This is a genomic window from Parachlamydiales bacterium, assembly GCA_041671045.1.
GTDB lineage: Bacteria > Chlamydiota > Chlamydiia > Chlamydiales > JABDDJ01 > JABDDJ01.
The window spans coordinates 115,343-230,685 of sequence record JBAZCF010000002.1 but is presented as its reverse complement, the minus strand read 5'-3'; the positions used below and the strand labels follow the sequence as shown (position 1 = coordinate 230,685).

The following is a 115,343-nucleotide window of genomic DNA, read 5'->3' as shown; positions in this document are numbered from 1 at the left end:
TTGCGAGAAAATTTCTAATGCTATCAAGAGCATTGGATCTCTTTTAAGGATATTCAAAAGAGGAAGAATTTTTTCTACATTTACGGGGTTTTCAAAGGATGAAGATAAAACCAAGTGTTCTATTGTATCATATACAAGCTCCAAGGTTCCATTGTCCAACACACACTTGACCTCAGCAAAGCACTTTAACAAGAGCATTAGGACAGAATTAGCCACGGTCCGTTGTTCCCTTGTCAACATTCTGCTTTGCACGGCCTGACTTATTTGGAGAACAAAAGTGGTCACAAGATTTTGGTCAGGAGCTTTCACATCAATTAAATTAATAATACGATTAGAGTAATTCAGAAATACACTTAAGTCTTCTTTCGAAGTAAGAATTCTGCATGTCGTTATCACACTGGAAGTATAATAATCTTTATATTCAGAGCTTTGTGTAAGATGAGCCGCAGAATCTAAGAACTTATCCATCCGTTCCCTATCTACGCACAGGGGGTTTGGGTTGTTTTCATCTAAAACAAAATGAAGAGAAAATAACTTGGACAACAATTTGCCATACTTGTCCTTTGCAATAGCGTCACTTTGATATATCTGAGCAAGGATAGAATATATTTCGTTAAAGTTCTGCTCACTACATGCTAATACATCGATAAGTGCATCAAATTTCTGAGAGTTCTGCTCTATAAAATTCGCACATTGAAGGGGATAGAATTTACTAAATTGTGAAAAGAGATAGAAGGTGAAAAAACCGGCTTCTTTATTCTCAACATGACGAAGCAACCAGTTTAACGTTACATCATACGAAACCATTTGACCGGCATTTACATACAAAATAAATAAGAATAAATAAAACTTGGTATTAAAATGCTCTGGCCAGTGCTCCAATGCATTTAATTGTTCTTCGTACTTCTTACGTACGCTCGCTGGGTCCGATTTAATGCGTTCTTTGTAGTGCTCCAAGATATTTTCAATTAGGAAATCGTCGCGGTGCTTAAAGCTATAGGCAAAGAGGGATGCGGCATATTTTTCAGTGATATTTACATCTAAAGGCAGCTGTTTAAGGTTAAGCCATAGAGACCATATCCTTTTTCCCTGTCCCTCGACATATTCTCCGGTCAAAAGCCTATCCAGCAATAACTGAGAAAGATGAAGACGTAAAGAGGAGTTTGTAGTAGATCTCAGAGACATCTGTTCTAATTGCTGCAGGTTAGCATTGAGAAATAAAGGCAGCAACGGAGATTCTTGTAGGAAAAGAACATTAAGGACTAAAGCATAGATTTCTTCCAGAAGTGGATCACCACCTTTAAATGGATAAGAAACGCTGAACAGAGGGTAACACTCCAAGAGCTCTGCATACAGCTTTTTAGAAGTTCCTATAACCCAAATCTGCTTCCACATCTGAAGAGAGCATTTATGAGGGTTTTTCTTTAACAATTGGTTGATATAGTCAAATTTCTGAAGGTCCAATTTAACTAACAAACCTTTGATAACAGCATCTGTCAGATCTTTGAGATCATCGGAAAACAAACAGATCTTTGCAGCTAAAACAAAATTCTCTTTTGCACAGGAAAAGCGAAATAACGATTTAAAACAGTATTTCCAGTAAGCATGCGTAGAAGAACCTTCCACCGAATCTTTCAGCTTAATCAGTAGTTCTAAAATGCATTCTGTACAGGCGTTACCTTCCATCAATTCGATACACTCGAGTATCTCAAAAGCCATTGATGAAGCTATTTTTTGTCCTTTTTCATTAAATGCATTTGCAAATTGTTCAAAAATCAATAATGCTTCTTTGAACTTTTCTTCCTTCCATAAGCGCCTGAATACCTGTATCAGAAATACATTGTTCTTAGGTGAGTCCACATTAGAAGAAAGGATAGCTCCAACGGATAACGCTAGGGAGTGTAGTTTTTGCATTGCATTACGCTGTGCAGAATGACGCAAGCTCAAAGAACAATACATAACCAATAGGATATCTTGCGTAAATAACGACTTCAGATTTGAATAATTCGGCTTTTCTAGTAATGAGAGTAATGTCAATACAAGGACAGTATTCTTTGAAGGATCTACATGTTCTTTATTATTTCTTACATAATCCATCCATTCTTTGATAACCTTCTCTACAACCTCCGATCCTATATGATCCTGCAATCTATTTACTTCGTGTAGCCAACGACAGACGCAACCTAGCCAGATGGAATCACCTAAAAAAATACGATTGCTGCTTTTAAGCCAATTTGCTGCCTGTTTAAGCTGTGAAGGATCGTTTTTCCATTGGCGGGCAAAACTGCGGATTAACCGCCGCTTCAATGAATGTGGAGAACTCTCCAGGAATTTCATTTCTTTGGAATCAGTAAGCAGCTTATTCAAAGCAAAACCAGCAAGGTCCAAATACTTTTCTTTTAAAGCCGTTTCAAAGAAGTGAATAAGATTTAAACCGGTCAATTCGATGGAATGGAATTTTATCTTGATTTGAGTATGGTTACTCAACGCTCTGTACAATAAGATAACTTGAGGGATATTAACTGGAAGCTTTTGTAATAGGGATAATAGAGCCAATAAGCTGTCAGTATGGTTCTTTAGTTCTGTTTTATGAATTGAAGGCGTAATCTCTAACCATTTGAGGCTGATCTGCAATAATGCCGGAATAGATTTTGAATACTTATCTTCAGTCGCTTCCTTACTTTGTATGATATAAGCACTGCAGCCTATCCAAATCGATCTATGGATTTTGTCGAAGGTTTTAAGATCCGGGTTTACAAAAATACGCGCCAAAAGTTCCACAGCATGCGGGGTAGATATTTCACTGATAAGATGCGTGGTCAAGGAGAGAGCCGCAGCTTCCAGTCTTACTTTGGCTGCTGCGTCTAGGGGCATTGCAGCCAACTTGAAGAGTTTTTTTACTGCCTCATCAGACTTTTTCAGCCTTACAGTTGATTCAAGAGAGACTAATCTGTAATGTATTTTAAAGGCAGGATCTAAAAGCGGAGCTAGTTCTGCATTAGATAGCTCTTTTTTCAACTGTTCCTTAAGATTCTTCCCTGCCTCTACAAAAGCGATGTCCTCAGAACTCAGAAGTTCCATCGCTATAGGTAAAATTATCTCTTTTTCACAGCGCTGCCACAAATCCGCTAAACTTTCTTTTTCACTTTCTAGAATCTCTATAATGGTCATTTTATCTGTTTTCGGGAGACTCACCGCTTTAAGGCAACACTCAAATAAATCATGCTTGTTCATCCCAACGCTATTGTCTCTTACTTTGACCAATAGATCTGCTAACATGTCCTGACGGTCAGAGATACAAAACCTAATCACATGCGAGTTGTGAGGAGCTATTGCATAGAGGACTTCAAATTTTGCTTGGAGGATTTCTCTAGGAGCTTTCTGAAAACATTTATCTATGAATACTTCTGTCAGTGCTTTTGCTTCTTCTTCGTCTTTAATTCTATCTAGATAGTCTAATGCAGCGGCAGCGTCCGCTTCCAGAAGCAAATGAAAGAAACTTTTCGACACTTTCTTTTGCTGCATCTCCATCGCAAGCCTGCATAATTCGGGTTTTCGTGTTGCGGCTAATGCGTGGGGTATGTTCTGTCTTTCACATTCGTGTTCTATCAACCCCCATTGTGTTTCAGGGCTTTGTACACACAGTATTTTTAAAATTATATAATTTCTAATTTTGTCGTCGAGATTCAACATATCGTGCAAAAACAAACTTTTCATTGCTTCCGCATCCCCTAGCTCGCTATAAACAGCCCACATATGCGCTGCTGCAGCTCTTAAAACAGGACTAGGACTTTCAGACCAAGTTTGTAAGGCGACTTTTACATCGGTAAAACTAGAGGGGATTTTTGTTTTAAATTGATACAGACGCGAAGGTCCGAATCCATCAAATAATTCATTATCGCATATCTTCTCTAACAGCCCAAAGACCAGGGTAGAAACTTCGGAAGGAATTTCTCTAGCATTTGCTAAATAATATTTTTCAATGACTTCAACAGCTTTTTCAAAATCCAGGGGCAGGTGAAGATAGACATCCGTCCCTACTTTAAACTGTGCAGACGGCACCCCTTCTTGTTCAGTATAAATAACTTCGTTCTCATCATAATTCAGCCCGTCATAAGGCATAGCTAAATATGCAGCCCCTACAACTGTTAAAAATGCATTAATAAGCTCTGCAGGACATTTGCTATCCAAGCGCAGTTTTAATATCACTTCTAAAAGGCTATTTCCATTTCTTTCATTATTCAGAAAGAGATTTCTCCACACTTCTTGAAATAAAGCAGAGGAAATAACAGGAGGCTTGCCTTCCACATTTAAGGCATTTATTGCACATTCAAGCTTTAGTAAAACGACTGCTAAAGCCTCATCTACACTCTGCTTGTGGTGTGACTGCACTACATTACGTAAGGTGACAGCAATCTGATCGGCTTTTTTTATTTTCCAGACGAGTATAAGTGATGAAATAAGCTCTTCAAGCTTTGCCCTTGAAATAGTCCGCTTATCCGCCACCATGGCTGAACAATAGACGATAGGAGCTGTATAGTTTTTCCCTTTGGGGTCCAGGTCAAAATAACCATATGCCTTATGCACCAACGCTTTGGCCGGATGTGCATTATTTCCGCAAACAACCTTTATTTTTAGATTATCTCCACTAGGAGTTAAGGAATCGGGGTCTATTTCCAGCCATAGATTAGAACTATCTGCCAGAAAAGGTGTTTTTGGAGTTCCAATCCCTTGGTCTACTTTCGGTTGACGCACTAAAAAGTATTCCCCTAAGGTAGGAACAACAGTATATCTTAAGATTTCAGTTAGAAGGTTCTCTAAAACACCCCATTCCTCTTCATAATAGAGGCTTCTTTGTTGCTGCGAACTGCTTGCTAATAGAAAATCGACCAGCATTTTAATGTTTTCATCCCAACTGGTGACAGCGGGTATCGCTCTAACGTCTAAGTCGTTGGATTTCTTTCCTAGATTTTCTTTCGCAAAATCCGTATTCAGTGCCTCGACTTGTGCATGATTGAAAATACGTGTACGGTTTTCCTCGTCTAACACTTCAATTGCAGTGCTACCTACTATGCAAAATTTAGGTAGGGGTGGCTTTTTTTCCGCAGGGATATCTTTCGATCGATATTTTGCTCCTTCTCGTATAGCAATCCAACGCTCTATGAGTGTTTTCGTCCCAAACTTAGTATTTACTAAGTAGTCTTTAACATTTTTACAAAGGATTTCCATGTCTAAGATGGAATTATCAAAGGGAGGGGGAGTATTTGTAAAATTTGCGGTATTGTCTATGAGTCTTGTATTCAGAGCGTAAGCCCTGCCTCTATCGCCAGAGCTTTCTCGAGGTAAAATCAGGGGGGGAGCACCCGTAGGTATATTTCTTATGGGATCATATATATCTAATGAACAAAAATTAGAAGAATTAACAGATAAATTATTATTATAAATTGAAGTCATAACGGAAAAATTACTATTTTAAATAATTAATCCGTTATATTAACTCTAATTTATATTACAGTCAATATTAACTATTTATTACGCTCTTGTAATTTTTTTAATTCATCAGATACACTTTTTGATTCAGCATTTTCAGCACGTCTTTCTATAGCATCTATTACTTTTCCGGGGGCTTTGTAAATAAATTGCACTACGCTGAATATTGCTTTAGATCCAGCAACTGAAATATCTTTCAATTTTTGAGTTTCTTCAAACTCTTCCATTTTAGAACTTAACTTTTCTTTTACCTCACCTATTTTTACTTTGGCTTTTTCCTTCAAACCTTCATTCTGCATTTCAATTTGTTCTTCTTGGCTTCCACTCTCTTCAAGATCACTCTCAAAATCATCCTCCAACATATCTCCGTCATCATCCGATGTTCTAGAATTTGAACTCAAATCTTTCCCTGTAATGTGTTTGCCGATTTCCAAATTTGAATACGCTTTGGTTTCCTTCCGCTCTGCTTGAAAATCGCTATATTTTTGGGAAGCGGATTTGACAGCTCCTTGCAAGCCACTTTTATCGTAAATCCATTTACATGCATTGGAGCCCAATTTACCTATTGTTGTCGCACCGGCTGCGATTCCCTTTCCTGCAACTGTTGCACCAATAGCGGCTGTATCTACAGCTTTATCCCACACTGCTCCGGCACCCCCACCGGATTGGGCTGGACTAGCGTTCATAATTACCTCCGTGTAATTTAACTCATGAATCCTTACTTTAATATTAAAACAAAGATTATAATATTAAAAAGTAAAAACTTAAACAATAAATTAAATTATATAAAGGATGATAAAAATAAGAATATTATTAGATACATAGAACCACGAACTAAGAAGGAATACTTAGTCCGTGGTTTAGAATTTTACTTGCTAGGTTCTAAGAGAGGGCTGCAGTTTTTGCTCTGCCACGCTTTTTGAAGAAGGGATAACTTTTTGTTAGATATTCCCCCTAGGAATTCCATCGCTTTGAGAAAACGTACTCGTGTACGGTCTTTCCCCAGCAAGGCCGCGGAATCAAAAAGTGGTGGCCCCTGGGATTTGCCCATTAGACTACCAAAAAGAATAGGCATCACGACTTTCTTATGATTGATTCCGAAAGCTTCCGCTATTTGGCGAGAAGCTTGATTTACACCGTCAGCTCCCCAGTTTTCCTGTTCATCTAGGCTCCAGATTATACACTGTATAATCATGCTTGCAGCTTCAGGAGTAATAGACTTAGGTGTTAACAGCTCTTGTGTATACTTCAGATGGTTAACAAAAAAGAAATCGCATAGCTCCATGAAATCGGCAAATGTCTTAATGCGCGTATGCACTAAGGGCATCAGTTTTTGCATGTATTCGTCGCTATAATTCCACTGACGCAGTCTATGCCAAAGTTGTTCTTCAGAAATGTTATTAATGAGGTAATGCTGGTTAAGCCATTCCAGCTTTTGGATATCGAATACTGCTCCGGAAACACCGATGCGGCTCACATCAAAAGCTTCTATGACCTCTTCTAAAGAATAGATCTCTTTATCATTAGGCATACTATAGCCCATCAAAGTCAAAAAGTTGATGAAGGCTTCGCGCAAATACCCGCTATCGCGATAGTAGAAAATGGAAGTGGGGTTGCGGCGCTTAGATAGTTTTTTGCCGTCTGTCCCTAAAAGTAGGGGCATATGCATAAATTGTGGGGGCTGCCATCCAAAGGCTTCATATAAGAAAACGTGTTTAGGAGTTGAGCTCATCCATTCATCCCCACGAATGACATGGGTGATTTTCATCAGGTAATCATCGACCACGTTAGCTAAATGGTAAGTAGGGAACCCATCGGATTTAAGCAGAACTTGGTCATCCACATCAGCCCAAGGCACTGTGACACGTCCCTTGATGGCATCCACATATTCGCATTCCCCTTTTAAAGGAACTTTAAGACGGATAACATAAGGGCGGCCTTCGGATTCGCGCTGGCTGATTTCCTCTACGCTCAAGTTGCGGCAGCGGCGGTCATAGCCGGGACGGTTTCCTAATTTGGATTGTAGCTCGCGCATTTCTTCCAGATCTTCTGCAGTACAAAAGCATTTATAAGCCATGCCTTTATCAAGCAACTTCTGTACGTATTCGCGATAGATCTCCGTGCGTTCTGACTGTCTATAAGGGCCGTAAGGTCCTCCTACATCCGGACCTTCATCCCATTGAAACCCACACCATTGCAAGGCTTTATAGATATTTTCTTCATATTCAGGACGGCTGCGTGTGCGGTCCGTATCCTCGATGCGCAGAACAAAAGTGCCTTTATTATGGCGGGCAAAGATGAGATTAAACAAGGCCATATAGGCTGTGCCTACATGAGGATCTCCTGTGGGAGAAGGGGCAATACGTACACGCACGCTCATTTCATTCATTCCTTAAATAAGATGTGTGCATCATTTTGCCCCATCCTGCAATTATTTTCCAGGACAAGTCAAACCTTTCAATACGATAAGGTCACGGAGGATGTTATAGGCCTCATCCAACTGATAATCGCTTTGGAAGACTTGTTTTACTTCTTCCTCATCGACTTCTTCTTCCGACTTCCCTTTCTTTTTCAGTTCCTTCAGGAATTCTTGGTACGATTTATTATGATCGATACGGTATTTGCTATTAGCTTTAAGCTTTGCCATAAGCTTGTCATCTTTAGGAATGCGCTGCTGCAGATTGTATTTATAGAATAAACTAATGCGCGCTCTCTGAGTAAAGGGTATATCGGAAAGATTATCATCATAGTTTTCTTTGATCTCGTCATTTTCAAGGGGGTGCTTAGTGAATTTCTCACCCATCTCCACTTCAGAAAGAATTCCTGGGACCACAATTTCCGACTGCACTCCCAATAGCTGCGGGGTTTTACCGGAGACGGTATAATATCTTCCCCGAGTGACTTTATATTCACCTTGAGGATTAACGCCGCCAGTAGTTGAAGGATTTAATGTAAATGTCTGAAAAGACCCTTTGCCATAGGTATATTCATCACCAATAACGATAGCCCTGCCATAATCTTGCAAAGTTTGGGCAACGATCTCGCTAGCGGAGGCGCTGCCTTTATTGACCAACACGACCAAGGGCCCATCCCAGATAGTCGTTCCATCGATATCCCTTAAGTGCTGTATTTGGCCATTTTCATCTTTTATGGAGACGATGACCCCTTTAGTGATAAATAGTCCTGCGACATTCACAGCTTGTGTAAGCATACCGCCCGAATTACTTCTAAGATCTAAAATAACCCCTTGTAGGGAATGCTCTTTCTTCATTTCCTCAAAAGCTTTTGTTAAGTCTTGAGCCGAAGAACTTTCCGGATCCTGGTAAAAAGAATGGAGGCGTAAGTAGGCAATTCCCCCTTCACCAAAGGGTTCGAAATTGGAGTCATAGCGGGTCTCTTTCAAGACAACCTCGCCGCGGACGATAACAATGTCCACCTTATACTCTTTTTTCTTCCCGTCCTTTTTATCTCCTTCAATCTCTTCGCGTATTACTGTCAGTGTGACAGGAGTCCCTTTTTCGCCACGGATCATATCTACTGCATCTACGATATCCATCCCTACAACCGGTTCGCCATTCACAGCAATGATACGGTCTTTAGCCTTCAATTCCTTTCCTTCAGCTGCAGGACCGCCATCAATGACTTTAACGACTGTAAAGCCATTCAAGTCATCCCTAAGCTGGGCGCCAATGCCGAACAAACGCTGCTGCACATTGATCATGAATTGCCGTGCTTCATCGGGTGTAAAATAAGCTGTGTGAGTATCTAAAGCGCTAGCAACGGCTTTTAACAAGTGAGTGAGCACAAGTCTTTTTTGGAAGTCAGGATCAGGATTAAGAAAATCTTCTTCGACTTTGGCTTGCCGTTTTGCGACTAGATGGGACATCTGTTCTTTATTAACAGCAGAAAGCTTAGAAAATGTTTCCAACTGAAGAGCTCTAAGTCGTGTAATGCGAACTTTTAATTCTTCAATATTTTTCGCCCAAGGCATGTCTTTAAATTCTTCTACCCGCACATCTTTGGGCAGTTCCGCATTGACGATTCCCTTATCAATAATACGACGCCTTAAAATTGCCTCGACCATGGCCTTATCTATTTTGGCAAATTCGACAAACGAGTTCTGTTTATAATCTTGAATGATCTTTTGTATTAATGCATCCGATGGATCAAGCCACGCAGAAATGTCGCTTTCGATGAAATAAGTTTTGAAGGGATCTATCTGATCTAGATAGAGTCCAAGCGTGCGTTTTATGACCTCTGCATTAAACTCTTTTTGGCTTGCGTGCATTTCCATAATCTCACGCAATTTACTCGCAGCCGATTGATCATCAATGCTCGGCAATTTAGCTTGGGTGTTTACGCTTATTCCAAATAGGAATATTACAAAGGCTATTTTAAAAAAAATTTTCGGCATGCTAGCTCCAATTCTCGCTACATGCAACATTTTTAACAGATTCTGAAAATTTTGGATGCAATTATTCTTTTAAAGCTTCATAATTTTGAAATTGAAGACCGTCAAGACAACAAAATTTAAAGTTTGTATTAATTTTATCTTGCTTTTTCAATAAGTTAAATGATAAAATATTGACTTATTTATATTAATAACAATACATAAAAACAAAATTCATAATTACAAGGAGGTATTATGCCTAATAAAAGTAATACGCTTGCTAAAGTTAAAGCAAAACGTAAAGCCGACGTTAATAACGATTCTAAAATAGTTTCCATTACAGAAGCTGCTCGTATTAACAAAGTATCACGTCAAGCAATCTATATTGCAATTAAATTGAACAAACTGAAGGCCCACAAAGAGTCTACACGCTGGACAATTAATCTTGATGATCTAGAAACTTACCGTCGTCAAAAATATTCCCGTACGAAATCCATGTTCGACGGCGAACTACTTTTTAATAACAACGAAGGTTATTTCTCCGTGAATCAAGTGGCGCGCATGCTTAAAGTGCCGGCCCAAAAAATCTATTACGCTACTCGTATCGGCTACCTTAAAGCCATCCGTAAAGGTGCAGCTTGGGTTATCCATGAAGAAGACGTAAAAGAATATCGTAAGAACTTTATTTCTAAAAAGAACAAACGTAAAGCAGGTTAATCCGCATGTCGGAGCAACCTATCACCGAAAAGGTGGCTGCATGGGCCTTCGGCGGCGCAGGAATACTGCGTCACGAAGGTCTTGCCGTTTTTGTTCCCTATAGCTGCGTCGGTGACATCATCGAATGCAGCCTCACTAAAAAGAAAAAAAACTTTGCCGAAGGCACTCTCCTCAAAATCATCTCTCCCTCGCCCCAACGCATCCAACCCCTTTGCCCCGTCTACACCCGCTGCGGCGGCTGTCAATTGCAGCATGTATCCTATCCGGAACAATTAGCTTATAAACAACAAACTGTCATTGACGCCCTCACACGCATAGGAAAATTCTCCCAACCCCTTGTCTACCCTACCGTGCCCGCTCCCGTCCGGTGGCAATACCGCAGACACATCACATTACATTTGTCCCAAGGTAAACTTGGTTATTTAGAAAATGATAATACGGCTTTAATAGAACCGTCCGCATGCCTGCTTTTTTCCGAAGATGAAACCCTCTTCCCCTACTTAAGAAAACTTTTCAATAAAAGTCCCGATGGAAGAGTGACACTCATAAAATCTACAGACAAACTGTTGATGGACGCTCACTTTGCTTCAGAATTTTCTTCTGAGCTTGTAGAGGAAATTTCCCATTCCCCATTTTTTTCAGGGGGAAGACTCCGCTCGGCAACCCAAGAAAATACATTTGGTTCTATCGAAGGAAGCCTTACCTATGAAGACCTCACATTTTCTTTTCACCTGGGTGCTTTCCTACAAAATCATCCTGAACAGAGCGCCGCAATCTATCGGGCACTTTGCAATGAAGTAAGTCCTCTTAAACCTACAAAAATAATAGATCTCTATTCCGGAATTGGCATCACTTCCTGCCTCTTTTCCCAATTAGGCGCATCAGTGGAATGTATCGAATATAGCCCTGCAGCCGTAAAAGCAGCTAAGGCTAATCTAAAGAAGTATGCTCAAGCTTCATGGAATGTCATTGAAGGACCTGTAGAACGCCTCCTAAGAAATCTAAAAGGGCCCTTCGATCTAGCCTTTGTCAATCCCCCACGCACGGGAATGCACCCGTCCGCTATCCAACAACTGCTGAAACATCAGCCTGAACATTTATTTTACCTGTCTTGCATGCCATCTACCTTGGCACGTGATTTACAACTTCTAAGCAGCCGCTATCGGCTAATCCATTGTACTCCCTTTGATCTTTTTCCCCAGACGGCACATGTCGAAACCCTGGCAAGATTACAACTCATTTCCAAATAACGCAATCAGTACTTGACAAGCTCTGGCTAAGAGATACAATAGCAAGTAAGAAATATTAACAGATCAGTCACTCAGCTAACACTTACAATAAACAAGTGAGAAATTGGAATAAGTTGTAACAGATATAGGAAACATGTCTAGACACACCATAGGTGTGTTTACAGCTCATTGGGAATTAAACCTCAGCATAGTGCTGTGCTTACGCATGGCCTAACTCAGGATATTCCATATTAGCGTTCCCTTTGGCGTCGCCCTAGGACGCAACCCACTTGTTTTTTAAAAATGCGCTTATGACCGATCGCAATTGGAGCTCTGCGATGCTGCCCTGGCATAATAATAACCCCGAAGAGCCGTTGTGGGTTTATCCTCCTAAGAATGCTGAATGGCAAAATCAGATTGTCCAGGAATTCAAAATCCATCCTATTACAGCGCAAATTCTTGTCTCTAGGAAATTTTCAAGTCTAGATCAAATACACGACTATCTCTATGCCAAGCTACCCGATCTGCATGATCCGTTTCTTATGGCAAATATGGATAAAGCTGTTCAGCGCATTTGCGAAGCAGTTCAAAAAAAAGAAGGGATACTCATCTACGGCGACAATGATGTCGATGGAATGACCGGTACAGCCCTTTTAGTCGATTTCTTACAATATATAGGGGCAAAAGTCCTCTTTTATGTTTCTAGCCCCGGAAGCTCCCGCCAAAACCTCATCATAGAATCCGCTGAATATGCAGTCCGAAATGAGTGCAAGCTAGTCATTACAGTGGATTGTGGAATTACTGCTGCTGTCGAGATCGATAGATTAAAAGAACATAATATCGAAGTTATTATCACAGACCACCACGAACCGACAGAAACTATACCCAATTGCATTGCAATCCTCAATCCGAAACTCAAAGGCAACACCTATCCAAATAGGGACCTTACAGGGGTTGGAGTTGCCTTTAAACTTGCACACGGCCTAACCAAACAACTAGTGGCTGATGGACTAGTCTCAGACAAGAAAATCGACCTTAAACGCTATCTTGATCTGGTAGCCCTAGGCACAATCTCCGATATGGGAGCGTTGTTGGGTGAGAACCGCATCCTCGTACGCTATGGACTGAAACAACTACGTAAAACCAAACGTATAGGGCTGCTTAAACTCATCATCGTGTCTGATCCCGAGTTGGAGATGGGAGAAGTATCTGCCTATACCGTCGCATCAAAAATAGCTCCTCGTCTTAACAGCTTAGGACGCATTGATGACCCACGCAAAGGTGTAGAGCTACTGCTTATCCGCAATACGCAATTAGCAGAGAAAATGGCTATTGAGCTCGACCTCAATAATATTGAAAGACAGCGTATTGAAAGGACCATGTCCAGCGAAATCGAGACGCGTATCTCTGCTGAACCCCATCTCCTGCAGCATAAAGCCATTGTCATGTCCTCCGAAAGCTGGCATCCGGGCATTATTGCAATACTTTCCACTCGTATATCCAAATACTACAATCGCCCGACGATCATGATATCCATGGAAGGCGGCATTGGAAAAGGCTCCATTCGCTCCATCCCTGAATTTCCGGTATTAAGCGTCCTAAAAGAGTGCTCCGACTTACTCCTAAACTATGGCGGACATGACCTTGCCGCTGGACTCACCATCAAAGTCGAGAACATTCCCTCCTTTACAGAGAGATTTACAGGCGCTGCCGAAGCACGTTTACAGAATCAAGACGTCATGAATAAACTGTATTTGGATGCAGAAGTCCATTTAAGAGATCTGACCTTCGACCTGATGGAATCCATCAGCCTTCTCGCACCCTATGGCAGTGAAAATCCACAACCTTTGCTTTATTGCAAAGCAAAGCAAGCATGGCCGCCCAAAATTGTGGGAAAAAATCACCTCAAAATGTATCTGGAAGAAATCGAAGATCCCGGTCTAGTCATAGAAGGCATAGCTTTTGGCCGCTCACATGCAAATGAAAGCCTGCGTCGCAAAAATATCGTTTTAGAAGTCGCCTTTTCTCCCCAGATAAATAACTATCTAGGGCCTAGCATACAACTGCTTGTACGCGATTTCAAAATCCATCCTCTTTAAGACTATTCTTATCCAAGGCAAAAAAGGACGAAATTAGAGTAAAGTTTACTTTTTACTAGAATTTTCGTCCTTAATCCATCTATCCAATCAAGATAACTTAGCTTCCACCACCTGAAGCAGGCGTAACTCTTTTGCTAAGACTGTAAAATGCAGCGCCCAAACCGGCTAAAGTTAAAAATGTACCTAAAACAATCGGACTAGAAGTGACGACTGTTCCTGCTAATTTTACGCTAAAAAGCAGCGCTAGGCCCAGTCCGCTGACAACTCCTGCGCCAAAAAGCTGCGCATTTTCTGTTGTAGCATAACTCTTTACCTTCAGCGAAAGAGTCTCAAAGTTTTTTGAAGTATTATTTATTATAGCTTGCACACAAGCAGGTAGTTGATATCCAGCATTTGAAGTAGGTGTTGGTTCTATGCGGGGTGGTGTTGCCATACGGCCTCCTTTTGTAAATTATTGCAATAAAAGAATATCAATGGTTTTGTTAAAGATCAATTTTATAAGCTATATAAATTTTGTATAGAAGCAACTTTGGATCTCTATCATGATTAGCGACACAATTAGCGATTAATCTATTGAAGAAACTGGGGATTGTTAGAAATGAGAAAGTCGCGCCTAAACTTTGAGCTTCTTCGGAGCAACTTTGCTGAATCCTAGGTAAAGTCTGCACTTTACTTTCGGAGTTCAGCAATAGCTTCCTAAATTGCCCAAGTTTAAACGCGACTCAAAGCGTAACTTGATACTTAACGTTATACCTTGCGGTGATTCAACGCTGCTTGTTGAGATCTCTCTTCGCGGTTGTGCAAGTAAAGCATAACCGGAGCTGCAACAAAGAGCGAAGACAACGTTCCGACAACAATACCGATCGTCATCACAAGTGCGAAGCTGAATATAGCTTCTCCCCCGAAAATGACTAACGCTAACAATACCAAGATCGTCGTGCCAGATGTCATCAAAGTACGAGTCAACGTAACGTTCAACGCATGATTGATAATATCCGGGAACGATGATTTACGCATGATACCCACATCTTCTCTGATCCTATCAAAAATGATGATCGTGTCATTCAAAGAATAACCAATGATCATCATGATAGCGCCAATAGTAATGAGGTCGATTTGTACCGGTAGCCCCAGCTTATGGAAAAGGGCGATAATCCCTAACGTTATAATAACGTCATGCACAAGACCTATCACAGCTGCAACTGCGAACTTGAACTCGAAGCGTAATGTGATGTACGCCAAGATGGCAAGAAACGCCAACGCCAAACCGATAATCGCATTGTAACGCATAGAATCGGAGAATTGTCCGCTCATGACAGTCCACTGACGGTCTAACTGTGCAAGCTCAGATTCAGGAATAGTTAATCCGCCTTTTTGCAGAGAATTAACGACCCAATCGATACGTGGATTGCTTTGGTATGGATAAGTAAACTTACCCTCTATTTCCATTGGCATCTGGTAGAATGGGTGTCCACTCTCTTCCATGCTGATTCCCATTTGGATACGCAGCTGCCAAGGGTTGGTTAATTGACGAACTTGAAGATCGTTCGTTGTTGCACCTTGCGCCAATAGGCTATCTAGTGCTTGTAAGCGATAATTGACGTCACCGGGCTGTTCTTGTGCATTCACAATGAGAGAATATCCACCTGTGAAATCCATACCAAAAATGGTATTACGCTGTTCAGCAAAAAGACCGATACCCAAAGCAACAACAAGGGCGGACAATAATATTGCCTTGCGTGTTTGTGCCAAGAAATCAAACTTAGTACCGCTGATAAGCTCCACCATATGCAGTTCTTTGTGCTTAGGATTTTGGACCCAGCCGGCAAAGAAATAGCGTGTCATGAACAGCGCTGTGAACATAGAGGATAGAATACCGATGATCAGTGTGACTGCAAAACCTTTAATAGGTCCTGAGTCGAACTGGATCAAGATTAATGCTACGATGATCGTTGTAATGTTCGAATCGAAGATAGCGCTAAAAGCTTTACGATATCCGGCTTGAATTGCAGAAGCGATTCTTCCGGACATTTTAAATTCTTCACGCACCCTTTCAAAGACAAGCACGTTAGCGTCAATAGCCATGCCAATCGTGAGAACGATACCGGCAATACCAGGCAGAGTCAAAGCAGCATCTAAATTCTGTAGGACGCCCCACATGATTAAGATGTTGAATAGGACTGCACAGGAAGCAACCACACCGCCAAAACGGTAGATGCTGACCATGGAGATAACGACCAAGACGAGAGCGATGATAGAGGCTCTGATACCTTTAGTACGTTCTTCTTTACCCAGTTCAGGACTGACGTTTTCTTCTGAGAGAATGCGCGGTGTAAATTTCAATGAGCCGGCTTTCAAATCTGCAGCTAGACGGTTAATTTCACGCTGAGTGAAACGTCCTGTAATGCTTGCATTTTCTCTTAAAGCTTGACGCAGAGAAGGTGTTGTAATGATGTTGCCATTCAAAGCAACAGCCATGCGCCAACCTTTTCCGTTAGTGTAAGCTTCTTTAGGCGTACCTGAAATACGGTCTTCAGCAAATTCTGAAGTCCAAGTATAGAAATCTTCAGAAGGGCTGCCTGTTTTATTCTCGCTGTTTTTTCCATACGAATTCTTGATGGAGAAGGTTAGAATATTACCTTCAGACTGATCCCAGCCTACATTAACATTCGTTAAGTTGGCACCTTCAAGAGCGTAGTTATGGAAAATGATGATAAGCGGATTGCTCTCACCATCCCAATGTGCGTCATCCCTCATCATGCCGATGGAGGACAGAGTATCATTGAAAGCATTGGAAGGTTTAGCAGTCATAGGATCGGCGAGGCGTAGTCCGTTGTTGTAAAGACTTTGCGCGGCTTCACTGCGAGGCTGAATAGCTAAATCATCCCCTATGCTTTCGCCTAAATGGCGGTAAGCAATTTGGTTGATGCTTTCTGCATCTAAGCGGTTAGTCACCTTCGCTTCATTCCAAACACCGTCTAAGAATTGTCTAACAGCAGTACCGTTTTCACGGTTCTTAGAGTTAAATTTCTCATTAACGATATGGAAATACATTGCGGAGGCTTTAACAAGCTCGCTAGCGGACAGGCCCTGTGATCCGGGAAAGTCTAAAACAATATTATTGCTCTCGACACGGATCGTCCTTTCAGCTACACCCATCTTATTCACACGAGTATAGAGATCGTCGGCAGCTTGTTTCAAGTCGTCAGGATTTGTAACAGGCTTATTAGAGCTATCGCGCAGACCGATACGGACGGTTTTACCACCGGAAAGGTCAAGGCCCCATTTCAGGATTTTCCTATCATCGCCGCGGAAATACTTTTGTGCGCTGATAAGAAAGTTCTGTATGTACGGATTCTTTGTAGGCTCAGGAATAAGGTAGCGTTTGGTGATATCCAAATCGCCTTGCGCAGCTTGATACTCTTCGTACCACTTTAAGAGGTCTTCTTGCTTTTTGTCATCAATACGGTTTTCTGTCAGGATACGCTGTTCAACATCGGTGAAATCTAAGACTGCGTATTTTTTGCTGCCTTTAGCTACGAAGTTTTCTCTTGTTGCACTGACTAGATCGCCGTAATAATCACCCATTTTAAAAATGTAGTCGTTACGGAATTGTGGATCGACACCAAACGTATCACCTGGGAATCCGATAAAGCCATTTTGGCTAAGGATCTGAGACAGATGTCTAACATCGGCATTGAACTGGTCTGCGCCTTCTGCGGTCGGTGTATTACGGTACTTGTCTAGGATTGTTCCTAAACCTTTAGCGATAATATAGATCGAATCGCTTGCAAATCCTTCCACAGGGGGAATGCCATACATAGAAGGTGCATAAACGACAACTCCAAGTCTTTTCTGATTATCAGGCAACTTCAAATAATCACTCATTGCATAAAGAGGATATGCTTGATGTTCCAAATCATGGTGGATGGGCTGCCATTCCGTCGTTAGCTGGTCTAGTATTTGCTTGCTTCTGATCTGAGCGATAGCACCTAAATCAAAACTAAGAAGACTCTTGCTATCGGTTAAACTGTTCAAACGCACGGCAAATGTATCCCCGTTAGGCAGGATGTCTTCGTCGCTGATGTTTGAAGCACGGGCGATATCGTCAAAAATCCACTGGTTCAGTTTTTCAGCAACATAAGCTTGCGCTTCGGTCTGGCTGGTTCTGGTGCGGATCGTCTCGATATCGGGATAGAATTTCACTGAGAGCTTATCACTATTCCAATCAATAATAAGTGCTTTGATGAATGGGTCTGTACCTTTCAAATCAATGACTTGCTGTGGATTAGCTAGGGTAATCTTTGAAGCGCCCTCATTCAATTGCTTAATGATGTCGCTGCGAGAAAGAGGCTTCTGTGCTTTATCAAAGGCTACTTTATTCGCTTTTAGTAAGGACATTGCCTGTGTAAGAACATCAAACTGATTTTGCAACAGGGCTACATCTTCATGTTCGCTGCCGGTTGCAAATTCCCCTTCTTCTATCTGCTTGGACTGATGTGTTTTTGCAGCATCAATTTTTGCCTTCAGCTTAGCTTGTAAAGTATCCAAAGCTTGTTGGTACTTTTGTACCACCTTTGCGCCTTGTTGATTCTTACCTTGCGCTACGCTGCTCATCCAACGCTGCGAAATTGCAGGCAGGGGTTTGGATAGTTTTGAGCCATCGACAAGCTCTCTTGCGGAAAGGATGATCGTTTCATCCGAAACTTTATCCGGTGCTGCTTCCGTAATGGAAGCAATCATGTCAGCCAAACGGCTCGGCTGGCTGAATGCGAAAGCGACTTGTGCGGCGCGATCATAAACAATTTCTCTATATAAAGGAGTAGGCAGTCCATCGTCGCCTGTCTTCTTAGAGAAAATGAAGAGTTGATCGATATCCGCAGGATTCAACTCGACGCTAATTTGGCGGGAGACATATACCTCTGTCGGTAGCTGTCCGGCTAAAGATGCGTTCACTCCTAACTGGGCAGGAGTAAAGGGGATGAGTTTTCCGGCTTCCGGTAAATATCTTTTGAAAGTATTAGCTTCTTTTTCTGTAGCGAATACCATTTTATATAAACGAGGATCATTTTTCTGCAGTTCAATAGAAACTGGCTTCACTTTCAAAAGTGCGCTATATGACTCCAACCACTCTTTTGAATCTTCTTCCAATCCATTAACACGACTTACAACAGCGCCAGCGACGTTTTTAGCACGCGCAGCATCAATCGTTTCATGTAAAGGCTTGGTATAATAAAATATCGTGGGGAGGATATTGTATATCGTGAGTACGATGACAGCGACTATTAGCCAAAACTGCCACTTTTTTTGCTTCTCCATACCTTGAATTCCCTTCTGCTATAACAACAATAGGAATTAAAGATACCAAAAGGTTAAGGAAATTGTCTAGTACTCTCTAGCAAACAAAGAAAAAAAGCCGTTCCATTAGACAATGGAACGGCTTTGAAATGACAAAATCCGAAGGGATTTTAGGTTGCTGGCGCTTCTTTTGGTTTAGAAACGCTTTCGCCTGTCAACGCAACAAATTGCTTATTGAGTGAGCGAACTGCGAACAACCAAGCGACGATAACAATAACCATGATCACTGCGATATAAGGAGCTATCGCTGTTACTGTACCGAATATCACGATGAGGATTTGTTGGATCAAAGAACCACCGGATTTACCTAAACGTGCACCAACGACGTCAATAGCAGCTTTACCCTTAACTTTAGACTCTTGGTCAAGCGGGATATAGGCCATTTCTTTTGTCGGGTCGAAGAGGGAATACTTCGTGGATTTGCTCGCTAAGTTTTGGATCATACCCAAAACAACTGCCATCATCACTGTTGTCGTACCGAAGTAAGCAACAAAACCTTGCAGCATTTCGCTTCCGCTAAAGAGAACGAATGCAAAGAAGCCGATACCGGTAGCCAATAACATTAACGGAGTTAACATTGCTGCTACGCCCCAACCGAATGTACGGATGATCCAACCGCCGATAAACATCATGGAAATGTTGACAGCTCCGCCGATAGTGGAGAATCTACCCATGAATGTGCTGTAATCGTTAGCGTTAGGATATTGCAGTTTAATTTGACCTTTCCAAGTCACTTCAACTAAGTTGATAGCAATACCGTAACCGATAACAAGCAATGCGATACATAATATGTAAGGCGATTTAGCAAGGAAAGTAAAGCTTTCGCCGATAGACATTTTAGGCTTGCTTTTCTTAACTTTAGCTTGTTGAGTCGGATCATAAAAACGAGGATCGGTCAACACGTTGCGCTGGATCCACCAGTAAATAAAATAAATCAATAGGCAAGCTATAACAACCATACCGCAGAGGTAAGACAGTGTAATCTGCCATGCATCCACATCAGGTGGCAGGTGTTTACGGATGTCGGAGAAATAAATGATCGCCGGACCGGAAATCAGAAGAGCAACATTAGCACCCATACCGAAGAAGGTATAAACGCGTTTCGCTTCAGTAACTTTGATAATGTCGTTAGCAAAACCCCAGAACATCAAAGAAAGCACGGCGCTTCCCCATAGTTCGGAAAGGATGTAAAACAAGGAGAATGTCCAGTTACGGTAGCAAGCGACCAACCCGTTAAAACCTTCGGGGAGTACGGACTGAAAATAATCCGCAGAAGCATGAGGGTGAAGAACGTCACGGAAAGGGTAGATTAATACAGGGAAAAGAGCAAAAAAGATCATGAAAGGAAACAGTGTGACGTAAAATAGCTTTTCCTTGCTGAACATGTTACTCATTTTAGAGTAAATAAGCATGAAAAGAACAGCTGCAGGAAGAACGCCCCAGAACTTTAAGAAGGGGATAACTTCAGAACCGCTGGTTGTCACCACAATAGTATCCTTAGTGTCGCGAAGGATCGTGTAGTTGAAACAGATGCAAAGCATCATTAAGAACATCGGGAGCATCTTTTTAAGCTCGTAACTATGTACGGGCCAAAAGAACGACCGTAACTTGCCGAACTCGGCAACAGTGTCTTGTGACATATGAAATGACCTCAATCGGGTTAGAGTGATTTCTTTTCTACGAATAGAAATCAAATTTAAAAGAGCCTTTATACCTTACGCCGCATTTATAATGCAAGATTTAATAGGGCTCACTTAAGAGAGTTACTATGAATAATTGAAGGATAGTAAGGGAAAAAAGAATATTGAAGCGCGGTAATAAATCTCCGCGCTTCAATATATTTGTTACGCTTCGACAGGCTGAAGGTTGTTCACTGCTTCTAGCCAAGAGTTCCATAGATCTTGCTCAGCACGACCTTGACGAATGGAAGCTAATAGCTCACGCTTAATTGTACGTGGGTCTGTACGAGGAGTAAGCTTACGGACCATATCTTTGTCGCCGGAGATGCGAGCCATGTGAAGAAGTCTTTCCAGATCATTTTTAGAGAAGAAAAAGTGATCGCGACGCTTACGTGAACCGCGTGCAGCGCGCTGTTTTGGCTGAACTTTATGCGGATTGGAAGGATTGACGATATATTTTTCAATTTTCTCGTATAAAGCATTAGGATTCTCATGCTTCATTTTTTTCATAGTAAAATGGTGAATATAACCACCGGTTTCGGAGGGTACATAACGACAGATGTCGTTTTCTTTATGGCCGCCAACTTTACGGATAGCTTTCTCGATAAGCTCGTTCAATTTAGCGGTGGATACATGTTGACTCATAATTTCCTTCCTTTAAGAAATGTTTCAATAATAAGCTAAGAAGGACGATTTTTTTTGGCCATTCGTCCTTCAGGTTATATTTTAGAGGCATTATCAAATTAGAGCCTCAGTTAACATAGAGCATATTATGATTCGGTAATATCGAATTAATAATCGTTCTATTATCAGAGAGTCTTCAAGCTTCAAACTAAAAAGCTGTAATAAATTTGAAGACGCACTCTAAGGTCATTAATTTGCGAATCCCTCTACTACCTTATTAATCTCATTGAACAGGGTCTATTTTGAGATTATTTCACGGCAGTACTGTTTAATAACGCAATTTATAGATTAAATTGATTTTCTCGCAACAAAAATCTACTTTTTTTTCTTTTTCACTGCAAGACGATGTCTACAATAATAAGGTTTATAACAATGAGAAGCACATCATATAATAACATTGGCATCCATTGTTGAATAATTAACTACAGCTAAATATTAGATTATGCGCAGGCACGCGGAGAACACAGTTTTTTTTGGAAACGTGAGTTCTTAAATAGAGACGTGCGCTTGAATTGAAGACAGTAAATCAGCTGTTAGAACACAGATTTTGATGATAAATTTCAATCTAACAGGCCTATAAAAGTGAATAGTATTAAAATAGTATAGTTAATTTCCTCTCCATAAACCCTTGATTACAGCCTTTTTCCTTAGGAAATGCGTGCAAAATCAAGGCGCAATCGCAGATTTCATCCTAGAAATCCCTTGTTCATATTCCTCCTTTTACCTACTTCGGACAGAAAACCCAAAGGCCCTTTAGTAGTTTATTATGCTAGCTTTCACTATACTGTAATAGGCTCAAAATATAGAATAAATCAGTAAATCTACCTTTTGGTAATAATATGCCCTTACCAGTGTTACAGAATAATAAGATCGGACCCATCAGCCAGATAAAGAATGTAATTGCTGTTGCTGCCGGCAAAGGGGGCGTAGGCAAGTCTACTGTTGCTGTCAATCTAGCCCTATGCCTAAGCGAACTGGGCTACAAAGTGGGTTTATTAGATGCTGACCTGTATGGGCCTTCTATCCGAAAGATGCTTCCGGAAGTTAAACTTCCTGTTCAACAGAATGAGCGTCTAGAACCTGCCCTTAGCTTCGGAATCAAGGTCATCTCGATGGCGTTTTTCAGAAAAGAAGGCCAGCCCGCTGCTGTCCGAGCCCCTATCGCTAATAAAATCCTTACGCAATTTATTCGTACTGTTGCTTGGGGAGAGCTCGACTATCTAATTATTGATTTTCCTCCCGGAACGGGAGATATCCAACTGACTTTAGCGCAGAACGCACAAATCACTGCAGCCGTCATGGTCACTACTCCGCAAGAAGTTGCATTAATGGATGTCCGCAAAGCTGCTGCCCTTTTTCAGCAAGTGGGTGTTCCTATTGTAGGTGTAATAGAAAATATGAGCTGGTATGCGCCCGGAGTACAAACAGTAAAGACTTACCCTTTTGGAAAAGGCGGCGGAGCCAGATTTGCAGAAGAAAATGGCATCCCCTTGCTAGGTGAAATTCCCATCGATGAGGCCGTAAGCTACCGCGCTGACCGAGGCTTTTCAATCTTCGTCGAAGAAATTGCCGAACAACTCCCTGCCGCTGCGGCATTTAGGCAAGCTACCCAGAACTTATTAGCTGCTTTGCCAAAATTGAGCGAGCGCCCCCCTTCCAAAAAAGTTGAAAAAATGTATTTAGCCGATCCTGCAACCTGCTGCATTGAATGGAATAATGGCCGTAAGCATACTTTGAAATTTAGTCAAATACAGAAATATTGCCCCTGCGCACAGTGCACTGAAAAAACCCCTTCCATCACAAATGACGTGGGAGTGCATAAAGTCGAAAGCATCGGCAAATACGCGCTTCATTTTGATTTCACGCAAGGATGTTCGCATGGGATCTATGAGTTCGAAATGCTTTACCAATTAGGCGAGGGAAAGAAAGAATGAGAAAATATTTAGGCTCGATATTCATTATCATAAGCTGCCTCCTTTCAGCCTGCTCCCCCTCTCCCCACCAACAAGCAGCAAAAAAGTGGATGGAGAAAAATGGCAAAATCAAAACACTCAGTACTACCGGCATGATTGGAGACCTGATTTCCAATATTGGCGGCGAACATGTAGACAACTTTGTCCTTATTGGTGAATTGCTGGACCCTCATTCCTATCAGCTAGTAAAGGGAGATGATGAGAAATTTGCCTTTGCCCAACTTATTTTCTACAACGGACTTAATCTTGAGCACGGCCCCAGCCTACATGCCGCCTTGGAAAATCATCCCCGTGCCTCAGCTATCGGCGACGCTATCATCAATAACAATCCATCCCAAATCCTGCACCACAATGGACAGCTTGATCCCCATGTTTGGATGGATATCAGCCTATGGTCGCAAGCAATCCCCACAATCGTAAATGCCTTAAGCAAATTTGATCCCGATCATTCCCAAGACTATGCAAAAAACGGACAAAAGCTAAAGCTAGAGATGTTAGCAGCACATAATAGAGTAAAAGCTAAACTGCATGCCATCCCGTCTGAAAAACGTTATCTTGTCACCAGCCACGATGCCTTCAACTATTTTTCTCGCGCTTACCTAGCAGATGAAAGCGAACTAACTAACGGTACATGGGAAGACCGCTTCGCAGCTCCGGAAGGTCTAGCTCCAGATAGTCAGTTAGGTGCGGGCGACATCCGCAAAATTATTGACCATATGGATAAATACCATATAATGGTCATCTTCCCCGAATCTAACGTTAGCAAAGATTCCATCCGTAAAATTGTCTCTGCCGGCAGAGAAAAAGGGCTCACTTTAACTATTGCTACCGATGCCCTCTATGGCGATGCGATGGGTCCAAAAGATTCGGATGGAAATACCTATTTGAAAATGATTGAACATAATGCCGTCATCCTCTCGCGTTACCTTTCAGGCAATGGGAAAGAGGAGCGGCAAGCTGCCCTTTTACGGTAATTTATGCCTCCTCAACCTTTGGCCTTGCAGACGCTTCAAATATGCGTCAACTACGACAAAACCCCCGTTCTATGGGATATTACTTTAAGCATTCCGACAGGTAAAATCGTCGGTATCATCGGGCCTAATGGCGCGGGTAAAAGCACCTTCATTAAAGCTGTGCTTGGATTGATAGATCCGGTATCCGGCAAAGTGGAATTCTTCGGCGAGCCTCTAAAAAATGTCCAGCAGAAAATTGCCTATGTGCCTCAACGGGAATCCGTAGATTGGGATTTCCCTATCACCGTCCGTGAATTGGTCCTAATGGGCAGATACGGGAAACTAGGTTTATTCAAACACCCCAGAAAAGCTGATTACGATGCCGCAGATCACTACCTTTCATTAGTCGGCATGGCTTCCTTTAGCGACAGGCAGATCAGCCAACTCTCGGGCGGGCAGCAACAGAGGACATTCCTCGCACGTGCCTTGATGCAAGAAGCAGACGTTTACTTTTTTGACGAACCTTTTGCCGGTATCGATATTGCTTCAGAAGCTGTCGTTATGGGCATCCTGCGTAAGCTCAGAGATGAAGGTAAAACTATTTTCATCGTACACCACGATTTAACAAGTGTTGAGAGCTATTTCGACTGGGTCATTATGCTAAATATGCGTCTTGTTGCATATGGCAGCGTACTTCAAGTTTTCAATCCCGACACCCTCAACAGCACCTACGGCAAAAGCTATGCCCTCTTTGACGAAGTATTTAAACTTTCTCAACAAAAAACAGCAGGAATGTAAGGTAACTCCATGCAGATCGAATGGCTCTCTTTCCTTACAGACCCCGTCCTGCGCGCCCCCACCCTAGGCTGTATGCTAATGGGCCTTGCCGCAGGAGTTGTCGGTGTAGTGATATTTCTACGGAAAGAATCCCTCTTAGGTGAATCCCTCTCGCATGCAGCATTCCCAGGTGCTATCTTAGGCGCCTTTGTCGGTGGACTCCTTGGAAGCGATGAAGACCTCAGCTCACTTATTATTCTTGCCGGCGCTGCCTTTACAGCCTATCTAAGCATCTTCTTCATCCGCTGGCTTGTCACACGGCTGCGCATCCATAGCGATGCGGCCTTATGCTTCACTCTGGCCGCCACCTTCGGCATCGGTGTAACACTCGCCAGCCACATGCAATTCTCGGATCCGGCTCTCTACCGCAATATGCTTGCCCTCCTCTATGGACAGGCCGCCACAATGACCGATTTCCATGTCTACCTCTATGGAGCCTTAGCCGCTGTTGTTATCCTTCTCGCTGCCCTCTTCAGAAAGGAAATTCAAATCACTTCCTTCGACCGCACCTATGCCTCCAGCTTAATGCTGCCCGTGAAAATTATCGAAGCCGTTTTCTTTGCCCTGGCTGTACTTGCAGTCATCATTGGAATCCGCTCTGTAGGCGTCGTTCTAATGTCGGCTATGCTGATTGCTCCCCCTGCCGCGGCACGACAATTTTCTAATAGATTCACTACACTTTTATTCCTTTCCGGCATTTTTGGTATATTGTCCGGATATCTAGGAAATATCCTTTCCGTTACAGGCTCCCAGGAACTAAGCTTGCTTTTTCCTAACACCCGCCTCTCTCTTCCTACAGGGCCTGTCATCGTCACTATCAGCGCTTTACTATGCTTTGGCGCCCTTCTTTTCGCTCCCGAACGGGGACTTGCCTCACGCGCATGGCGCATTGCACGCTTCCGTTATAAATGCCTGCGTGAAAACATCTTAAAATGTATCTGGCGCCATACAAAAGACTATTCCACAACTATTCCCTTGCTGCAAGAGCATTTAAATGCAACCTCTCTAACCCTGCTGATTGCCCTACATCACCTTAAGCAAGAGGGGTGGCTTGAAAAAAATGGGAAGGGTTCCTGGAAATTAACTTCTGACGGAATAGTTAAAGCAGCTAAAATCGTCCGCTTGCACCGTTTGTGGGAAGTATATCTTGCTGATTACCTAGGAATCGGAGCTGAAAGGGTTCACCGCAGCGCAGAGGAGATGGAGCATATTATCACTCCTGAATTGGAAGCTTCGCTAACTAGACTATTAAAAGATCCTAAAGTCGATCCTCACAAGCAGCCAATCCCTGCTGCAGATACAGGGAAAACTCTATGAATCCCTATACCGATACCACATTTTGGCAATTTTTTAACGTCCTGTTCCAACGCTTAGGAACTTTACTGACGGGCGGGCCTATAGCTAGTGACGAACTGCAAATTGCGGTCCTTTCTCTTGTAGCCATTTCGGGAGCATTGATTGGTCCTTTCCTGATCTTACGCAAAATGACAATGCTGGCCAACGCACTTTCCCATACAATCCTTATCGGGATTGCCCTAGCTTTCTTAGTTTCTCCTTCAGATGACCTATACGCCCATCTACCGCTATTCATGGTCGCTGCTGTACTGACAGGACTGGCTACAGCCTTTATTACTGAGTTCTTCACTTCCACTTTGCGTCTTCAAGCAGATGCCAGTACGGGCCTCACATTTACCTCCCTTTTTGCATTAGGGATCCTTCTTGTGACATTACTTACACGGAACGCTCATATTGGAACAGAGATCGTCATGGGTAATGTGGACGCCTTGCAGATTAGCGACATGTATTGGGCCGCGCTTATTGCTGCCATAAACATCGTCATCATTCTACTATTCTTTAAAGAATATACTCTGACTACTTTTGATAAAGCCCTTGCGGTATCGTTAGGCTTTTCTCCTGCCTTCTTCAGCTACTTATTAATGACTCAGGTTTCCATCACTGTCGTCAGCGGTTTCCGCGCAGTCGGCGTATTAATGGTTCTAGCCCTGCTCACTGCCCCCGCACTCACTGCAAGACTCATTACGCACAAGTTGAAGCATCTGATCTTATATTCCATCCTGATAGGAATCATCGGCGCTTTCATGGGCGTTGCCCTATCGCGCCATATTCTTTCCGTTCAAAACATCGCCCTGTCAACAGCCGGTGTCACAGTCTGCGTTTTGACATTTATATTTATTTTAGCAGCCTTAATTAAAGTGGGCAGATCTAAATTTGCCAGATAAGGTCCTATCCCTCCAATATAAACCTATTTTTTCTAACTTCTGTTGCCATAAACTAAAATAAAATTTGACATCTGCATTGTTCCACTTCAAACTGGGGCAATGCATCCTCATTGGCTTCTTATCATTCCTCCCTTATTAACGATAGCGCTGGCCATTTATAGCAGACGTGTCGTTTTAGCATTACTTGTTGGCTGCCTGGCTGCAGCTTTTATCATATCGGACTACTCTCTTTGGAATTCCTTGGCGTTCTTCGGAAGAAATCTCCTTAAGACAACACAACTGGACCAATGGACTTCTTGGAGCGGTATTTGGAATGCTCAAAATCCTCAAGTTTCTCTTTTTGTCATTTTTATGGGTATCCTCATTCGGACAATAGAGAAGGTAGGGGGATATAAAGCATTTATCTTAGCTATTGAAAGATTTGTCCACCGTAAACAAGATGCTGAACTTGCCGCGGTCGCACTTAGCCACTGCGTATCTATTGACGGCTACCTTGCCACCCTGACAGTAGGCTCTGTGATGCGCCCTCTTATCGACAAGTTTGATTCAACACGCGTTAAATTAGCCTATATTGCCCGCTCGGTAGCGATTCCGGTTTGCTCTATCAATCCTCTTTCCACCTGGATGGCGTTAATCTTGCTGCAGCTGAATGTAGCTAAAATACACGCTGCTCAAGGCGAAGGAACGCTTATCATCGCAAACACGATCTCTGTTTATTTTTCGATGATCCCTTTTATGTTTTATTCCCTTCTGACAGCCTTTTCTGTCTGGCTCGTGGTATCTAAACAGTTTTCTTTCGGCGCCATAGGGGCCCTCGAAAACTCTAAAACACAGCATATTCCTGCACAGAAAGACGAAAGCATTTTTCCTTCCGGATTTACTCCCAATATTTCGGACTTTTTTCTTCCTTTGATCTTTCTTGTCACCTTCACATTCATTGGGTTCTATCTCACAGATAAATGCGCCTTCTTCGCCAAAGACATCAGCTGTATCCACTCTCAGGAACATATCGATGTCGCCCCCTCTTTGCTTTATGCCTCTATCGCAGCAGTGATCATCTATTTCATCTATATGTACCTTCGGGGTGCTATTGTACTTAAGGATACATGGAAACTATCTAAGGACGGCTTCCTAATGATGATCCCCTCTGTCGCTATCCTTAACCTGGCATGGACTTTTGGCGCGATTGAAACGCAATCAGGGACTGTTGCTTCCTTGATTGAGCATCTAACCCCTAAAGGCGTACTCCCTATATGGCTGCCAATGGTCTTTTTCCTAAGCGCTTGCGGCATCGCACTTGCCACAGGATCTTCCTGGGCTACTATTGCACTGATGTTTCCTTTGGTTGTCACAACAAGTGTTTCCATTCATGGAGCAGCCGCTCCCATTGAAATCGGAGACTTACCTTTACTTATCCCCACTCTTGGCGCTGTCGTATCAGGTGCTGTGGCAGGCGATCAGCTTTCTCCCATAGCTGATTCTTCCATCGTGGTTTGCGCAAGCTCCCAATGTCCACATGGTGACCACGCATACGCCCAATTTACTTATGGAATTCCGATCTTATTTTTCACTGCGGCAGCATATGCCTTGTCAGGATGGCTTGTCGCCTGGGGATCATGGATTGGCATTTTAGCTCCTTTATTCATCACAGGGGCAATGATCACAGCATACTTTTATTTAAGACAGCAACATATGTACATGAGCTTGGCGACAAAGACATAGTAAGGTAATATCTTGTCCAAATTCATCAATCGGAGGAAAGAAGAGGATGGTCGGGTACGTGATTTTGCTGGTGATTTTTGCTGCATGCGTGGGCTTTGCCCGCAAATTATTCTTAAGCAGACGAAAGCAAAATGCGGTCCCTAAAGCGATGAATGCCATAGGTAAAGGCGCGAGAGTCTATAAGAAAATCTCCCGAAATGGCATAGGCATTGTTTCTGTTGCTCTAGACGGCAAACTAGTCGAATTTGAAGCCCGCAGCCATGATGGAACAGCCATCGCCTCTTTCACACCCGTTCAAGTAGTGACAGCTATAGATGACCGCACTGTCACCGTAGCTCCCGTGAACTTTTCACCTAATACTTAAAGCCGGGCTGCGCCCTAACTCGAGTTAGGGCGCAGCTTCAAGTAATAATCCGTTCTATTTTATTTCGTATACGATAGTCACGTTCGCTTGCACATCCACATCTCCACCCACAATCGGGGGTGAAACGGAAGAATCCATCATAGGCGCTGCTTTTGCCATCGTAAATAGTTCAGGTCTGCGGTTGACAGGCTGATATGAGGCCTGATCTAATGATACAGCTAATACTTTTCCTAAAGTAATACCTGTGCTGCTCGACAATACAGCAGCATCCGAGCGTGCATAAGCTGCAGCCTCTCTGATCGCTTCATCTCTATGGATACGTGGATCATGCAATCCAAAAGAAATGTCATCGACAACATTTGCCCCGTTTTGCACAGCAGTGTCCACCCATGTCCCAATGCTATTCAATTGCTGGGTACGGAGAATCAATTTGTTTTCCACATGATACCCTCTAATACGGGGAGTCCAATCCTCAGGCGCATGGACCGGCCTATTGGTATAAAGAGCATAAAGGACAAATTGGCCTGTCTGATACTCGCCGTCTTTCAAACCGGCGCCTTTCAAGGCTGTAATCAAAGCGTCCATTTTCTCACTGTTCATTTTCAAAGCCTCATTCGCATTGACTTCTTCCGTCATGACTCCTAAACGAATCACCCCTTCATCCGCCGGCTTTTTTAAGCTGGATCTTCCCGAAACTGTCAACTGATAAGGGACTTCGCTTCCTTGCCCAAATGCCGGAGCAGTAAAACTTAAAAACAGAACTAAAAAAATGCTATATTTGCCTAACATGGTCACTCCTAATATAGGGATTATTATCTGCATATTAGGTCCGTATTGTCCTCCTGTCAAGTGAATGCACCTACCGGTACTTCCGCCTTTTCGCCTCTTCATGTATAGTTATTCGCATGAGTGGAAAAATCAGAGTTCTTAGCGACCAGACAATCAACGAGATAGCTGCCGGAGAGGTGATAGAAAACCCGTCTTCCGTCATCAAAGAACTCGTGGAAAATGCCATTGATGCCGATTCTACAGAAATCACCATAGAAATACGCGGCGGCGGCAGGCAATTGATCCGTATTACCGATAATGGCTGCGGCATGATCCCCGACGATGCACTGTTATGCCTCGAAAGGCACGCAACCTCTAAAATCCGTTCGTCCAACGATATTTTCTCCGTAGGAACGCTAGGCTTCCGCGGTGAAGCTGTCCCCTCTATCGCTGCTATCTCAAAATTCACCCTGCTCACATCTCCCCGCGGTCATGAAAATCCCCAAGGAACACTCGTTTTAGTGGACGGAGGAAAAATCATTAGCAGTGGCCCGGCCGCCCGCGAGCCGGGAACAACATTTGAAATTAAACAGCTCTTTTTTAACGTACCCGTAAGAAAAAAATTCCAACGCTCTCCCGTTTACGATGCGCAAGAAATAGAGAAGCTTTGCATCGCTTTTGCTTTAGCGCATCCACAGATCCAATTCACACTGATAAGCAATGAAGAAAGAGTACTCAAAACCGGTGTAGGCCAAGGCGAAGATATTCTAGGACAGCGTATTGAAGCACTCTTAGGAAGCGATCTCCGTGCGCAGATGAAACCGATAAATGCTTCTTTAGACGGCTTTTCTCTCCAAGGGTATATCGGCCTCCCTAGCCTGCACAGGCCCAATCGCACAGGACAATATCTCTTCATCAATGGTCGCAGCGTTGTCTCTCCTTGGATAGGACACCTTATTAAAGAATCCTTTGGTACAATGCTCCCCTCAGGACGACACCCTCTATTTATTCTAAACCTTTTAGTTCCAAATGGTTGTGTCGACGTCAATGTCCATCCACAGAAAAGGGAAGTGCGGTTTTCCTACGATCTCAACATCAAAGAACTTGTCCGTACAGCCATCAATCCTGTACTGCATCCTGCCTTCGAATTGCACCAAGAAGAGAGGGAAACACCGTTTTCTCCCACCCCTCTTCCACCCCCTGCCTGGAAAAATAATGTGTGGGCTGTAGATTCTTTGGAAATAGAAGAGGATGTAGAAATAAACACATCTAAAAAAGCGCCTCCTCCCCACAGAAATATAGAACAATTTACAAAACCCCTTCCCTGGGAAAATGAAACCCCTATTTCGCTTAGCTCCCCCCCGCAATCTTTGCAGACAGCTTTGAACATTCCCTCATCACCTATTCCCTCGTTATTATGCACAATGAATGGCTATCTGCTCCTAGACGGAAACTCGCTAAAAGGCTCTTCGCTCTACCCTGAGAAAAGCGACGACTGCGCCTTTGCCTTAATAGACCAACGCAGAGCCCACCACCGCATTATCTATGAAAGCTGTCTAGACCAAAATAAGGGTGTCCTCGCTCTTCAATCCCTTCTAGTACCTCACCCTCTTCAGCTTTCCACTATAGAAAGCCAGTTATTGGCCCGCAATAACGATACTCTAAGGAAGATCGGAATCTCCCTACTGCAAATCGGCCCCCAAACCTGGGTTGTGGAATCTATACCTCAGCTTCTAGGCTCAGTGAATATTCAGGCCCTTATTGAAGAAATATTAGAAGCCTTGCAGCATGAAAAAGCTGATCTGCTTTCTGCAGCGCTTGCCGACAAGCTCGCGACACATGCCAGCCACAACGCCGTTGCCCGCTCTAGCAAACTTTCGTTTGAAGAAGGCCGCTCTCTCCTTGCTCAACTCTGTTCCTGTAAACAGCCCCTATTTTGCCCCAAAGGGAAGCCTATCATCATTGCTTTAAGCAACAACGAGTTGCAAAAACGCTTCGGCTAAATACCCTGCCTAATTCTCTTCCTTTTTTATCTTTCACGTTTTCTCTAAAAATACTATTCTGACCTTTTCCCTACTCTTAGGGCAAGCTCTTCTAAAGGATACTTATGGATCACCTCTCGCGCACCCAAAAACTGCAAAATACATTAAAATCATCCACTGAAGCGCTCATCATCGAAGAACCTATCAATATCTTCTATCTGACAGGCTGCGATATCAGCACCGGTACTCTTTACATCTCAAAACACCGCTCTACCCTTCTTGTCGACGGCCGCTATTTTGAAAGCTGTACAGGGAAATGCAGTATCGACGTCATGCTTATTGAAGAGGGCACCCTCCCACACCTTATCCAGAAGGACTCCATCGCATCCCTCGGCCTTGATGCTAATACTACCACAGTAGCGCGCATGGAAAAACTCAAAGAAAGCCTCCCCGGCATTGCTATTATCCCCCTGGATGCCCCCATCTCAGCCCTTCGTATCATTAAAGATGAACAAGAAATCGCTCTGCTGCGTACAGCAGCTCAGCTGGGAAGCTCCGGCTATGACCACGCCGTCAGCTTACTCAAACCTGGAATCACCGAACGTGAAGTCGCCTCTTCACTGGAAATCTATTGGCTGCAGCAAGGAGGAAATGGCCTAGCCTTCGCCCCTATCATTGCCTTCGGTGCCAACAGTGCTCTGCCCCACCACCGCGCAGGTGATACTGTATTAAAAGAAAACGATTCCATACTGATCGACATAGGCGTTGTCAAAGACAAATACCACTCAGACATGACGCGTGTTAAAACCATAGGAACTGCCCCCAAGGAATGGCATCACATTTATGCCATTGTTCGGGAAGCTCATGAACAAGCAATGAAAGCATGCAAAGCAGGTATCACTGCCGGAGAACTGGACCAAATAGCCCGGAGCCACATCACTGAAAATGGATACGCTGCCTATTTTACTCATAGCCTAGGACATGGAGTAGGATTGGAAATCCATGAAAACCCTTTTATCCGCAATAAAAAGCCCCAAGCAGATGTCATTCTACAAGCGGGAATGGTCATTACTATCGAACCCGGGATATACATACCCGGAATGGGCGGGGTAAGATTGGAAAATACGGTTATTGTAAATGAAAATGGCTGCGAAGACATTACTCTCCGTAATCTTTAAGCGATCTTTAAATCCATTTAGTACTATAGAGTTAATTATATATATTTGAAGGTTTATAACGCTTCATGCTCACTTTTCGGCAAAAGATCTTTATCAGCTACGTTGTAGTTTTCTTGGTATTTCTTACCTTGATGTTCCCTTTTTCCTCTTGGATGGTCAAAAATATCATATTCAAAAGCATGCGTGACCGCGCTATCGAGCTTATCGCCCGTATCCAAAGCGCCCCTAATAACGAAGCCTTGATCCGCCGCTTAAAAGATCAAAAGCATATCATCTTCTTCCGCGTGAGCGTCATCACCGATGAACATAAAAGCCTATACGACTCCCATATCAAACGTCTATTAGGGCCAAAATTCAGCCAAGAACAAATTATCGATCACCCCGAAGTGCTTGAAGCATTTAAAAAAGGAAACGGCTACCACGAAGAATATTCCGACCTCCTAGGACAACGCTTTGCCTATATGGCCCAAGCCTTTGATTTTCACGGCAAAACCTATGTGATGCGCACTGCCTATCCTTATAAATATGTGGTTGAACTCACCCAATATTTTGAAATTGGATTTCTTATCCTAGCCACTGTGATTCTCCTTCTGTTCAGCTTGATGACCTGGTTCATCATCAACCGCCTAACTAACCCTATTCAACAAATCATCAGCGCAGTACAGCCCTACGAAGAATCCGAAAATACCTCTCTCCCCGAAATCGTTCTTCCCGGTAGATCTGCCACGGATGAAATCTCTAAATTGGCCGAAACCCTAAACTCCCTCTCCCGTAAAGTTCAAAAACAAATCGGAACCCTGACAGACGAACGTAACGAGAAAAGTGCTATCCTTGAATCTCTTGTCGAAGGCGTTATCGCTATTGATAGTAACTACAAAGTCCTATATGCCAACTCCACAGCCCTTAAATTTCTTGAACTAGAGAAAGAAGACCTTGTTGGCCAAGATTTAAGACACATTCAAGATACCTCCACACTAGAGATCCTCCGTCGCAGCTTAGAAGAAGAAAAAGCTGTTTCAGATACACTAAAACTTAAAAATGCTAAAGGACAACTCTATCTCGATATCGTCGCCGCCCCCATCAACAAACAAAATAACGGCGCCGTTCTCGTCATGCAGGATAAAACATCCCATTACCGCATTCTTGAAATGCGCAAAGAGTTTATCGCCAATGCCTCGCATGAACTAAAAACTCCGATTACCATCATCCGCGGATTTGCAGAAACTCTGCACGACAATCCCGATATGCCCCAAGATCTATGCGTAGAAATTACAGGTAAAATCGTCCGTAACTGTAAACGCATGACCAAATTGATTAAAGACCTTCTCACATTGTCCGATATAGAGCACATCCCTGAATCACGCCTCATTGAATGCGATATGCACCATCTCGTCGTCGAATGTTGCGAACAATTGCAAGATGCTTATCCAGACACAAACATTCAGCTTGTACCGGAAGAAAGTGAAGAATTTAATATTATTGCTGACCCTTATCTTATGGAAATGGCAGTGAACAACCTCATAGAAAATGCAGCAAAATATTCTAAAGGTCCGGCGCACATTAAAATTGAATTCACCGACCAAGGCGATAAAATTCAAATGACTGTTGCTGACAAAGGGATAGGTATTCCCGCTCAAGATTTAGAACATATCTTCCAAAGATTTTATACTGTCAATAAAAGCCATTCCGCCAAACTCGGCGGCTCCGGTCTTGGCCTTTCCCTAGTAGAAACAATTATCGAAAAACACTTCGGTAAAATTTCTGTCGAATCCCAAGTCAATGAGGGAACAAAATTCACTATAATACTCCCTAAAATTAGAGATAATTATAATTACTCTTAGTTTTTTATAATTATTAATTTAATTTTTATTCGAATTGTTACAAAATAATAGTATAAGTAATAATTGGGATATAAACGATTATGGCTGGTCCAATTCATTCACAAGCAGCAATCGCTGAGACTACAGCGCCATCAGTTAAATCCCTAATTTCTAAATTCGATAAAAGTGCGCAAACTGCCAGTACTTTCAAAGCAACTCCCCAAGGAGCCCCAGGGAAACTAGCTCCTCAAGGAAAAAATATCTTGCAAATGGGAGACCCTAGAGTCTCTCAAGATAATCATGTCAAAGACCTCAATTCCCGCGTCGTAGTCCAATCTTCAGTAACCGTAAATAAATCCTCGCAACAAGTCTTTAAAAAAGCCATTAATACAACCCAAGCCAATGCCCCTGTTCTAAGTCGTTGGAATGGCGACGCCCAGCCCACACAAGCAAAACAACGGCTTGCTGCCATGGAAATGGGCAAAGTTGTCAACCAACTTGAAATATCGCAATCCAGAATGCGTTCGGGCACCGGAAAAGTCTCTCCTGAACAATTCCAATCTAACGTCTCCGATGCACATGGTAAAATGCTCGAATCAGCCTCCCAAATGGCCGATAGTGCCCAGGCTCAAAAAGAACTAGGGACCTCTCACAATAAGCTTTGCTCAATGGCTAGTCCTAGGCATGAAACGCAAATGAGCATGAAATATGAGATGAAGGTGGCCATCGGCTTTGCCCGCGGGCTGGGTGAAAAAGTCACAAAAGAAACTGTCCATCAACAAGTAGATCAATTCCTAGCAGGAAAAGGGGTCAAAGACAGTCAAATCCAGCATGAAGCAAACTTCTATAATGTCACCCCCGACACTGCGAAATTAATCCTTGCCGATCGTCATCTCCGTACTGCATCAAATGAAAAAAGTCCTGCTAAAGTCGCTGCACATTTTGAAAAGTTAACAGGAGAAAAACTCACTCCGCAAAATTTTAATACTAAAATTAGCGCCTTCCTACAGGAAAACGGCGTATCGGATGCTATGATAGATAAAGAAGCCAAAGGCCTAAATATCTCAAACAACCAAGCTCGCCTGCAGATGGCCAATCGATTGATCGCCTATAAACAAGGGGGCCTGGAAAATGTGTCTCCCTCCTTAGTAGAAAGGAAAGAGGTCTCTGGATATGACATGGGACTCATCCAATTAGTAGAGAAAGAATTTAAAAAAAATGTCCATAATCCCGAAAAACTTAACAGCGCGGAAGTTTCCTTTGGTGATAAAAAATTTGAAGTCATCGTCACTACTAAAGAAGGAATAGAAAAAATCGGCGGCAAACATGCTACTCTGCATAAAGTGGGCGTGACGGTCGTAGAGAAGAAACTAGCGCAAGGTTCCTTCGGAAAAGTCAGCACTTTCACCTCTTTCTATTCCATCAGCCACCCCTCCCAAAGACAGCAGGCAGTCATAAAACAAGAATTGAAGCCAGATGATGAAGCCATAGAGGAAGATGACGACGATGATGATGAAACACTCTCCGAAAGCAGCAGCACAACCAAACCGGCCGCTACAGAGTCTCAAGCTGCTGCAGCTCCTGTTGAAGAGGTCGAAGAAGAGGAAGAATACTACGGCTCTGCCGTGTATGTACCTGATATGGAAGACTATTCAAACCACCCATTAAAGAATATGACGTTAAATGCCGACGGAGAAATTGTTCCAGGAGGTACCGAACGTAATTATGATCCGGAAAATATGTCCTCATTATTAAACGATGTAGAAAAGAAAAAACGATCAGACAATAATGACCTCCGCTTTTTTTTCGATATGCATAACTACCTTAAACCCTTCGTAGAAAATGACGATAGACCGCCGGGAGTAGATCCGAAAAAAGACATCACACGTGAAGCCATTAGCTGCGAAACCCAAATTGAATCATTATCAAAATCAGCTCAACGGGCTGAAGAAAGACAAAATGAAATGAATGCATATATGAGCCCTCTTCCTTCAAAAGAACTTGATTATAAGGATAATGCCTTCTTGGGCCTTTATAAGAAAGGTGCTGCAGCTATGTTAAAAAGCGGAGAATTTCATAACGGATTTACTGCTGACAGTGCAGCTGCAGCCATCAAAGATATTGATTCGATCTTTTCAAAAAGGAAAGAAGCTTTAGCTCATATAGATACTCTTAAACAAGAAGACGCTACTGAGTTCGACCGCGAAATAGACTTCTTAATGCAATTTCAAGGGCCCGGCGTCGTAAAAGTTCATTCCATAAAAACAGTCTCCCGTCCCGCCCTAGCCCCCGCTAATAGTGATACAAATAAATACGCAGCTAAAGCTGCCGCAGCCACAGTGGTAGAAAAAGCCATTGAAATGGAACGCTGTGGATTTGAAATAAAGCCCGGGGTAACCTGCGTGACCATGAACGATTTAATGGAAGCAAGGCGAGAAAATAAAATCACGGAGAATGAGTACAAGGAAGTGATCAGCAATGGGATGAAGCCCCTTTTAGGAGCTTTAAAACGACTACACGATGCAGGCATTATTCACCGAGATATTAAACCTGATAACATCCTTCTTGATAAAAAAGGTGACTTTGTTATGAATGACTTTGGAACACTTTGCCATCAACGCAACGATATCACTTATCTAGAAATAAAATGCACCCCAGCTTATGGTCCTCCAGAACTTATCCCAAGCCAAAGTTTAAATAACGACTACGCCCATCCTGATGGCTCCCCCTCTAACTCAAAAATATATTCCAACGATTCAGTAAAAACAGCTTCAGTACCCAACAATGTCACTGAGAAAGCAGATATTTGGAGTCTGGGCATGGCCTTTTTTGAGCTCTTCAACCCGCAAATGAATAAAGAAGAAGGCGGAATGCATCCCGCACTCAGTCTTGCATTGAGACATGGAGGAGATCAAGCCAATACAAATTCCCAATTAGCACAAACAGATAATAAGCTGCTTGTGCAGCAATCAAAAATTCTTACGATGGATAGTCGGCGCGCAGAATATGATGCTGCATATCCTGAGCCCTCGGACAAAAATAGTGTAGATCATCTGATATGGCAGATGACCCGACCCAATCCGCACGATCGTCCGGACATCAATAAAATCATTGATTACTTTAACAAATAAAAAACGCTAACAAATGAAGAGCGGAAATTAAAATCTACTTCTCTTGTTAGCGCATTGTTTAGAAAGCTCTATGCTGATTTAATTCCCATTGGATCTTTTGTTGAAGAGACATAAGACGTCCTACGACCGGGCTCAATTTCGGATTGCCCTTGTCGTAAACGATTACCAATTCTGTAATGTTACTGTGTCCTTCCAAAAAGGATAAGCTATCATCATCCATCGCAGGACAACGTGACACACTGATAAGCTCTAAGTAAGGTGTTTTCTCAATAGGCCTGAGATTTTTTAACTTTTCACAGCCATCAAAATAGATGAATTTGATATTTCCATTCTTTCTCAAATTGCTGATATTCACAAGATTTTTGCAATCCATCAAATTCACTAAATAAAGGCTGGGAAACTTGCTTAGATCAGGAGCCAAGGTAAAGTTGCATTGTTCTAAATTGATCCCTAACAATGCAGGCGAAAACTCATTCATGACTAACTTATAGTTAGCAGGGCTTAATTTATGCATCACATCGCTTCTCATGACAGACATATGGCGAATATTATGCAATAACATGTCAATTTTGCCCTGATCTTTACCCTCGATCCAGACTGGAAGCTGATCTAGTGCATAATTAACACATAGATTCTTCACCTCTTGCTGCTCGTCTTTCACGGCTTTGTCTAATACGGTCTTCCAATTCCCTTCATTGATCGTAGGAGCAACCAACTTTAATGACTTCTCTAAAAGACTTTCCAAACCATGCTTACGTGCTAATACAGCCATTTCATAAGCATTTTCCGGTTTTAAGTCGTTAAGCATGTTTGCTTCAAATGCTGGAAAAGTTGAAGCATCCGCCTGAATAGAGTGCGCATATCCCAAAATTTGACCATATTCTTCTACCGAATAGTTTTTAGGTTTTGCTTGCAAAGTCTGCAAAGTGTGGATCACAGCATTAATAATTTTGGGATTCTCGCCCTTAGATTCCGTTTTGTAGGCATGATTTCCATTCTCAGATAGCAAACCCTTATAATAAGTGGATTGGCTGCTTAGCATCAAACTATTGGCGTATACTTTTTTTGTACGAGTGTTGATCTCCACATTATTTTCGCCTAAGGAAGGAATTGCTTCTCTAAAGACAGGGAGATGCTCACGCACCACTTGTAAATACTTATACTTAAATTCCTTATTATCAGGACTATATATAATTTCAAAAGCTTTTTCGACGAGTTTATTACCCAATTCCGGATGCTCAGATAACCACTGCGGATCGTTTGCTGCCGCCTCGTAATACTGCAAAAAAACCTCATGAGAACTGCTTCTTACCTTAGGGTCGGAGAAATTCTGACCTAGGCAGAGTTCTGAAATCACCTCTTCTGTTGTCTGTGCGTGCTCTATTCTATCTATGATAGCGGTATTATTGCATCCTGGTGGAATTAGCATATAATTATCTCCATTTATCTACTTATTATATTAAACATTACAAAATAAATAAAAAAGATAACAAATACATTCTTTTAAAGTCTACGAAGTAAAATTATTTAACAGACCACATTTCCAAAAAAATTTGAATTTCTACACCTGGGTTTATAAAACTTAGAAGGTAAAATATTTATGTTTTATATTTTCAAAAATATGAATAATTAGAAACCCATCACAAGAGTTAAGATTTCTTTCATGAGATATTTGCTTATTATTTCTTTCTTCTTTAGCCATTTCCTACCACTTGCTGCAAAAGTGGAAGAATCCATTATCCCCTTGATGGATGTCATCTTTGAACGTAACGCTACGGCAAATCAACCTCCAAAGATACGCGTGATAGCCTATAACATGCTTTACAACGTCAAAATAGCAGAAGACAAATTACCTGAAATACATCGCTGGGCAAGCAGAAAACCCCGTTTACTGGAATATTTAGAATTCACAAATGCTGACATTATCGGCAGCCAAGAACTTCAAGCAAATCAACTCCAGGAGATACTGGAATCCCTAGGGAAAACCTATGCCTATTACGGAGAGAAAACTAGGGAAAATGAGGGCAGGACGGATGTGAATGCCGTCTTTTACAAGCATGAACGCTTCAAGCTTGTAGAATCCAAAACCACCCCCTACCACGATCTTAAAAGTCAAAATGCGTTTACCTATTGCCGGTTGAAAGACACCGCTTCCGATAAAACCTTTATCGTCATCAATACTAAATTCACCTACGGCATTTCTTGGGGAGCACTAAAAAGAAGGGAAGCAGAAGCAATCCAACTACATGACTTCATTCAAGATATCCCTTCAGATGAATCGATCATGATCACGGGCGATTTTAATACCATTCCCCTGCTAGATAGCAGCTCTATCATGCGCATACTAACCGGAAAGCACCTGCACGATGCTATAAACCTCTCCTTTTCCGGACATTTAGGCCCCTATTGTTCCATCACTAATTCCAAGTTTTTCACACCCTTCACAGGTCCCGAATTAACCGGTTTTATTCCCGATCACATTTTTGTTAACAACAAGGTGGACGTCCTCTCACATGGGATTGACACTGCAAAAGTGAATGGAGAATTCCCCTCCGATCACTTTCCGGTCATCATCGACATTTTCCTGAAATGAGACGATTTTCTGATAGGTCATGAGGCATTGAGAAGATCGTATAAGCCGACATCTAGACAAGCTGAAACCTGGGCTGTACACTTGCAATTATCTTCAGCGCTAATAATTTGTTTTCCAAATATTCTTCTTAAAATTTCAACTGTCAAATCCTTATCCTTAAGCATATCTTCAATGAGCACTTTTTCTTTTTTGAAATTTGTCGTTACAGGATCCTCAGATAGCTGAGAATAAAAAGACCGGTAACATGGAATATTTAAGTTCTCTTTTGTGATGACTTCACAGGGATCTTGAAGGATATTTAGATGGCTATTTAAAGTTAGACAACTATCTTTTGAGACATTCTCATTCAACTGACGAACGAAAATCGAGAAGAAATAAGCATTTCTTTCTCCAAACCCATACAGAATGCCGGTAAGGTAGTGATTAGAAAAAACTTTTTCCCAAAACATTGATTTAGGATTTTCAAAATCCAAAGCGGCAGTGATAGGATCAAAATTGCTCCCTATCTCAGTATAAAAGATCTCATAGTGCTTTTTTAAAATCCATACTGCTTCTTGAACGTTAAGCATATCAACCAATAAGTAATGCTTACAGTCAGAGAGAGTAGCGCGAAAGAGAAATGAGGGATGTTTATAATTTTTTTTCCAATCAAGCCAGTTTTGGAAATTCTTGTATGAAGTATCATTTACACAAGATGCATGAATTTCAGCTAACAATTTATCCTTCTCCACCTCGCTTAACGTATTAAGATGATGTTGACACGTCGCAATGCACTCCTCTTCCGTAGCAATACATATTGTTATACCTGACATGGGTTTGGTCCCAAATAATGTGTACAACATCGCACCATCTAGAAATACTTCCTCTATAAACTCACTCATCCAAACCCGATCATCAGCACGCAAGGCGATTTCTTCACCTACTTGCTTTTGATCACATTCTACGCTCTGAAAAAACAAGCCAGAAATAATTAGAGATAAGAAAAATGATTTAAGAAATGACATTTATTAACCTTTAGAAATTAGGCAAAGTCTGTATGTCTGTACTATTGCATGAAGGACATTGAAAATCCCATACTCTACCTTCCCATTCATAATAACAATTGTTGCAATGTAATTTGAATAATTTACTACCTACCTTTCTAAGGGTTATTGGAATATAAAATCCCTTTTCATCTTCAAACAACAATGGTATGTAGGTTACATCACCTTGATCCATTTTAAGGATAGCTCCTAAACTACCTAAATGTCGATGCATTATAGCTTCAGGCTTAATATAAATTTGTTCAGATTCTTGACTTAGTATGATGTCTTTCGATTCACAGATGATTTCATTAACGACTTTAAGAGAGGTCTGAAGATACAAATCCATTAATATTTCTTTATCATTAGCTTTAAGATTCATATTCAAAGATAACAATACAACCAAGCAAACAAATATTTTTATACGCATCATCATCATCAACCATATTTGATATATTCTAGAAAAATGTATAATTGCTCAGTTCAATAAAATCAACTTAAATTTTCTCACTATTTGCACCTGACACATGTTTAAAAGTGCATATAATCTATTAATTATTCTCTGAAGAGTGTGTTCTGTATTCTCACGAAATTGTAGAGAATATTGAACTTCATTTCAAAAAACTTAGATCAAGGTAAATTGCATAGTCATTAAGTTCTTTAGCATCATTCTGAAATATTTTTCAAAATTCATCCAAAAATTTCAGCTCTATTTCAGCTTCTATTGCCTTCAATGTAAAATCATCATAGAATTTCTCCGAATTAGCTTATCTCTATTACTTTTCAGCGAAGACTAAAGAAACTTGACTAATTATTCTATATATCACATTACCCACATTGACAATCTACAAAGTATTATAAGCGATGGTGCTCTCTGGTGTGATAGAGAAAGAATTAATAGAAATCCTCCACATACAAATGTAGGCTATAAACATATAAAAGAAAGACGCTTAAAACATCCTGTAGCTGTTGCTAAATTAGGCTTCTTAGGAGATTATGTACCTTTTAATTTTTGTTGTCGCTCAGTAATGTTGTATGTGATCTTTAAGGGACATGATGAATATATCGGGGGCCAGGATAGTATTGTCCATCTTGTAAGTTCTATTGAACAAATACGAGCTACGGGACAACCTTCGTTTTGGACTGATCGTCACGCTGATCTTCAGTACGCTAAACAATACGATACGCTTGAGAAAATAAAGAGCGAATTGGATTTCACAGTAATGCCATTAAAAATTTGGAGTCCCAATACGGAGACAAAAGAAAAAAGACAGGCAGAATTTTTGGTTCACTCCCATTGCCCATGGACCGCAATAGAAAAGATTGTAGTAAAAAACCAGGCTATGGCAGACAAAGTAGATGTAATAATTCGGAAATCTGCACACAGACCTCAAATTATTGTAAATGGAGATTGCTATTATTAAAGGTTACGATGTTTGAATTAACTCGTGGAAACTTGCTTAAAGCCAATGTAGATGCTCTGGTAAACACTGTAAATACGGAAGGTGTGATGGGTAAGGGAATTGCGCTGCAGTTTCGCAAAGCCTACCCTGAAAATTACAATGCCTATAAGCGCGCATGTAATAAGGGACTTTTAAAACCAGGTCAAATGTTTACTTTTCATTGTGGATTTTTGAATAACCCACGTTATATCATCAATTTTCCAACAAAACGTCACTGGCGTAGCAAGTCAAAAATTGAGGATATCGAAATTGGGTTAAAATCATTAGTTAATGAAGTTCGTCAGTTAAATATAACTTCTATAGCAATTCCTCCTTTAGGATGTGGTTTAGGAGGGTTGCTTTGGCAAGAAGTTCAACCCCTTATGCGTTTAGCTTTTGCTCAGTTGCCAAATGTCCGTTGGTTGGTTTATGAACCTGAAAAATCTGAAATAAAAAACATTATGCCAAGACCTAGGATGACCCTTGGGCGCGCAGTAGTTCTTGGCTTAATCCAGCGCTATTTAGTTCCAGGATTTGTTTATGAGATTTCATTATTAGAAATTCAAAAACTGGTCTACTTTTTGGTGGAAGCAGGAGAAGAATTGAATAGTGTGAAATATGAAAAAGGCCATTATGGTCCCTATTCAGATACCATACGTCATGTTCTTGAACGAATTAATGGCCACTTTATTCATGGTTATTTAACTAACAAACCAGAATCTCCAATTACTATTGATCCCTCAACAAAAGAGGAAATAAATCGATTTCTAAAAGAACATAGCAACACTCGTGAACGTTTTGAAAAAGTGTCTAAATTAGTAGAAGGGTTTGAAACTCCGTTTGGTATGGAGTTGCTAGCCACTGTTCATTGGGCAGCTACACGTGAAATTCATGGCACAGCATTAAATAGTGAATCTATCTTGCATGTTATTAAAAACTGGAATACTCGTAAAGCACGTGTAATGCAATTTGATCACGTTAAAATCGCTCTAAATCGCCTTATTAGCCAGGGATGGCTGCCATCTTGATATCAAAATTCCCCCTATTTATCCGAATATAGTTACAGATGAAGAAACAGTGGATGCAATTTGCCGACCTAGAACCTACCTGCCTGAGGGGCTGCTTTATCCTTGATCTATGACAGAAGATAAACTCCCATGCTTTTTGAAAAATTGCTGTCATAGTTTGCGGGGGCAGCGGCGTGACAAGAGCTCTTCTAAATGAATGGGCCATTAAAACGAGAGCATCACTGTAAATTATATTATCCACTTTAAAACAATTATTACAGTGCAAAACAACAGTAGATTAAATTGACATTAGATTTGTTATAAATAATAATACTCTACTCTAAAAACTATATAAGAGAGCACTTATGACTACAGTAGATATTTCCACAGGAGATTTCTCACAAAAGATAATTCACGCCCAAAATATGATGAGAGGCTATTACTCTATGTGCGAATTAAGGAAACACGTACTGGTATCCTTAAGTGCTTTCTATAGAATAAATATGCGAGACGGAACTAAAAACGAATTTATGGCTTATTTAGATCTGCTTTCCGGTCATATCATCGAATCTACTTCAAGTAACTGCCTCGCATTGAAATTTAGAATAAACCCTAATCCAGAATCTGTCAGAAGATTAAAATGTACCATTCTCTGCTCTACAAATGAAGAATATATCATTTCTATCCGACTTAATAACATCATACTGAAAGCGCTCAGAACTTGCTTAAACATATTAGAAAACTGTATCGATAGCCCTAATAGAAGCTATAAGGAAAATCAAGAATTTACACTTCAGCTGGGCAGATCTTATACAGGTGCAGACTTTCCTACGTTTATTAAAACCCACTCCTTTTACCATCCCATCATGGAAGGAGAAATAATTACTGTCTGGGATGGGTACAGAGATGACAATAGAAATTTCAAAGCTGTAAAAGTCGTCGAAATCAAGATGCCTGAAATCACGGTAACTGATGGGACAACAAACCAAACAGTCAAGGAAACGGAAGTCTATTATAGACGGAATACTCCCCCTATCCAATCGGATGAAACTTCAGGACGTATAATAAGAAATGATTTGATCACTGAGAGCCTTCGAAGATACTCTGTTGATGACAATCAAGCGAACAATATATTTAGAAAATATTTTAAAACAGGCCTCTGTGATAGTAAACGAGAGTATCCTTGCAATATATCTCCATATGCTTCCGTTTACCCGCATGATGAACTACCTTTTGAGGTTGGTGAAAGGGTCCGATTATCTAAAAACGTAGGAAAATCCTGTATAGGATTTGTAAGATTAGTAGACCAAACTCACATCCATTTCTATGTCATTCCCAATAGAAAACTACCTGGACGTTATTCTCAATCTATTAGACTAGAACATCTTCAAGATCTAGTCATGGACCGATCCCATCCATTGAATGATTTTTTCTGCATATCTAGAGCACACCTCGAAAAAACAATGACTAAATCCTTAAAAAGAATCTGTGAATACATTCCAGAGAAAACTGTGGCATTTACAGCACTATTAAATAAAAACACCGGAAAACTGGTTAACAAAGCAGGAAATAAATTACTTGAACGTGAGATCAGCGGAGTCCCCCTAGAAATGCAAAGTGACATTGTCAAGGTGATTTTCAAGCTGACAGAAGATAGGAAGTTGTTATTTAGCTACGATGATGCTCAATATGTTGCCCCACCTCCAATAGCAAAACATATGGACATCCTTATTCGAACAATGCAAAGCCTTATTGACAGCAGCACAGAAACTACATTTACCGCACAGCTTTTTTCACAAAAACCTAATTACCACGGTCTGTTTAATGAAATAAAGCCGTTAGACTCCTTACAAGAAAGAAGGCGTATTTATATGGAAGCAAAGCCCAAAGCTAAGAGTACTACTATGGTTTCTAAACTTGATATTTCTAGACGCATCGCAAGGTCATCCGTGAACTTGGAAGTTTTACAAAAGGGTATTGAAAGGATGTCGATGGATTCAAAGTCCATGGATACTTCAAGTTAACCTAGCTTGATGTCCTGATACTCTCGAAAGGGTATAACGAACCCCATTCTCGACTGTATCAGAACACTAAGACTTATCGATCCCACCTTATTTATGCAATAAAGGAACCTTCAAGTCCTTCTTGATATATATTTCAGCGTACCCTGGTAATGCTGTAGGGTTCTCAAGCTTTTTGAAAAGTTGGATGAGCTTTAGATCTTTTCCGTCCGTGAGATGTACTATGCGCCATACATTGATAGGATTGCTCTCCTCCCCTTCAACGGATTGTTGAACATGAAAAAGGGGTTGGTGATTTTCAGTATGAATAGTCTTACCTGATTCGTCGACTAAATCTTGCCTTCCAAGAAAGGTTGCTATTTGATCTTTATGATTCAAATATACCTCTTCAAAAATCTCATCATAGAGCTCTTTATTGAGCCATTTATTCTGCTCAGATGACCGAAAAAACACCTCATCGCCATTTTCTAAAATCTTTTTCCCCCAGGATTTCCCCGCCCTCACAGCATAAGGAATGTAAATTTTAGGATCCCAAGCCTTTTTAGCTCCCATATCCCACAACATTTCTCGAGTAAAATTTACTGGTATCGGTGTTTCATAATACTTAGCAAGAACGTCATTGATATCCACATCCCCTAGCTTAATCTGTGTGTTAGCAGGATTGTTCCAAGCTTGTTCGAATTCTTCTTCTGCATAATTCATATTTACCGCTTACCCCCGTCTAGAAAGAAAGCAAAAAATACTCAACAAATATATTTATCGTCTACTTTTACTAAAAACGCATGCCTATCTAATTTTTTAAATCCATTGTAAAACAACTTTTATTCTGTGCGTTTCAGAAGCTGTTATGCGATACTTATCATAATCGGCTGCAACGTCCAGTTTTATTGCCAGCCGATTTATAGCCATGGACAGCATAAAGGATAATAATATGCGTTCTGATCAGCATAGTTCTGTTTCTAAACATCTTCATACTTTAAGCGACGATGCAATCCTAATACTTCTTAGGCACGGAACTGCCTTACATTCAAGATATGGATCGTCTTTTAAAGTTACTGTGGATGGGATTCCCCTATTTGTAAAGCAAGTGCCTTTAAATGAAGTTGAGGTAATGACACAGAATATTAGATCGACTAAAAATTTATTTGGTTTACCTGTTTATTATCAGTATGGCGTAGGCTCTGATGGCTTTAGTGTTTGGAGAGAGGTAGCCTCTCATCTCATGTGCACACACTGGGTTCTAGAAGGAGAATGCGAAAATTTTCCTTTATTGTATCACTGGCGAGTTCTCAACAATTTTCAAGAAAAAATTCCTTTCGACGACGAAGAATTCAAAAAGCATGTCATATACTGGGAAAATTCAAAAGCTATTGGAGAAAGAATTAAAGCCAATTATAATGCTTCGGCTAATGTTTTGCTCTTCCTTGAATATATCCCTGAGACATTAGAAAACTGGCTTAGTAAAGAGTTTAGAAAAGGTACACAAGAAGCTGACAAAGCTATTGCTATGGTCGAAAGAAATCTTCTAGAAACCGCTATTTTCATTAAGGAAAAGGAGATGGTGCATTTTGATGCTCATTTTCAAAATATTTTGACCGATGGTACGCATTTATATTTTTCCGATTTTGGTTTAGCCACAAGTTCGCACTTTATTCTCTCACAAGAGGAGCTAAACTTCTTTCTCATCCATTCAAATTATGATCTTTATTACATGGTAACAAGATTAACCAACTGGCTTGTGGCTGAATTATTTGGTAAAGAGTTTTTGGACAAAGTTCTACAGGAATATGCCGAAGGAAAGACTCCTGGTTCATTGCCAATAGCATTAACTCCCTTTCTCTCATCAATAATAAAACGTTACGCACCCCTTACGCTAAAAATGAATAACTTTTTCGAAACGCTCACAAAAAAAACAAAACAAACACCGTACCCTAGAGATGAACTTGATCATCTTTGGGCAGAGATCTCTTTTTAATTTTATCAATTTTTTTCAGTATTAATTATTGCAGTCCTTTTGCATTTTCAGTGTAGTACTCCAAATTCGCCCAATATTCCATAGTGGTAGGCGATGGGACAAAACCCCAAGCATGATAGGCACTGATTGCTCTTTGATTTGTTACACGGGTAGAAAGCGCAATTTTCTTGGTGCTTGGAATTGATTTTAAAAGGGAACTCATTAGCAGTTTGCCAATTCCTCGAGATTGAACATCTGGTGAAACCCCGAAAATAGGAACCCTTACGATTTCATTATCGGTTATGCTCGTTAAACAGTAAATGGCTCCGAGAGGTGATGAAGTCTTTGTATCTATAGCTGTGAGGAAGAAATGGATATAATTCGAACTCATTTCCTTATTAGCTGCTAACCCATTTGGAAAATCTTTACTAAAGAAATGCATTAATACCTCTTTAATCTTCTCTTCCACCAATGACCAAGGCACTTCGTCGAACCCATTTTTAAAAAATGGTGCGATTGAATGTAAAAACTTGTCTTGGGAAACACAGTCGGGAAATTGTTTAGCAAACTGAACTTCGACAGGAACATAGGCTCTCGAAAGACATTCACATACGGAATTTAGCTTTTCTGAGAATTGAGTCGATAGAGGATCGATGATTGCAAATTCGATCAATATCTGCGCACCTAATTTATCCTGCACTAAAAAATGTTGCATTTGTCCCTCTTTTATAAAGTTCTACAAGGTTATGAATGAACATTGAATTTATTTCATAAGATAAAATTAGAAGTAAATCTGGAATTGAAAAAATGATGCGTTGAAAAATGAAATACATTTTGCAGACAAAAGGGATCCATGACACCATTTTGCATCAAAAGTTAACCATAAAGTGATTTGCTTTTAGCATAGCGATTCGAAGACTATATGATTTTAAAATATCTATCTGTGTTTCTTTTAATTCCTTTATCATGTTTTGCTCATGCAAATATGGATAAGGTCTCTCTGGACGATTATCAAAAGCTGGAGAGATTTTTTCATTATCTAATGCACAATTCATTGATGGGCTACTCTTTATGCGGAGAAAAACCCGTATCAATAGAAACCTTTCCATCCCTTTCGAGAATACCTACGAAGTCCGCGATTGAAATTTTTACAAAATATCCAGGATATTCCATAGTTTGGAATGGGTTAGATGCCTGGTTGCGTAATTGTCATTTATTTCCCTCCAATAATTTTACTTTTAGATACATTCCTGAATACAATACGATCGCAATAATAAACAAACGCGCGACAAAAAAAATCATTAAAAAAAACCTGGATTTATTTCATAAATGTTCCAATCCAGATCAAACAGCAAATGATTTTTTAAAGGAAGTCTGCAACCCGTTAGAAAGAGAATATTTAATTCTATTTAATACAAAATTGCTAGGGATTTTATTAGGTTATGGTCGCAACAACTCTATAGCATTTTCTTCTAAAAGTTATTTTCTTAAACTTGAAGGATTTAAATTATACGATGCTAATAATGATCTGAGTGAATTTATGAATCCGGGATTTTTTGTAATTAATAACGGAATGAATGAAGTTGAAAATAACGACGTAAAAAGAATACTGAGAAAAGCCAAAAATAACGTTCAAAGATCTTTCAAAAAGGGAAAATATTTCGAAACTTTTGTTAATTTATTTACGAAATGAGCTGACAAGTGCTTTTATCGAACTGTTCAAAGCGGATGGTCATACCAACGACCTTCGCATTACGAATACTATGAAAGCATTTTTATGCATCGAACAATGCGATCATTCACAACATTTTACAAATCATAACAACATGTATATAAGATGTTTATATTTGCATGTTAAGTAGATAATTGATTGTTGTTTCTTGTGATAGATTGCGATTCCTTGCGTTTGATTCCCCCATTATTCCCCCAAAAAACTACTTTTGATATGCTTTGAAATGTGATAAAATATTTTTAAATCCATCTATAAACGAATCGTAGACCCTTTAGTTTGCAAAAGAGAAAATATATGACAAATTATGACAAATCCAGCCTTTCTTCAAGTCAGCTTAAAGCACTTCCATCTATTGTTGCGTCTAGAAGTGTTGATGAAGCATGTAAAGAAGCAGGTATCAGTCGAAATTGTTATTATGAATGGATGAAAACACCCGAATTCAGAGAAGAGGTAACAAGAATCCGGGAAGAGATTCTTAACGAGGCGATTGAACATCTCAAGGCAAATACGACGAAAGCAGTCGCAACGCTTTCAGCCTTGATGGACAATGAAGGTTCTCCAGCAGTCCAGCGCTCTGCGGCTAACGATGTCCTTAATTATGTGATTAAATTCCGCGAGGTCCAAGATTTTGATAAACGTCTTCAAGAAATAGAGAAATCTATAAGCAATGGAGGTGACGCATGAGTATTCTCACAACACGTTTGAAGAAAATAGAAAAAAAGGTGAATGCCTCCTATGCAGATAATGCGCTTGAAAAAGAGCTTATACAATGGCTAAACCTACAACCTTATACTCCTGGAAGCTCCTTTCACAAATGGTGTGATAAAATGCCAAAACATTTAATAAAACCATTTGCTAGCTACATTAAGAAGAATGTATGTTTTCACACACTTAATGAGTTGAAAGGTTAATCAAGCTGGGACTCCCATGCTTAAAAAAAGAAAGCAAACTTTTAGAAAAGTGAAAACCTTAAGTGGTACCGGTTACTTTCTTATTAAAAGAAAGAGCAGCTGAGAGACATAAGTCGATTTTCAAATTTCTATCTTTTTAAATTTTTTTTACGCTCTTTCATTATTGAAAGCGGTGGCTTTTTGATAAATTAGAATTGATCTAGTCCCGCGGTGATTCTTGATTAAGGTAATTATATTTTTAATAATACAGACAATCTATTTTTTTGATGAGAATTGCTTTCATTCTTATTTGGAAAGACTCCACAAAGGGTTTAAAGTTAATCTACAAAAAAAACTTAACAAATGTAAATTTTAATTTAAAAAATTCTTGGCAAAATTTGCTCATGACTGACTGCTGAAGTCATATTAACTTGTTTCAAAATTCTGGATTTCATTTCTACTCCCTGCTATATTTTCTCTTTACCTAGCTCTCAAAATATTCAGAAGGGGAATCATGGCAAAAGCACTAAAAAAATATTTTCTATTATTTATCTTGGTAACGGCTCCGTTTTTATGACATGCAGCTGAAGCACATAAACCACCAATTCTTACGACAACTGCGATTATTGAAGTACATGAAGGAGGCCAATTCAAAGGGATCGTTTTAATTGAACGAGGAAAAGCCCCGTTTGGCAAAGCAATTCCAGGAGGTAAGGTGGAATATGGTGAAACAGTCGAAAATGCTGTACGACGAGAAATGTTAGAAGAAGTTAATCTTCAATTAAATGATTTAAGACAATTTCATGTTTATTCTGATCCCACAAGAGATTTTAGACACCATTCCGTTGAAGTTGCTCATACAGCCAAAGCTTTTCAAGCTCCAACTGCCGGCGATGATGCAGCCAAAGCCTTTGTAGTTAAGCTAGAAGATATTCCTTGGAATGAGCTTGCTTTTGATCACGCTCAAGTTCTAAAAGATTATATTGAATGGAGAAACGGCAACGCTTCCCTTGCTATGCCAAAACCTTAATCAATGAGGAAAGCAATGATTGTTAGATTCGCTTTAATGGCATTTTGTTGTCTTGCCTCTTTTGGAATTGAGGCAAAAATCGTAGAGACGCAGCATATAGAAGATGTATTGCCTCTTATTGATGAAGATACATGGTTTTTAGTTGATCTTGATAACTGCATGTTTGAGGGAGCTCAAGCTCTTGGTCATGCTAGTTGGTTCTATGACGAATTACAACAAAGAATGCAGAAAGGAATGAGCCGAGAAGATGCTATAGCTGATGCTTATCCCGGTTGGATTAAGACTCAAAAAGTTTGCAAAGTTAAACCTCTTGAAAGCAATTTTGTGCCTATATTACTGACGCTACAAAGCAAAGGTATTACAATCATGGGGTTGACTCATAGGCAGCCTTCTGTTGCTGATTCAACTGCTCGTCAAGTAGGTTCTTTAGGTTTTGATTTCTTAACAACTGCTCCATCTAAAGAAAGTTTTGTGGTGCCGGCTAAAACTCCTACCCTATATTTTCAAGGAATTCTGTTTGTGGGTGACTATAACAAGAAAATCGACATTTTTGAACCTTTTCTATCAATACTCAAAAAGAGTCCTAAAAAAATTGTTTTCATTGATGATAAGAGAAAAAATGTGGAAGAGCTGGAAAATCTAACCAAATATGGTATTGAATATGTAGGAGTACATTACACGGCTGTAGAGCATTCTAAGCCGGTATATGTTCGAGAAATTGCTGAATTCCAATATAAATTTCTAGATCAAATTATGAGCAACGAAGCTGCTTTACTTCTCATGGAAAACGGTTTAGAGTAAACACTTATTTTAAAACCATTCTTTCTTTAAAGTAGTATTCCCACGCTGGTAATTCGAGGGTGAATAGACATTCTGGAGATCGAGTAAAGAGTTGCTTTATTTCTGAGGCTTTTACCCATTTTACATCCTTGCTCTCATCTGAGCAAGGATTAGGTTCTGTGTTCTCCACTTCACAAATGAAAACAAATCCAATCCAAGGTTTGCCATTCTTTAATTGCTGCGTACAGCAAAAAGGACGAAAGCCAAAGACGGCATCATTTTTATTGGATTGAAAGATTTTAGTTTGAGAATTTTCGATTACCGCTTTTAGCTTTAATCCCGTTTCTTCATTAATCTCGCGTGCAAGCGCATCAAAAATATTTTCGTACGGCTTATCTAAAGTGCCGACAGGAAACTCAAAAGTTCCCGTGTACACAGGATCATTTTGAGGTTTCCAGCGTGTCTGTATTAGAACTTCAATAACTCCATTGTTGTTGCGCTCAATAATAGCTCCAACGTATGGAATGGCCATCGAATAATTCTTTTTTATTGACTTGTTACCAATACAACGAAGCAAATAATTCCAAATAGCACTCATAAAATCCTCTTAAGGCCTTTGTCTAGATAGGCTATGATAAACGCTTTTTATAAGCGAAATCCAGTAACATTTTTCTTATCCTTGAAAATTGATTACCCTATAGGACAAAAAGGACAAAAGCGACAAAGTTTTGTCTATAAACGCACATGCTATGTTTTTAATATAAATGGGTTTACCTCAAAGAGACCGCTTCCACGTCCAAGACCATTTTCAGAGTATATTTCAAACTCTTTAAGAATTTCATGTTCTTTCAAAATATCAAAAGCAGGACGTAAATCTGCCTTTTTATAACGCCTAAATCTGCGCATGCACTCTCTTTGTGTAAACTGATTTTTCTTCTCATTTTTTATCCAGTGGAGGATAGTCCTTGCAATAACTTTGGCATTATCTTCATCAAGAAGGTCAAATACCGCAAGGGCATGGTTTATCAAAAAATGGCCTATTTTGACTGCCGCATTCATATCTTCTAAGGATATTAGTCTTTTTTCAGGCTGTCCATAAGCATGCCGCATAACATGAAGCAAGCCTGCTATACGAGCTATCGCCCCAGCCAACTTTCCAGCCCAATCTGTTATATGAGATAAATGACCAATCTCATCTCCCATCAAAGCTTCTACCAGCTTAGAATACTCTAACCACTTGTTAAAGGCTTCTTGTGATAACTTCAGTCTATGCAAAGAAGGTTGCTTATCTTTCATAGGGATTGGATGACTCAAAATAGCTTGCATCACATTTTCATACGCCATTTTATGCTCTGCTAGCATTGGCAATTCATCTAAAGTTCTTTTACCGATATTTGATTTTGGTAATATGTATAAAAACCGACCTAAAAGACCCCTTCCACGGAAAACCTTGTTGTTACAAATGGTTTTAACGACCTGTGGTTGAGCTGTTAAACCCATAGTCAAAACAGCTCTTTCCATAAATACAGGAGCCCTTGACCCTCTATCTACACGCACAGAGCCTGCTGAATGCGCTTGCAGGAATAAATCAATATTTGCTTTTCCATCAGAATAGAGTCCTCCTAAAATATCAAATATTCCCCCTTCATCACTTAGTATAGCCATAGATTCTTGGTTAGCAGCCATGATGCACCCTAAATGTTCCGGGGTAACATCACTGGTCCATATTTGGGGACATTGAGGAACTTCAGGTAAGTTGCATTCGATTTGTTCAATTTCTGCTTGAATTTTTGCATATTCAGATTCTTTGGCTTTTGCCGCGCGGATTCTGAGTTCCTTTAAGCGCGCTTCCATTGTTTTTCGTTTACTCCCAGCTGAAGCAATAAGAGGTTCCATCAATAATTTTTGCTCACATTCCCATTTTCTTAGAGGCGAGGTAACATCACTGTAAATACGCGATTTTCTTGATGCCGGCGGTAATATTCCCAAAATCCACAGATTTATAGGTTCTATGTAGTCTGTTTTAACTTGAACTTCATATTTAGCTTGGGCAGCAGTACTGACAACAGCCAAAGTTAAAAGAGCACTTAGCTCGATAGGTGTTTCTGTCGAACGTGCAAGCTCTTTTACATATGTCATAAAAGGGTCAGGTAATACATCCAGGGGCCAAGGAAGAAGAGAATTCCCCTCTAAAGATAGAGGAGAATTCCAGGTATGATTTTCATTTATGGAAATATTTTGCATTATTGGCCCCCATTATTGTTAGTTTTATGGTTAGCGTTGATGGGCTCTGCTTTCGTAAAGAGATTGCAGACTCTATCTAAAGCATCTCTAACTTGAGGCTTCAACTCGTCCGGGATATAGTATTCTCCAGGCCGACAAAGGCAGCCATCTTTATCAATTATCGCGAAACGTCGCGTGAGAATAATCGAACGAAATCCACGATTGCGTAATTGCATAATCGTTTGTCGGGGATTGAGGGCCCCAATAGCAATGCCTATGTCTCTGACTGAGATGCTAGGATGCGCAAGTAGGGCGCGAAGAGCTCTTTCCTCGCGCGGTCCTTTAATGATTAGGTGTTTATACATTATCCACCTCATCACTAATGGGGTTATTCGCTTTTACCCATTGGAAAAATGAAGCTTCGTCTAAAAGAACTCTACGGCCTATACGACGAACAACTTTATCAAAGCCGTTGATTGCTGCATTAAATACTAGATGGCGCAATCCGCCTAATGGCGGCCAAGGATGATGCTTTGGCCAGTCAGTTAGAGGGATAAGACGTGTTTTATCTTTAGCCTCCATTGATTTTTTGATAGGGTCACTCATTTTACTCTCCTTTTTTAAATCTTTAACATTGCTACGAAGCTTTATTGTTTATTGCTCGGCAATGTACGACATTATAAAGAAAATAAACTGCCCTCATAAAGGCTTCTCAACCAATACGGACGAGATAAAAGGTAGACGGATGAGAGCTCTATTGCTCTTAGAGAAAGAACAAAAGATAGACGGATGAAAAAAAAGGTAGGCGGATTGGAAAAAAGGTAGCCGGATTAAAATCGAAGGGTAATGAGATGTTTTTTGGAAAAATAGGATAAAATTGAGTGTAAAAAGTTGCTTTTTTGGAGCTTTGCTGCATAAATTTAGACCATATGCCCCAAAACTACTTTTGGAGCCACTTAATAGCTTGAAGAGAAGCTCCACAGGTCGTGTGAAGGCGTTTATGCAACAACATCCTTTTTTGGTGGACGGTCAAATATTTGTTCTCGGTTCATCCACACGGCAAAAGTTTTGCTTGTAGGCAAACTATTTTTGCTCATTTTACACTTGTCTATCAAATGGTGTTGTTCTAGCTCATGGATTTTCATGTCGGGGTAGAAATGACGCAGGAGTGCCCCTATTGCTCTACACCGATGCTCTTGGATTTTTTTAGGAGGTACTCGAGCGGTTTTAATAGATTTAAATTCATCCATATTAGGTATGCCAAGTTGGTCAATCAGCTTCAAATATGGAGCTCGTTCATGAGGGTCTTCAAATAAATCTGAAAGGCATATTTCGATAAATAACCTTCTTTGATCGGTGATTGTTGTTAGTAGTTTTTGAGAATGACTTGGCTGTGACGGTTCCTTTGCTGACACAGACACAGTAGCGTTATCCTTTGCTAAACTTTCAAAATGACCATAAAAATGGTTCGGGACTGAATATTTCTTTTCATAAAGGAATTGAAGAAATAGATTTATAGATACTTCTTGAGGAAGCCGTCCATTTGTTTTTGCATAAATATAATTTTGAAAGTTCTCGAAAATTCGATCTTCTTTATCCAAGAGCAATACAACATGCCGACATAAAAAAAATGCAGTTGAACTCTGAATGACTTCATGAAATATAGCAGGGTCTATATTGTAGTAAATAAGAACGGCTTCATCTAAACTCCAGGTTGTTCGCTTAAAAACTACCGGGGCACAAGGAGCTTTTTCTTGAAGTGCCTTTAGCAGCTGCTTAATTCCTTCTTTGTCTAAAAGTCGGCTTCTAGCCTCATTTCCAATATGATACAATAAATTTGTCAAAGAGAGATTTTTCTCTTCTTCACTTAATTTAGAGTAAATATCTGCAGGAGCAGGTTCACACATAACCTTTTCAGAAGCTATGATAGGTTTTTGTGAAGGCGGATTAACAGGGGGACAACTAGAAATCTCCTCTCGACTTGAAGGTAAAAATCTGGGTTTTAAACGATTTCGCTCGATTCGCACACCATTGTAAATAGCATTAAAACAAATTTCGTCAGGAAATATCTCAGGAAGCGCGAGAAAATTAATCGCTTTTCTTTGGAGCATTCCTTTTGAAAGCTGTTCAGGCACGAATATTTTTTTCATTTCCGCCCAAGCAATAACATCATCGGGAACTAATAAATCGTCAAAAGAGGTGTTTGTATTAACACGCCGACATACTATTTCCTTTTTTTTGATGCTTTCAGCAAGAAGCCGACTAATATTTTTAAGAAGAGTAATTGTTCGTGACTTAATGGGAAATTCAAAGGCTACATAATTGCTAAATGTTTGATAATGATCGGCGCCTTGACCATGTGAACGAGTCTCTAAGCTGACTCTAATCTTTTCTTGCAACCAGTCAAAGGATTTCAAAGTATAATAGGTTTCCGCGTCTATAGTGGCTATTCCAGCTAGTAAACAAACTGCTTGTGATACTTTCCAGCAAGGAATTAGACCATAGATGGTATAATTAGGAGCATAAATATCGGCTGTAGAAGGAAGTTGTATCGGTCGATGTTTTTCAAAATAATCTAATATACTATCTGTTGTTACTGATTCCATTTATTCACCGAACATTAAGAGAAAATTTGTTGATTCATTTTTTCAACTATATTTGAAGTGTGTTCTTCAGATAGGTGAGCATAGCGTTTTACCATGGCTAAAGTCTTATGTCCCAATACATCGGAGATTTCAGCTAAGCTTGCCCCACTCATTGCCAAATAGCTGGCAGCACTATGTCGACAATCATGAAATTTGAAATTCGTAATTTTAGCCCGCTTTACAGCGGTTTCCCATGCTGATCGAATATCAATAGGCTTGTGTCCTTTTTGTCCCATTTGTCCAGGAAATATGATGGGAGAATTCCTTCCATGATTTTGATATTTTTCTTGGAGAAGCTGCATTGTTAACCCAGTCAACGGGACGCTTCGTCTTTCTCCATTTTTGGTTTCATGTAAGATTATTCTCCCCCTCTTAAAATCTATATCAGCCCATTTAAGATTCAAAATTTCTGACTTTCTCATTCCTGTAGAAAGAGCTATTACGACGATCGTATAAAGAAAAGGATTTGCACTCTCCTTACAAGCAGCTAAAAGGTTTTTGCGCTCTTCTTCGCTTAAGAATCTCACTCTTCCTCTTGACGGAGTGGGCTTTCTTACTTTGTCCATTGGCGACTGCTCCAGCCATCCCCACTCATCACGCGCAACAGAAAAAGCATGGCTAAGGGCTGCTAGATACCTCAAAACTGTGCCTTGAGAACGCTTTCTTCCAAAATTATTGGGAGTATTAAGCAATTTATCGCGATACTCACCTATCAAGGCTGGTGTAATATCAGCTAAAACATACCTACCTAACTGCTCTTTCCACCAAGAAAACTGGTTTTCTTGTTTCGCACGGGGTTTGGAGGGTAATATTTCTCGCTCATATTTCTCCACCAGCTCCTTCAAAGTTCTCTTTTTTGACTCAGAAGTCTTAAAATGACGCCCCTCTTTGATGGCCGATTCAACTTGTTGTGCCCATCTTTTTGCATCCGTAATCCTCTCAAAAGTAGCCGTTTGAATAGGATGTCCCTTTAGCTTCACTTGAGCTTTATATCGAATTTTTCCGTCTTGAGTGCTTCTTTTTTCTATGTATGCCATGAGTTAACCTTCTATCTAAGGACGACAGCTTACAAAAAATGGGAAAAATTGGCAACATCGGACTATCAATGCGATGTTTTTTATTAAGAAAGTCTATTTTGAATAATAAATGAAGCGTGTTTAGAGTCGCGATTTTTGACAAAGGGGGAGTATTGGGGGATTAAAGATATGATTTATCAGAAAATTAAACAGAAGGACTGTATTCAACAGGACGGGAAACCACAATATTTCCGCCAACATCGTAAATGACTTCAGGAAATAAACATCTTTCAAGATGACTGACTGTTATCTTAGCCTTTTCGGATGATGCTTTGATCAATTCATTGCTGTGAGTGTAATGGGGAGGAACAATTGTGGTAATTAGCTTTTGAGGGAAGTTTTTGCGAACCATATGAATAGCTGGAGCTAAATCCGAATCATTGGAAATAAGAAAAGCATGGTCAAATTTGTCTTTGTAAGCTAAATCTAGCATAGCAAGGGCGATGTTAACATCCGTTTCCTTTTCTTCATGTCCGCACCACTTATGCTTGCATTTAGGGCATTTCCTATCTTTTTGTTTGAATTTTCCCAAAACCGTGCTGACTTTAGAAGAGATAAGAGCCTTTACGTATTGAGTGTGTCGTTTTTTAGATTGTGGGAGCCAGTCTGCATAAGCAGAAAAATAGATAACATCGACTAATTTTTGAGATTTTGGACGAATAAATACCGAAGACAAAGACCAAAGGTTTAACCACTTTAAATGAGGGGCATTTAACCGATTGATTGCATGATAGAGATTGAATCCGTCTATAAAACAGATGACGCGTTGCTGATTCATTAAGCCTCAAAAAAAAGAAACCACGAGCCGGAACCCGTGGCCTTCGCATGGCTAGGCCATGCGGGATGATACTCTCATTCTAGCAGGCTTGCTCTTTTTTAATCAATGATGTTTTGCCACGTGTTGCCATTGCTTCCCCCACCAGTCCCCCATTTGTTAGATTTTCTTAGCATTTCTTATTAAAGAAATCGTCAAAAGCTTGCGCTAGTGATGGTTTGAAGATGTTGCCCAAAGCCGGAGTCGAACCGACGACCTTCGCATTAGGAATGCGCCCTATCCAGGCAATGTCACAGTATATTACAGTAGCTGACACGAGAGCAGGATATCCCATCTTTTCTTAAGAATCTATCGCAACTTGATGCCATTTGATCTAATTTGCTGCCCCTATTTGGTCCAAGGTTGGTCCATGAACCTTGAATCTTAGATGCATGATATAAGATAGCATTTGCATTTAAAATGATTGCACGCTATTCTCCGTCTTTTTAAAAGGTAAAACGGGTTTTACTGTGAACATTAGAGATTATCTGTTTAAGAAGCGAATTACCCAAGTCGACTTTGCAAAAAGATTGGGGATTTCGCGAGGTCACCTAGGTCAGATCTTACACAGCACTAAACATCCCAGTCGTAAGCTTGCAAAAAAAATTGAAGAAGAAACTGAAGGAAAAGTCACGGCTGTAGAGCTTTTGTTCCCTGAACAATTTGCAAAGGAAGAAAACATATGAGCAAGGAAATTGACACTAATCACCATATGATAGTTTTTAAAGGTAAAAACATTCGAAGGGTGTTGCATAATGATGAGTGGTGGTTTGTTGTTAAAGATATCGTTGAGGCTTTGATAGATACATCCAATTCTACCGACTACATAAAAAAAATGAGAGTACGGGATTCTGCTCTTTCTGAAGGGTGGGGACAAATTGTCACCCCCCTTTCTATTGAAACATCCGGCGGCAAACAAAATTTGAATTGTGCAACAACAGAAGGGATTTTCCGTATCATTCAGTCAATTCCCTCGCCAAAAGCTGAGCCTTTCAAAAGATGGCTAGCTAAGGTGGGCTATGAACGCATCCAAGAAATTGAAGATCCCGAGCTTGCTTCCAAGAGAATCAGAGCTACTTATAAAGCAAAAGGATATCCAGATAATTGGATTGAGAAACGGATGCGTGGAATTGCGATCCGAGAGACGCTTACAAATGAGTGGGAACAAAGAGGTGTTAAAGAACAGCGCGAATACGCAATCCTGACTGCTGAAATATCAGAAGCGACTTTTGGACTTAATCCATCGGAGCACAAAAAATTAAAAAGCCTCAAAAAAGAAAATCTTCGTGATCATATGACAGATCTGGAATTGATTTTTTCTATGTTGGGTGAAGCATCTACCACAGAAATCACAGTTCAGCAGGATGCTCAAGGGTTTCAAGAAAATAAAGAAGCTGCACGTGCAGGTGGAAAAATTGCAGGTAATGCAAGGAAAGAGCTTGAAGAAAAAAGTGGTAGAAAAGTTGTAAGCTCATCTAATTTTCTTTCACATCAATTGGACTTAGAAGCTGAGAAAATAAAATCAATCGACGTGAAAAAAGAGTCTCTATAGGTGGTAAGGAGACTTCAGAACAGTCGAATTCGTCGGTTAGCAGAATCAAATTCTCGATACCAGTGAGCCTATCCCTACGTATACAAGAAAAAATATCAATAAGACAGACAAGATGACTCTAGACGCCATTAGGGGGTGATAATGGCGATATTTATGAAATCGAAAGGCTTCGTAATACTTTGGCTTACTCATTTATCCTTTATTGAAAGGTTATATACTAATTTCTTAATAAGATTTGTTGCAACAAACGCTTTAATTCAGTAGTTTTTTTCAAAAATTAGACTTTTTTATAAAATAATTTACATAAAAAAGAATAGACCGCTGTCAATTCGGCGGTCAATTATTTAAAGAATTGCTCGCAAAATTGCTCGCGGTCAATTTTGGATGCTCTCATTGTCATTTGCTCCGCCAGACATAGCGCGCTCCTGCTCCGTGGCCTTCGATTTGAATTTGCGGATGTTCTTTGCGCAATTGATTAATAAGCCTAGTTACTTGTTGACGATTATAATGGGTAATTTGCCGGATCTCCTTATTCGAAATTCCGTTCTCTTTTCGTTTATGTCTTTCCATCAAAATGCTGAGAATCCTTGCTTTTGCAGCTTCCCAATCAATTCGTCGATCTCTTTCAGGATGCCCAGGAGCTGCCAGTAGTTCGTGAACTTTTGGTTTTAATGTCCAGTAAGTACCCCGTCCAGTACCGCCCCGTTCAATCAATGAATGCTGTTCCATTTTGGACAATATATCTTTAATTCGAGCCTCATCCCTTTGACAAAGCGTGGCAAAAGTGCTTGTTTCGCCCTCTGCGTGATGTAGAAGATATTGCAATATGATTAGTTCATCTACACCGAGAGGTCTACCTTCTTTATTGGATTTTTCAACAAAAGCCCTAAAGGATGGCGAAAATTCACGATGCATGAAGGTTACGGATACAGACTCGCCGCTTTCATTTATTCTTGGTTTCTGCAGGATGGGTCATTCAAGATAAATCAGAATTTAATCGCCATGCTGCTATAGGTGTGGCTGTGAGGGAGTTTCAACTTCCCGTAGGACCATGCAATTGGATTCATGGTACTCCCAAGCTTTCAGCTGGTACTACAGCTAAGGTATGGGGTGGCATTTGGACTTAAGATTAAATTTGAGTTGCTTCTTTGATCTATAAGAAGTGCATCGATATTATTCAAAATTGAGAGAATTATATTTTCTATCGCTAAAAAGTCACCTTCAAAGAGAGAAATAGCTTTTTGAATGTTTTGAAAAGAGACTTCTGGATGCATTGAAAGCCATAAGATGTTGTTAGCTCATCAACCTTCCTTTCAACCCCTAAGATTTGGAAACCTCAACAATAAAATCTGTAGAATTGAAAGACAATCTTGCTGCAAGATTCCTTAATTACTTAGCTCATGAAATAATACATTCCCTCATGATTGCATATGGATCTAATGACTGCTTTTTGGAAGATAATCTATCTATGACAACAGTTTTGTGTTCGCATAATATTCAACTGATTGCCTCATTTTTAACAATGAAGGTCATACTATTCAACAAACCACTTAAAGAAAGTGCAGCAGCTGTGAGAAATTTCTAGCCAAACACTAAGCGCAAATGAGTCTTGGTAAAAATGCTACCCAAAATATAAGTCGCAGAAAATGAGACACCTATCAAACCCTTAAAAATTAAATTGAATTCAGGTATTGAAGTTAGAAAACCCCTAATGGATAAATCTATGCCTAACGCAAAAGCCTACTCCGCTACTAGTGAGAAATCTCCACTAGCATCAACGGAAATCAAACGTCGTGATCTTACTGAGCATGATGTTCAAATCGAAATCCTCTTCTGCGGCATCTGCCACTCCGATATCCATTTCGTGCGCAACGAATGGAAAGACGTTATGCCTACTGTATATCCTATTGTTCCCGGTCATGAGATCGTGGGGCGCGTCACCAAGGTGGGCTCCTCTGTAAAAAAATACAAGCCCAATGACATTGTTGCAGTCGGCTGTATAGTTGATACTGATAGAACCTGCCCACATTGCAAGACAGGTTTTGAACAGTTCTGTCCGAACATGGTTCTTACTTTTAACGGCCCTGATAAGCACCTGGGTGGTGTAACTTTCGGCGGCTACTCTAGCAATATTGTCGTCGACGAAAACTTTGTCTTACGTGTCCCTACCAACCTTGATCTAGCCGGAGTTGCACCCCTTCTTTGCGCCGGAATTACAACCTACTCGCCTTTGCGGCGCTGGGGTGTCACTAAAGGCAAAAAAGTAGGCATTATGGGTCTTGGCGGGCTTGGCCATATGGGCATAAAGTTCGCTCATACGCTGGGAGCTCATGTCGTCGCCTTCACCACATCGCCGAACAAGAAGGAAGACGCCCTCCGTCTGGGTGCAAATGAGGTAGTCCTCTCTAAAAATGAGGATGAAATGAAGAAGCATACGGGTAGTTTCGACTTCATCCTAGATACAATCTCGGCAGATCATGACATCAATGCCTATCTTAATCTACTTCGTCCGGATGGCAATCTTACCCTTGTCGGGGCACCTCCTAAACCGCTCGCTGTGTCGTCTTTTGCGCTTATCATGGCACGTCGCAGCCTCTCTGGTTCCAACATCGGCAGCATCGCCGAAACACAGGAGATGCTTGACTTTTGTGGTAAACATAACATCACTGCTGACGTCGAAGTGATTCCTATACAGAGAGTCAACGAAGCCTATGAAAGAGTACTCAAGTCCGATGTAAAATACCGCTTTTCCATCGATATGTCGTCTCTGAAAAAAGAGTAATCGAACAGAAATGATGGAAATTAAAAAATGCGGCTTACAGTCTTGATTCTCTGTTTCAAGCCCCTCAACATGCACGTTCGGCGCCAGTGTTACATGCGAACCTGGCGCACGTACTGCATGGCACACCCACCCGTTGAGTCAAACCTTAATCGCGATAGCTGGCAGCTGCCTGGTTCAGCGTTGGGGCGATCCGATCGGAGAAATACGGCAAGGTGAGGTTATCTGAAAAAATCCCATAGTTTTTTTTACTAAACTCTTTTATCTTTCAGCCACTAGCTGCCTATTTTTGACAGCATATTAAGGGTGTTAGATATGAAAATTTGCATTCTCTGCATTGGAAGTCATGGGGATATTCGACCTTATGTAGCCTTAGCTAATGGTTTAAAAGCTAATGGCCACGATGTATGGATTGCTTCTCATCAAAAAGCGCAATCTCTCTGTCAAAAATACAATCTTGATTTTAAACTCGTTGACGGAGATTTGACAGAAGCCATTCATTCCGAAGAAACGCAAGAGAAGTTGAAAAGCATTTTCGTCCTACCACAAATTACACAATTATTTCGAAATGTTCTGAAAATACAGTTACCTATGTCGTTGGAAGCTGCCGCTAATGCAGATCTATTGATTTATAGCCCTGTAGCATTTGCGGGACCACATCTAGCAGAATACCTGAAGATTCCGACCATTTGCATGCATGTACTTCCTGAAATCAGAACAAAATGCCATTCATCCTACCTATTTCCAAGACAAAAATCGTATACAGGCCTTAAACATTACTTAGGTCATTTTGTTAGTGAGCAGTTCCTTTGGCAGCCCATCCGAGCGCCTATTAACAAATGGCGAAAAAAGCAATTAGGCATGAGAAAAATGCATTTTTTGGGTTTTAGAAACGATAAAATCCGCCAAGAAATTCCTGAGATTGTTGCCTTTAGTCCTAGTTTGATTCCTCGTCCAATAGATTGGCCGTCGAAAATTGAGATGACAAATTTTTGTTTATTGAGAGAAGGGGAAAACTGGACGCCTCCTAAAGATCTTGAGAACTTCTTGGATAATGACCAACCAACAATCTATGTCGGATTTGGTAGCTTAACGGAGGCTTGTGAGAAATCTACGGTTAAAAAAATCATTGACGCTCTCATCAAAAAGAATATTCGTGCTGTTGTCCATGGCAAGTTACGTGGATTGAAAGAGCTCGAATTGCCTGCCTCAATTTTCCCTTTGGATTATGCACCGCATGATTGGCTATTTCCAAGAGTTAAAGCCGTTATTCATCACGGAGGAATTGGTACAACTGCTGCAGGTCTCTATGCAGGCAAGCCTACTTGGATAATTCCATTTGTTTGGGATCAATTCTATTGGGGTCAAAAAATATTTGATCTAGGAATTGGCCCTAAGCCTATACCGGTATACAATATCGATACAGCTCCATTAATGCTTAATCTGGATGATCTATTATCGCAATCTACCTACCAGCAGAATGCTTCGAAATTTAGAACCCAATTGCAGTCCGAGCCCGATGGTGTCCAAATGACTATCAATAGTATTAACAATATTCTTGCGACTAGGATTTAAGGACCGAAAGAGAGGCATTAATCTACAGAGAAGCGCGATGAAGCCGCTCGTAGATGGTGGACCAGAGTTTGGTACGTGGAAAGTTTGTATCCACCCAAGCTGATTTGATTTGGCGGTCGTCTAATGCGCGCAGACAGGCATAGAGGCGATTGGCCGCTTCTTCAGGATGGGAGCTTCTTCCCAGATTAAAAAAGGGGTATTCCTCGGGATAGTTCCTGTCGCTAAAGCCTAAAATCGCTTCCGCCTGGACGCAATCTTTTGAAAGGAGGAGTTTTGCCTTTGGGGCATAATGACGGTAGAGTCGTCCAGGGCATAGAGGCTGCTCTTCATCTGTGCTTTCGTCAATGTGTACGGGCTCTTCCAGTACGAATTCGAGGTTGGAAGCAGGTATTGCTCCTTGACGCAGTACTTTCCATTGCCCTTCCAAGCTGATCAGTATTGTGGATTCTAGCCCATGCGTACAGGAACCGCCATCAACTACGGGAAAGTCTTCGCCAAAGTCAGCTTCGACATGGGCTGCTTGTGTGGCTGAAGGTCGTCCTGAAAGATTTGCCGAGGGCATGACTAGCGGACCCACTTGGTCAATGATGGCTAGTGTTTGGGGGTGGTTGGGTATGCGGAAGGCTGCTGTCGAAAGTCCACAGGTAACGTTACTAGGAATGGTCCCCGCATTAACGGGAAGAACAAGTGTAAGAGGTCCCGGCCAAAAGGCTTGAGCTAAGAGCTGAATGTTTTCGGGCAGTGTATCGACATATGCACTCAACTGCTCAATGGAGGATAAATGGACAATGAGAGGGTTGTTTTTAGGCCTTCCTTTAAGCTGGAAGACTTTTTCGATAGCATCAGGATTACTTAAAGGTGCTGCCAAACCGTAGACTGTTTCGGTCGGAAGAGCTACGGGCTGCCCTTGCTTTAAATAGAAAATGGCTGTTTCAACACTTGCACGCATATTTACCGTAACATTGCCAAAGTAGCCTGCAAAGAGTCGACGAAGAAATCGATTTCTTGGGGTGTATTGTATATACCGAAGGAAATCCTAGCGGTCGTCGTTAGATTATAATGTTGTAGGAGAGTTTGAGCGCAGTTATGCCCTGTGCGGATGGCGATACCTTTCAGATCAAGCATAGAACCGATATCTAAGGGATGGACTCCCTCCACGGTGAAACTGATGACGCTTTCACGTTTTTTAGGATTTCCTATGACCGTCAAACCGTCCACTTCCTGGATACGTTCCATCGCATAGGAAATAAGATATTGTTCCCAGGCATGAATTTTGGGCATGGTGTATTGCTGAAGATAGTCTATTGCTGCACCTAAGCTGATGATTTCGGCGAGCATCATCGTTCCTGCTTCAAATTTCCAGGGCAAGACATTATAGGTAGTTTTTTCGAAGGTAACTTTCTCTACCATGGATCCCCCGCCTTGCGCAGGAGGCATCTCATTTAATAGGTCTGCTTTGCCATATAAGATGCCTACGCCGTTCGGACCATAAAGTTTATGTCCTGAGAAGGCATAGAAGTCTACATCCAAATCTTGCACATCCACAGGCAGATGCGAAATTGATTGTGCGCCATCTACGAGGATATGCGCACCATGCGCATGGGCAATGGACGCCAGTTGTTTGATGGGATTGAGGGTGCCTAGGACATTGGAAACATGGGTGACGGCGATGATTTTGGGCTTATACTCTTTTATTAAAGCTTCAAAACGATCTAATAAGAGGTTGCCGGCATCATCAAAGGGGGCTACGATCAACTTGGCTCCCCTATCTTCGCAGAGGATTTGCCAGGGCACTAAATTGGAATGGTGTTCCATCTCTGTAATCATGACAGTATCGCCCGGACGGACAAAAGCTTTGCCGTAGGAATATGCAACAATATTGATGGCGTCAGTTGTACTCCGTGTGAAGACTATTTCCTCAGGCACGGGGGCATTGATAAATTGCTGAACTTTTACGCGTGCTTGCTGGTAAGCATTATTGGCAAAATTGGCTAATTCATAGATGGCACGTAATACGGTGGCGTAATGGTCGCGATAGAAGCCATCAAGTGAGTCAATCACAGCTAGGGGCTTATGTGCTGTTGCAGCTGAATCGAGATAAATTAGGGGTTTCCCGTGCATAGTTTTAGTGAGCATCGGAAAATCTTTTCTACAACAGGATAGGTCTTCGGGTTCTGACATGACTTACCTCTTCTTAGGTGGAAGAAACATAGGCAGCTGCTGTCCTTCCTGCTTCTTTCAATAAAGACTCTATGGTTATTTTGTCTATGACTTCACTGCAAAAACCTTGAATAAGGAGATGCTGCGCAATTTCTTGGCTGAGTCCTCTAGCTTTCAAATAGAATAACTGTTCGTCATCCAGCTGTCCTATTGTACAACCATGGGAAGCTTTGACGTCATCGGCAAAGATCTCTAGGTTTGGCTTGCTGTAAGCTTGGGCATTGTCGGAGAGGAGAAGGTTATTATTCATCTGGTATGCATCCGTTTTCTGAGCTTCCTGATGGACGTAGATTTTCCCTTCAAAGCTGGAACGTGCAGTATCTTTGATCACGTTTCTGTAAAACTGCATGGAACGGCAATGGGGGGCTTGGTGTTCCATCAATATATGGGCATGCCCTTCATGCTTACCATTACAAAGCCCCAGACCGCTTAAGTTGGCTTCTCCATTTTCACCGGCTAAGACAACATGCCAATCAAGACGGGCGGCTTCTCCTCCTTCAGTCACTGAAACAGTGTTCAGAGTGCTATTACGCTTGAGGTGGGCACGGGCAGAATCTAGTGTCCAGGCATCGTCACGCTCAGTTGTTACGAGCTGAACGAGTTCGACTTGGGCATTTTCTTCTATGTTGAAGTCGATAGCCGACATATTGACATAAGAATCACCGGAGAGGACAGCCTGTGTCGTGCAGCATTTAACTTGGCTGCTATTACCTGCAAATAGGTGCCAGCGCGGGAAAATAAGGCCGATTTGATCCTGGGCATCGATGATAGAGAGGATCTGGATCGGAGCTTCCACAACAACTTTAGGTGGAACATAGATAAAGGCAGCGGAGTGGTGCAGGGCTGCGTTGATCAAATAAAAAGGGTCTTTTTCGCTTGTAAGGTTTCTTTTCCATGCGTTGGTGATGAAAGAACCGTAGGTACGGTATGCATCGTTTAGGGTGTCGATAGTGACAGACGCGGGGATGGCCGACCTATTGGAAAGTTCCGGGGAGTAGGAGCCGTTGATAAAGACCAGGACGGATTGGCGACATTCAGGGAGTATGTAGGGAGAAATCGCTTCTTTTGAGATTGCATGGGGCTTAAGGAATGCGAAATTTTTCGAGAAAAGTTTGCGCAATGTAACGTAAGAATAGACTTCTGTTTTACGTGTAGGCAGTCCTAATTTCAAAAAGGCTTCCCAAGCATTCTGCTTAAGTTTACCAAAGAGATCTTCTTTAGGGCTGCTATCCCATATTCTTTCTAAGAACTGGTCAAAACTCTCTTCAGATGCATATTGCAATGTCATCATGGAGTATCTCCCTCGGGCGCCGTTTTCTCCAGCCAATCATAGCCTAATTCTTCCAATTGCAGGGCGAGCTCGGGACCACCGGAGTGAACGATTTTGCCATCGATCATCACATGGACATAGTCTGGTTTGATATAATCTAGGAGGCGTTGATAGTGTGTAATCAGGATCAATCCCCTTCCCGGATGCATCAAGTGGTTGACGCCGCGGGAGACGACGCGCATAGCGTCAATATCCAAACCGGAATCTGTTTCGTCTAAGATGGCTAGGTCGGGATCAATGACTGCCATTTGCAGGATCTCATTACGTTTTTTTTCGCCGCCGGAGAAGCCTTCATTTAGATTGCGGTGTTTCATCTCGGTTTTGACTTCCATTCTTTTCATATGCTCTTCAAGCATTTTATCGAAGTCTGCTGCGGAGATCTCTGGTTCCTTTAGGGCTTTTCTTTTAGCGTTATAGGCTGCGTGCAGGAAACCGAAATTTGTGACACCGGCGATTTCGAGAGGATATTGGAAGCTCATAAAAATGCCGAGATGAGATCTTTCATCGGGCTCAAGTTCTAGGATGTTTTGGCCTTTGAATTCGATAGTCCCGTGAGTAACTTCATAAGCGGGATGTCCGGCGAGGATTTTTGCGAGTGTGGATTTGCCGGCTCCATTAGGGCCCATGATTGCGTGAATCTCTCCGGGAAGAACTTCTAGGCTCAGCCCTTTAAGGATTTCTTTTTCATCAATTTTAGCATGCAAGTCTTCAATTTTAAGCATGGATTACCTTTAACCTACGGAATGTTCTAATTTAATGGCGAGCAGCTTTTCAGCCTCTTTGGCGAACTCAAAGGGCAGTTCACGAATAACGTCTTTGCAGAAGCCATTGACGACCATGCTGATTGCGTCTTCAAGGGATAGACCCATGCGCATTAAATAAAATAATTTTTCTTCATCTAGTTTAGATGTCGAGGCTTCATGCTCGACTTTACAATTTTTGTTGCCCGCTTCGATATAAGGGAAGGTGTTAGCGGAACATTGGTTTCCGACCAGCATGGAGTCGCATTGAGTGTAATTGCGGGCGCCTTCGGCTCTTGGAGCGACTTTGACTAATCCCCTATAGCTGTTGTGGGATTTATCGGCGGCAATTCCTTTGGATACTATAGTGGAGCGGGTATTTTTTCCGAGATGGATCATCTTGGTGCCTGTATCGGCCTGCATGTGTCCATTTGTCAAAGCGACGGAATAAAATTCGCCTACAGAGTAATCTCCCTGTAATATACAGCTCGGGTATTTCCAGGTAATGGCGGCGCCGACTTCCACCTGTGTCCATGAAATTTTAGAGTGGACGCCTGCGCAGCGGCCGCGTTTTGTCACAAAGTTGTATACGCCGCCTGCACCGGTCTCGGGGTGTCCGGCGTACCAGTTCTGGACAGTGGAATATTTAATTTGGGCGTGGTCGAGGGCGATAAGTTCGACGACAGCAGCATGGAGCTGTTTGGTATCAAAAGAAGGCGCTGTGCAGCCTTCGAGATAGCTCACGGAAGAATTTTCTTCAGCGATGATGAGGGTTCTTTCAAATTGGCCTGTTTCTTTGTCGTTGATACGGAAGTAGGTTGAAAGCTCCATCGGGCATTTGACGCCTTTGGGAATATAAACGAAAGATCCGTCGGTGAAGACTGCGGAGTTTAGGCAGGCAAAGAAGTTGTCGCCGATAGGAACGACAGTGCCTAGGTATTTTTTTACAAGATCGGGGAAACGGTGGACCGCTTCGGAAATGGAGCAAAGGACAACGCCGGCTTCTTCTAATTTCTTTTTGAAAGTTGTGCCGATGGAAACGGAATCGAAGACGACATCAACGGCAACATTGGAAAGAAGTTTTTGTTCATCCAGGGGAATCCCTAATTTTTCTAGTGTGCGGAGAATTTCGGGGTCGACATCTTCCAGCCTGTCTAATTTGGGCTTGCTTTTCGGAGCTGAGTAATAGCTGATGGATTGATAATCGATGGGGGTATGATGGACGTTTGCCCAAAGAGGTTCTTCCATCTCAAGCCATTTATTGTAGGCTTTTAGACGAAACTCGAGCATAAACGGGGGTTCGTCGCGTTTGGCTGAAATTGCACGCACGACATCTTCATTTAACCCTTTAGCAAATGTCTCGCTTTCAACCGGAGTTACAAATCCGTACTTATACTCGGGACTAGGCAAGACGATCTCTTCAGACATTTAAATTCCTCAACACAAAGACATTATATTCAAAAGTTCGTTAATAATACCTTACAATTGAATATAGCGTCAATCTATACTTCTATTTTACCTCTCAAAGAATTAATCAAGCTATTTTAGAAATACTTTGAAAAATAAATCCAATTCTTAGCGCCTAGAAGCAGCCCCATTTAAAATTTCATTTATAAGAATTAATGCTTTTTCAAATGATTTTTGATCTGAAGAGAGTGTGCTAAATCGATTTTCTTGGCTCAGTGTTTGGAGTTCCTTTAACTGGTCAAATGCTTGCGCATTTAGACGTTGTTCCATTTTTAATTTCTCAAGGACTTCTTCATCTGTCATGGACAACGGGAGATGAAGATATTGCCTAAGTAGAAGTCCGCTTTGGTGAAAAAAGCTGTCCAGCGAGATGTTATTTGTTGTAGCTAAAAGATTTAAAGTACGCATTACTCCAAAACGGGTCATTCCTGTCACTGAAGATTTTTTCTGAGGTTTTAAGAAATGCCAGAACGACCAAAAGGCTAGAATGGTAGCAGCTAAAAAGGCTAAGAGAATCTCTATCCAAGGAATCGTCTTAGAATTCACAACTTCCCGAATGACTTCCCTATGCTGAGGACTTCCCCTTTCCTCAAGGAGGTCAGAACGGACACCAAAGTAGTCCATAGGAACATATTTTCCAGGTACAAATGGTTGGGGCAAGGGGGGCGGGGCAATACTTACCTGTAGGAATTCCATTTCTAATGGATCTGTGAAAGCTCGTATTCGAGTTTTACCCTCTTCAAAAATTGCGAAAGGTAAAACTGTGGTTTTTCCGATCAGCTTGGGTTGGATTTCGTAAACATAGGTTTGGACTACATCGTGCTTGTCATCAAGTACAGGCTTGCCTGTCCATTCCTTAAGTACTGTGAAGGCTGCGGGGAAGGGGGCATTTTGTTGTACTAGACTTTGCAGAATGCTTCCAGGAACAGGCTTGTAATTCTGCGGATAGATTGCTTCTATGATAAGTTTAGCCGGTAAGTCTACGTTAGCCTGAGAGGGTGCTTCTACCACATGTATCTGAGGAGATGCCGCGAGTATGAAACTTAGGAAAAAAGTTGAGGCGGCCATTATTTAACGCCTCCTTGACCGTAGTCGCAGAAAGCTTTGCAGAGGCTGGAGATAAGGTTTTGAGGAATTGAGTACAATCACGCTGCCGCCAGCTCTTAACAATTTTTGCTGCTGCCCCTTAATGAAGTTTCGATAGCGGTTGGAGTACTCTTGCGTCATTGTATTATCTAAAACTGCCCTTTGACCTGATTCAAGATCTTCCATTTCTATGAGGGCGTCGTGCTCAGGAAAATTATGCTCGATATCATCTGAGACAACCAAGGCAATAAGGTCATGTTTGGAAGCTGTCAAGGTCAACAGTTTAGGCTCAAGATTAAAAAGAAAATCCGAGATAACAAAGCAGATTGACTTACGCGGATACATTCTTCCAAACGCTGTTAATGCAGGAGTTAGTGCAGAACCTTTGCTTTTGGGCGAATATACCATAGCATCATCCAGGATATGCATCACATTTTGAAAGCCTTTTTTAGGTGCGATTATTTTTTCTACCTGATCTGAAAAAAAGATGGCGCCGACCTTATCATTATTTTTTGAAGCTGAGAAGGCTAGGACTGCTGCTAATTCAGCGATATAATCCCTTTTCTGATTGTTCACTTTGCCAAAGAGAGTTGAAGAAGAAATGTCGATAAGCAATACGACGGAAATTTCACGTTCCTCGCGGAACATCTTTATGAAGGGATGCTGCATGCGGGCTGTGACATTCCAGTCGATATGGCGTATCTCGTCTCCCGGAGAATATTCCCGTACCTCTTCAAATTCCATCCCTCTGCCCTTAAAGGCTGAGTGGTATGCCCCTGCAAGAAGATCTTCAGCCAGACGGCTGGTCATGATCTTGATGCGCCGGATGCGTTCTAAGATAGACTCTTTGGGGATTGTCACGGCACTATCAGCTTATCGAGGATTTGCTTGATGATATCGTCCGTGGTGATGCCTTCTGCTTCTGCTTCATAAGTGCGCCTTATTCTATGCCGAAGGACATCATAAGCCATTTGTTTTACATCATGCGGCGTAACATAAGCCCTTCCATTAAGGAATGCATGAGCTTTAGATGCTAGTTGCAAAGCAATACTAGCTCTTGGTGAAGCGCCTGTAGCAATTTTCCCTTCGAGGTCAAGATTGTAGCGTTTAGGGTCGCGTGTAGCAAAGATGATCGCTAGAATATAATCTACGATCTTTTCATCGATGTAGATGGCGTTGACCGTCTCGCGTGTTTTAAGGATAGTTTCCGCGTCCATGATCGGCTTCAGCTCAGGTAAAGGTCCTAGAGTAGCCATGCGTTTGACGATTTCCTTCTCTTCCTCAATCGAGGGGTAATCCACCAATATTTTTAGGAGAAAACGGTCCGTCTGTGCTTCAGGCAGGGCGTATGTTCCTTCCTGTTCAAGAGGGTTTTGTGTTGCTAGTACAAGGAAGGGCTTACCTACAGAAAAAGTCTGTCCGGCGATAGTCACCTGTCGTTCCTGCATAACTTCCAGGAGGGCGGACTGAACTTTCGCCGGTGCGCGGTTGATCTCGTCGGCAAGGAGCAGCTGTGTGAAAATGGGGCCTTTGCTAACGCTAAAAGTCCCATCTTTAGGGTTGTAGATATTTGTTCCGATCAGGTCGGCTGGAAGGAGGTCAGGAGTGAACTGGATTCTTTTGAATTCACAGTGGAGTAGTTTTGCTAGAGAAACAATAGTGAGTGTTTTAGCCAAACCGGGAAACCCTTCCAGAAGAACGTGTCCATTGGCTAGCAATGCTACAAATAATCGGTTGATTAGGCTTTTCTGCCCGACAATCACCCGGCCGATTTCATCTTTCAGGGATTGGAATTTTTCGTTCTCGATTTTAATTTTATTCGTCAGCTCTACACTATCCATCACTATCCTCTTTTTAGCAGGGCAATTTTAGAGGGTTTTGATAGTTGCCAAAATGAATCCTTCCTAATTTTGCAATTATCAAATTCCTTCTTTAGGGTGCGATAGGCGCTTTTCCCACATCGAACATATTGATTATCGTATATAAGTATTCGGTCCATTTGATCGAATCTTTAGCAAACTGATCTGTGTAGACATGCCAACCTAAAGTGATGATGGCTAATGCTAACAGAGATTTTAAGGGCATACCTAAGAATGTTATCTGTACTTGCGGGGCAAGACGGTTAATAATTCCCAAGAAGAAGTCTGTCATCAGAATGATTAACAGGCCGGGCGTGGCCATTTCGATAGACAGGACCATGATTTTATTAAAGAGTTCCATTAGAACTTTCCAGAAGGGTGTCCCCTTTTGAAAGAAGTAGTCGCTGAAAAACTGGTCAGGCGGAATAACCTCATAGGAATGCAGAATAGCGTTAAAGAAGATGGAAACGCCATCGACTCCTTTTATTCCCACATAGAAAATATAGATCATCACCATATTAAAAAGAGTACCCAGAGGCGAGGATTGGTTTTGCACAGTGGGATCGTTCACCATAAGGCTTGCACCACCGCGTTGGTGGTCAATAATAATCCCTGCGTTTTGCACGATGACGAAGGGAAGACTGATGATAAAGCCTAGGATTAACCCAATAAAAAATTCTTTGATGATGAGGAGAACTGTATAAGAGCTGAAAGTCAAATGTATTGTTGTCTCTGTGACCAAGAGAGGAGCAAACAATACAAATAAGGCAATCCCCAAGGCCATTTTAACCGGATGAGGGGCCACACGTGCTCCCAGAAATGGAGCTAATGCAATAATAGGAAGCATGCGCGCTAAAAATAGAAACATAAGCGTCAGGGGCGCTAGGGGATCGTAATTAGCAAAAGCCTTGTTAAACAACTCCAGGATATAGTTTTCGGTCATCACTTTATCCTTAAGCTAGCTACATGCCAGCCACACTCCATTTGGGAAAATTAACAAAAATACTTGTAGAGAACGACATGATCTGTGCGCCCAGCCATCCTCCCATCAACATGAGTGTCAAAGTAACGGCGACTAATTTAATGGTAAAAGACAAAGTCTGTTCCTGAATCTGCGTAGCAGCTTGGAAAATAGCCACAATAATACCAAAGAACATACTGATTAGGATCGGGGGTGCGGAGAGTATGAGGATCAGCAGTAGTCCTTGGTATGCAAGTTGGATAACATGTGATTGAAACATCTTTATTCCTTACGTTTACTTGAATGTAGATACAAGACCTTCCACAAGCAGGGTCCATCCATCTAACATCACCAGAAGAAACAGTTTTAAGGGCATAGAAATCGTTACAGGAGATAGCATCATCATACCCATCGCGAGCAGAATATTGGAAGTGACAAGGTCAATGACAAAGAAGGGGATATAAATCAACACCCCAATTTCGAACGCGTCTTTAAGCTGGCTTGTGATATACGCGGGGACAAGGATCATAAAATCGTCAGGCTTTAAACTGTCTCTATGATCTTCCGGCAATACTTTATATGCCATTTTATAGAACATACCGTGGTGTTTGACGCTGGAATTTCTTTTTAAGAAGTCGCGTAGAGGTTCGCGCGTATAGGCTGCAACTTTTAGGAGGTAGGTCGAAGCTCCTTCAGAGAAAAGAGAGTCGGGAGTTTTCTCACGGCGTACAGCTTCTTGGGACACATCGTACATTTCTAACACTGTGGGATACATTACAAACAAGCTGAGCATGAAGGCAACGCCGTTGATAATCTGGTTAGGCGGCGCTTGCTGCACACCCAAGGCGCTTCTAAGCAAGGAGAGGACGATAACGATTTTTAAGAAAGAAGTCAGGATCATGATGATGAAAGGAAGGAGAGAGAAAAGTACGAGTAAAACGCCTTGTGTAATTAATGTGGGGCGTTTAAAGTTGTCGAAAGTCTCATTCAGATCATCTACGGCAGTCTTTTCAGGAACTTTGATGCCTTGCGTACCTGTATACGTCGTACTTTCAGTTCTCCCTTCATGCGTTGACCCGCTGACTGCACGCGCGGCCCCGGTAGCTTGCTGCGGTGCTGAGGAAGGCTGCATAGAGGTTACTGATCTGCCCTGTGAAAAAAGCTGCAGTGGAGAGAACCATGCCAGTAATAGAAGGGCTAAAAGGTAAAACGGAATACGCAACGTGTTTCGAAACATTTATCTATCCTAATTATTAATGGCTCGCCTGTTTCGGTCCTTTCAGTATTGTGTCAAAAGCTTGTTCCAACAATTGCCATTGGTTTGCAAGCTGGGCGTTGATAATCCCTCCTTCGGTCTCAACAACGCATCCTCCTTCATCGATATCATTCCTTTCACGGATGGATAGAGATTGGAGTTCTTCAAAAAGATTTTTTAGTTTAGGCCGGTTTTGCTCTAACGTCTGTAAATGTTTGCGGTTGACGTAGATAGTGATCTTTTTATGTTGAGCTACGGCTTTCAATATATTGGAGACGATATCGACAATGGTATCTTCCCGCATTTCGAGTTCTTGACCAACAATTTTCTTAGCTGCCTTGGTAGCTACAGGAACTAGTACGTTCTCATAGGTCTTGCCTACTTCGGCGATATGCTTCTCGAGGAGCGCTAGTTGTTCCGCCCATTTAGAAAATCCTTCTTCAAAGCCTTCTTTCGCAGCCTGTTCCTTAATTTTTTCGCACTCTGCTGTAACTTCTTCGCGATATTTAAGGGCATCTTGCTTGACTTTCTGAAGTATTTCTTCAGCGTTCATGAGTGCTGAAAATTCTTCGCCGGACACTACCTTGGTTTCGGGAGCGACGTGAACTTTGTCACCATAGATTAAGGAAAAAAACTTTTTATTGCTCTTTTTCACGGTTTTTTCTTTGTATCGAGGTATTCTATTACGGACTGTACTTGTTGTTTTAAGGCATGAACGACAGCTGGAGGTTCATTCCCTTGCAGGCATATTTTAATAATTGCACTTCTGCCAGTATCTAAACGGTGTAGGATATGCCAAAGGACTTCAGGAGGCTCGGTGCTTAATGCTTTGCCGAACCTTACCAAGCCTCTGCGATGCAGAAGGTGTTCCAATTCTTTAGGATCTCCTTTCCATTGGTCTAAATTGATGCTGGGCGACGCTACCTTTTCTTTTTTATGCATGCAAATGCGCAGATAATCCAGGTGTTCTTTGTTTAAGCACGCATAGATATCGCGCAATCTTCGTCTGTCTACAATATGCTTTAGTTTTTCCGCAAGGTCGTACATGCTTAGTAAATCGATCAATTTGCAAAGACTTTCCTTATCCCATTCTGCAAGAAAGCGGAAGGTCGATTCGGGGAGCTGCTGTTCGGGAATGACATCTTTTACTCCCATTTGACTGCAAATTTCATTTAGAAAGTAAGATTTTGCAATTTTTGAAGGAGGGGGCTCTTTATCCAATGACATATAATGGCGGATGCAAGAGCTTTGATAGTCAGGCAATGAAGCAACAGCTAAGGAGCGGATTACAGGGCTGTATTTTGCCAAGATAGGAGCTAACCATGAATAATGGATCTTATCTAACCATTCTTCCGGATTTTTCAAGGCAAAAGAAAAATCGGTGGATTGGACGTTAAGACTTTTAACTCTCTCAGCGTCCTCTTCGGGCAAAAAGCGGCATGCGGTAGCAAAATTACTGCCGTAATAGGCATTCAACAATACGCGTAGTAATTTTGTCGTATTTGGGTCCATTACAGCGCCGCTAACCATTAGGTTTCATCTATTTCGGAGTCGGCAGCCTCTTTAGGCTTATCTTCCCCTTCTTTTTTCTTATCGTCCGGATTATCTTCTTTATTTTCTTCTGCTTTAACACCAGTCAAAGGAGAGAGGGAGAAGAGGGATTTAAACCCGCCGCTTCTTTCCGCAACAGGCATGACCTTCCATAATAGCCACCCCGCAGCCATTAGCAGGAGAAGTATTAACAATATAAAGCTAAAGAAGATGATGCGGAAACGGCTTACGGACTCTTGTGCAACGACAATTGTCCAGATGTTGACAAAGCTTTTCTCTTCCCTCTGAGCAGTGTCTGTAGATTCGATATTAGCAAAACGGGCCCTGTCCAAGATAACGGTTACGTTATCATAATCCAGTCCTGGAACGCCGGACGCAACTAAACGTTTGATTTTTGTTGCCAGGTGGACGTTAGGATCATCTAACAAAGGTGAATACTTTACATAGACTGAGGCAGTCATCTTTTGCTTGGTATTGCCCGGATTTAAAGGGTCTTCTTCCGGGAAGGAAATCTGGACCTCGGCATCTAAAACGCCGTCCATTTTACGGATAACACTCGCTAAAGTTTCGCTCAGACCAGCCTGATAACGTATTTTTTCAGTCATCTCCGAAGGCACCAATCCTACGTTGCCAAAGATATTCAACAGGTTTTGGCCCCGTCGACGAGGCAATCCGCTCTGGTTCAAAATAGACATTGCTTCATAGGCTTTTTCTGCAGGGACCACGATATTCCAAAGGGTAGCCTTGCTTGCCCCCCCGGTGCCGCCTTCACCGCTTTTCAGCTTGATAGCGTCGATACCTTTGCTAGAAAGAACGTTTAAAATTTCGTTTGCTTCCTTCTCGTCCAACTCGTGCACAATCGTTTTAGAGTTGTCGCACCCTGTTAAAAGTGGGATTGTGAGCAGCAAAATAAATAGCCACTGCAAAAATTTTACGCTTCGAGAAGGTACTAAGGTAGAAGATTGGTGCATATAATTACTCGGATTTCAATACGTTTTATGCTATATATATTGCGCATCCTAACATAACTTCTAATTTCACCCAAATTATGTTACCTTATAAAAAAAGTATCCAAATATTGTGAAAGATAGTTACCCCCAAGCGCTTAGCATTATAAAAAAATTGAATGCCTCAGGCTATACTGCTTTTTTTGCAGGTGGATGGGTGCGTGATTTTCTATTGGGTCATCCCTCGGATGATATAGATATTGCAACGGATGCTTCGCCTCAGGTAATTCTCGATCTTTTTCCTAGGACCCTATGCGTAGGCATCGCTTTCGGAGTTGTGATTGTAGACTTAGAAGGCCACCAATTTGAAGTCGCTACTTTCCGCCGCGATATTGCTTATACAAATGGGCGCAAACCCGATAAAATAGAGATGTCCTCCCCGCGAGAAGATGCAGAACGCCGTGATTTTACGATCAATGGGATGTTTTATGATCCTTTGACCGAGGAAATATTCGATTATATCGGAGGAATGCACGACTTAAAACAGGGCATTATTCGCTGCATCGGTATTCCTGATGAGCGATTTAAAGAAGATAGGCTGCGCATGATCCGCGCAGTTCGATTTTCCCAGCGTTTTGGATTTACTATTGATTCCGCCACACAGGAAGCTATCTTAGAAAACTGCGATACCCTTTTTCCAGCGGTCGCTATTGAAAGGGTATGGCAGGAATTGAATAAAATGGCTCAGGGACCCTCTTTTGATGGCGCTCTTATCACCTTGCATCGTCTGGGACTATTGAATGTGATTTTTACTGACCTTAAAAATCTACATATGAATGACTTAAAGCACTTAGTCGCTCCTTTTAAAGACTTTCCCGAAAAAACACCGACCCTTCTCTTTGTCTTGCAACTATTTCCTAGCTATACCCTTGACAACATGCTGGATCTTTGCGCCTATTTAAAGTTGAGCGGAGAAGATCGAAAGATCGCAGAAACTTGGCATGAATTAGAAAGTCTAAATAACATGTCAAGCCGCTATGCCTGGGCAAAATTTTATGCACGGAAATACAGCTCTCACTGTGTCAATGTCATGGCAGCTATAAAAACTCCTTTGGAGCGAACAAAATTTCTTGAAGACAATGAACTGCGCACAAAAGATCTTGGTACCCATACTCAGAGACTTATAGCTAAAAAACCTGTCGTAACTTCCGGGCATCTTTTAGAAGAAGGAATTCGACCCGGAGTGACAATGGGCAAACTCTTGCGAATTGCAGAAGAGGTCTCTATCGAAAAAGACCTCCATCAATCTCAAAGCATCATTGAAGATATGAAAAAAAATTCTAAGTGGTCAGCAGAATGATCCACATTCAAAGCACTGATAATCCCCTGGTTAAACATCTATCTAAATTGCGTACTGATGCTACCGCTAGACGTAAAGAAAATAAGATCGTTCTTTCAGGACGCACCCTAATTACGGAAGTTGCACAGAAAATTCCTCTCCAAGTTCTCATTACCGAGGAGCCCCATTCACAACTTACTGCTGCAGAGACATTTACTGCCTCCCCTTCCGTTCTAAAAAAAATCTCCGGAGTAGAAAATCCCGACGGATATATTGCAGTTGTGGGTCTACCGCCGGAAGCAGACCTAACTCCTTGCAGATCACTCTTGGCATTAGATGGTGTCAGTGATCCGGGCAATTTCGGAACATTACTGCGCAGTGCGCTTGCTTTCGGATGGGATGGGGTATTCTTACTGCCTAACACCTGCGATCCTTATAATGACAAAGCCCTGCGCTCTGCACGAGGAGCCCAATTTCATCTGCGCTTGCGCAAAGGAACTTGGCAGCAGCTCAAAGAGCTAAGTCTTACTAACCGGCTCACCCCTATTGCTGCAGATTTATATGGAAAAGATATCCGCACTTTCACCCCCCTCGACCACCCTTTACTTATTCTAGGAAATGAAGGGCAAGGAATTGATGCTACTGCAGCATCCTGGTGCGAAAAGGTGACAATACCCATGTTGCCGCAAAGCGAATCATTGAATGTTTCCATCGCAGGCAGTATCCTTATGTTTTTACTAAACCCTTCATTGAGTCCCCATGGCTAAAGATTTTTTTGAGCATTATGAAGAAGACTTAGAACGCCATGAAAAGCGTTTATCACGCTCAGACCGTAAAATATTAAGGGCCAAAGACCGCTCCCAATATAAGAAAAGCGACCAGGATCAGCAGAAGAAACTAACAGAATCCTTTATTTCTGCAGAAGGGACAGATCGCGGAAGAGTATTAAATATCAGCGGCGAATTCATGGAAGTTGCCACTGCGACAGGTACACTTGTCCCCTGCGTTGTCAGCGGCGCCTTGAAACATAAAACTGCCCGCATGAAAAACATAATAGCTGTAGGGGACTTTGTCCATTTTATCCCCATGAATGAACGTGAGGGTATGGTCCTTGAAGTTGAACCCCGTACAACTGTTCTTTCGCGTGCTGATAACTTATCCCATCAAAAAGAACATATTATCGCCGCCAACATTGACCTTGTCCTAATCACCGTTTCTGTGGGGCAACCCCTATTAAAAACCCCTATTATCGACCGCTACATTATCGCAGCTGATAAAGGCAAGATGAAATATGTCATTATCATCAATAAGATCGATCTGCTTGAAAGTGAAGAATACGAAACTGAAAAAGCGATGTATGAAGAAACCTGCAAAGCTTATGCCCTTGCCGCAGTTCCCCTGATCGGCGTCAGTACGGTGACAGGCGAAGGAATGGATAAGCTCAAAGAAGTGATGCACAATAAAGCATCCGTGTTTTCCGGACAGTCCGGTGTCGGTAAATCCTCTCTGATCAATATGCTGACAGGAAGCGAGCTTCCGACGCGAACAGGGGTAGAAAGGACCGGAAAAGGTGCCCATACAACAACTAAAGCGCAACTAATCCCTATTGAAAGCGGCGGATGGGTGATTGATACTCCGGGGATACGCAGCTTTGGTATGTGGGATTTAAATAAGGATGAAGTGGCAGCTTATTTTGATGAATTTGCTTTATATTTTCCAAAATGCCGTTTTGCTAATTGCACACATACACATGAAGAAGGTTGCGCAGTAATACAAGCAGTCGAAGAAGAGAAAATCCATCCCCTACGCTACTATTCCTATTGCGCACTCTTAGAGCAGCTTGATCAAGAGCATTTGCGAAGATAAGTTTTGCATCAAACATTCCTGATAAGAACGTTTGATGCAATCAAAAGCTAGCCGCGTAGACTTATCGCGAGCGATGTATTAGAGTAATTTTCTTGGATTTCGTGCTTTTGCTCTAACACGGTTTCGCGCAAATATTTATCTACTACCTGCCTATTCTGAAGTTCATCTAAGCCGATCTGATCTACCATATTTGTCGTCAAAATATCTAACTCTTTAGGCAGCATCTCGACATAGCCGTTATGCAGCTTTAACAAGGCCATTCCGGCATGGAAAGCCGGATTTTTAATGATGGCTTCTGCCTCAATTCCGTTTTTACCCTGGTTGACGAAACGTGCCATCGGCTCGCTTTGTTCTGCTTCTACATCATATATCCCTACTTGTACCGTACGCTGGGATACATCTAGTGTAGATTCGCGATCATTCATCAACTCGGCTATTATATCTTCGCTGTCGTTCATATCAATATCAATAAGAGTAAGAATATCCTTCCCTTCTGGAAGCAGTTCACGGACAACCAGGACTTGTTTTAGACGTTTAGCATCGAGTAGATAAGGTATCTGCGAACTGTTCTCTTCGTCCAAAAATTTTTGCTTATTATTTGAAACCATAACATTCAGCTGGGTAGTGTTGGTAGTATAATGCCCTGTGTTGAACATCTTTAGAACCGGCTTCACCTTACTGTTAATCCCTTGGCTTACTACATCGATAAGATAATGTGCTTCAAAACCCTTAAATTTTTTAAAGGCGATATGAACCATAGAGTTCATACGTGTGCAACAGAATATTGTGACTAGGTTAAGCATCACAGTACGATAGATGTAACTTAGGGTGGTCCAAAGTAAAGAGAAATTTGCCCCCACAGTTATAACTCTTATGACATTATGGCCTATGGCGAGAATAGAGCCGACTCCTACAATAATGATAGAAGACGCCAACAGTACAAGAGCAAATTCTCCAAATCTTTGATTAATAAAGGAAATAACTCGTAGGGCAGTGCGTTTAAAGGCAGATGGTTTATAAAAGCCCGGTTGAAAAACATCTAAAGACTTATCGAATCTATCCCTACTATACCGAAGATTCGATTGCACTACAACCATTCCTCCGCTATATTGGGTGTTCTTTTCCGTTGTTCTTACCACCTCGACCTGTGCAAGGACAGATGACGAAGCGCCATTCACAGTAAGAGGCAAAGGCACAGACCCCTCTCCAGTCCATTTCTGAGTATAACTATTAACATTTGCCCTATATTGGCTACGTTCTTTGTAAGAAAGGCTCTTTGAATTTTCAATCTTTCCAATGCAGCGGGTTTGTACGTTTTCCAATTCTTTGACTGTAAGGTTATTTTTACGCATATTAGAGTACATTTCCCAGGGATCGACAGCATTTTGAGTTATCAACGCTTCCTCGTTGTCTCTAACAATTCTAATTGCATCCAATGGATTAGGCGGTGTGTTAAGTTCATTTTCCCAATTGTCTTTATTACTGCTTAAACCAATCCTCCTATCATAGAGAGGGCTTTGAAGCTCATTTTCCATTTGGTCTTTGAGTGCATTGAAAACACGCAGCTCATTCGCCACTTTGGAGTTATTTAATAGAAAATCTAGGATTTCCTGAGGTGAAATTTTATCCTTACCTGCGAAATGCTCATTGTGCGTCTCTTTACGCATGACATAAGAGATTGTTTGCAGAAGATGCAGCAAACGTGCACGCCCCATCCCCTGCCCAATTTCTTCTAGGGTAGAATAAGGTCCTATAACCACTTTGAATAAGTGGTTGACAGCACTTTTCCAATCCGTATTGGATGCTGCTGACTCATCATAAAGCTTGAATAATTCTTCCTCGCGAAAATCACTTCCTTGCAGAACTTGCAGAGTGCCGGTGTTGAGGTCTAATACTTTGGGTAATTTATCTTTTTCATCGTAGAGCAATATCCCCTTAAATGCAGTGATACCCGACTCCTTAAATTTCTCACGCAGTTTTACCGCGATCTCATAATTCGGTATGCTGGAAAATAAAGGAGCAGCTTCGATGATTCCCGCGGCATTATCTTTTATTACACCTTCGATACATTCAGCGAGAAGTTCATCAATAAGCTCACTTTGCAATACATGGAGGCGGACTTCACTGTCAGTGCCGGTTTTATTCAAAACCATTTCTCTTATCCCTTTAGCCGTCTCTGTCATTCCCGGTTCAGCCCAGCCCACAGGAGTGAATTCAGTGGAGCGACCGTGAGCATCTTTTGACTGTGGCGTAGCACTTAAGGATATAGTGGAGCGATACATCGAACGCATGAATTGAGTAGAGCGATCGATCGTCTCTCCGTAAATTTGGATTTGTTCAGAAACTATTGTTTCAACAAAAAAATTGATGGCAACAGGATTATGTTGAAGCAAAAGGGCCAACTTAACCCTATTGATTTTAGATTTCATCGATGCAATGGGAAATTCATCTACATTCACTCCAGCTTCTGCAAGCATTTTATGAAATTGAATCCCTGCAATGGTATCTCTTAAAGGAATTCTACCTTTGGATAAACTTCTAGCCTTTTTATAAGTACTCGTGATCATTTTTAAAGCTTCATTTTGCGTGAGCTTTCTGGCATGGAAATAGAAAAACGCCCTTAATAGGGCCACATCAGGGTGAAATTGACATTTGCCTTCTTTTGTTTCCTTCAATTGGTCTTTAGCTTCTACCGGAATGGGGACTTTATAGTTAGGATCTAGCAATGACAAGGCATACCCATTCCTAGCATTGATGCTTCCTTTCTTCGCTTGTTTTAAGCAAACATTCACTACCCCTTTGATCAAGGCAATCTTACTACGGAACAAGTTTATTTCAGCCCAATGGTAAGATTCTTCGAAAGCTTTCTCCTCTTCAGGACATAAGACGAAGGTGCGGAATAGTTCGGCGTCTCTGCCCTCAAAACCAAACTCTTTCACAAAGTAATCTATTATTTTGACGCTGAATTTCTGATCGATCTCAATATCTGTCCAATTTTCTTGACTGTTCTGCGTGATGGCTTTTGCCCATTCAGGGTCCTCCATTAGGCATACGATAATCTTCCGCATGACTTCTGCAAAGGCCGGATTATAAGTATGGAGGGAGCCTAAGGAGAAGATGATTTTATAGTTCGGGTTGATCAGTTGATCTTCCTCTTCAAAAGTACCTATCCCTTTTGCACGTACTATCCTCAAGATGCTTTGGCAAAGACGAATCTCTTCAAGAATTTCGGGTGGAATAGATTTTTCTTCAGTGTATCTATAACGATAGGAAAGTACATCCATCTGTATGCTTATGAGCTGGTAAGTTTCAGGATCACAGGTTGTGGTCTGCTTACGTTTACTTTTTAGACGTTTGTACTCTTCGGATAATTGAATTAAAGTTAATGGCTGGTTACGCTTCACATTAAAGCGGGTGATCCTAGTGCCAAAGCTCAATTGAGCATCCCGTTCAAGATTTCGTGAAAGGTCCAGCTCTTGAGTCCGCGGCAGAATATTGAAGGAATGATAATCAGCTGTCTGGATCAAGGCATTAGTCACAGGACGGATAACAATTGTTTTACCATACCCTAAAGGAGCTTCATAAAGAACTTCTTTCTCTTTATTTTTTTCAATTTCCAGTATTTTCGCATACTGATCTGTACGTAAAAGCGAGCCCATCTGTGCTTCTTTGGCTATGAGCAGACGTTCTTTCCTTGCAGTGGTTCTAGTATAGGCCGGTACCGCTAACAGTTTTTTTATTGCCTCATTGACTAAGCAATCATATTCTAATTTTCCTTCCGAAGTACTGAGATTGATTTTCTGTGCATCTTTCATAGTTGTTAAGAATGAACCGAGCTGACCAATACGCGATTTGATCTGATAATTTCCGGTAACTAATACCAAAAACTTCGCAAAAGATTTTGGATCCTTAAAGGTCGTTTTCTCCATAAACTGCTCTTCGGTCGCATGAGAGAACAAGCTATGCAACTGCTTGGAATCGAGGTGGCTCCTTCCCAATTCTCTTAAGGCCGCTGATTTATAGTCATTATCTTGTGCCGTGTTTGCCATTCTTAGAAGATTTTGAAATTCAACTTTATTGGTCTGTTCTGCACCTATGAATGTTTTCTGAGCCTTATCGATAACCGCGCTGATAGATACGTCCTTGGTAAGACAATAACTGCCATTTTCTGCAGTGAAGCTCTCGGAAATAAATTTAGCAAAGATAGATGTATAAAAAGTGTCTATCGCTGAACAGTCATACACATTCTCTTTTTCTGTATGATAAGGACGTACCCAGGGATATACAAAAGCTTTAAACTTTATGGCATACGAACTAGATTGAAACCATAACGAAGCAATTTGATAACATTCTTTTATGCTTGTTAGATATTCCTCATAACCAGAAGTAAAAAATTGAATACAGCTAAAACCTGCGCACAGAAGAAATAGCGGTGTGATATTCCAAAAGCTTTTGGAATTCTCATATTTTCTAAACCAACTTAATAAAGTACTTAAAGAAGGTTGATACAAGGGATTTAAACACAGGTTCTTTAAAAAAATGATAAGAGAACGTTCAGTGGAACTCATATGATGGGCATTTAACTCTAAGCTGAGTAAAAGGGCCTGTCTTTGCTGTTCATTTGCAATTTCTGTAATGTAGTAGTAATACTTAAAGAACACACCATCACAAGATTTTATAGGTGCGTCAGGGTCGATTTTGGTGAGATTTAAAAAAGCTAACTCCTCTTTTATATTACTAGGAGCTTTCCATTCTCTGTTTTCTTTCGATGCTTTTGTATTCTCTGCCCTAATAAGTAAGGATAAATTGGTGTTTAGGATATCCAATAACTTAATAAAATAACTCGGCGAAATCCATGCCTGAGGGTTAAAGTTGAAAGTTCTTGTCTGCGGTAGCGAGCAAACACTAGCCTCACTGGCTCCTTCCAAAGAGCCCTTTAAGGCTTCGAGGTTAGTCAAACATCTGCTCCAAAGCATTCTTTTGAATTGATCCTCTAAAGAGAAATGTGAATAGTCTCTTAAAGTACTTTTACAGTAGGCTATAAAAATATCAATTACTCTGATTTCGTCATTTGTATCCAAAAAAGAGTGGGCTTGTTTAGCTTCAATATTGCGATATGCTCTATAAACTTCAATGACCGGGTTACGATAAACGTCCTGAAAAGCTATTGTAAGATCAGGATATTTATTTTTTTTCAAATAATTAACATATTCTATAAAAACATTAGGGTCCTTGACACCAATGTCATAGGCCAATATGGCAAATTGGATTTTCAGACCTATTTTATTAGGAGAGGGATCCAAAGCAACAATGAGCTTTTTTAATGCATTTAGCATGCATTTTTCTTTTTCATCAAAATCACAAATAAGGGAAATAGACTTAATGAGTTCCTGAGCGTCTGCAAAACGGGAAGTAATAATATATTCATAGATAAGATAAATGGCACCTAAACGATTTTTTGGCTCCCATCTATCATTTACATAGTCAATTTCTACCCATTCATTTAACGTTCGGTTATAGAAAATGTTTTTAACTTTACCTTCTGAATTGATTAACTGAATTGTTTTTACATTTACATCTAAGAAGGGAAGAGTTTCTGACTGGGCAATGTAAAAACCTTTGATTTGATCCACATAAAGACGATCTTTTTCCCCTACAGTAAAGCTAAGAGCGGAGGATTCCATTTTAATGGCACTAAGTTTCCCTGTCCTGCTATCTGCCCAATACACCTTTGACGGGTTAAATTGATCAAAATATGCTTTTAGCGCTTCGGGAACCTGTCTTGAATGCCAAAGTGTTAAATTTCCCTGAATGACTTTATCAATTTGTAAATTATCTTTGCCGATGGGTGTTGTGTGTATATGGATAGCTTTTTCACCTGTGGCCTCCGCTACAATCCTTGAGTTGTCATGACATATCCAACAATGATATTTTTCTTGTTTGAAAAGGGGGAATTCAAGTTCAAGTTTTGATTTTTCAAAAGATGACATTAGCCTGTGAAGCTTACCCTGGAATACTTTAGCAATCTCAATAATATTAGATTGCGGATCGTAGTAAATATGGATAGGATTTAAATTTTCAGTACCTTCTTTAGGCAATAATTCATATTCAAAGCCTTTCTGGGAAATTTCATAGATGTCTTGATAATTGCCTGGTAAGATTTTTTCTAATTTAGGACGGTCCCCAAGACTGTTTGTAAAAATCTTTTGTGGTAATACATTGATCAAAAATTTGTCGTTAGAACACTTAACCATGAAGGTATTAATATCCAGACGATATTCTCCACACGAGAGCTCCCCGGCTTCCTCATTGTAAGCAAGAGGTCCGATAAAGGATATGTTGTAGATCTCACCTAAAATATCAAAGACGAGCCGTTTGAGATCCTCAGAATTATCTCTCCTAAATTCGTTCAATAACACGTCTTTTATTTCGTCTGTTATTTCATCAGTTAAGGGATTCTTAACAAGGTTTTGAGAGAGAAAGTAATATAAAACACTTCTCTCATTGAATATTCCAAGTTTGCATATGGCTAGATGGACTTTATTTTTGTCTTCAATGTCGGTGCAAAGGGGTAAAATTTCTTTTTCCAACCAAACATCGGCGTTAGGAAACTGATCGGATAAATTTGAATCTATTTTCTGCACCATGGAAGAAATAGTACTAGCAAGGGAACACCAAAGGATGAACTTACTGCTTTTCTTCTCCAACAATTCAATGGCTACATCCACAAAAAACTTTTTTATTCTTGCTGTAAAACGGGGCTGGCACTTCAAATGGTGATTTAGACGGTTAAATTGGCAAAATAAGAGTGTGATCTCACGAATAAAGCTCTCTACGGTATCCAAATTTTTCTGGAAATATCCCACTAAGCGGTTTAAACTATCTAATGGATTGGAATTTATCTGGGACCTTTCAGATTGAATAAGATCACTCACAACATTATCCCGCGTTGACGTACCTTGTAGACGGGGTAAACACTTATTTTGCGGGTAGTGCACTAGATTTTGAAGACTTGATGCAAATGTTTTAATGCGTGGACAGGGGGATTGTTCCGGTGGTCTATAAAACCTTGTCTGTTCCCATTTAATAAATTCATTTTCAGTGATTGAACGTGCTACGCTGTTTACCGGAGATGTATTACCATGTAGGGAAACGTTTATATATTTATGATAGCCGCCTAATATTCCAGATTGTTGATTAAATACTGATGCTTGCGGAGAAGCGGGTGTTTCAGCCCCTAGAAAGGGGTAGCATGAATTAATAGTTCTTACTACAGCTTTTTGCATTGCAGTAACGGATTTAGGCAGGCAAGGATGCCCGTTTACAGCGCGCTCTGCTACCCATAAAACTTTTTCTGCTTCGGTTTTAGGGGCATTATCTCCAAGAATAGACCATTCATTTTGTACATTTTCATCCTCAATAAACTGCTTGTAATACGCATAGGTATTTCCTTCCCTATCCTCGCTAGAACCCAGGGGATCCCATCGAAGCGGATGGATTTTTTTATCTAGTAAAGAAAAAAGAGCAAAATTGCTTTTTTGTATGGCCTTCTTAAAGTACTTGTAAGAATGTACATTTTTAAAAGACTGGTGATATTTATATTGGGGATCATAATATAAGATCAACTCAAGCGCTTTAGCATGTAGATCTATATCAAACAAGATGAAATGTTCATCTTGGTAAAGGCTTTTTATATCGTAATCATAGGTAGGAAAGGTTGCGTTTAAGCGGCTTTTTGTATCAAGCCTTGCAAGCCTATCAATGCAGGCTAGTAATAGATAGTTCAACAGTCTAGATTCACCATTTTCCTGCACATCCATAAGATGCAATAGATCATGCACTTCATCTAAAAGTTGAAGATAGCTTTCACATTCTTCTGGACTTATCTCTTCCCAAAAATCCCCGCCAGCTTTATTTGGCATTGGCAATGCCATAATGAGCTTAGGCAGATATTTTGTGAGAATATTTTTAAAAAGAGGCTCCAGGAGTGAATTTCCATTTAAAGGAATAGGGATAATTTCTGCCTTTGTATCTTTCAATAGGTCAACAGAGTCTTTAACATTGTCTAATATAACTCGAAAATCCTCTGAAGACTGTTTTAATACAGAAAGAGTATCCATTTCATTAAAATTTCTATTTTCTAGAACTTCCAACTGTTTTTCAGTCTCAGGAGTTATATTTTGAACGGAGGGCATCTCTGCAGGGTTTTTGGATGCTTCATTGACAGGTTGGGCATTAGCGCTGTCGATTTCATTTATAGAAGCACCTCCCCTCTCATTAGCCAAGTTAATGTTAACTTTGGGCATTGCTGTTTCAGTAAGATCAAACAAAAGGGAAACAACAACAGACTTATTGAGAAGTGTTTCTTTCTGCTTAGAAAGATCAACGAACATACTATTCAGAACCTTAAAGACCTCATCTGATCCTTCCAGCATACCGGAAGCATCTAAAGTGTTTGCCATAGCAATCAAAAGAGTGCATTTTGAAATTTTGCTTTCTACTGAGCGTAAATTGGCAGTGGATTTAAGGGAGATTTTAAGAGTTTGGAATTCTCTCTTGAATTGTGCTTGCTTTAAAATGATATCGGCTTCTTGTCCAAAAGAAGGTTCTGCTTCAAATATACCCTGGAGATGATATGTAAATGCAACTTCAAACGATTTTAGAAAGTCCGATTTAGAAATACTTTCTAAATATCTTTCAGGATATGCCTCTGACTCCATTACATTTGCTTCCGTCATCCCGAAAATCGAAGGGAATGCAAGCAAAAGAAAAGCATCCGGATTGCTGTCTTGATTAGCATTCTTAAGGACTTTCATAAGGTCCTGTCCGGAATAAGTATGCGCGGACATTTTGAAGGCGGAATAACGTTTACTACGACCATTAAAAACTATTCCCCTACCATGTGCGTTAGGCTTTGCTTTTTGTACTGAATCACCCGTATTACTGGAGCTGGGAGTGGCATTAATTAAATGGACAGTCCGCTGTATCGGATCTAATCTTATGAGGAATCCTGGTTTTTCAAAAGTAACCCATACTACCTTGTTTTGGTCATACTGGTCCGCCAAGACATCGTAATCCACCCCCCCAGCTCCAGCTTTTACTGCAGCAGCAAATTCTTCCATTTCTGAAATGAATGTAGCAGCCCGATTGGCAATCACAGTATTGGGATGGTTAGTGAGGGTTTTTGCACAGGACGCTATACTACTGGGTGCGAAATATAATGAAGGGCAATCATCAAAATAGAGGTATGTATCTTCTAACGCGATATTTTCATCTATCTCACAGGGTAATGATGCGCTTGCATTAAGATCTTCTTCATAAGATTCAATTTCTTCAAGTGAAGGAATGTAGGGAGGGGGAGAAGGGAGAGGATCTTGCTTATTAAATGATGAAAATATGTTAGAAAAAAAAGACATAAGAACCTTATTTATTTAAATATACTAACTATTATAGAATAATTACTAATTGAATTAAAGATTAATAACTAACAACAACTGTAAAATATTAACTACACAAAATAACTAGATAACTAATTGAATCTGATTGAGTTGCATACGTAACCTGTGCCCCCCCCATCTATGAACCGGAGCAGGATAATAACAGTCAATTTCTCTAGCTAATATCCCTGAATAATCCCCTTGCCTACTCTTTATTCTAAATAAGGCACCTACTTCCGCTGTGCATTCATTTTTGCATAAGGATTCAAATATTTCGCCACCTCCAGCTGAACATATGTATCTCGTTCCGGCCTATGCAAAAGCGCTTCATTCACAAAAAAGTTTTCCAAAGTTTTAAAATTGCTTACAGCATCACTGCCTACTCTATCCGCCAAGACTATTAAAGCCTGGTTTTGGGGTTCTGTAAAATGAGTATAGCCATTAGCTAGTTTGAGAAGATCCATTTCTTGGTGAAAAACTTGATGCTTTAATAGTTCCTTGGAATTAATACCTCCCTTAGTTGTCGCAACAAAACAGGCTTCAGGGGGTGTTTTTAGAGCAGCAAATTCAGCTCTAACGTCATAAATTGCTGCTTGAAAGCTGCGGTTTTTCGCTTCTTCATCAGAGGTATTCAGATTGTCTTCGATTAACATTTCATAGATCTGTCTGCTATCTTCTGCATCTATATCTATTAATTCAAAATCCCCGGTTTGTTTGTGGTAGATGACCATGACTTGTAATAGCGACTTTGCATCGGGCATAAAAGGCACTTGAGAAGTGTTATCACTATTTCCTGTCCAAAGTTTGAATTTATTATTTGTCACCATGACGTTGCTATTTGCATAAGCATTGATAACATCTTTGGATTGGCTGCTTAAATTCATACCGATAACATCGCGGAGATAGTGTGTATCATAGGTAACATTCACCTTGGTGACGGCCAATTCTGCTAAGTGGAACGAAAACGTAGCGCAATAGAAAATAAAGTTAGTCCCTATAGCAGTAATCATTGCTATAAGAGAAGCCAAGGCAATATTTGTGGCCAACACTGTATTTGCAAGGAGAAAGCTCCCTGCAAAAATACTAAATCCCCCCATGAAAATAAAAGGAATATATTGTGCTGTGGTATAAGCCAAAACAGAAAAATGGTTTTTGGCATAAACAACAATATTATAAATAGTATGTCGAAGTTTTGAAGGCCTATATCCGCTGCTGATAAATTTATCTATAGATGTCGGATAGATATCTGTTTGATATTCTTGGCGTACAAATTGAATATCTTTGACCTTAAGCACCTGCCTCTCATCTTGTGGGATACGTAAAACCTCTACATGACAATTTATACTATCCTCAAATCCATCCACAGATTCAGGTAAAGGAATCTTAGCGCCGGCTTCACCCTTTAACCTCTGGGAAAATTTATCCACGTCATTCCTAAGATGTTTTCTATCCCAGTAGCCTATTCCATTTAAACCATTCACAAGCTGTAAATCTTGTTCAATAAAACCATTCAATTGATCTACCGGTTTACGGTTGGTTTTAAATAAAGAATACATTTCCCAGGGCTCTACGCTATTGCGTCTAATGAATGCCACTTGATTACTACGGAATAGTTCTAAAGCTTTTAGAGGATTGGGCAAAGCCTCACACTCTTTCTTCCAAAGCTTTCTATTTTTTCCCAAACCCATCATTGTATTCAGCAAAAATCTATGCGGTGTATTATCGATTTGGTCTTTAAAGCTAATAAATGTGTTCAGTTTAATAAAAAGTTTTGTATTTCTTTTTAGGAATTTGACGATATCATTTGAAGTGACATTTTCCGGAAACTTGTTTCTCAACTCTCTTTGCATGACAATACTGAATGACTGCAATATCCGGCTTAAACGCGCCCTTCCTGCAGCTTGTGCAGCATCTTCCCAACGGGTTTTAGGCCCTATCACTACTTCAAACAGTCCCGTGGCAATACTGAACCAGTCTGTATTAAACGCCTCTGCTTCAGTGTAAAGTTTAAATAGCTGTTCCTGCTTATGTTCGCTTGTTAAGAGCTGAACTGTTTTGGACTTGATATCATAGACTTTATATTGCTTATCGCTTTCATCGCAAAATAACACACCTTCAAAAGTATTGAAAGGTTCAATAAAACCACCAAAGGTCGCTGCTAAATGTGCATTCACACTCTTATTGAAAATAGGCGTTGCTTCAACAATTGCAGCAGATCTGCTGGATGCTATTTTACTTGCGCATTCTAATAAAACAGCTTCAGAAGTTAAGGCTTCCAGGACTTGCACCCTTGCTGTTCCCCCTTGCCCATCTAGGCTTGTTTTATTTAAAAGCAGGTCTTCCATTTCTTCTTGGACCATGTCATCTTCAAGTAAAACAGAATCTATTCCATAAGCTTCCTTTGAGGGAGGATTAGCGCTTAAGGCTACGGTAGAGTCAAACATATCCTGCAGGTTAACCGTACTGGACTCTATCGTCTGATTATAGAATTCAATTTGAGGGGCAACCAGATTTTGTACAAAAAGATTAATGGCATATACCGAATTTCTCATGCGCTCAGCAATTTCAAGCTTCTTTCTGCCTTGCATAGAGCTTAGGCAATATTTATCTTCAGATAGCTCCAATCTTCTAATCAGGCATTTGAATTCCTTTCCAGCCAAAGTATTATCTAGAGAGATATTTCCATTGGCTTGAGTTTCGGCGTTTTTATACATCTGTTCAATGTATTGATTCGCATCTTTTAGAGTTAAGTTAGATGCCAAATAGAAGAAAAAAGCTCTCATCAAGGCCACGTCAGGATGATAATTGGCAGGTCCTTTCGTGTGCTCAGAGGGATTTTCTTTTTGTATACATGGAATAGGGACTTTAAGGTCAGGTTTTAACTTAGATAGACAATATCCACCGATAGTATTAATGCGCTCTTTACAAGCTTGCGGAAATGCCACATTTAATATGCCCTTCAAATAGGCGAGCCTGTCACGGTCGTGCATTCTAGCTTTAGCCCACTGGAAAGCTTCGTCAAATTTCTGATCGTTGTTTTCAATTAATATAAAATCAATGAATTTGTCCTTATCCTCCGGAGCAATTTTCCATCTAGTGAAGAAATGTTCTGCAACGTGTTTTTTTATCTCTTCCATTTTCTCACTATCGCCTGGAATCTGTTCCTGCGCATTAGCTAAAATAATAGCGGCATATTGCGGCATCTCCATAATGCTATTCATCATCTGGCGGGAAATTTTGGCATAGCGCGGGTTGTAGTTACAGTTACCTACCAAGCTTGCTACAACCTTATTCTCTCGTTTCAAAACGACTTGGGCTTCCTCAAATATAGCTTTTGAGTTGACCTTCAATTCGCGTAGAACACACAAATATAGCTGTAGTTTCTTCAATTCATCAGGAGGGATAAAAGAGGGGTTCATTTTGGTTAAGCGATGGCAATGTAGTTTCATATGGACTTCCATCCATTGATATGTTGCAGGGGATGAAACATTCAATACATTGCCGGGATCCTTTAAACAACGGAGGATCTGCTCTAAACGTTGAATTGAAAACTCGGAATCCCTAGAGATATTAGTACGCACTACCCGTTTGCCTAAAGGAGCCATGAACTCTTCTAGTTGCCTTGCAAGGGTAGGTTCTTGCATTGCAGGCATTATATTGACAGCAGTTTTTCCTGCTAAGGAAGTTAATAAATTGATAGCATTGCGGATGAAAGAGCTTTTACCAAATCCAGGGGGTGCTTTGATTATTACACCTTTGTCTGCATTTGCCATGGCATCATTTAAAAGCTTAGATTGACGCTCATTTACAAAAAATCCCAATTGAATTTCTTGCGCTAGTTTGATCCTGCTTTCAATGTGTGTGGATCTTACATAGGCCGGCTGTGAATTTAGTATGTTGCATGCTTCTTGCAGCAACTTTACTCTTACGTTCCCTGCAGCATTCTGTGCATTTTTCAACTGTAGAAGAGCTCTTTCCAGTTGTTGGATCCTATTTATTTTCTGGTAATGAACATTCAAACACATCAGAAACTTAGTAAATTCAGCTTTATCTTTATATGTTGTAAGAGCCATCAAAGCACTATCAGTAGCATTTGCAAAGGCAGTAAATAGTTTTTTTGCATCCAGATGCTTTCTTTGAACGTGCCGCATTAACTCATCCATATATCCTTTACCGTGGGGAGTATTGGTGAGAAAAACAAGCCTTTGAAGTTCTTGGTTTAAAAAGCGGTTATTTTTCTGAATATGTGTTTCCAAATCCTCGCAAGCACTATTTAAAGAGTCCTGATGCAACTCGTTGTATGTTCCGTCAATGAATTCAAAATATTTTTTCGATATAGCGCTATTCCCTTCATTAAATTCCTGGTCAATGGCGCTACAATCTATCGCTTGGAACGTAAATGAGCATTTATCTTTGATAAGATTGGGCTGTGAATAAGCTTTAAAATATACAGTGGAAAATTGATAAATTTTATTAATGCTAGAGAATATATGAGAGGCTGTATGGCGAATCCACTGGAAGCGCACTATTCCCCACATTTTCATATACAGCTCCAAACCTTTGCAAGAGGCTCCTACCCATTTCCAAAATGAAGGTCCTGAATGATCTGATTGACGATAAATTTCAAGTAACGAAGCTAAGCTAATCCTACCATGAGGTGATAAGCATACTTTTCGAAGTGTGAAAATAATTCCGGTGGTATCATTAACTAACAATAGAGCCTTAGCAAAGTTTTTCCTTTCTTCCTCAGTGGCGTCCTCGCAAAGGAACTTATAGTATATAAAGAAATAGGTATGTAGATGTGTTAAAGAAGGGGGAATCGAGCTAGAAATAGGGCGTTTGATCTCGAAAACCAAAGATAAGTGTTCTAATTCTTCAGCTATGGTTTGAGGCTGCTTCCATTGGATCTTGAGACGTTTTTGATCATCGATTTCTTTCTTTAACTTTTTTGAAAGTTCTTTAAGGTTGGCGATCAATGAAGAAACAGGAATATCAGGAATGGTCGTTTGTGGGCCTTCTCGTAAGAGAGGAATAATATGAGTTACAGAATTTTTCCCTTCGATGCAAGCCAAACGTTGCTTGAAATGCTCTCGACGACGTCCTTCAATGTAGTAAGTCCAATAGGCTGCTATGGAAGGTTTGATGCGTTGCTCTAATTTATCATCATAATAAGTGATAAGGATATCTAAAAGGAGCTTCTCTTCCCTTTCTGTAAGGTCGCAATCCAAACACTCCGCACGATATGCTATGAAAGATATATATCCATTAAGCAATACTTCAGCATCGACAGGTTTATTCGTATGCAAACTTTTTTGTTCATATTCATAAAGGCTTAATTTCAGCACTAAAGCACTAGCTTTAGGACATTCTCCTTCCTTTTTAAGCCTTGCGAGAATTTTTCCAATGAGGTTAGTTTCAACATACTTAAGCTTAAACAAGCCCGATAAGTTACTGATAAGTGTGGAAGCTTCTTCATATAGTCCCCTCTCAACATAGTCTTTTATTAGGATCAAGCTTGAATATGTTCCTTTAGGAACAGGATTTTTCTCCTCATAATTCTCATAATCATACTCACATATTATTGAACCCTGGCTGTGTTGAATAATAAGCTGTTTAATTTGATTGTTATGATTGACTAATATCAGGGATCGAGAATGGTCTAGTGGAAGTTTTCCGGGGGTCAAAGCATCTGCCAGAAAATATCCGTGATATTGATCACAACAAATTCTATGTTGATCGTCCACAGTAAAACTTAAATTGCATTCCGGTAATTTAATGGATTTCAATACCTTGGTTTCAGGGTTGCACCAGAACTGGATTGCAGGAACTCTATGGAACTTCTTAAGAAGATTTACTAGGTTTGGACTTACCTGATTTGCGCTTAATAATAATCTTCCATTAAAAATAATTTCAGTTGGCCTAAGTAAAACAGGCTTTTCTACATCCTTGGAACACTGAATAGATATTTTTTCTCCTTTGGCCTTTTCAATAAGAATATTTAAACCCTTTTTTTCCTGCCAAAGTGTGTCCTGTCCTTCAACAAACCATAGATGGTCGGGCGTGAAATGCTTTAGATCATTCCTATTTGTAAGGACATACCTCTTTCCTTCGAAAACCTTTTCTATAACAGGTACAAGCTCGGTAGATTTTGCAGTCAGGGGATAAAAGCCTATAAAGTAAGTTTCCAAATTGTCATTTTTTGACTTAGGCACTAATACATAATAGTTATCCTCTAACAAGACATCATAATCCTTATAATAGTCTTCATGGATAAACCGATTTAATTCCATTCCGTAGTAATGCTTGAACGCTTTGAGATTTAGAAATTGTTCGGGGATACGATGACACAGCGGGAGGCCATTAAGTTTTACTTGAAACGTATCTAAATTCAGCTCATACCCGCCGCAGGAAATTTTTTTTGCCGTGGTGATAACATGAGTGCCTATAGGAAGGTCATAAATCTCTGCTACAGCTTTAAAGATAGTCAAGCCAAATTCCCTATGCTTTATGCTGATCATGGATTGGAAACGGCCGGCTATTTCTCTTACTCCGCTTTGGTCTTCTAAACTGACATATTTCTTTGTGAAAAGAACGATGGCAGCGCTAATAACAAACTCTTCAACTTTATTTAAAACGCCGCCTGATATCTGAATTTTTAATAAATTCAGATGGAGCCAATATCTATCTTTAGGTGTGCTGCATAAAGGAAGGACGTCCTTTTTCAGCCAAGTGTTCATATCCGTAAAAAGCTCAGTTCCTTCTACAGAAAGATGGTTGATAAATTTTAAAAGTTTCGCAAAATTCAAACATAAGTCTTTAACAAGTTCATAATTACCATGAGAAAGGGCAAAGAAGAGCGAATTTTGCATCCAGGCTTTTAATCTATGGATGAAGGCTGGCTGGCATAATAGTTGGAGTTTCAATCTCCCAAATTGGAATAGGGCATCAAAAAACTCGTTCCGCTTATTCCGGTCTTCTAAAAGGGCGTTATTTCTAAACAGATGATTGATCCATCGGTTGATACTATCAAAGGGATTGCACCACAGCTGTATATGCTCAATGTAGGGATATAGCGTAGGATCTTTAATAATCTTATTTTGACTTGGAGCGGTGAGGGGGGCTTTGCCTGATGCTTTAAATAAGTTTTTCTCCATTCTCCATAAGGGTGCTTTGCCCTCTAACTGTAGATTAGAAAAACCAAAGAGAATTTGTTGCTTGCGCCATTCTTCAGCCTTCACCAAATCAATATTTGTATCGATATCCTCTAAAGATGATGGAGAATCTACTTGAACGTGGAGTTTTGAATAGTCCAACGTTTGATTATCTCCAAAAGGTAAGATAATAGGTATTATCGATGCATTTTTGTATTTACTAGACTCCGAAATGTAGTTAAGTGCAATGGAACGAACCACAGCTCTTTGCAAATAAGCCGTCTCCATTGGCAGCAAAGATGTTTCCTTTAAGCTATCAGCCGCAATCCATAGGATTTTTTCGCCTTCAGTTTTTGGAGCAGCATCGCCTAACGCAGCCCATACTGCATTGATTTCTTTATCGTCAATAAACTGTTTATAATAAGCATACGTCTGCCCCATCTTGTCACGGCAGTCACCGGCATTACTACCGGTTTCCCAAAGGAGTGGCTTGACTGTTGTCGTCTTCTTGAAGAATGTATTTGTGACGTTTACAGACAGGAGGGCAAATGCGCTTTTTTGAACACTATCCGCACATTCCTCCCAAGACCATCCCGCACCTGAAACGATTTTATGTAGCTGGTAGGATGGATCGAAATATTGTGCGATTTTAAAAGCCTTTTCCTGTACTACTGGACTATCTAAAACGCATTGAGGGTTAGATAAAAGCTTAATATATTCGTAGTGATAGACTTTAAATGAATCAAGGTGTGCTTTGGTATTTTTTCGGCATAAGTGGTCTATACAAGCTAAGATATGATAATTCAGAATCATCCCTTCAAAGATAATCCCTTCGTCGTAAGCTTCAAAAAGTTTATGCAACGAGGCACTCAGCTTATCTAAAGTGTTTAAATAGGCAGCGGGATTATCGATGGTATTCCAAAAATTATCGGGCTCATCTGTAGGAATAGGTAAAAGAACGATAAGCTTTTTGAAACTTTCTTTTAAAACAAAGGTATGCTCAGTTTGTTGTTCTACACTGATTTTTGAACGGTCTTCTTTATGCTCAATAATTTCATTATTACTGTTAAGTACCAGACTAAAGCGGATCTTGAAGGTATCTGCAGAGTCACTAAAAATTTCCGCAATATTTTCTAATTCACTGTTTGAATTATCTTCGAACCGGTGGCCTTTAACCCGCTCAAGCGCCCGTATTGTTCCCAATGACCGTGGGGAAAAGCATTCCTCATCAGCACCTTCTTTGACACCATGGATTGTAGGATCAATGCGTGATATTGAACGGGATGATGTACTTATAATGGGAGAATGTTTTGGCGCCTCCGGAAGTACTCCTACCTCACGGCAAATCTGGATATTATCCTTATGTATATCAGACTTATGCTTGCAAACTTCATGCCTTTTTAACAAATCAAGATAAGTTGCTTTTAAACACTTTAATTCATCTTCCTGCAGGCAGCCGAGACGCAGTAGAGAATCCATCTGAGTAATTAAAATCTCCATTTCTCCAATAAGTTCTCTCAAAATATCTGGAGAGACAGATTTGTTTATTTCGGAAATGATCTTATACAGCTGGAAATAAAAGATGAATTTTCTAAAGACAGTATCCTCCTTTGCACCCTCAGGAATATCCCCTTTAAAAGAACCCATGACTGAATAGTGAAGCAGTGACTGTAATGGGTTTTCCTGCTGCACCTCATATCTTTCTTGGAAATGATAATCGTAGCTGGGCACGTATGAAAGGTCTGCATAAGGTAAGACTCTATCCTGAAAGTATATTATTTTCTCATCTTGTACAGCCATTCTTGAAAGTGCTACAAAAAGAGATTTATCCTCAGGGATTTTTTTGGGGTCAAAGCGATATAAAGTATATTTTCGTCTTTTATCTCCCGACTTATCACATACATTTGAAGAATATAATCCGCATATTCCGGGATTATATTTTTGTTCCTTCTGGTTATTGTTAAAAAGAATCAAACTGCCCGACGCTAAATCTAGCTTCACAAAAACGTTAGGGCCCATATATATCCATAAAGGCTTATCCTTGCTAAACTCCTCATAACGCTCTGCAAGACGTTTAATGTGGTCCTCTTTTAAATCTTCAACATTGGAATGTTGCTCTGGTATCTCTTGTAGAGCTAAATATTCCTGTTCATATTTTTCAAATAAATCCACATGTTGAAATTCCTCAAGAAATTGAGAACAACGCGCCTCTATAACAGTGTTTAAATTATCTTTTTGAAATGATATTGCTAGCAGGCGGATCATTTCAAAATCTGATTTATCTGTGGGCAACTCAAAGGGAATTTCTTTACGCAAAAGAGAATATTCAGCAATGAACTTCTCCTGGTTTTCAGGAGTCTCGACATTGCTCTCCAAGTCTTCTATGGTAGTATTGATCTTTGTAAGGGTAATATCGTTAATAGGAAAAAAATAATGCTTTACTGCGTCAATAATTCCGCACATAAGGGAGATCTCTATAGAAGTTAATATTTAGTGTTCTGAAGGGGGATTGTACCGTTATATTCCTCGCAACGCCATATGCGGATAAATTTGGCCTCTGAAGATAGCAGCGGATAGAGGCCTAGGCATTCAATTTTTTTAAAATACTCTTGGAGTTGTTTCAGCTTATTTATATCACAGTCTTCCGGCGATTTATACACAACTTGGACAAAATATCCTGTCTTTCCAAGCTGCTCTTCCTTCATCCCTGGCCATATGTCAAACTGATTATGACGTGCACCCTCTAGATTAAGAAAATAGGCTTTCTTTTGTTCCGGTCCATAGAAGCTTAAAAGACTTGTTGTTTGGTACGACTCGCCAAAAAGAAAATCTTTTGCAGGATTATACCCTTTTTGTAAAAGGCCGGGGCTGAGTTTACCCCAGCCCATGTTATGCTTAAAAGGACTCCAACGCAATCCCAAACCTATTCCATTATCCTGCAGAAAGGGTACTGATAGTAATAGTACGCACAATAAGAGAGAAAAAATGATCCCGATGCGCGCCCACTTAAGGCTTATCCATACAATCAAAGGAAAAACTATTAGATAGGCAAATACACACCAATTTCCTTGAATTTTTTGCAGGCAGGCAGCGGCTGTAAATGCTGCAACAAATGCTGATGATGTAAGTGCGCCCCACCGAAGCAGCAAGGGTATCTCTACTTTCCGGTGTCGATAGACATAAACCCATCCACAAAGCATTAGAATAAATAAGATGGGCGAAACAAGAAGCATTTGAGCACCGAGAAACTCCAATACATTTCCTTTCATCAATAAAGTAGTTCCCAACTCTGCTCCGTGCCCCCCGGCTATTGTCACACCTACATGCCTGAATGTCACCCAATCATGTTGAATATTCCAGATAAGCACCGGAACCAATCCTAAAAGAGATATTAGAAAACCATAAATGACTGTCCGGCTTCTCAATGCAGGCAAAAATAACATCCCTAATGCTACAGCAGTCCAGAAAAAGTAGACGGGCCACTTGAAAATAGCCCCGCAAGCAATAAGTAATCCCGGGATAATATAATTTACTTCTGCATTTTGACGTAGGCATCTTATCATCCAATATGCAGCTAGAACCCACGATAAGGCCATTCCTACATCAGTAATAGCTAAAAGGGACGACATCATCCCTAGCGGGCTGAATGCAAAAGCTAAAGCTGCCCAAAAGGCAATAATCCTGCTTAAGCCCCCCATGAATGTCAACGCATATATTGTTAGCGGAATGCATGCTGCTAATACCAAAGATCCGAAACGTACACCTAATTCCGTATCGCCAAAAATAGCTGTGCCTGCTGCAATCTGAAGCGCAATGCCAGGCGGTTTGCTATAATAACCCCAGTCTATATGGCGGCTCCATGTCCAATATTGCGCTTCATCAGGTCCAAGGCCCACATAACCTTGCGAAATGTACAAGCCAAAAGCTAAGGTTTTAATTAGAATAATTCCAATAAGAATGCAGCTATAACGTGACATGAAGTTTTATTTGTAAAAGTTGCAGATAACGCAAAAGTATACAGTAAATTGTGTTGATTTCAACCATTCGGTTGAAGGATCAAGGACAAATAATTCATTAGAAGGGCTATTGATGCTATACTTTTTAAAACTGCCTTACAATATTCTTATTGCATATGCAGTTGCATTTCAATGAGACAAAGCAAATAGTCTATTTTTTCTACTCGTCTCTTCCAGGGAGGCTAAACAGCTTTTTGAGAGCAAAGAGAGTAACGTCGCGGTAAACTTCCGCTATTGAATCTGTAAGTGGAATTTTTTTAGGGCAAACGCGGACACAGTTCTGCGCATTTCCACAAGCATTTATCCCTTCAGGTGCCATCATTTCTTGCATGCGCTGCGGCTTCAACTGCTTTCCTATAGGGTGCATATCGAACAGTCTTACCTGTGAAATAATTTGAGGACCCACAAACTTGGATTTGGAGCTAACTTGGGGACACGCCTCCACACAGCAACCGCACGTCATGCAAGTAGAGAGCTCGTACATTACTTCTTGTTTCGCAGGGCTAATTTCAGGACCAAATCCCCTATCATACAATCCTTCAGCATCTACCCAAGCATGGACCTTCTTCAAATTATCAAACATACTGTCCCGGTTCACAACCAAATCCCGTATTAGAGGGAACTTTGTAAAGGGCGCTAGAGTGATAGTAGTACTCCCCTTTTCCTGAATGAGAGATCCAATCAATGCGGTACAAGCTTGGCGGGGTTTACCATTGATAAGCATAGAGCAAGATCCGCAGACTTCTTCCAAACAACCTTGTTCCCAGGAAATAGGCGATACTTTCTTGCCATTACTTGTGACAGGATTAAGTTGGATTTCCATGAGGGCCGAGATGATATTCATCCCTTCTTGGAGCAAAAGTTCAAACTCCTCCCAATATTGGTTTCCGGGAGTTCCACGATAGATTTTTAATATAAAGGTTTTGTTCTCTTGCTCGCTCATTATTTTTCTCTTATATGGGCAGTGGAATATCCCTAGGTAAATTTTGCACTTCGGGAACTTCTTTATGTTCTGTGGTGTAGTCCCGGTGAATGAACTGTGAGAAATGACGGGTGTCTACAGGCTTGTAAGTAATCACCGGCTCATCGGGACTATAGTGCGCTAGTGTTGTTTTCAACCAATTCTCATCATCGCGTTTTGGAAATTCAGGTTTGAAATGGGCTCCCCTGAATTCATTTCTTAACAACGCCCCTTTAGTAATCACCAGGGATAACTCAAGCATGTAACGAAATTGGTTTGCAAATGTATATGTCTGATTAAGCAGTGTAGATTTGTCATCTAACTTAATCGACTTATATCTTTCGCGCAGTTCTTTGATCTTATATAGAGTACGTTCTAGGTCCTTATTATCACGCTTGACGGTGACATTAGCTACCATCCACTCTGCCAACTCATTATGGAGCCGGTGAACGTTTTCATTGCCATCGCGGCTCAGCAAATCTTTTTTAAAGCTTTCCTCTTCCTGCAGGGATGCATTGAATTCGCCTTCAGAAAGATCTCTCCAAGATTTATGTAAACTTTTGATATAGCGAGGGACTTCGCCTCCTGCCACTAATCCGCCAAAAATACATGACAATAGGGAATTAGCTCCCAGCCTATTCGCTCCGTGGAATTGGAAATCCGCTTCCCCTGCGCAAAAACAACCCGGAATATTAGTCATCTGTCTGTAGCGCTCCCAACGGTCAGGATCTTCTATGGCAGGCCAATCTACCCAAGCGCCCCCCATGGAATAGTGGACTGCAGGGAATATTCTCATCGGTACTTTTCTAGGATCTTCGCCTGTAAACTTCTTATAGATTTCTAAAATAGAATCCAACTTATGCTGGGTCGCTTCCGGCAGATGGGAAACATCCAGATATACCTGCATTTTACCTTCGATACCCATTCCTAGTTCACAAATACGCAATATTTCCCTAGCAGCTATGTCACGGGGCACAAGATTGCCGAAGGCAGGGTACATTTCCTCAAGAAAATACCAAGGCTCACCGGTTTTGCCGCAAGGAATAGTCTGACCGGAAGGTGCTACAATAAACTTAGAAGAATCTCCCCACACCCATATGCGTCCTCCTTCCCCTCTGGCCGATTCCGACATCAGCCGGAGCTTATCTTCTCCTGGAATGGCTGTTGGATGTATCTGAATGAATTCTCCATTGGCATACGCCATGCCCTGCATATAGAGGCGTCCATTGGCTGCCCCCGTACAGAATGTGGAATTCGTGGATTTTTTGAATATCAGCCCGGGACCGCCCGTAGCAATGATGACAGCATCGGCTTTTAGAACTTCCAGATTTAAGTTAAATAAGTCCATCATCACGATGCCTCGCGCTACGCCTTGGCTATCTAAGGCTAGACGCATGAATTCGTGATGTTCAAATTTCTCGACTAATCCTTTCACTTCATATCTGCGAACTTGTTCATCTAAGGCATAAAGTAATTGCTGGCCTGTAGAAGCTCCGCAAAAGGCTGTGCGATTGTATAGAGTGCCTCCAAATCTTCGGAAGTCAAGCTTACCTTCCTTGGTACGGTTAAATGGACATCCAAAACGATCCAGCATACGTATGATAGCAGGTCCAGCTAAGCACATCTCTAGTATTGGCGGCTGATCGGCAAGGAAATCCCCTCCTTTAATGGTGTCATAGGCATGGATTAAAGGAGAATCCTTCTCACCTTTACTATTGATAGCCGCATTGATTCCTCCTTGCGCACAAACAGAATGAGAACGCTTGACTTTGGTAACGGAGACGATCTTTACTTTGCAGCCTAATTCAGCTAATTTCATTGCAGCAGAAAGACCTGCAAGTCCACCTCCGACAACAATGACTTCCTTATGATGGTTTGGTGCCATAGTGCTTAAATCCTTAAGTTCAGCCAATAAGTTCCCCATACTGCAGCAAGCCCTAAAGCCATGATTAATAGCATTAATGCGACGGAAAAATATCTTGAGATTTGTTGGATAGGAGGATTAAGGGTGATGCCCCATGTGATCAATGCCGTCCATAAGCCATTAAAGGTGTGAAAGCAAGTGGCGACGACAAATATGCTATACAGCACCGCCATTAAGGGATCTTTAAAAGTGTCCCTGATCATAAATAAGGTTGCCGTCCCAAAATCTTTTGCGATGATGAGAGATTGGCCGGAATGCAGGGGCCATTGGTGAAGGGCCTCTTCCCAGGCAACTTGCTGGCGTGCGGCTTGTTCACGCAACAGGATTGCTGCTTCGGGGGGAGTATCTTGGGGTATGTTGACTTGGGGTGCGGGTATCTGCGCAGCTACTTGTTCTGCATTTAATACTTTAACCCCTAAACGTTCTGCCACGGTGTACAAGCCCGGATCATCGCTTACCCGCTGCACAAAATATTTTTGATCACCCTTTAATGCGGAGGCCGGATAATTATAAATCCGCATATGGACGACATGGCCAATAATCGCAAAAAGCAGAATCCATGAGGTAATTCTTTGCCAAGTAAATGCGTGGTTGCGGGGGTATTCCGACAGGGAAGGTGTACTGCCATCTGTAGAATAGGAATTTATCCTGGCTTGATAAGCGTAAACAACCCCCCATCCCATATGGATAGCGAATGGAACACCTAAGAGTAGGATTTCTACAAGGATCAGATAAGGGAGGTTATGAATAAACTGTACATCATGGATAAATCCTTTACCATCTTCTCCCAGCCAAAGCGCAGCCTGGGAATTTGTCACAAGGTGGAAAATTACATATAAGACAAGAAAGATTCCTGCAAGAGAGTGCAATTTTCGCCATACAAAATCGGAAGGAAGCAGAGACATAATCACTCGGTAAACTATATATAAAAAAATTAATACCAAGTAGAAAGATTAATAGAAAGACACAAGAATCAAGAAATGCAAAAGAATTCCTGAATAGGACGTCATCAGGGGTAGAAAAAAGCCGCCGGAAAGGTGGAATGAGCACTATCAACATTTTTTGTATAAACAGGCCGTTTCCATTTCAACCCACAGGAAGAAACGCGTCGTGGCCACCAAAAAAAATAATTATCGTCGATTGGCTATGATTCCAGTTCTCCAAACCAGCGGACAAAGATATAACTTCTACCCCTAGTATACCCAAAAACCTATAACTGTTGCAATACCCTAGGTATTTTTTTAAAAAGCTCCGAGATCTCCTGCTGTTTCTTAGGACAATTCTTGTGGACGAAATCAACAAGGTATTCTTTAAGCATATTAGATTCAGCATAGTGTGAGATAGGTTCCCTGGGGGGCTCATCAGAAATCACCGAGGATAAATTCGCGATACGGGTCTTTTCATCCTCGGTGAACTTAGTAATACCATAGTCAAGCTTTGCATCTAAAATCTGATCATTGAAATCCGAATGGTTATGCAGCATTTCAACACTCAAACGGAATTTTCCCGAACAGCTAATGCGGTTATTTCTTATGTCGTAAAGGCAAAGCGAGCGCTTTTTATATTCCTGTCCGGAGACCTGGTGCTTCATCAGATAGTTCTGGAAAAACTCTGCCTCTTCAGGACTTAAGAGAATGGTCTGAATACGATTCCCATAAAAGGTGGTTTCGTCATAAATAACCAGGGCTATCTGTAAAGGTTTATCCTCATCGCTCCTAGGCAGCTGCCTTCTTTCACCCCAAACCACCGGATACTGCCGCATGAAATTGTTCGTCACTAAAAGATTAGAATTCTTATTTTTCAGGATCGGATTATATTTTTCTTCAATATAGTTTTCTAAAATATCTTTTTGACGGAAGATTCGCGTTGCCAACAGCTGATTTTGTCCTAGAGCGTAGGAAGCAAGCTGACCGAAAAGCAAACCCAACATCGTAAATGCGTATGCAATGATAGGCAAGACTCTAAGAGGTTTAAAGACAAATTTATGGAAAGTGGACAGGTTTTCTTTAGCTTTCAACCAAGCGTCAAATTTATCTAAGGATTGAAGCCAATCTTCAAACAATCTTGAAGCATATTTTTCAATCGTAATCGCAATTCCTTGCAGCTTTAGGGGGCGTTCCCAACCTAAGGTATGGTAGTTAAAATTAGGATCCCACTGCGTAGCATTCCTTAGAATGTGTTTTTCTAAAACGACATCCTGTTTTACCATTTTGCTTTCTTGATGGAACTCTTCATGCGCTTTTAGCTCGGTACCAATCTCTTGTGAACCTTTAACATATCCCTCCAACTGTCTTCCTATAGACGGTATTTTCCAGCTGTCTGCCAATTCTTCAACATTCTGGTTGATATGTGCTTTCAAATCTGCCGGAACAGCTTTTAATGTCATTAATTTCTTTTGGACAGCTTCTTTATCGCTTACCAATTCCCTTAAAGCAGGAATGAGGTCGATAAATTTTCCATACGTATCTTCTGCTTTGCCGGAGACTGTTGTGACAAGAACTTTTTCAAAAGCTCTAGCTAAGGAGAGAGTTTTAGAAACATCCACATCGTCTTCAAATTCGAGAACGCCTTTAGCTAATTGTTCAGGCTTAGCTCCTAGCATTAGGCAAATCAACGGCCTGCGTAAGAGGTTTTCCAGAAGCTGTTTTTGCGAAAGATAGTTCAGGTAGAATCTTTTATCCTGCTGATTCTGCATAAAATAAATTAACAACTCGTAGATATTTTTTATGTCGGGCTGGCCGAATATGATTTTAGCTTGAGAATATTGCAATAGGAGCTTGCTTTTTCTCTGGTGAGGCTTATCCCTAAATGTACGTCCTTGAGCCTGATCTAGAGCATCTTTAGTCATCTTAAAATCAAGCAAAACATATGTAATAGCATCTAAAACAAGCTCTATATTAGTTGCAAAGGAACGGGCTCTATCTAAATACACAAGATATTTCTCAGGATCTAATATATCTTCCCCGATATGCAAAACGGCCTGGGTACGGACATCTTTTAACTCAAAAACTTGCGAACTTTCGTTGAAGAAGATAATGGATTCGCACTTTTGGCCATTGCTTGCCAACTCATTGGCAATATCCACGTTCTTCAACCCTTTAAATTGCCCACCCGCATCGATAATCTGTCGGGCCTTAGGATCATTGTTGACGATGGCACACGTTACCTTACTTAGCTCTTGAGGAGAACCGTCCGGAACAATCTTTATCCCTTCCGGATCTGCGCCCCATTTCAACATAAGATGGGTGGAACCCCCTTCAATACCTTCCACTTCAAAGATTTCTGCTTTTGGCCCTTGTTGAATTATTGGAAGAGGCGTTGCAGTAAATCCTATTGTCTTCTTAAACATACTGCGGTGATTTGACGGCGTTGAAATGATCATCTGGTTAAAGAAGGAAATCTGTTCAGCTACAAGTACTTTGACATATGTACGGATAAAAAATGGATTAAGGCGTACTAAGGGATGTAATTCTCGGACATCCTGCTCCGTTAAATCCGCTAATTTCAAGTCCGGATTGCCTATCAATTCTTTGATATTATTATAATCTTTTATATCTTCCGTTGTTTTCCCTTCCGCCAAGGCTTTAGCTACAGACTCTTTGAGTATAGAGAATGTTTTTATCGTCTGGTCCACATCCAGCCCGTTGACCAGATAAGTAATTAAAGTGCGTAAGAAGGTGGAATCATAATTAAAATATTGTGAAGGACCCGTATCTTTTTCTTTAGGTGTATTTGTCGTCAAATAGGGGCCGGCAAATTTCTTAGTATTAAAATGCAATTTGTATAAGCCGTAATCATTATCGACATATCCTTCAAGGGCAGAACCCAGTTGCTCTGTCAATAATCCATACAATAGGTAAATGCTTTCCTTCTGCGGATGTGTCGCCAGCCAGGCCGGACTCTTCCTTTTACCTGTAACAAAACCTCTGAATTCATCCGCAAATTCGGGTTCGATATTCAGTCTGTTCAGCACAAATTCGACGACATAAGGAATAACGATATTTTGGAAATCAGACTCATGAAGCATAGGGTGCTGATTTTGCTGGATCTTTACCAAAGGCCCCATTTGGGGATCAATTAAAGCCTCAACCACACAATCGATAAGCTCTACATGCTCATCAGAAATTCTTTGCGGTGTGCCATACGCAATGATTACCATATCTAAAGGTGTTTGCCTGTCAGGTTCATCAATGATGTTTGTACTTTGAGACCATAAGCGCAATTGTTTGATAAATCCTGCAAGGATTGCCTTCGTATTTGCACTGGGAATGGATTTACTTGCTTTTAAGGCTGTCCAGATAAAATACACTTCAAACATCTGTTGGGAGTAATGTGTCATATTTGGCATTGTCCCGTTAGCCAAATGCTCTACAAACTCATCATAATCAAATTGAACCGAATGGGGATTGATTATTCTACCCGCATCAAACTCAAAACGGTCTGTTTTCCTTCCAAAATAGGAATTCAATAGCTTTTGTGTTTGCAGAGAGCTAACCATTTCATGAGTATCAGGCACAGTTTGGATGACAAGTCCTTTCTCCATCGCCCTTCGCGCAATAAGCTTGCTCAAATAGTCGGATTTTCCGGAGCCTGTTTGGGATTTTATACTTATATCCCTGGATGAGGATGCTCCGGCAGCTTCTATTAACGTCAACTGCGAGGTCTCTCCAAAAATAACCCTTAAAAAACTTCCTTGAGAAGCTTCGACCAGAAGCAAATCACGATTTTCAACTGAATGTGTATAAAGACAGGGGGCAGCTAAAACATCCCCTACTTGAGAGTGAAGGACCTTTATAACTTCCATGGACTCCCCGGGAACCTTGGCAAGCCTTAGAAAATTTAAACACACTTCTAATCTGGAGAGATGACGAATATTAACTAGAAGCAAAGCATATTCTTCCATGAGTTTGGCAGCTTGGCTCAAATTCAAATAGGTGAGTTGTTGAAAAAAAGCGGGGTCATTGCGATCAAAAAGGACTTGAAGATCGTTCCAAGTTACTTTGATCCGTCTCCCTGTACCGTAATTCCTATCGAATAAATTCGATTTATCACTGCGTTGTTTAGTCTGATTAGCTTTCCAGAGGATAATCACCGCTTGGGTCTGGAGAAGACTTTTTAATCGGATGCAAATCTTTTCAATAGCGTCTTTGCACTCGTCGACGTCCTGTTCGGATTTGAAAGTGAAGCTTGGAGTTCTTCCTACTTCTGCACGGTAAAGCTTGATTTCATTGTTCAAGGCTTCGATCCTAGCTTTCAATGCTAGGTCTTTGACTGTGCTTGGATCAAAAAGAGGCTGTACAGGCTCTTCAAAAAAGTTCCGGTCAAAATATTGTTCTAATAAATTTTCACATACTTTCTTAAAATACTTTTCTACATCATTAAGATTTTTCGTTTTCCAGTTCAGGCTTACCTGACTGACTGCAGGGGGGAAAGTATTCTCCGAAGGCTTGACAGTGGATTCCAACTGGCTTGTAATCCAAGTCCCACCCAATATCACTAAGGTGTCTACAAACTTGCTTATTTCTTTCCAGAGCTTGAATTTTACCTTACCCGCCAATAATATTTTCTCTGCTATTCCTTTCAGGCTTTGAAATTTTGCAGCATCCTTCAATGTCGAATCCAACACCCTAAATATACTTTCCACATTAGGGAGGGTAGCATTGGATTGCATCAAAGCATAAAGCAGGTTACGATAAGGAGATCCTTCAGGATAATATTTCAAATGGGTATTAACTTTTAAGAGAGTTTCAAGGCGCTTTTTCTCTCCTGCTTCTCCCATCAATATTACCCGATAAAAATAGAGAAAATTGTCCTTAAACATCTTGTCACTGGAGTAGATGTAATAGGATAAGGCGCCTCCTTTAGCGGTATAGCGGGAACCTGTCTGTAATACCTCGGCTAGTTGGAAAGAAGAAATATTTTTCTTGGAATCTTTATTGAAATCCAGCATCAGTTCGGGTAGCTTGGTAGGAACTTGCGCTCCTACTTCGACTTCATGACCATTTAAGTAAAGCCAGCGCCTTTTAAAATCATTAAACAATTGGTATTCATTCAGGCTGACGGAACGCGTCCATCCCAATTGATCCCATAACAAATCTGTAAACTTATAATGCACTCTCTCATTAGGATCTTGTAAGCTCCCTGCTTTTGCATTAGAAGTGCTATTTTCATTCTCCATCAACTCCTGAAGAAACTTAAGGAATGCTTTTTCCTCTGATACCCTTAGTTTATGTTCTAATAAGTTGCTTTGCATCTTAAGATAGGTTTTATAGATGCCTGCAACTTCTACAGCAGAAATAAAGGTTAGGGGATTGACCTTGAATTTATAGGCATCCCTTCTTTGGAGTAATATGAGTCGGATAAGTAAAACTAAAGCCTGTGGATGACATCGTTTAATATTAGATTTAAGGAGGTTCTGCACCCACAAAATTATTTTCAGCTCGTTCTCGCTGAAATTTTTAAGTGGCAGTAGCTGGTTCAGCCCATCAAGTGCTTCTTCGTAGGCATTAGATATCGCTTGAAGATAGATGAGATACAGCTTTTGCTCTGTTGTACGTCCTTGCAGTACTCCCCTACTAAGCTCAAGATCTATCCAGGCATCAATCGTTGAAAGCTGTTGCCGTACTTCAATCTTCTGCAAACCGCCATCTGACTTGATGCTCTTGTGGAGAATGACTAACGGCAGCTTAACCCTATAAGAATTTCCTTCTTTCAAAACAAGGTAATGCATCCCCACAGGAAGCTGAGGAATCTCTTTCTCTATGCATAGATGATAGGTATTAGTTCCGTGAAAATACAACTTATCCGTGCCATCAATCACATGAAAGCGTATACCGATACTTTCTATCTCAACCTCTGCAATGGAATTTGAATCGGGATTCTTCCAACAAACTATTTTTTCCATTTTAGGTTCGAAAATCGCCAGGAGGGATATTAATGCTGGCAGGCTTTGAGGCATGACGTATATCTTGCCATCCGGACGTATTACTTCCCTAATATGATAAAATGGCTCATCCTTGTCCGCATTTAAAGCTCTTTTTAAAATACTCGACTGACGTGTCAATTTTTGCCATTTTCCCAATCCTTCTACAGATTGGACTTTCCTAAATTCTAACTTTACCTGTTTTTCCAGCTCTTCAATATGACCTTTACTACAATCAGCCGGCTTTTCCCATTTTTCTAATTTAACACTTAGAATAATCTGTTGCTGCCTTTTGATGACAATACGAGGGCTTTCTCCTTCATATAACCAACAAATTGCATCCTGAGTGAAATAAGCGGGCAAAAGCTCTCTTATTTCAAAGGGAATATTTACAGTACGCGATCGGTCATCTTCTTTTTGGGATACATAAGTGATCTGACGGTTATTAATTTTTACCATTATCTCATGAGGATAAATGATGAAATTGTTAAAAGAGTCACGATGAATCGATTTGTACTTTCCGCCAGTCACTTCAATGAATGAGTTTTCACTTTTGACCCATTCCGGGAGGTCACTTTTGATTTCTCCACTATTTTCTGAGATTTCACCGGTACTAAGGTCTATAGTATTCTTGCCATTATTATAAGCGGGATATTCTCCGGACCAAGAGCTATTTGTAATCTCAACCTTACTGATGAGGAGGAGCCTGTTTAAGAGCGCATCGCGGTATTCCATACCGGCATTTTTAAAGAACTCTATGCAAGGCCCTTGGATATGCGACGAAAAAGCCTCCGCCTCTGCTCGTAACTCAGAATTAACTTCGGAATTAACTTCTTTCTCTGCACCTAACGCCTGCACAATTTTTAATATAAAATATTCTTCTGTAACAGTCTCTAAAAAGGCCTTGGTGAATCCTTCTCTAATATATTTAGGCTTATTTAATACCAATAATACTTGCGCGTTTTTTAGAAATAGCCTCAAGCTGAGTTTATGGTTTTTTAAGTTAGCCAACAGCTCAGTACGGACATCCGGAAAATCCCCACCACCCCACCGGGTAGAATCGTAATAGACCTGAAGTTCTACCATCCAATAGGCAATGCTAAACCAAGAGATCCAATCGCCTACTTCCTTACATTCAATAAGCGCTTTATTGAAAAACTCCTTTAGTTCATTGCCATATAAAGGGATATTTTTTAACTGTGTAGGCAGCCTTCCCGCTCTAAATAGTTCTCTACGAATCCAATCTCTAAATGCCCCTTGCCTCAATAAATCCAAACGGCTTTCAGCCAATTTAATTGCACTATTCAAATTGTCATAGCCGTTGCATGCACAAAAACGCACTGCTTTAACAAGATCTAAATCTAAGTCTTCAATTGCTGTGGACGTATAAATGATTTCATTGGACGACGACCGCTTGTTCACCAATTCTTTAAATTTATGGCGTACTGCAAACTGGTCTTCTCTAATTGAATCGACTAAATATTTTCCTGCAACAGCTGTGGAGGGAGACAACAAAACATCATCTAGATAAGACTCTATTTCATAACATAGAGGTACACTCGTCTTTTCAACTAATTTTAGATGGATATTTTTTTGAACTGCCCTGCTTAGCATGACATTTCTTGAAAGTGCATTAGGCCGTGCATACAACTGAGCTAACCAGCAAGCTTGGCGCAAATCATGGACTTGCTTCGGCAACAATCTATCTGTGCTATCAGGGCTTTCTTGAACAATGTGAGCTATCTGATGCAGCAAAGAGTGCTCAGCATCTCCTCCTTGCGATAGAAAACGTCTATAGAAAATTAGGGTGGGATCTTTATACAGGCTGTCGTCTTGAAGCTTTCCTCCCCACCACAATACTTTACTAGGCAATAATAAATTCTCATCAATAATGGGCGATCCATTTTCATTTGCTGGAAGGCCGACTGCAAAAAGTGACCCTAGCTCTTTCTGAGCTGCTTCAACGGAGTTTACCTGTTCTGCCTTCATTAACCATTCAGTAAAATCTAAATTCCACACACTCCACTTTTCACTATTTATGGAAAGCTTCCGTTGACTTTCATCCTGTGTAAAATAGTAAACAAGTTCTTTGAGTTTGTTATGCCATCTTTCATTCATCACTAAGAAGTCAGCAGCTTTAATATCACTTAAAAATGATTGTACAGCAATTCCTGGAGCGCCTTCTAATCTATTTTCAGGATCTAATCTAGCTAATACATCCAGAATTGCTAAACAGCTATTAATTGCTATTAAACCTTTTGCATCATGCTGATGATGTGGATTAATAATCCTACTATCAAACTGCAGTATTGTGCGCATGAGAGAATAAATATTCTGGAAAATAACAGGGCATTGGTCGGGTGAAATATGTTCCCAGAAGTTTTTGGAAGCTTCTCCCCCCTGAATACTTACAACCGAGGGTAAATTTACAATCAATTCTAGGTAGACATCCCTTGTAAGCTTTAACCAGGCCTGTCTGTCTTCATAGTTTAGTGCTTCAAGATCTTGATTCAGCTTCGACGCTGTATCTGTAAATGTAACATATAATGTAGAGATGGCTTT

At 40.9% G+C, this 115,343-nt stretch carries 76 protein-coding genes (2 of these 76 running past the window's edge); 32 read left to right on the top strand and 44 right to left on the bottom strand.

Annotation, left to right across the window (positions count from 1 at the left end; all coding sequences use genetic code 11):
- The 4 genes from WC222_03995 to WC222_03980 form a co-directional block, all read right to left on the bottom strand.
- Positions 1-5,454 carry the 5' portion of a hypothetical protein gene (locus WC222_03995; GenBank protein MFA6915534.1) on the bottom strand. It extends 4,797 nt beyond the left edge of the window, so only the first 5,454 of its 10,251 coding nucleotides appear in the window; the start codon lies at positions 5,452-5,454; its stop codon lies beyond the left edge, outside the window.
- Between the two features lie 71 nt (positions 5,455-5,525).
- The gene (locus tag WC222_03990) at positions 5,526-6,134 is read right to left on the bottom strand and encodes a hypothetical protein (protein ID MFA6915533.1); all 609 of its coding nucleotides are present in this window, start codon (positions 6,132-6,134) and stop codon (positions 5,526-5,528) included.
- A gap of 224 nt (positions 6,135-6,358) precedes the next feature.
- Positions 6,359-7,870, bottom strand: a complete 1,512-nt coding sequence (gene gltX, locus WC222_03985) for a glutamate--tRNA ligase (protein ID MFA6915532.1) — start codon at positions 7,868-7,870, stop codon at positions 6,359-6,361.
- A gap of 51 nt (positions 7,871-7,921) precedes the next feature.
- Positions 7,922-9,904, bottom strand: coding sequence for a S41 family peptidase (locus WC222_03980; GenBank protein ID MFA6915531.1), 1,983 nt, complete (start codon positions 9,902-9,904; stop codon positions 7,922-7,924).
- A 231-nt stretch (positions 9,905-10,135) separates the two neighbouring features.
- On the opposite strand from WC222_03980, the gene WC222_03975 reads away from it, so the two are divergent.
- From WC222_03975 to recJ, 3 genes are all read left to right on the top strand, one after another.
- Entirely contained in the window at positions 10,136-10,597 is a 462-nt protein-coding gene (locus WC222_03975) for a helix-turn-helix domain-containing protein (GenBank protein MFA6915530.1), read from the top strand.
- A gap of 5 nt (positions 10,598-10,602) precedes the next feature.
- Positions 10,603-11,847, top strand: a complete 1,245-nt coding sequence (locus WC222_03970; GenBank protein ID MFA6915529.1) for a methyltransferase — start codon at positions 10,603-10,605, stop codon at positions 11,845-11,847.
- 317 nt (positions 11,848-12,164) lie between these two features.
- Entirely contained in the window at positions 12,165-13,925 is a 1,761-nt protein-coding gene (gene recJ, locus WC222_03965) for a single-stranded-DNA-specific exonuclease RecJ (GenBank protein ID MFA6915528.1), read from the top strand.
- A 97-nt stretch (positions 13,926-14,022) separates the two neighbouring features.
- On the opposite strand, the gene WC222_03960 is transcribed toward recJ, so the two are convergent.
- From WC222_03960 to WC222_03945, 4 genes are all read right to left on the bottom strand, one after another.
- Positions 14,023-14,358 (bottom strand): hypothetical protein, encoded by a 336-nt coding sequence (locus WC222_03960; GenBank protein ID MFA6915527.1) that lies wholly within the window; start codon positions 14,356-14,358, stop codon positions 14,023-14,025.
- A gap of 314 nt (positions 14,359-14,672) precedes the next feature.
- Complete coding sequence (gene secD, locus WC222_03955) at positions 14,673-19,244, bottom strand: protein translocase subunit SecD (GenBank protein MFA6915526.1); 4,572 nt, start codon at positions 19,242-19,244, stop codon at positions 14,673-14,675.
- Positions 19,245-19,393: 149 nt separating this feature from the next.
- Positions 19,394-20,923 carry an NTP/NDP exchange transporter gene (locus tag WC222_03950; GenBank protein MFA6915525.1) on the bottom strand — a complete coding sequence of 510 codons (1,530 nt, stop codon included), beginning with the start codon at positions 20,921-20,923 and terminating at the stop codon, positions 19,394-19,396.
- Between the two features lie 204 nt (positions 20,924-21,127).
- On the bottom strand, positions 21,128-21,607 hold the full coding sequence (locus tag WC222_03945) for a hypothetical protein (GenBank protein ID MFA6915524.1): 480 nt from the start codon (positions 21,605-21,607) through the stop codon (positions 21,128-21,130).
- A gap of 878 nt (positions 21,608-22,485) precedes the next feature.
- Here WC222_03945 and WC222_03940 point away from each other — a divergent pair.
- The 7 genes from WC222_03940 to WC222_03910 all read left to right on the top strand — a co-directional run bounded on the left by WC222_03940 (position 22,486) and on the right by WC222_03910 (position 29,735).
- Complete coding sequence (locus WC222_03940) at positions 22,486-23,580, top strand: P-loop NTPase (GenBank protein ID MFA6915523.1); 1,095 nt, start codon at positions 22,486-22,488, stop codon at positions 23,578-23,580.
- Complete coding sequence (locus tag WC222_03935; protein ID MFA6915522.1) at positions 23,577-24,593, top strand: zinc ABC transporter substrate-binding protein; 1,017 nt, start codon at positions 23,577-23,579, stop codon at positions 24,591-24,593. The genes WC222_03940 and WC222_03935 overlap by 4 nt, the downstream gene beginning before the upstream one ends.
- A gap of 3 nt (positions 24,594-24,596) precedes the next feature.
- Positions 24,597-25,370, top strand: a complete 774-nt coding sequence (locus tag WC222_03930) for an ABC transporter ATP-binding protein (GenBank protein ID MFA6915521.1) — start codon at positions 24,597-24,599, stop codon at positions 25,368-25,370.
- 9 nt (positions 25,371-25,379) lie between these two features.
- Positions 25,380-26,726: an iron chelate uptake ABC transporter family permease subunit gene (locus tag WC222_03925; GenBank protein ID MFA6915520.1), complete on the top strand. Its 1,347-nt coding sequence runs from the start codon at positions 25,380-25,382 to the stop codon at positions 26,724-26,726.
- Positions 26,723-27,649 (top strand): metal ABC transporter permease, encoded by a 927-nt coding sequence (locus tag WC222_03920; protein MFA6915519.1) that lies wholly within the window; start codon positions 26,723-26,725, stop codon positions 27,647-27,649. The genes WC222_03925 and WC222_03920 overlap by 4 nt, the downstream gene beginning before the upstream one ends.
- A 99-nt stretch (positions 27,650-27,748) precedes the next feature.
- Positions 27,749-29,371 (top strand): Na+/H+ antiporter NhaC family protein, encoded by a 1,623-nt coding sequence (locus WC222_03915; protein MFA6915518.1) that lies wholly within the window; start codon positions 27,749-27,751, stop codon positions 29,369-29,371.
- 46 nt (positions 29,372-29,417) lie between these two features.
- Positions 29,418-29,735, top strand: a complete 318-nt coding sequence (locus WC222_03910; GenBank protein MFA6915517.1) for a hypothetical protein — start codon at positions 29,418-29,420, stop codon at positions 29,733-29,735.
- Between the two features lie 54 nt (positions 29,736-29,789).
- Here the strand turns inward: WC222_03910 and WC222_03905 are convergent, their stop codons facing one another.
- Entirely contained in the window at positions 29,790-30,524 is a 735-nt protein-coding gene (locus WC222_03905; GenBank protein ID MFA6915516.1) for an SIMPL domain-containing protein, read from the bottom strand.
- A 116-nt stretch (positions 30,525-30,640) separates the two neighbouring features.
- On the opposite strand from WC222_03905, the gene mutL reads away from it, so the two are divergent.
- From mutL to WC222_03885, 4 genes are all read left to right on the top strand, one after another.
- Positions 30,641-32,506, top strand: a complete 1,866-nt coding sequence (mutL, locus tag WC222_03900) for a DNA mismatch repair endonuclease MutL (protein MFA6915515.1) — start codon at positions 30,641-30,643, stop codon at positions 32,504-32,506.
- Positions 32,507-32,610: 104 nt separating this feature from the next.
- Entirely contained in the window at positions 32,611-33,663 is a 1,053-nt protein-coding gene (locus tag WC222_03895) for a Xaa-Pro peptidase family protein (protein ID MFA6915514.1), read from the top strand.
- A 65-nt stretch (positions 33,664-33,728) separates the two neighbouring features.
- A complete protein-coding gene (locus WC222_03890; protein ID MFA6915513.1) occupies positions 33,729-35,504 on the top strand; it encodes an ATP-binding protein in 1,776 nt (591 codons plus the stop codon).
- 80 nt (positions 35,505-35,584) lie between these two features.
- A complete protein-coding gene (locus WC222_03885) occupies positions 35,585-38,614 on the top strand; it encodes a protein kinase family protein (GenBank protein MFA6915512.1) in 3,030 nt (1,009 codons plus the stop codon).
- A gap of 58 nt (positions 38,615-38,672) precedes the next feature.
- Here WC222_03885 and WC222_03880 read toward each other — a convergent pair whose 3' ends face one another.
- Entirely contained in the window at positions 38,673-40,043 is a 1,371-nt protein-coding gene (locus WC222_03880; protein MFA6915511.1) for a hypothetical protein, read from the bottom strand.
- A gap of 234 nt (positions 40,044-40,277) precedes the next feature.
- On the opposite strand from WC222_03880, the gene WC222_03875 reads away from it, so the two are divergent.
- Positions 40,278-41,207, top strand: a complete 930-nt coding sequence (locus WC222_03875) for an endonuclease/exonuclease/phosphatase family protein (protein ID MFA6915510.1) — start codon at positions 40,278-40,280, stop codon at positions 41,205-41,207.
- Positions 41,208-41,224: 17 nt separating this feature from the next.
- Here WC222_03875 and WC222_03870 read toward each other — a convergent pair whose 3' ends face one another.
- Positions 41,225-42,211, bottom strand: a complete 987-nt coding sequence (locus WC222_03870) for a hypothetical protein (GenBank protein ID MFA6915509.1) — start codon at positions 42,209-42,211, stop codon at positions 41,225-41,227.
- Between the two features lie 10 nt (positions 42,212-42,221).
- A complete protein-coding gene (locus WC222_03865) occupies positions 42,222-42,668 on the bottom strand; it encodes a hypothetical protein (protein MFA6915508.1) in 447 nt (148 codons plus the stop codon).
- A gap of 364 nt (positions 42,669-43,032) precedes the next feature.
- Between WC222_03865 and WC222_03860 the strand changes: the two genes are divergently transcribed.
- From WC222_03860 to WC222_03850, 3 genes are all read left to right on the top strand, one after another.
- Entirely contained in the window at positions 43,033-43,653 is a 621-nt protein-coding gene (locus tag WC222_03860; GenBank protein ID MFA6915507.1) for a DUF4433 domain-containing protein, read from the top strand.
- Between the two features lie 8 nt (positions 43,654-43,661).
- Positions 43,662-44,699 carry a macro domain-containing protein gene (locus WC222_03855; GenBank protein ID MFA6915506.1) on the top strand — a complete coding sequence of 346 codons (1,038 nt, stop codon included), beginning with the start codon at positions 43,662-43,664 and terminating at the stop codon, positions 44,697-44,699.
- A gap of 344 nt (positions 44,700-45,043) precedes the next feature.
- On the top strand, positions 45,044-46,702 hold the full coding sequence (locus tag WC222_03850; protein MFA6915505.1) for a hypothetical protein: 1,659 nt from the start codon (positions 45,044-45,046) through the stop codon (positions 46,700-46,702).
- A gap of 87 nt (positions 46,703-46,789) precedes the next feature.
- Here WC222_03850 and WC222_03845 read toward each other — a convergent pair whose 3' ends face one another.
- Positions 46,790-47,401, bottom strand: a complete 612-nt coding sequence (locus WC222_03845; protein MFA6915504.1) for a hypothetical protein — start codon at positions 47,399-47,401, stop codon at positions 46,790-46,792.
- 229 nt (positions 47,402-47,630) lie between these two features.
- On the opposite strand from WC222_03845, the gene WC222_03840 reads away from it, so the two are divergent.
- The gene (locus tag WC222_03840; GenBank protein ID MFA6915503.1) at positions 47,631-48,674 is read left to right on the top strand and encodes a hypothetical protein; all 1,044 of its coding nucleotides are present in this window, start codon (positions 47,631-47,633) and stop codon (positions 48,672-48,674) included.
- Positions 48,675-48,699: 25 nt separating this feature from the next.
- Here WC222_03840 and WC222_03835 read toward each other — a convergent pair whose 3' ends face one another.
- Positions 48,700-49,368, bottom strand: a complete 669-nt coding sequence (locus WC222_03835; GenBank protein MFA6915502.1) for a GNAT family N-acetyltransferase — start codon at positions 49,366-49,368, stop codon at positions 48,700-48,702.
- A gap of 207 nt (positions 49,369-49,575) precedes the next feature.
- Here WC222_03835 and WC222_03830 point away from each other — a divergent pair, with 207 nt between their 5' ends.
- The 5 genes from WC222_03830 to WC222_03810 all read left to right on the top strand — a co-directional run bounded on the left by WC222_03830 (position 49,576) and on the right by WC222_03810 (position 53,106).
- Positions 49,576-50,346 carry a hypothetical protein gene (locus tag WC222_03830; GenBank protein ID MFA6915501.1) on the top strand — a complete coding sequence of 257 codons (771 nt, stop codon included), beginning with the start codon at positions 49,576-49,578 and terminating at the stop codon, positions 50,344-50,346.
- Positions 50,347-50,679: 333 nt separating this feature from the next.
- On the top strand, positions 50,680-51,069 hold the full coding sequence (locus tag WC222_03825) for a phBC6A51 family helix-turn-helix protein (protein ID MFA6915500.1): 390 nt from the start codon (positions 50,680-50,682) through the stop codon (positions 51,067-51,069).
- Entirely contained in the window at positions 51,066-51,296 is a 231-nt protein-coding gene (locus WC222_03820; GenBank protein ID MFA6915499.1) for a hypothetical protein, read from the top strand. Before WC222_03825 ends, WC222_03820 begins: the two co-directional genes overlap by 4 nt.
- A 583-nt stretch (positions 51,297-51,879) precedes the next feature.
- Positions 51,880-52,305, top strand: coding sequence for an NUDIX hydrolase (locus WC222_03815; protein MFA6915498.1), 426 nt, complete (start codon positions 51,880-51,882; stop codon positions 52,303-52,305).
- A gap of 15 nt (positions 52,306-52,320) precedes the next feature.
- Positions 52,321-53,106 (top strand): DUF2608 domain-containing protein, encoded by a 786-nt coding sequence (locus tag WC222_03810; protein MFA6915497.1) that lies wholly within the window; start codon positions 52,321-52,323, stop codon positions 53,104-53,106.
- 4 nt (positions 53,107-53,110) lie between these two features.
- On the opposite strand, the gene WC222_03805 is transcribed toward WC222_03810, so the two are convergent.
- The 8 genes from WC222_03805 to WC222_03770 all read right to left on the bottom strand — a co-directional run bounded on the left by WC222_03805 (position 53,111) and on the right by WC222_03770 (position 60,138).
- Positions 53,111-53,683: an NUDIX domain-containing protein gene (locus WC222_03805; GenBank protein MFA6915496.1), complete on the bottom strand. Its 573-nt coding sequence runs from the start codon at positions 53,681-53,683 to the stop codon at positions 53,111-53,113.
- A gap of 149 nt (positions 53,684-53,832) precedes the next feature.
- On the bottom strand, positions 53,833-55,224 hold the full coding sequence (locus tag WC222_03800) for a YfjI family protein (protein MFA6915495.1): 1,392 nt from the start codon (positions 55,222-55,224) through the stop codon (positions 53,833-53,835).
- A gap of 104 nt (positions 55,225-55,328) precedes the next feature.
- The gene (locus WC222_03795) at positions 55,329-55,673 is read right to left on the bottom strand and encodes a hypothetical protein (GenBank protein MFA6915494.1); all 345 of its coding nucleotides are present in this window, start codon (positions 55,671-55,673) and stop codon (positions 55,329-55,331) included.
- On the bottom strand, positions 55,666-55,914 hold the full coding sequence (locus WC222_03790; GenBank protein MFA6915493.1) for a hypothetical protein: 249 nt from the start codon (positions 55,912-55,914) through the stop codon (positions 55,666-55,668). Before WC222_03790 ends, WC222_03795 begins: the two co-directional genes overlap by 8 nt.
- Before the next feature lie 392 nt (positions 55,915-56,306).
- Positions 56,307-57,914 carry a hypothetical protein gene (locus WC222_03785; protein ID MFA6915492.1) on the bottom strand — a complete coding sequence of 536 codons (1,608 nt, stop codon included), beginning with the start codon at positions 57,912-57,914 and terminating at the stop codon, positions 56,307-56,309.
- A 14-nt stretch (positions 57,915-57,928) separates the two neighbouring features.
- Positions 57,929-58,990, bottom strand: a complete 1,062-nt coding sequence (locus WC222_03780) for a site-specific integrase (protein MFA6915491.1) — start codon at positions 58,988-58,990, stop codon at positions 57,929-57,931.
- A 184-nt stretch (positions 58,991-59,174) separates the two neighbouring features.
- The gene (locus WC222_03775) at positions 59,175-59,807 is read right to left on the bottom strand and encodes an NYN domain-containing protein (GenBank protein MFA6915490.1); all 633 of its coding nucleotides are present in this window, start codon (positions 59,805-59,807) and stop codon (positions 59,175-59,177) included.
- A 166-nt stretch (positions 59,808-59,973) separates the two neighbouring features.
- Complete coding sequence (locus WC222_03770) at positions 59,974-60,138, bottom strand: hypothetical protein (GenBank protein MFA6915489.1); 165 nt, start codon at positions 60,136-60,138, stop codon at positions 59,974-59,976.
- A 175-nt stretch (positions 60,139-60,313) separates the two neighbouring features.
- On the opposite strand from WC222_03770, the gene WC222_03765 reads away from it, so the two are divergent.
- Together WC222_03765 and WC222_03760 are read left to right on the top strand one after the other, a co-directional pair.
- Positions 60,314-60,529 carry a helix-turn-helix domain-containing protein gene (locus WC222_03765; protein MFA6915488.1) on the top strand — a complete coding sequence of 72 codons (216 nt, stop codon included), beginning with the start codon at positions 60,314-60,316 and terminating at the stop codon, positions 60,527-60,529.
- Entirely contained in the window at positions 60,526-61,395 is an 870-nt protein-coding gene (locus WC222_03760) for a Bro-N domain-containing protein (protein ID MFA6915487.1), read from the top strand. Before WC222_03765 ends, WC222_03760 begins: the two co-directional genes overlap by 4 nt.
- Before the next feature lie 396 nt (positions 61,396-61,791).
- Here the strand turns inward: WC222_03760 and WC222_03755 are convergent, their stop codons facing one another.
- On the bottom strand, positions 61,792-62,310 hold the full coding sequence (locus WC222_03755) for a hypothetical protein (GenBank protein MFA6915486.1): 519 nt from the start codon (positions 62,308-62,310) through the stop codon (positions 61,792-61,794).
- Between the two features lie 38 nt (positions 62,311-62,348).
- Between WC222_03755 and WC222_03750 the strand changes: the two genes are divergently transcribed.
- The 3 genes from WC222_03750 (at position 62,349) to WC222_03740 (ending at position 65,749) form a co-directional block, all read left to right on the top strand.
- Positions 62,349-62,522 carry a hypothetical protein gene (locus tag WC222_03750; GenBank protein MFA6915485.1) on the top strand — a complete coding sequence of 58 codons (174 nt, stop codon included), beginning with the start codon at positions 62,349-62,351 and terminating at the stop codon, positions 62,520-62,522.
- A 596-nt stretch (positions 62,523-63,118) separates the two neighbouring features.
- Positions 63,119-64,177, top strand: a complete 1,059-nt coding sequence (locus WC222_03745; GenBank protein MFA6915484.1) for an NAD(P)-dependent alcohol dehydrogenase — start codon at positions 63,119-63,121, stop codon at positions 64,175-64,177.
- Positions 64,178-64,489: 312 nt separating this feature from the next.
- A complete protein-coding gene (locus tag WC222_03740) occupies positions 64,490-65,749 on the top strand; it encodes a glycosyltransferase (GenBank protein ID MFA6915483.1) in 1,260 nt (419 codons plus the stop codon).
- A gap of 22 nt (positions 65,750-65,771) precedes the next feature.
- Here the strand turns inward: WC222_03740 and WC222_03735 are convergent, their stop codons facing one another.
- From WC222_03735 to sctJ, 14 genes are all read right to left on the bottom strand, one after another.
- Positions 65,772-66,698, bottom strand: a complete 927-nt coding sequence (locus WC222_03735; GenBank protein ID MFA6915482.1) for an L-threonylcarbamoyladenylate synthase — start codon at positions 66,696-66,698, stop codon at positions 65,772-65,774.
- A gap of 2 nt (positions 66,699-66,700) precedes the next feature.
- A complete protein-coding gene (locus WC222_03730; protein MFA6915481.1) occupies positions 66,701-67,930 on the bottom strand; it encodes a SufS family cysteine desulfurase in 1,230 nt (409 codons plus the stop codon).
- Positions 67,931-67,943: 13 nt separating this feature from the next.
- Positions 67,944-69,260, bottom strand: a complete 1,317-nt coding sequence (sufD, locus tag WC222_03725) for a Fe-S cluster assembly protein SufD (protein ID MFA6915480.1) — start codon at positions 69,258-69,260, stop codon at positions 67,944-67,946.
- Complete coding sequence (gene sufC, locus WC222_03720) at positions 69,257-70,021, bottom strand: Fe-S cluster assembly ATPase SufC (protein ID MFA6915479.1); 765 nt, start codon at positions 70,019-70,021, stop codon at positions 69,257-69,259. Before sufC ends, sufD begins: the two co-directional genes overlap by 4 nt.
- Positions 70,022-70,030: 9 nt before the next feature.
- On the bottom strand, positions 70,031-71,467 hold the full coding sequence (gene sufB / locus WC222_03715) for a Fe-S cluster assembly protein SufB (protein ID MFA6915478.1): 1,437 nt from the start codon (positions 71,465-71,467) through the stop codon (positions 70,031-70,033).
- A 147-nt stretch (positions 71,468-71,614) separates the two neighbouring features.
- Positions 71,615-72,574, bottom strand: coding sequence for a hypothetical protein (locus tag WC222_03710; GenBank protein MFA6915477.1), 960 nt, complete (start codon positions 72,572-72,574; stop codon positions 71,615-71,617).
- A 3-nt stretch (positions 72,575-72,577) separates the two neighbouring features.
- Complete coding sequence (locus WC222_03705; GenBank protein MFA6915476.1) at positions 72,578-73,453, bottom strand: DUF58 domain-containing protein; 876 nt, start codon at positions 73,451-73,453, stop codon at positions 72,578-72,580.
- Positions 73,450-74,433, bottom strand: coding sequence for a MoxR family ATPase (locus WC222_03700; GenBank protein MFA6915475.1), 984 nt, complete (start codon positions 74,431-74,433; stop codon positions 73,450-73,452). The genes WC222_03705 and WC222_03700 overlap by 4 nt, the downstream gene beginning before the upstream one ends.
- Before the next feature lie 91 nt (positions 74,434-74,524).
- Positions 74,525-75,394: a flagellar biosynthetic protein FliR gene (locus WC222_03695; GenBank protein ID MFA6915474.1), complete on the bottom strand. Its 870-nt coding sequence runs from the start codon at positions 75,392-75,394 to the stop codon at positions 74,525-74,527.
- Positions 75,395-75,413: 19 nt separating this feature from the next.
- Positions 75,414-75,692 carry a type III secretion system export apparatus subunit SctS gene (gene sctS / locus WC222_03690; protein MFA6915473.1) on the bottom strand — a complete coding sequence of 93 codons (279 nt, stop codon included), beginning with the start codon at positions 75,690-75,692 and terminating at the stop codon, positions 75,414-75,416.
- Between the two features lie 15 nt (positions 75,693-75,707).
- Positions 75,708-76,649 (bottom strand): type III secretion system export apparatus subunit SctR, encoded by a 942-nt coding sequence (gene sctR / locus WC222_03685; GenBank protein ID MFA6915472.1) that lies wholly within the window; start codon positions 76,647-76,649, stop codon positions 75,708-75,710.
- 16 nt (positions 76,650-76,665) lie between these two features.
- Complete coding sequence (locus WC222_03680; protein MFA6915471.1) at positions 76,666-77,322, bottom strand: HrpE/YscL family type III secretion apparatus protein; 657 nt, start codon at positions 77,320-77,322, stop codon at positions 76,666-76,668.
- Positions 77,319-78,179, bottom strand: a complete 861-nt coding sequence (locus WC222_03675) for a hypothetical protein (protein MFA6915470.1) — start codon at positions 78,177-78,179, stop codon at positions 77,319-77,321. The genes WC222_03680 and WC222_03675 overlap by 4 nt, the downstream gene beginning before the upstream one ends.
- 17 nt (positions 78,180-78,196) lie before the next feature.
- Positions 78,197-79,189, bottom strand: a complete 993-nt coding sequence (sctJ, locus tag WC222_03670) for a type III secretion inner membrane ring lipoprotein SctJ (protein MFA6915469.1) — start codon at positions 79,187-79,189, stop codon at positions 78,197-78,199.
- Between the two features lie 109 nt (positions 79,190-79,298).
- Here sctJ and WC222_03665 point away from each other — a divergent pair, with 109 nt between their 5' ends.
- Genes WC222_03665 through rsgA form a run of 3 tightly spaced genes read left to right on the top strand, consistent with a single transcriptional unit; the run spans position 79,299 to position 82,370 of the window.
- Complete coding sequence (locus WC222_03665) at positions 79,299-80,525, top strand: CCA tRNA nucleotidyltransferase (GenBank protein ID MFA6915468.1); 1,227 nt, start codon at positions 79,299-79,301, stop codon at positions 80,523-80,525.
- Positions 80,522-81,271, top strand: coding sequence for an RNA methyltransferase (locus WC222_03660; GenBank protein ID MFA6915467.1), 750 nt, complete (start codon positions 80,522-80,524; stop codon positions 81,269-81,271). Before WC222_03665 ends, WC222_03660 begins: the two co-directional genes overlap by 4 nt.
- Positions 81,264-82,370, top strand: coding sequence for a ribosome small subunit-dependent GTPase A (rsgA, locus tag WC222_03655; GenBank protein MFA6915466.1), 1,107 nt, complete (start codon positions 81,264-81,266; stop codon positions 82,368-82,370). Before WC222_03660 ends, rsgA begins: the two co-directional genes overlap by 8 nt.
- 47 nt (positions 82,371-82,417) lie before the next feature.
- Here the strand turns inward: rsgA and WC222_03650 are convergent, their stop codons facing one another.
- The 7 genes from WC222_03650 to WC222_03620 all read right to left on the bottom strand — a co-directional run.
- The gene (locus tag WC222_03650; protein ID MFA6915465.1) at positions 82,418-91,786 is read right to left on the bottom strand and encodes a hypothetical protein; all 9,369 of its coding nucleotides are present in this window, start codon (positions 91,784-91,786) and stop codon (positions 82,418-82,420) included.
- Positions 91,787-92,037: 251 nt separating this feature from the next.
- Positions 92,038-101,421 (bottom strand): hypothetical protein, encoded by a 9,384-nt coding sequence (locus WC222_03645; protein MFA6915464.1) that lies wholly within the window; start codon positions 101,419-101,421, stop codon positions 92,038-92,040.
- A gap of 20 nt (positions 101,422-101,441) precedes the next feature.
- Positions 101,442-102,935: a glycosyltransferase family 39 protein gene (locus tag WC222_03640; GenBank protein MFA6915463.1), complete on the bottom strand. Its 1,494-nt coding sequence runs from the start codon at positions 102,933-102,935 to the stop codon at positions 101,442-101,444.
- A 199-nt stretch (positions 102,936-103,134) separates the two neighbouring features.
- On the bottom strand, positions 103,135-103,917 hold the full coding sequence (sdhB, locus tag WC222_03635) for a succinate dehydrogenase iron-sulfur subunit (protein MFA6915462.1): 783 nt from the start codon (positions 103,915-103,917) through the stop codon (positions 103,135-103,137).
- Positions 103,918-103,927: 10 nt separating this feature from the next.
- Positions 103,928-105,820, bottom strand: coding sequence for a succinate dehydrogenase flavoprotein subunit (sdhA, locus tag WC222_03630; GenBank protein ID MFA6915461.1), 1,893 nt, complete (start codon positions 105,818-105,820; stop codon positions 103,928-103,930).
- A 5-nt stretch (positions 105,821-105,825) separates the two neighbouring features.
- Positions 105,826-106,764: a succinate dehydrogenase gene (locus WC222_03625; protein MFA6915460.1), complete on the bottom strand. Its 939-nt coding sequence runs from the start codon at positions 106,762-106,764 to the stop codon at positions 105,826-105,828.
- 305 nt (positions 106,765-107,069) lie between these two features.
- Positions 107,070-115,343, bottom strand: partial view of a hypothetical protein gene (locus tag WC222_03620; GenBank protein MFA6915459.1) — the 3' portion only. It continues 1,521 nt past the right edge of the window; the window shows 8,274 of its 9,795 coding nt (coding positions 1,522-9,795); its start codon lies beyond the right edge, outside the window; its stop codon occupies positions 107,070-107,072.

Coding starts and splice junctions, on each gene's coding strand:
- gltX (MFA6915532.1), bottom strand. CDS start 7,870: ATGAGCGTGCGTGTACGTATTGCCCCTTCTCCCACAGGAGATCCTCAT.
- WC222_03980 (MFA6915531.1), bottom strand. CDS start 9,904: ATGCCGAAAATTTTTTTTAAAATAGCCTTTGTAATATTCCTATTTGGA.
- WC222_03975 (MFA6915530.1), top strand. CDS start 10,136: ATGCCTAATAAAAGTAATACGCTTGCTAAAGTTAAAGCAAAACGTAAA.
- WC222_03970 (MFA6915529.1), top strand. CDS start 10,603: ATGTCGGAGCAACCTATCACCGAAAAGGTGGCTGCATGGGCCTTCGGC.
- recJ (MFA6915528.1), top strand. CDS start 12,165: ATGCTGCCCTGGCATAATAATAACCCCGAAGAGCCGTTGTGGGTTTAT.
- WC222_03960 (MFA6915527.1), bottom strand. CDS start 14,358: ATGGCAACACCACCCCGCATAGAACCAACACCTACTTCAAATGCTGGA.
- secD (MFA6915526.1), bottom strand. CDS start 19,244: ATGGAGAAGCAAAAAAAGTGGCAGTTTTGGCTAATAGTCGCTGTCATC.
- WC222_03950 (MFA6915525.1), bottom strand. CDS start 20,923: ATGTCACAAGACACTGTTGCCGAGTTCGGCAAGTTACGGTCGTTCTTT.
- WC222_03945 (MFA6915524.1), bottom strand. CDS start 21,607: ATGAGTCAACATGTATCCACCGCTAAATTGAACGAGCTTATCGAGAAA.
- WC222_03940 (MFA6915523.1), top strand. CDS start 22,486: ATGCCCTTACCAGTGTTACAGAATAATAAGATCGGACCCATCAGCCAG.
- WC222_03935 (MFA6915522.1), top strand. CDS start 23,577: ATGAGAAAATATTTAGGCTCGATATTCATTATCATAAGCTGCCTCCTT.
- WC222_03930 (MFA6915521.1), top strand. CDS start 24,597: ATGCCTCCTCAACCTTTGGCCTTGCAGACGCTTCAAATATGCGTCAAC.
- WC222_03925 (MFA6915520.1), top strand. CDS start 25,380: ATGCAGATCGAATGGCTCTCTTTCCTTACAGACCCCGTCCTGCGCGCC.
- WC222_03920 (MFA6915519.1), top strand. CDS start 26,723: ATGAATCCCTATACCGATACCACATTTTGGCAATTTTTTAACGTCCTG.
- WC222_03915 (MFA6915518.1), top strand. CDS start 27,749: ATGCATCCTCATTGGCTTCTTATCATTCCTCCCTTATTAACGATAGCG.
- WC222_03910 (MFA6915517.1), top strand. CDS start 29,418: ATGGTCGGGTACGTGATTTTGCTGGTGATTTTTGCTGCATGCGTGGGC.
- WC222_03905 (MFA6915516.1), bottom strand. CDS start 30,524: ATGTTAGGCAAATATAGCATTTTTTTAGTTCTGTTTTTAAGTTTTACT.
- mutL (MFA6915515.1), top strand. CDS start 30,641: ATGAGTGGAAAAATCAGAGTTCTTAGCGACCAGACAATCAACGAGATA.
- WC222_03895 (MFA6915514.1), top strand. CDS start 32,611: ATGGATCACCTCTCGCGCACCCAAAAACTGCAAAATACATTAAAATCA.
- WC222_03890 (MFA6915513.1), top strand. CDS start 33,729: ATGCTCACTTTTCGGCAAAAGATCTTTATCAGCTACGTTGTAGTTTTC.
- WC222_03885 (MFA6915512.1), top strand. CDS start 35,585: ATGGCTGGTCCAATTCATTCACAAGCAGCAATCGCTGAGACTACAGCG.
- WC222_03880 (MFA6915511.1), bottom strand. CDS start 40,043: ATGCTAATTCCACCAGGATGCAATAATACCGCTATCATAGATAGAATA.
- WC222_03875 (MFA6915510.1), top strand. CDS start 40,278: ATGAGATATTTGCTTATTATTTCTTTCTTCTTTAGCCATTTCCTACCA.
- WC222_03870 (MFA6915509.1), bottom strand. CDS start 42,211: ATGTCATTTCTTAAATCATTTTTCTTATCTCTAATTATTTCTGGCTTG.
- WC222_03865 (MFA6915508.1), bottom strand. CDS start 42,668: ATGATGATGATGCGTATAAAAATATTTGTTTGCTTGGTTGTATTGTTA.
- WC222_03855 (MFA6915506.1), top strand. CDS start 43,662: ATGTTTGAATTAACTCGTGGAAACTTGCTTAAAGCCAATGTAGATGCT.
- WC222_03850 (MFA6915505.1), top strand. CDS start 45,044: ATGACTACAGTAGATATTTCCACAGGAGATTTCTCACAAAAGATAATT.
- WC222_03845 (MFA6915504.1), bottom strand. CDS start 47,401: ATGAATTATGCAGAAGAAGAATTCGAACAAGCTTGGAACAATCCTGCT.
- WC222_03840 (MFA6915503.1), top strand. CDS start 47,631: ATGCGTTCTGATCAGCATAGTTCTGTTTCTAAACATCTTCATACTTTA.
- WC222_03835 (MFA6915502.1), bottom strand. CDS start 49,368: ATGCAACATTTTTTAGTGCAGGATAAATTAGGTGCGCAGATATTGATC.
- WC222_03830 (MFA6915501.1), top strand. CDS start 49,576: ATGATTTTAAAATATCTATCTGTGTTTCTTTTAATTCCTTTATCATGT.
- WC222_03825 (MFA6915500.1), top strand. CDS start 50,680: ATGACAAATTATGACAAATCCAGCCTTTCTTCAAGTCAGCTTAAAGCA.
- WC222_03820 (MFA6915499.1), top strand. CDS start 51,066: ATGAGTATTCTCACAACACGTTTGAAGAAAATAGAAAAAAAGGTGAAT.
- WC222_03810 (MFA6915497.1), top strand. CDS start 52,321: ATGATTGTTAGATTCGCTTTAATGGCATTTTGTTGTCTTGCCTCTTTT.
- WC222_03805 (MFA6915496.1), bottom strand. CDS start 53,683: ATGAGTGCTATTTGGAATTATTTGCTTCGTTGTATTGGTAACAAGTCA.
- WC222_03800 (MFA6915495.1), bottom strand. CDS start 55,224: ATGACATATGTAAAAGAGCTTGCACGTTCGACAGAAACACCTATCGAG.
- WC222_03795 (MFA6915494.1), bottom strand. CDS start 55,673: ATGTATAAACACCTAATCATTAAAGGACCGCGCGAGGAAAGAGCTCTT.
- WC222_03790 (MFA6915493.1), bottom strand. CDS start 55,914: ATGAGTGACCCTATCAAAAAATCAATGGAGGCTAAAGATAAAACACGT.
- WC222_03785 (MFA6915492.1), bottom strand. CDS start 57,914: ATGGAATCAGTAACAACAGATAGTATATTAGATTATTTTGAAAAACAT.
- WC222_03780 (MFA6915491.1), bottom strand. CDS start 58,990: ATGGCATACATAGAAAAAAGAAGCACTCAAGACGGAAAAATTCGATAT.
- WC222_03775 (MFA6915490.1), bottom strand. CDS start 59,807: ATGAATCAGCAACGCGTCATCTGTTTTATAGACGGATTCAATCTCTAT.
- WC222_03770 (MFA6915489.1), bottom strand. CDS start 60,138: ATGGGATATCCTGCTCTCGTGTCAGCTACTGTAATATACTGTGACATT.
- WC222_03760 (MFA6915487.1), top strand. CDS start 60,526: ATGAGCAAGGAAATTGACACTAATCACCATATGATAGTTTTTAAAGGT.
- WC222_03755 (MFA6915486.1), bottom strand. CDS start 62,310: ATGCATCGTGAATTTTCGCCATCCTTTAGGGCTTTTGTTGAAAAATCC.
- WC222_03745 (MFA6915484.1), top strand. CDS start 63,119: ATGCCTAACGCAAAAGCCTACTCCGCTACTAGTGAGAAATCTCCACTA.
- WC222_03740 (MFA6915483.1), top strand. CDS start 64,490: ATGAAAATTTGCATTCTCTGCATTGGAAGTCATGGGGATATTCGACCT.
- WC222_03735 (MFA6915482.1), bottom strand. CDS start 66,698: ATGCGTGCAAGTGTTGAAACAGCCATTTTCTATTTAAAGCAAGGGCAG.
- WC222_03730 (MFA6915481.1), bottom strand. CDS start 67,930: ATGTCAGAACCCGAAGACCTATCCTGTTGTAGAAAAGATTTTCCGATG.
- sufD (MFA6915480.1), bottom strand. CDS start 69,260: ATGATGACATTGCAATATGCATCTGAAGAGAGTTTTGACCAGTTCTTA.
- sufC (MFA6915479.1), bottom strand. CDS start 70,021: ATGCTTAAAATTGAAGACTTGCATGCTAAAATTGATGAAAAAGAAATC.
- sufB (MFA6915478.1), bottom strand. CDS start 71,467: ATGTCTGAAGAGATCGTCTTGCCTAGTCCCGAGTATAAGTACGGATTT.
- WC222_03710 (MFA6915477.1), bottom strand. CDS start 72,574: ATGGCCGCCTCAACTTTTTTCCTAAGTTTCATACTCGCGGCATCTCCT.
- WC222_03700 (MFA6915475.1), bottom strand. CDS start 74,433: ATGGATAGTGTAGAGCTGACGAATAAAATTAAAATCGAGAACGAAAAA.
- WC222_03695 (MFA6915474.1), bottom strand. CDS start 75,394: ATGACCGAAAACTATATCCTGGAGTTGTTTAACAAGGCTTTTGCTAAT.
- sctS (MFA6915473.1), bottom strand. CDS start 75,692: ATGTTTCAATCACATGTTATCCAACTTGCATACCAAGGACTACTGCTG.
- sctR (MFA6915472.1), bottom strand. CDS start 76,649: ATGTTTCGAAACACGTTGCGTATTCCGTTTTACCTTTTAGCCCTTCTA.
- WC222_03675 (MFA6915470.1), bottom strand. CDS start 78,179: ATGGACCCAAATACGACAAAATTACTACGCGTATTGTTGAATGCCTAT.
- sctJ (MFA6915469.1), bottom strand. CDS start 79,189: ATGCACCAATCTTCTACCTTAGTACCTTCTCGAAGCGTAAAATTTTTG.
- WC222_03660 (MFA6915467.1), top strand. CDS start 80,522: ATGATCCACATTCAAAGCACTGATAATCCCCTGGTTAAACATCTATCT.
- rsgA (MFA6915466.1), top strand. CDS start 81,264: ATGGCTAAAGATTTTTTTGAGCATTATGAAGAAGACTTAGAACGCCAT.
- WC222_03650 (MFA6915465.1), bottom strand. CDS start 91,786: ATGTCTTTTTTTTCTAACATATTTTCATCATTTAATAAGCAAGATCCT.
- WC222_03645 (MFA6915464.1), bottom strand. CDS start 101,421: ATGTGCGGAATTATTGACGCAGTAAAGCATTATTTTTTTCCTATTAAC.
- WC222_03640 (MFA6915463.1), bottom strand. CDS start 102,935: ATGTCACGTTATAGCTGCATTCTTATTGGAATTATTCTAATTAAAACC.
- sdhB (MFA6915462.1), bottom strand. CDS start 103,917: ATGAGCGAGCAAGAGAACAAAACCTTTATATTAAAAATCTATCGTGGA.
- sdhA (MFA6915461.1), bottom strand. CDS start 105,820: ATGGCACCAAACCATCATAAGGAAGTCATTGTTGTCGGAGGTGGACTT.
- WC222_03625 (MFA6915460.1), bottom strand. CDS start 106,764: ATGTCTCTGCTTCCTTCCGATTTTGTATGGCGAAAATTGCACTCTCTT.